Source organism: Vibrio sp. QJM3NY_39, from assembly GCF_057785895.1.
This window is the reverse complement of sequence record NZ_CM173505.1, coordinates 3,342,221-3,457,563: the sequence shown is the minus strand read 5'-3', so window position 1 is coordinate 3,457,563 and position 115,343 is coordinate 3,342,221. Positions and strand designations below refer to the sequence as shown.

The window sequence follows — 115,343 nt, the reverse complement described above, 5'->3', positions numbered from 1 at the left end:
CTCGCCGGTTGGGCCTATTCTTAGGTAACAGTCCACAGCACCTTCTGCGACTAAACATGCTTTAAGCGCTGCTGAACCTAGAGGAACCAAGTCGTAGTTCCAGTCAGAGCTCATACGGTTAGTGATGCGATTGATGTCTTGGCGACGGCTGATTGCCATCGCGATCGACTGGTTTGGCTGCTCGTGGCGATGCGTTTTGATTTTCACGCTGTCGTTAAGGTCAGGGATTTTCCAAGCGCCTTTACCACTGTAAGCGTAATAGCTCACACCCGAAACTGGCGCATAAACCACACCCATAACCGGTTTGTTATGTTCAATTAGGGCGATAATTGTCGCGAAATCGCCACTTCTTGCGATGAACTCTTGCGTGCCATCGAGTGGGTCAACCAACCAGTAGCGATCCCATTGAGAGCGTTGCTCTAGGCTGATGTCGGCGTCTTCTTCGGATAATACGGGAATATCAGGCGTGAGTTCACTGAGTTTTTTTAATATCAGCTTATGTGCTGCAAGATCAGCACTGGTTACCGGAGTGTCATCACTCTTGGTGAACTCTTCGTAATCCTTTTTCTCGTAGATCTCTAAGATGAGTTGGCCTGCAGATCGAGCAATCTCAATGATAGAGGGTAGGAGGTGAGACAAATCTTTTGTTATTGGCATAAATATTCTCTTACTCTTCGAGCGAGCCTGAATGTTCTAATTATTGTTTAATACACGAAGGGCTAATAGTAGGGCTGTAATGCTGCGAGCCTCACAGAAGTCGAGATGCGTTAACAGTTCTTCGGCTTGAGCAAGTGGCCAGCGCACAATGTCTAGTGGCTCTGGCTCATCACCTTCTAGTTTTTCTGGGTAGAGTTCTTCTGCGATAAACAGCGTCATTTTGCTAGAGAAATAAGAGGGTGCAAGGATTACTTCTTTTAGAGGAGTAAGCTTGTTGGCACCAAAGCCAATTTCTTCTTTTAGTTCACGAACGGCGGCTTGATTGGGCTGCTCACCGGGATCAATTAGCCCTTTTGGGAAGCCGAGTTCATAGCGCTCTGTGCCTGCTGCGTATTCACGAACTAACAGAATATCGCCTTGTTCAGTAATCGGAACCATCATTACTGCGTTGCGACCGCTGGGCTTCATGCGTTCGTAAGTGCGCTCTTCACCGTTTGAAAAGCGTAAATCGAGAGACTCGATAGAGAATAGTTTTGATTGAGCGACAGTTTGTTGAGCCAAAATTTCTGGCTTGGTCCTTTTTGTCATTGCGCTCGCTCCTTAGCTCATTGGAATTCTTTCTTATAAAGTCATTCTAATATAGGGGAAATAGAGTTGAGTTCCTAGATCCGAGTTTTCATATCCTGGAATTATTGGATCAGGAACCGATTGCGATCACTTGAATACCTTACTGCAAATGGTAACGCGCCCGTCATTATTGGCATTGAACGAGAAATAGACGGTTCGGAAGTGCTCTGCTGTTTTAAACATAAAAAAAGGTTGATGCTTGCGCATCAACCTTTCGATTGAATCTTTAACTTTCTACCGGCTAAGACTGGATGAGTACTTAGTCGCAGTAGCACTTAGTTGTAAGGTACTTGGTCGTTAAGTACCCAGTCGTAACGTGCTGAGTCGTAAAGTGATTAGTAGTAAGAGTGCTCACCGCGATCGTGCTCAGTTGCATCACGAACGGCCGTCAATTCACCTTCGAATTGTTGAAGAAGTTCTTTCTCGATGCCTTCTTTAAGCGTTACGTCAACCATAGAACAACCGTTACAACCGCCGCCGAATGCAACGATAGCTGCGCCTTCTTCAGTGATCTCTACTAGGCTAACGTGACCGCCGTGGCCAGCAAGCTGTGGGTTCACTTGTGTTTGGATTGCATACTCAACACGCTCTATAAGAGTTGCGTCGTCTGATACTTTACGCATTTTAGCGTTTGGCGCTTTTAGCGTGAGTTGAGAGCCCATTTTGTCAGTTACGAAGTCAATCTCAGCTTCGTCTAGGAATGGTAGGCTTAGCTCATCAACGTATGCCGAGAAAGCGTCGAAAGAAAGCTTAGTGTCAGACGCTTCGATAGCATCTGTTGGGCAGTAAGAAACACCACACTCAGCGTTTTGTGTGCCTGGGTTTACCACGAACACACGAATGTTTGTACCTTCAGGCTGCTGTGACAGCAGATTGGCAAAGTGAGTTTGAGCTGTTTCTGTAATAGTAATATTTGACACGACGAATACCTGAGTAGATTTGTAGGTTATTAGCGCCATTCTACTCCTGTCAGATTTGTAATTCAGCCCTTTTTTGTTGGATTGCTGTACAAGTAGCGATTCACAGCAATTATCCAGAGGGCTCAGGAGTGCGGCAGATGCAGTAAATATCAATCCTTTTAACGCCCACTTCAAGTAGTAATTGGCATAATTGATACACTGTACTGCCTGTGGTTACAACATCATCAATTATCGCGATGTGAGGGTAATCAATCGCTGAGAAATTCGTATTACGCAGCGTGAAAGCATCTTTGAGATTGCTCTGTCTTGCTGATTTGGTTAATCCTTGTTGTGAAGGTGTTGAGTGAGAACGTCGAAATAAAACCGCATTTTTAACGTTCAGTTCCTGAGCTGTGTAATGTGCCAATAACTGGCTCTGATTAAAGCCTCGATGAATGTATCGAGTCCAATGTAAAGGAACACTGGTAATCAACGTTGCTGGGTGTTGAATTCGTGACGCTAGCAGTTTCGACAGATCACGAGCAAACCAGAACTTATCGGCGTACTTCATCTGTTGAATATAACGTGCCGTTGGGAAGGTGTAGTCCCCAACACAATAGAGGCGATGCCAAGGTGGAGGTTGAGATAAGCATTGACCACACTGTTCGACGATCGTCAGTGTTTTCAAGCCACATCGTTGGCAGCGAGGAACTGACTCAAAGAGATTAAGACAAGAATCACACCATCGAGGGTGAACATCGCTGTGCGACTTATCTAGCTTGCATAAGTGGCATTGAGGTGTGACCAGACGTGGTGTGTGTTTTTGTAGCCAATCGGATAACATAGCTTGTGATGCTTTTGGGTTATGGTGTTCCTTTTGCTTACCATACTGAAAAATGCAGGTTATTGCTGATGGAAAAAGTAGGGAATATTGAGAATGAGTGACGCGTTATATTGGCATGTTTCAGGGCAAGGACCTGATTTAGTTCTGGTTCACGGCTGGGGTATGAATGGTGCCGTATGGCAGCAAACCGTTGATGCGTTAGAAGCTGACTTCCGAGTGCATGTCGTCGATTTACCTGGGTATGGACACAGTGCGCATTGCCACGCTCAAGATCTTGAAGAGATTGCTCAGCAACTATTGGCCGATGCGCCCAAGCAAGCGATTTGGGTGGGTTGGTCACTCGGTGGTTTGGTCGCGACGCACATGGCTCTGCATCATTCCGATTACGTGAGCAAACTGGTGACTGTCGCCAGTTCTCCTAAATTCGCAGCCGCAAAAGAACCCGTATTATGGCGAGGCATTCAGCCAAACGTATTAAGCGCATTCACAGAGCAACTGGTTGAAGACTTTCAAACCACCATCGAACGCTTTATGGCGTTGCAAGCCATGGGCAGTCCTTCTGCAAGACAAGATGTCAAACAACTCAAGCAAGCGGTGCTTTCTCGCCCGTTGCCGAATCCCGATTCATTATTGGCTGGTTTAAAGATGCTGTCAGACGTTGACCTCCGTGAACAATTACCGCAGATCTCTGTGCCTATGCTGCGCTTATACGGTCGATTAGATGGGCTTGTGCCAATCAAGGTTGCAAAAGACTTGGGCAAAGCCTTACCTCATACCGAACAATACATCTTCACTCAGTCTTCACATGCGCCTTTTATGACTGAAGCAGATGTCTTTTGCAGTGAACTGGTCAGCTTCGCGCGAAAATAATCGCTAAATTTATCGCTGGCTTGGTCGATATATAACCTAATACCAATCACAGTAAGTAAGTGTTCAAAAATAGCGTAGGAAAAAGGCTTGAGAACAAGGCTGAGCTTTTTGATAAGTAGTTATTCTACAATCAAAAGTTCTAACGCCGTTATCGAGCATTTTAACAAGCTAGGATGAGCAGTTATTTACTACGATTGGTATAACACCAATGCACAGCATGATACTCAGACCTAACTCTCTCCTGAGCTGATTGCGGTAAGTTGGGCTATGCCTGTTGTGCTGACTCACAGTGCAACAGCGTTATAGCAATAACGATGGGCGATTCTTGAGGAGTTCGCGATGATTGTGTCACCTGCAACTGCAGTGAGTGTGCCACTGATCGCCCCATCCGTTAATGTGCAAACAGAGCAAGTTGCGCGTGATAATAGAGTTCGAGAACCTGTCGCTCCCGCCGTAGCATTGGCGAAAACCAATGCAGAGCGAAAGGTAAAACCGGACGATAAGCGAAGGCAGCAGTCGGCTTGGGATCCTTCAGACCATCCAGGTTATGAAATGGAGAACGAGTCAGAGGCCAATTCGATTAGCCAAGAAGAGCCACAAGATCCTTTTGATAGGTTGTTCAGCTTATTGGCACTGAGAACATACAGTGCTGATCAAGGAAAGGGCTATACCATGCGTTTCCGCCTGCCAAAGCATGTTTTAGATGCGGCGATTCAAGAGGGACAGATGGAGAAGCGACGTAAGGTCATAAAATATCATTATGGTCATGCTGTTGCGCCTCATGCTCCATCAGGAATGCTGGTCGTGTTATAAATCAAAAACTTATGACCCAACCAAACTTCGATGTCTTTTTTGAACACATAATAAAAACCTGCATACCCTAAGGGATGCAGGTTTTTTGTTTTTACAGGCTATTTATTTCACGACACGCAGTCGTTTCATTGACCTATTATTTCTTCGCTTTAGCAAAGGCAGCGGCAAAAGCACCACCCATCGCCGCGTTTTGTTGCGGTTCCTCACGGCGGCGTTGTCCACCTTGTGAGTTTTGGTTCGGGCGGTTTTGCGTGCGAGGTGTACTTGAACGTTGTGCACGGTTGTCTTGGCCAGGTTCATCTTTCATACGCATGCTTAGTGCAATACGTTTACGTTGAACATCCACTTCCATCACCTTCACTTTGACGATTTCTCCCGTTTTCACGACTTCATGAGGATCAGAGACAAAACGATCGGTTAGCGCTGATATATGCACTAAACCGTCCTGGTGAACACCAATGTCAACGAAGGCGCCAAAGTTAGCTACGTTTGAAACCACACCTTCTAAGATCATGCCGGGTTCTAGGTCAGACATGCTATTTACGCCATCGGCGAAGGTTGCTGTCTTGAATTCAGGACGAGGATCTCGACCCGGCTTATCCAATTCTTTGATGATGTCGCTTACCGTTGGTACACCAAAATTTTCGTTGGTGTAATCAATAGCATGTAAACCACGTAAGAAATCCGTATTACCCACCAAAGATTTGATGTCTTTCTTATTCTTCTCTGCGATGTTTTTGACGACTGGGTAAGCTTCTGGGTGAACCGAAGATGCGTCTAGTGGATTTTTACCATCCATGATTCTTAGGAAACCCGCACACTGTTCAAAGGCTTTTGGTCCTAAACGAGCGACCTTCTTCAATGTAGTACGTGCTTCAAAACGACCATTCTCATCACGGAAGTCCACGATGTTCTGGGCGATGGTGTTAGAAAGGCCGGCTACACGAGTTAACAGTGCGGCAGAGGCGGTATTCACATCAACACCAACCGCGTTTACACAGTCTTCGACAATCGCATCTAGGCGCTTAGCGAGCATAGTTTGGCTCACGTCGTGTTGGTATTGGCCCACACCGATCGATTTAGGGTCAATCTTCACCAGCTCTGCCAATGGATCTTGCAGACGACGAGCAATAGACACCGCACCACGAATCGATACATCCATGTTCGGGAATTCTTTCGCTGCTAACTCAGAAGCAGAATAAACCGATGCGCCCGCTTCGCTAACAATGATTTTTTGCGCTGTAAGGTTGCCACGCTTAATCACATCAGCAACAAAGCTGTCTGTTTCGCGTGAAGCGGTACCATTACCAATTGCAATTAAATCAACATTGTATTGACGAACCATTTGCTCAACAACGCGCGCAGATTTGTCGTATTGTTTTTGAGGCGGGTGAGGGTAAATGGTTTCTGTCGCCAGAACTTTACCGGTTGAGTCCACAACAGCGATTTTCGAACCGGTACGTAAACCCGGATCCAAGCCCAAGGTTGCACGAGGGCCAGCAGGCGCTGCCATCAGCAGATCTTTAAGGTTAGTTGCGAACACTTCAATCGCTTCGATTTCACCGCGTTCTTTCATCGCGCCCATCAACTCAGTTTCCATGTGCATAGAAACCTTGATACGCCATGCCCAACTAATCACTTGCTTACGCCATGCATCCGCAGGAGCGCTGCTCAGGGTAATACCGTAGTGATCAGAGATGATGTTCTCGCAGTAAGAACCACGTACACCTTCTTCTTGTTCTGGGTCAGCATTCATTGCCAACGTTAGGAAGCCTTCATTTCGACCTCGCAACATGGCTAACGCACGGTGTGAAGGTACTTTGTTTAGCGTTTCGTTGTGTTCGAAGTAGTCTTTGAATTTCTCGCCAGCTTGCTCTTTGCCTGCCACGACACGTGAAACGAGCTCAGAGTTGCGTGTTAGATGTTGGCGAATCTTTTCAAGTAGATTTGCGTCTTCTGCAATACGCTCCATCACGATTGCACGTGCCCCATCGAGTGCGGCTTTAGTATCAGCAATGCCTTTATCGCTGCTGATGAAGTTAGCGGCTTCGGTTTCAGGATCGTGTTGTGGTTCATTCCAAAGTGTATCGGCAAGTGGCTCTAAGCCTGCTTCGATTGCGATCTGGCCTTTGGTACGACGCTTTGGTTTGTATGGCAGATATAAATCTTCTAGGCGCGTTTTGCTGTCGGCTTGAGTGATGTCACGCTCCAGTTCTGGCGTGAGTTTACCTTGGTCTTGAATCGACTTAAGAATCGTTTGGCGGCGACCGTCTAGTTCGCGAAGGTATGAAAGGCGACTATCAAGGTTACGTAGTTGGGTATCGTCTAAGCCACCCGTGACTTCTTTACGGTAGCGGGCAATAAAGGGAACGGTGTTACCGTCGTCAATTAGGTTTACTGCGGCGGTGACTTGCTCTGAACGAACATTCAGTTCTTCAGCAATCAGTCGACAGATAGCTTGGCTCATCCGATGAATCTCTTATTTAATATCATGACAAATACATGGGGGTGAGCGTACGCTTTTTCTAGCTTTGGCTGTGTAATTATCGTGTCAGAAGTCGAATTTCCGTTTGTGATATCCGCTTTGTGCGAGATCTCTCACACGTGATGTAAGCCTAAGTCGCCTTAAACCTGTCAATATGTCTTAATTTAATTGTAAGTTGTTGATTTTTAATTACATGATGTTTTGGGGCGTATTTCTCACCTGAAATGTTTTTTGGGACTATCTAGGAAACTCGCCCAAATACCGTAATATTTAACTTGTCGACAGGGAGTTGGCAGGAACAGGAAAAAGCCTAATGGACTAGATATCTTCAGGATGAAGATTTGATTACTTAGGATGAGTGGTCAGCAAGGAAGTAATAATCTCTGGATGAGATTCGCCAGTCAGGATGACAGGCTAGAATGGACACCGCTAGGATGGCGATGAACAAAAAGGAAATTGGTTAAAGGATTTAGCCACTATCAAGGACAGATGCAGGGAGCACCTTATCTCGAAGAGATAAACAGTAGCCGGATTGCTGCGATAGAGACTTAACCCCGCCAGGCGCAAGCCTAGCGGGGTTTTCTTTTATCCGGCGTTTGTGATTTTAGAGCGTGTGCTTTAGCTTCTGTCGTTGGCTGCTGTTGGCAAGTCAGAGGACGGGGCGGTTAACTTTCTACGTAGTGAATCGAGTTAATGAACCACTCTTTATCGCCTTCCGGTGTGGTTACCGTAAACTCATCATCCACTTCCTTCTTCAGCAGAGCTCTAGCCATTGGCGAGTCGATAGAGATATAACCTTTCGCACCACCGTAGATCTCTTCAGGGCCGACAATACGAAACTTCTTAATTTCCCCATCATCATTTTCAATTTCGACCCAAGCACCGAAAAAGATCTTACCTTCTTGTTGCGGTGAGTAATCAACGATAGTCACATCAGGTAGGAATTTTCTTAAGAAACGGACTCGGCGATCAATCTGACGAAGCAAACGCTTATTAAAGGTGTAATCTGCGTTTTCTGAACGATCTCCAAGGCTTGCAGCCCAAGTGACTATCTTAGTAATTTCAGGACGTTTCTCGTGCCATAAGTGGTCATGCTCTGCTTTGAGCTTGTTATAACCTTCGCGGGTGATAAGTTTGGTTTTCATAAATCTGACTTAATGAAATGATGATCTAAGATAGAATATATAGAAAGGCAACATACGTTAACAATTATTTAGGCGACTTTTTCTCCAATAATGTTACATTTTTAATGTCTTATACTAGGGCGTGTTGATCTTTCGAGCTGATTTTTGCAGCGAGTTGCAGGGTATTTATACAAGGCAGAGGCTTTGATGTGTAGCTAGCCTACATGAGAAGCCGATAACGCAGTAGAAATGACCAGCAAACGCTGCCCGGAGGGTTCGGCTAAAAGCGTTTTACTCTTTGTTGAGGGAGATTTGCTTAGAATGACTAGGCGACTTCCCCCTCGCCGCGATTAAAACGCTTTTATCTCGAACAAAATTTAACCACGAAAGGTCAACACGCCCTAATACAATTTACCAAGAATGCTTAACCTTAGGTTTAAGCTTTAATAGGTGGAACCATTACATGCAAGAAAACTACAAAATTTTAGTGGTCGATGACGATGCTCGTTTACGTGCACTGTTAGAACGCTATCTGTCAGAGCAAGGCTTTCAAGTGCGTAGCGTGGCAAACAGTGAGCAGATGGACCGCCTGTTAACCCGTGAAAATTTTCACTTGATGGTATTGGATTTAATGTTGCCGGGCGAAGATGGTCTTTCGATCTGTCGTCGTCTAAGAAACGCAAACAACTCGCTACCTATCCTTATGCTGACGGCAAAGGGTGATGAAGTGGATCGCATTGTGGGCTTGGAAGTGGGTGCGGATGATTACCTGCCAAAACCATTTAACCCTCGCGAACTACTAGCGCGTATCAAAGCGGTAATGCGCCGCCAAGTGATTGAAGCGCCGGGAGCGCCAAGCACAGAAGAATCTGTGGTTGCATTTGGTGAGTTCCGCTTGAACCTAGGTACACGTGAAATGTTCCGCGGCGAAGAGCCAATGCCTCTTACCTCAGGTGAATTTGCGGTTCTTAAGTCGCTAGTGACTAACGCTCGTGAGCCAATGTCTCGCGATAAGCTGATGAACATGGCACGTGGCCGTGAGTATTCAGCGATGGAACGTTCTATCGATGTTCAGATTTCACGTCTGCGTCGTCTAGTTGAAGAAGATCCAAGTAAACCTCGTTATATCCAAACGGTGTGGGGCTTGGGTTACGTATTCGTTCCAGATGGCAAAGCAGTCTAAGCCGGTTTTGTAAGCTCTATATCGGCTTCATCGGTTCTGTGAATCAGAATTCTATATTTACGGGTCATCTCATTAATATGCGATGGCCCGTTTTGTATTCAGCACAATGGTTTACAGCTATAGTTCCCACTATATCCCTTTATCATCCCTCACTTTAGGTCTTCTATGCGCATACGTAGCTCCTTTACTCAGTCGATAGTGCTCTTTTTAACCTTGTTGGTTGCTAGCCAAATCTTTTCTTATTACGCGGTGTTTAACTATGCATTGATGCCGAGTTTGCAGCAGTTTAATAAGATTCTGGCTCACGAGCTAAACCTCGTATTGGATCAAGGCAGTGATATCGAGATTGATGCGCCACTGCGTCAACGTGTGCTTGAGCAGCTAGGGGTGACGGTTCACGCTAAAAACAGTGAAGCGGCGGGCGAGTATTACCATGCTGTTGCGATTGACTTGATGAGCGAGGAGATGACTAAAGAACTGGGATCTGAAACCGAAGTGCGGCTGATCTTGGGTAAAGAGAGCTATGTGTTGTGGATGGACATTGCGCAGTTACCTAACTCTTTGATTCGTATTCCGTTATCAGAGTTGCAAGAAGAAGATTTTGCGCCTCTATTTCGTAACAGCTTGATCATGGCGTTGTTGATTGTTGCTGGTGGTTGGCTGTTCATTCGCTTGCAGAACCGGCCTTTGATAGCGCTAGAGAAAGCCGCGCAAGGTGTCGGGCGTGGCGATATTCCACCACCATTGCCAGTGCAAGGTGCGCAAGAAATCCGTTCAGTAACACGAGCCTTTAATCAGATGTCGAAAGGTATCCAAGAACTCGAAGAAGACCGCGCTTTGTTGATGGCAGGTATCAGTCATGATTTACGTACTCCGTTAACGCGTATTCGTTTAGCGACCGAGATGATGTCACCAGAAGACAGCTATTTAGCGGAAGGGATCATCAGTGATACCGAAGAGTGTAATGAGATCATCAGCCAGTTTATGGATTACCTAAAGCCCGTTGATCGAGATTCATTCCAAGAGGTATTTGTCGATGATATTGCCCGAGAAGTTTCTAGCTCAGAAGGTGGCTACGAGGTACAAATTGAAACCGATATTCCAGAGTCGATGAAGCCTGCGCTAGGTAACCCGATCGCGATGAAGCGTGCAGTGAGTAACTTGGTGGTGAATGCGCTGCGCTATGGCAATGGTTGGGTCAAGGTATCGACTGGCATGACGGCCGATAATAAATTGGCTTGGGTGACCGTTGAAGATAATGGCCCGGGGATCCCGCAAGACCAAGTCGGTAAGTTGTTTGAACCGTTCACGCGTGGTGACACCGCCCGAGGCAGTGAAGGGACAGGTTTAGGCTTAGCGATTGTGAAACGTATTGTCAGCCAGCACCAAGGCGCGGTGGTGGTGAATAACCGCAGTGAAGGTGGCTTAAAAGCGCAGATCAGTTTCCCTGTGAAGCCCTAGTTTTCATCGGTCCGTGTGATGACGATAAGTTCGGTTCGGAAAGCTGTTAAGAGATCCCCGACTCGGTCATTCTTCCCTCTCGGGGATGACGATAAGTTCGGTTCGGAAAGCTGTTAAGAGATCCCCGACTCGGTCATTCTTCCCTCTCGGGGATGACGAATTGCTAACCATGGACCTTGATGATGAAAGTTTATTTTGATCGTCATTCCCTATCGTGAGGAACGAGCGAATAGGGAATCTCGCTCTTGCTTGATGAAAGTAACGCACACTAAAAAGGCTTCCTTGAGGGAAGCCTTCTACGTTCTGAGTGACGGTCACTTTGTTAATTAAGCCTTAGAGTAAACATCGCGCTCGCCTAGCCAACGGTTGATGATCGCCTTGGCGTTATCTGGGTAGCTATCGTGAATATGACGCGCAATACGCTGCACTTCAGGGATCAAACGTTGGTCTCGTACCAAGTCAGCAATCTTGAAATCCGCTAAGCCAGTTTGTTTGGTGCCAAGCAGTTCACCGGGGCCACGGATCTCTAAGTCTCGCTGTGCAATCACAAAGCCATCGTTACTTTCACGCAGCACACCTAAGCGCTTCTGAGCGGTTTTAGACAGCGGAGAGTGATACAGCAGTACACAATGGCTTGCGACCGAACCTCGGCCGACACGGCCACGCAGTTGGTGCAGTTGCGCTAGGCCAAGACGTTCTGGGTTCTCGATGATCATTAAGCTCGAATTCGGTACATCCACACCAACTTCAATCACGGTTGTCGCAACCAATAGATGCAGCTTGTTCTCTTTGAATTCCTGCATTACTGCTTGCTTCTCGGCTGGCTTCATTCGGCCGTGCACTAGACCAATTCTGACGTCAGGCAGTTTGCGTTGCAGCTCTTCAGCAGTATCAGCCGCAGCTTGAGCTTCTAATACTTCCGACTCATCAATCAGCGTACATACCCAATAGGCTTGTTTACCTTCATTGAGACAGGCATTACGCACGCGCTCAACAATGTCATCACGTTTGGTATCAGGTATTGCTACGGTTTGAATTGGAGTTCGTCCCGGTGGCAACTCATCAATAATCGAGGTTTCAAGATCGGCATAGGCCGTCATTGCTAGCGTTCGTGGAATCGGGGTTGCAGTCATTACCAGCTGGTGAGGGTAATAACCCTGCTTCGCGCCTTTTTCACGCAGCTCCAGTCGCTGGTGGACACCAAATCGGTGTTGCTCATCAATGATCACTAAACCAAGGTTTTTGAACTCGACATGCTCTTGGAACAGCGCATGAGTACCAACCACCATTTGCGCTTCGCCGCTGGCAATACGTGTTAGTTCCGTTTCACGAGCCTTACCTTTGAGTTTACCTGCCAGCCAACCGACTTGAATGCCCATCGCCTCAAACCAGTTAGCAAAGTTAATCGCGTGCTGTTCTGCCAATAGCTCGGTTGGTGCCATCAGTGCCACTTGCTGACCATGTTCGAGTGCGCGAACGGCTGCCAGTGCGGCGACTAAGGTTTTACCTGAACCTACATCACCCTGTACTAAACGCATCATAGGGTGTGGCTTTTCAAGGTCGGCTTCGATCTCTTTAGTCACCCTTACTTGAGCATTGGTTGGTGAAAACGGAAGTTGAGCTAACAACTTATCTTTGAGGGTGTTTACCGGAGGGAAAGGCATCGCTTTGTCTTGCTGCCCTTTACTACGAACAGACAGCATCGATAGGTTTTGAGCCAGTAGCTCTTCCATAATCAGGCGCAGCTGCGCAGGATGTTTACCTTCATCAAACAGCTCTAGGTCAATGCCCGGAGGAGGCCTGTGAATGGTATGCAGTGCTTGCGCGAGTGTTATTTGGTGGTCGTATAAACCGGATGGAAGCAACTCATTAACTGCGGCCTTGTCGATTAACTCTAAAGCTTGATCGGTAAGATTACGCAGTGTGACTTGTCTTAGCCCTTCGGTGGTTGGGTACACCGGAGTTAGGCTGGCTTCAACGTCTGGCTGTTGCCTCGGCGCAAAGAATTTGTAGTCGGGATGGACAATCTCAAGCCCCATATTACCGCGCTTGATCTCACCATAAGCATGCACTTGTTTGCCTTCGGCAAAGTTATTCTTCATGCCTGCAGTGAAGTTGAAAAAACGTAGGGTAATAGTGCCATTACCATCACTGATCTTTACTGCGAGCATCTTACGTTTGCCGAAAATGGTATCGACGTGCATTACCTTGCCTTGCACTGCTGCCCATAAACCAGCATGCAGTTTTACGATGGGATAGATACGCGTTCGATCTTCATAGCGCAAAGGCAGGTGAAACAGCAGGTCTTGTACATTGTTAAGCCCAACCTTCTCTAGTTTCTCTGCGACTTTAGCGCCGACTCCAGATAAAGAGTTGAGAGGGATAGCAGATAAAAGCTGTGACATAACAAGGCTCATAAACGTAAGAGAGATAATCTATTCAAGCATTTTACTGGATTTTTGTACAGGGTAAAGCTTAGAAGCAGATGAGGGATGAGAGTGAACGAGATTCGAAGGGAATAAGAGTAGATGCGGGATGTGGGTAAACGAGATGCGAAGAGATTAAGAGCAGATACGGGATACGGGTAAACGAGATTCGAAGAGATAAGAGCAGATACGGGATGTGGGTAAACGAGATTCGAAGAGATAAGAGTAGATACGGGATGCGAGTAAACGGGGGTACTAAAGGGGGGATATAGAAAACAGGACAGTACAAAAAATTAAAGCAGACTCGAAATACGAAAAGTTGAGGTGGTGAAAAGCTTTTGCTCTTCGCATCTCGAGACTCGTATCTCTCATCTGCTTTATTTATCTGCTGTTAGATCTAGTTCTTACGACGTTTTACTTTCAGCGCGTGTGGCATCACACGTAGCTTTTTCATAATACTTGCAAGATGAACACGATCTTTGGTCGTCAGCAAGATAGTCACTGTGTACAGGCGCCCATCACGTTCTTCGGTTGAAATACCGTGAATGTTTGAGCCCGTTTTCGAGATAACGTTCGTTAACTCTGCCAGTGCACCTTGGTGGTTTTGGATGTCGATCTGAAGTTCAGCTGTGAACTCTTGATCGTAATCGTCAGACCATTCCACTGCCATGTATTTGTCTGGTTCTTTTTGGTAGCCACGAACGTTTGGACACGTTTCACGGTGAACCACAAGGCCACGACCTGGAGATACATGAGCAATGATGTGATCGCCTGGGATCGGGTGACAACAATTTGCAAAAGTCAGTAGTAGACCTTCAGCTCCGCGGATAGCTAGTTTCTTCCTAGGCGCATCGCTGTTGTTTTTCACTTCAGTCAGTTCGTCAGCATCACCCAGTAGGCGACGAGCAATGACGATACTCATCAGCTCGCCAAGACCAATCGATGCTAGCAAGTCTTCAACGCTTTCTAGGCGTAAGTCAGACAATACATGCTCGAGGTTCTCTTGGCCGATATCGGCAATAGAGTGTTCACCAAGTGCATGATTCAGTAGACGACGACCTAGGGTAATCGACTCTTCACGGCGCATTGTCTTCAGAACCTGACGGATCTTAGTACGAGCACGAGAGGTCACCACGTAGTTGAGCCATGCAGCATTCGGACGTGCGCCCGGAGCACTGATGATCTCAATGGTTTGACCGTTCTTCAGCGATTTGCTGAGTGGGTAAGGGTTCATGTCGACGCGAGCCCCTACACACATATTGCCCACATCGGTATGTACCGCATAAGCAAAATCGACCGCTGTTGCACCTGCAGGAAGTTCGACGATACGACCTTTCGGCGTGAACACGAAGATCTCATCTGGGAACAGATCAGACTTAACGTTTTCAATAAATTCGAATGAGTTACCTGCGCTTTGTTGAAGCTCAAGCAAGCTCTGCATCCAACGCTGTGCTTTAACCTGTGCGGTTGTCCCATTACTACTGCGTGAGCCACTGCCTTTATAAGACCAGTGTGCCGCGACACCTTTGTCGGCCATTTGCTCCATATCTTCGGTACGGATCTGAACCTCTACAGGTACCCCGTGAGGGCCGATCATTGACGTATGAAGAGATTGGTAGCCGTTGGCTTTTGGTACCGCAATGTAATCTTTCATGCGGCCCGGACGTGGCTTGTACAAGCTGTGAGCCTGGCCAAGTGCGCGATAACAAGTGTCTGGGGTATCAACCACTACGCGGAAAGCGTAGATGTCCATAATAGTGTGAAAGCGCTGCTCTTTGGTTTTCATCTTGTTATAGATGGAGAACAAGTTCTTTTCACGACCTACGACGCGAGCAGACAAACCGACTTCTTCAAGACGGCCTTCAATTTCGCTATGGATACGTTGGATCATTTCCTTACGGTTACCACGCGCAGCTTTCACTACATTTCTGAGTACGCGATAACGGTTAGGGTAGAGGGCTTCGAAGCCCAACTCTTCTAGTTCGGTCTTGATGTTATGAATACCAAGACGGTGAGCTAGCGGAGAATAGATCTCTAAAGTTTCACGAGCAATACGACGCTTTTTGTCAGGACGAAGTGCCCCAAGCGTACGCATGTTGTGAGTACGGTCAGCTAATTTGATCAAGATAACGCGGATGTCTTGCACCATGGCGAGAACCATCTTACGGAAGTTCTCTGCTTGCGCTTCTTTGCGATCACGAAATTTAAGCTTATCCAGCTTAGATACACCATCAACCAGTTCAGCAACGGTATTGCCGAATTGAGCTTCTAGCTCCTCTTTTGTAACTTCAGTATCTTCAATTACATCGTGGAGTAGGGCGGCTTGCAGGGTTTCGATATCCAGACGCATTTCTGCCAGGATTCTTGAAACAGCAACAGGATGGATTATGTATGGTTCACCCGTTGAACGGGTTTGCCCTTCATGGGCATTTCTCGCTACCACATAAGATTGACGCAGAGCCTCAATTTGAGGCTCTGTTAGGTATTCTTGGGCAACGTCTTTGAGGCTATCGAATAGATACAAATTAAAGGCCCGGAAGGTTAATTAGTTCGAATGACGTTGATTCTATCAGCGAGTGTGAGCGATGCTGCTTACTGCTGCAAGTTCAGCCGCTTCTTGCTCTTGTTGCTCTTGACGCTCACGAGCATCTAGTACGTCTTTAGTGATAAGACCTTCTTCGATTTCGCGAAGAGCGATAACCGTCGGCTTATCGTTTTCTTCAGGCACTAGTGAATCTTTGCCGCCAGTTTGCATTTGACGTGCGCGGCGAGCCGAAATAAGAACTAGGTCGAAACGGTTGCCAACTTTTTCAACAGCGTCTTGAACAGTTACGCGTGCCATGAGGACTCCAAATAGTAATTAACTAATAAATTTTATATGACGAGAAAGTATACAAGTTTAACTAGAGACTTTCTAGCTCACCGTATACTTATCTCAATGGAAAATCCAGTTATACCAATCACAGTAAATAAGTGCTCAGAGATAGCGCCGGAAAAAAGTTTGAGAACAAGGCAGAACTTTTCGATAAGTAGTGACCCTACAATCAAAAATTATAACGACGTTATCAGGCTTTTTAGCAAGCTAGAATGACCAGTTGTTTACTACGATTGGTATCAGAGATTATTCCGCTAGTAGTGCTGTAAGCATGCCGCTGTATTTAGCTGCTTGCTTATCTTCTTTTAAGCGCTCCGCACGAATGATAGCTCTGAAGTCCATTAGGGCTGCATCAAAGTCATCATTCACGATTACATAATCGTATTCTGCATAGTGAGAAATCTCAGATTTTGCTTCGCTCATGCGTTTCGCAATAACTTCGTCGCTATCTTGACCGCGAACATTTAAACGACGCTCTAGTTCACCATTTGATGGTGGAAGAATGAAGACACTCTTCGCTTGAGGCATTTGTTCACGGATCTGACGAGCACCTTGCCAGTCGATATCTAGGAATACATCGATACCGCGGTTTAGGTTTTCTTCAATCCAAACTCGTGACGTACCGTAGTAGTTGCCGAATACTTCAGCGTACTCTAGGAACTCACTCTTCTTGATGAGATCTTCAAAGTGATGTTTCTCTACAAAGTGGTAGTGAACACCATTTTCTTCACCAGGGCGCATACCGCGAGTGGTGTGTGAAACAGATACCTTCATTGCGTAGGTTGGATTGGTTTCCAGCATTGCTGAGATCAAGCTCGATTTACCTGCGCCACTAGGTGCAGATACGATGTAAAGAGTACCTATGCCCATCTGTATATTTCCACTGTTGGTTGGATTGAGTGAAGGTGATAAACCGACACTATAAAAGATAGCACTGACCCTAATTTTTGTTCCGGTGGTGCATCTACTAATTGTTCCGGTGGTTACATCTATAAAGAGGTAACGAGTGAAACTAATCGAGACAACTGGTGAAAATTAGGTCAGAAAAATGGAGGCGAAGAGTAGCATATTTAGATGATTGAGAACAACTGGCTTGATCGTTATTTATTCTCAAATGATCCTCAGTCTGATCTTCGTTTAGATGTAATGACTCGTCATCTTCACTTTTTTATGTGATCTGGACAAAATTTGTTGAAGTTTTAATCTCAATCCTTACAATCCGCGCAAACGATTAAATGCTGTATATGTTTGATGAAATGGATCAAATGTTTCTACTACCGAGCCTACCTTGGTGACTACAGTTTTTAGTGTAGAGACCCCTCTATTCTCACAGCATTTGAATCTCAAATTTTTTAATTTATTACATAGGTTTTGTTGTGAATACCGACTCCACCCTGAAAGCCCAGAAAACGTCTGGCTCGCTTGACACCCTGTTCAAACTCTCAGAGAGAAAGACCACGATCAGCACTGAGCTATACGCAGGTTTTATTACCTTCTTAGCGATGAGTTATATCTTGGCGGTTAACCCAGCAATTTTGGGTGGCATCCCGGGGATGGACAAAGGGGCTGTATTTACGGCTACCGCTCTTTCTGCTGCTATCGCAACGCTTATCATGGGCATTTGGGGTAACTACCCAGTGATGCTGGCGCCAGGTATGAGCATGAACGGCTTCTTCAAAGGCTTACTGTTAAGTGGTTCAGTCGCTGTACTTTGGAATGAAGCGCTATTTGGCATCTTCCTATCGGGTATCCTTTATCTCGCTTTCTCATTGACCAATATTCGTAAGTCGATGATTGAATCGATTCCTGAAGATTTGAAGTTGGCGATTACCGTATCTCTCGGCTTATTCATTGCTTTCTTAGGACTTAAGAATGCAGGCATCATCGTGTCTACCCCGTTTGTACTGGTTGGCTTAGGTGACATCTCAGACCCACAAGTGGTTATCGCTTATGTGAGTATCTTCATCGCTCTGGGCTGTATGGTTCGTGACATTAAGCTAGCAACGTTTATCTCGTTTGTTTCAGCGATTGCATTGACGATTTTGGCTGATGTGTTCTTAGGTACATCAAACGCACCAATCCCAGATCAATTCGTTTCTATGCCACCAAGCATGGCCGGCAGCTTCGGTGCGATCTTTGATTTCTCAGCCTTCACGCCCGAGAAAATGTTCGATTTGTTGTTCATCGTACTTATCTTCCTGATTGTCGATTTCTTTGATGGCTTGAGCACGATTGTGGGTGTGGGCCGCGATGCAGGTATCATCGACAAAGACGGCAAGGTGCCAAACGCAAAATCGGCGCTAGTGGCAGATGCGGGCGGTACGGTGATTGGTTCGATTCTTGGTACCACATCGATCACTGCGTTCTCTGAATCGGGTATTGCTTCTTCTCAAGGTGCAAAAACAGGTTTAGCGGCAGTCATGGTGGCTGGCTTATTCCTTGTTTCTCTATTCCTATACCCAATCTTCTCTATCTTCTCAGCGGCAATGGTCGCGCCTGCGATGGTTGTGGTAGGCATCTACATGGTGGGTCGTCTTGGTCAGATTAACTGGGAAAAGAAAGAGTCACGCATTGCAGCCTTCTTTACCATCATGTTCACCGTTCTAAGCTTCTCTCCAGCAAACGGCATGGCGATGGGTTTCATTAGCTACGCATTTACTATGGTTGTTGCGGGTAAGCGCAAGGAAGTGCACCCACTTATCTACGGACTGTGTGTGGTGTTCTTAACTTACCTGATTCTTCTATAAGGCTAATTCGCCACTACCAATTAGCCACTAAAAAGTCGCTAAGTAAAAGACAAACAGATGGCTCTACAGTGAATGTGGGGCCATTTTTGTATCTGTTGTATCTTAAATTTATGCTCGTTCTTGCTGAACGTTGAGTTCAACTTACCGCCATTCTGCTGATGTTCATCTAAAAAGGGCGACGGTGGTCGCCTCTTTACGTTTACTAGCCAACGAAGTGTTCGTTATTAGAATTTGTACGTTGCGCCAGCGTAGAAGCTACCAAGTTGGACGGTCACATCATTGTATAACCAGTGGCCAGTATCAACGCTGAAGGTATCAACTTCGTATGCCACACGGAAGTTTAGGTTCTCAAGGCTTGCTGGTGTGTATTCTACACCTGCGCCCAGACGCAATGCTGTTTCATCTTTGCTACCATAGTCATCAACATCAAATGAAAGCTGCGTTAGACCTATGGTACCAAATGGACGCCAACCGCTATCAAAGGTGTAGCCAAGGTTTGCAGCAATAGATATGCCTGCTGTCTCGATAGCATAACCTGACAAGCCTGGTGCTGTTATATTACTGTATTTGGTGAATTGTGTTTCAACGGCAACAATGCGGTTAAATTGATAGCCACCAATCAACTTAACCGTTGAGTATTTTGTTTCTAGTGTAGAAAACGCGGCATCGTCATCGTAAGTTGTGGTACCAAAACCACCACCTAGGTAAAAGCCAGATACGTCTTTCTCAACTGCTTGCTCTTGGGCACTGGCAAAGGCAGAAAATGCTGCCAGAAGGATCACTGCTTTTTTCATTAGATTCATCTCATCGGGGATAAAAAGTGGTGTGCATTATGTGTTCAATGGCAATATAAAACTAAAGATGAAATTCATATAAACTTCATGAGTTGTCGGTTTATTGATAATTCCCCTTTTATATATTTTTATCTTTATTACATAATTCATTGATATGTTTGATGTTGTTTTTTCTGTAGGAACTTCTGCTTTAGGTGGATGGATTGTACTCGCGGCTTACGCAGTTGACTTGGTAATGGTAGGATCCAGCTCTTCACGCGTGTGTTTTTTGGTTGTGTGAGCCCTAATTTCAGTAATAGTGAGTGTATGCATAGAGTCTGCTTTTCCAATCTGATTCTCGATCCAACGACTCTAACCTTATCGAATGTCGATGGGGAATGTATTCAATTACGCCCGCTTCCATATGCAGTGTTGAGCTTGTTACTTGAAAACCAGGGTGTTCACGTTACTCGTGAACAACTATTTGAAACGTGTTGGGGGGGCGCATTAGTCACTGACCAAGCGATCACTAATGTCATTTCAGGTTTAAGGAAAAACTTCGAGCAGTTGGGCGCGCGTGATGTCACCTTGAAAACAGTCAGCAAAATTGGCTACGTTCTGAACATTCACCGTGGCAAAGAGCCGATTAAGAAAATAGGAAACCGAGCAATTCGGGTTAGCCAAGAGCAAGAAATCGTTTTAGAAGAGGTGATCCTTAAGCCTGCCCCTACCTTGAAAATGAACATGTATTCTTGGCATGGGTTTGTGACGGTATTGCTGCTAGCCTGTTTGGTGTTCGTTTTTTTTACTAAGCCTTTTATTCGAAAGCCACAGTTTCTCCAGCCTAGTGAGTATCAACATTTTCAGATTGGCGTGACCGATTTTTATCTTTATGACAGTGCTTATTTAATAAGTGACGGTCGACTGCTCGCATATGAGTTAGCGACTCAATCGTTTCCAACCTGTCATGCGGATATGTATCTGCGAATCGCAGAGTCTGCTTATGACGACGACGTTTATATGATTAAAACTTTTGCTTTTGCGAAACACGGCAGTAAGAACGCAAGCTACGTGAATCATTCGGTGAGTATTGATGATTTATCAGAGACGGTGGTGAAAGCAATTAGGAGGGCTCGATCAATATGCGGATAAAATCGGTCGTCGTTTTCAATATTGCGCTTGCTACCTGTGTCATCGGTGTGGCGTTGTATCAGTGGAAGTTTGAGCAACAACAGTTAGCGGGTAGTCGTTGGGCATGTGTTCAGCTTGATGAGGGGTTTGTTTCGCAAGGGTATCGTCACTATCAAGAGATCGCTGATCGCTCTATTTTAGAGTTTACCTCAAATGACAGTTTGCTGATTTTTCAGAAAGGTTATGTCCAGACACTTGTCGGAGAAACCAAGCCCTACGAAGTCTATTATGAAGCAAACTACATTGCTGAGAATGGTCTCCTATCGGTTGCCTATCAACATATCGACTGGAATCTAAAGCCAACTGGCAATGAGATTTTTGTTCGTGATATGGACGCTCTGGTAAGAGCTAAAATTGAACTGATGTATAAAGTGAAAGGTGACCAGTTGTTTTTGTTCAGTAAAGGGCATGCAGAAGATAGGAATCATATCTGCTATTCCAAATGACGATTTTGAACCATAGTAACTCCGATATCAGCGTGTACTTTTATGACACTTTCAAGCTTAGGCAGTTAATTTAATTGAGTTTATTTTTAGTGGTTTTGATTTGTATAAAGAAGTGCATCCACTTATCTACGGCCTGTGTGTGGTGTTCTTAACTTACCTGATTCTGCTTTAAGGCTAATTAGCCACTAAAAAGCCGCTAAGTAAAAGACAAACAGATGGCTCTGCAGTGCATGTGGGGCCATTGCTTTATCTGTTGTTTCTTACCTTTGCTTCTTACTGGTGGTTACCGGTGAATTGATGGCGATGCTTTGACAGTACGCGACTTATATTGATGCATGCTATTGTAGAGACTGGATTAATTATTTTTTGAAGAGTGACTATGCCTTCTAACTTGCCTAAATCTTTTAGTAAGCCGTTTTTAAAAGTATTCCACATTATGGAAGCGGTATTGCTGGTGGCGATCACACTGGCGACCTTGTTTGCGATGGTCGAAGAGTTCATGCATGTCTTCGCTGAACGCCGAGTGCAATTGACCGACATTCTGCTGATGTTTATCTATTTAGAAGTGTTGGCGATGGTTCAGCAGTTTGTGATGAACGGTAAGATCCCAGTGCGATACCCCATCTACATCGCGATGATGGCAATTGCTCGTTATATCACTTTAGGCATGAAAGAACTCGATGCGGTATTGATCGTTTGGTTATCTTTAGCGGCATTTATCTTGGCCGCAGCAACACTCTTGATTCGTGTTGGGCATCATTATTGGCCATATGTCGATCTAAGAACCAAGCAGCCGGATGAGTAAATCAATCAGGTTATAAGCTAATAAGAGCCCAGCCATGTTGCTGGGTTTTTTATTGCCCTCGATGTGTCTAAAGGACATAAAGATGTCTTTTTTATCACGATAATTGTGTTGTCAATAAGACTCTAATTGTTGTTTTTACCTTGATGTACAAGGATTTGTGCCTTGGCATGAATGTTGATTAGTAAGTAATAGACTCATATAAGGAACACGCTATGCATTTTGAAAGCACTCATTATAAACCTGAAATCTTCTCCGAAAAGGTTGCACTTCTTGTTACTCGACTTCTCAAAAAGACACTTAACTTGTTTTATGGAAAACACTTAGCCAAACGAGCCATGCTGTTAGAAACCATAGCGGCGGTGCCGGGCATGGTGGCGGGAGTGTTCAATCACCTCAAAGCTCTGCGCCGCATGAAAGACGATGGTGGTTGGATCAAAGAGCTACTGGACGAAGCGGATAATGAACGGATGCATTTGATGATTTTCCTTACCGTTACCAACCCGTCCATTATAGAGCGCATTTTAGTGATGCTATTACAGTTCATCTTTCTACTCATCTATGGATTGATTTACTTAGTCTCATCTAAAACGGCACATAGGATTGTTGGGTATTTTGAAGAGGAAGCTTGTAATAGTTACTCCGAATATATCTCGAAAATTCAAGATGGCACGTTGCCCAATCATCCCGCGCCTGAAATTGCGATTAAATATTATCGCTTACCCGAGAATGCTACGTTTTTGGATGTGCTTTTCTGCATAAGGGAAGATGAAGCTAAACATAGAGATAAGAATCACGACATTGCCGATCTCTATAAAACCCAAGACTTACCCGATCATCAGTGCTAATCATCAAAAAGACATAATGATGACAAATAAAGCTCAACAACCAGAAAATAAGGTCGTCTTAATTACTGGTTCAAACCTGGGATGGGGTTGAGCTTTTCTATGCATACTAGAAATACGGACTTACCTGAGGGGGAGTGCTTAGAGAGTCGTACTATGAGTAAATTTCTTAAGATCAAAGCGTTATAAATGAGCTTAATGGCGTAGTAGGGCTGTAATTTAAGCCAACCGAACAAAAAAACATCAATTATTTTCAAATAAAGCTTTACAACCCGACCCAGATCACCAAGAATGGCCTCGCTCTGTTTTCAGAGTTATTAAATGAAACATCAGTTGTAAAGTAAAACCCTTAGTATTGCTTCATTGTTATTCTCAGTGTTTCCCTTGGCTTCATAGATACATTAAATAATTCAAGCTTTCAGCGCATCGCACTTTTGGCGATTAATTTTTTATTTTTATATAAGGGACACATCATGTCTAACAAAACAAACGGCGTAGTAAAATGGTTTAACGAAGAGAAAGGTTTCGGTTTCCTAACTCAAGACAACGGCGGCGCTGACGTATTCGTTCACTTCCGTGCTATCGCTTCTGAAGGTTTCAAGACTCTTAAAGAAGGCCAACAAGTGTCTTTCGAAGTAGAGCAAGGCCAAAAAGGTCTTCAAGCTGCAAACGTTGTAGCTCTATAAGATTTTAAGTCGGCGCAAGTTGCAATAGCAACTTGCGCCACTTTCTCCCTTAAATCTTTCCCCTCTAGTTCCACCTGTAATACCCCCCTCAAAATATTCTAAAATCCTTTGCTACATCCGTTTCTCTGTTTTATCTATATCTATATCTATCTCTTGCTCCAAACAAATCTCCTGCGTAACAACCTGCTCACTTACTCATCCTGATTGGCATTATTGTATCCATAAAAAAAGCCCCTAAAACTAGGAGCTTATCTTGATCTAATCAACACTGTTAGTTAATCAACACTGATTCAGCTAATGGCTATTCACAGCGTGTTACTGACAAACTGTTATTCAATGTTCTGGATCTGCTCACGCATCTGTTCGATAAGAACCTTAAGCTCTACGCCTGATGCTGTGATGTCTGTGCTGATAGACTTAGACGCTAGTGTGTTTGACTCACGGTTGAACTCTTGCATCATGAAGTCTAGCTTACGGCCACAAGCGCCACCTTTCTTCAGTACTACATTTGCTTCTTTCACGTGAGAGTCTAAACGGTCTAGCTCTTCTGCTACGTCTGACTTCTGAGCCAGTAGGATAAGCTCTTGCTCAACGCGAGAACCTTCAAGTTCAATTTTTGCATCTTCAAACTTGGTAAGAAGACGTTCACGTTGCCATTCTAGGATTTCAGGCATGCGTGCACGAACTTTAACAACTTCTTCAGTGATAGCATCTAAGCGCTGTACGATGAGCGCTTTCATGTTTTCGCCTTCACGAGCACGAGCGTCAATGAACTCTGCGATGGCATCGTTGAATGCTTCCAGTAGATCTTTGTTGATGGCATCCATGTCTTGCTCTGGCGTTTCCATCACGCCAGGCCAGTTCATAACTTGGAATGGGTTCAGACGGCTGTCTTCACCTGTCATGGTCATTACTTGGTTAGCAGCATTGATTACTTGCTGAGCCAAACCTTCGTTAATGCTTAGCTCGCCTTTCGCTGCTGGGTTAGCTTCAAAACGTAGGTTACATTCAACCTTGCCGCGCGCTAGACGCTTACGGAAACGCTCACGCAAGATCGGCTCTAAACCACGGAACTGTTCAGGCATACGGAAGTAAGTTTCAAGGTAGCGTTGGTTTACACTACGGATTTCCCATACTGCTGTACCCCAATCGCCTTTTACTTCTTTGCGTGCATACGCGGTCATACTATAAATCATCGAATTTTCCTGTCTTTTATCATTCTGAAAATAACGCGCACGCATAGTATCACGATACGGGGTGCACCCGAAGCTTGTCTCTTTTCCGCGATAAATAGCCTTTCACGGTAAGTACCTTTGAGTCGTAAGTCTCCTTAAGTCGTAAGTCGCTTTGAATGGTAAATAGATTTGAAAGATAAACTGCTATATAATCTTGCCCCAATCAAAACTGTCTCACCCCTTTCTTAGGTGATGCACTCTTTCGATAGTAAATCACTTCAGACTGTTAATAAGGTAGATACCAATGCGTCCAAATGACCGCGCTGTAGATCAAATTCGTCCAATTAAAATTACTCGTAACTACACAGCTTATGCTGAAGGTTCTGTATTAGTTGAGTTCGGCAACACTAAAGTTCTATGTAATGCGACGGTAGAAGAAAACGTGCCGCGTTGGTTAAAAGGCCAAGGAAAGGGTTGGGTAACCGCTGAATACGGTATGCTTCCACGAGCAACACACACTCGTAACCGTCGTGAAGCGGCGAGCGGTAAGCAAGGTGGTCGTACGATGGAAATCCAACGTCTGATCGCGCGTAGCCTACGTGCTGTTGTTGACCTGAAAGTAATGGGTGAAATCATGATCACTGTCGATTGTGATGTTATCCAAGCAGACGGCGGTACACGTACTGCTTCTATCTCAGGTGCAAGCGTTGCAATGGCTGATGCTATCAACAGCCTACTAGCAAGCGGTAAACTGAAAAAGAACCCAATGAAAGGCCACGTAGCGGCAGTTTCAGTGGGCATCGTTGGTGCACAAGCACTGTGTGACCTTGAATACGTTGAAGACTCAGCAGCTGATACCGACATGAACGTTGTAATGACGGAAGACGGTAAGATGATTGAGATTCAAGGCACCGCAGAAGGCGAACCGTTCAGCCACGAAGAGCTGATGCAGCTTTTAGCCCTGGCGAATAAGGGCATTACCGATATCGTCGAAGCGCAGAAAGCTGCGTTGGCCGACTAGTTTTTAGATAGCTCCCACATCGGGGGCTATTTTTTTATCTTCGTCGTATTCGCGCCCTCCGCGTTGTTAACAGCGCTTGCTCACCCGAATCACTTACTACTCGTAAGCTCACGAGGTTCGCAAGCTTGTTGCCTAGCGGAAAGCACGACTACTTAGAAGATACTAAGAAGAGTTTAAGTTAATTAAGTTTTATTGGATAAACGTAGAGGAAAAACATGAAAGCATATCAACGTGAATTTATTGAATTTGCACTAGAGAAAGAAGTACTTAAGTTTGGTGAGTTTACTTTAAAGTCTGGCCGTAAGAGCCCTTACTTCTTCAATGCTGGATTGTTTAATACAGGTCGTGACCTAGCACGCTTAGGTCGCTTCTACGCAGCAGCATTGGCAGATTCAGGTATTGAGTTCGACGTACTATTTGGCCCTGCGTACAAAGGTATCCCAATTGCAACGACAACAGCGGTTGCACTCGCTGATCACCATGATGTGGACACGCCTTACTGCTTCAACCGTAAAGAAGCGAAGAACCACGGTGAAGGTGGCAACCTAGTGGGTAGCGAACTTGAAGGTCGTATCATGTTAGTGGATGACGTGATCACTGCTGGTACTGCGATCCGTGAGTCGATGGAAATCATCCAAGCAAACGGCGCTGACTTAGCGGGCGTGCTTGTTGCGATTGACCGTCAAGAGAAAGGCAAAGGCGAATTGTCTGCGATTCAAGAAGTAGAGCGTGACTTCGGTTGTGCGATTATCTCAATCGTTAGCCTGACTGATTTGGTGACCTTCCTTGAAGAGAAAGGCACCGACGCAGCACATCTTGAATCTGTAAAAGCGTACCGCGCTCAATACGGTATCTAATTCGTAAGCTGAAGAAGTTGAACCTGATGGTTTAGCGCTCTAGGTTAAGAATCGAAAAAGCAAAAAGGCCCGAGAGATAACTCTTTCGGGCCTTTTACTTTTCTATTGAGATGAGCTGCTTTCTTATCTATTTATAACGAATGCCGCGTTCCATTTCTGGGTCTTCCATGGTTTTGAAGCGCTTGTGTAGCCACATCCATTGTTCTGGTGCTCGTAAGATAATTTTCTCAAGATAGCGGTTTAGATAAGCGGCTGCGGCTTTTTCATCTTTGCGTGGATAGTCATCTTCTATTGACTCATCCGCCATGATTTCATACTTACCATCGGCATTTCTAAACCCTGAACCCGGAACAAGAGCGCATCGGCTAGTGTAAGCCAGAATACTGGTGCCTGTTGTGGTACATGCATCTTCTACTGCGAAGAAAGGCACAAACACAGACTTGTTACGGCCGTAGTCATGATCCGGCAGATAGAAAAGGATCTCACCCTGACGCAGGATTCGAATCATACGCTTAACGTCTTTACGATGGATAAGGCGGTTGCCGTTCTGAGTACGACCACGGTATTGAATGAATTCGTAAGCTGGGTTGTTGTGCGGGCGATAAACACCTAAACCAGAAATACCAAGAACGGCCATTGCTCGCGCAGTGATCTCTAGGTTCAATGCATGCACACAGCACAACAAAACACCTTTACCGTTGGCTTTGTGAGTTCGTAGTGTTTGGGTGTCTTTATCTACTAGGATTCTTTTGAAGCGCCACGTCGGCCAAAACCAAGTAATGCCGGTTTCGATCAGCGCCATACCAGTATTCTTAAAATTCTCACTGACCATGGCAGCGACTTCGTCTGCTGGCTTATCTGGGAAGGCGAGTTCCAAGTTACGTGTTGCGACCGCTACGCGCTTTTTACCATAGCGAGCCCCAAGAGAACCCAATGAACGACCTAGCAGTAATAATATACGGTAAGGGAGAACATTAACGATAAGCGCCAATAGCCCAAAACCGAACCACACTCCCCAATATTTAGGGTGGAGCAGTGCCAGAGTAAAAGGTGGCTTAGTAATAACGTGTTGTGCAGTGCTGTTTGTCGGAGAAGTTTTCGTCGTCATAACCATCACTTAAGATTTGATTGCTACTTAATTTGATTGCTACTTAATTTGAGCGCTTAACAGAGCCCAGTAAGCATCAAAATTTTCGGTTGGTTGATATTTGAAGTCAGAACGTACAAATCGATTCAGACTGCCTTCAACCTGACCGAGCAGTTGAGCCGCTAAGATCTTCTCATCAACAGGGAACGATTTCCCTTCACGAAGCTTCCTTTCACGTAAGATCTGGCGAAGTTGAGTCTCAATACGCTCAAAAAGCTGATTGATGCGTTCACGCAGGCGCTCATTCTCAAACATTAGGGCATGGCCCGACAAAATACGAGTCAAACCAGGGTTGCGCTCAGAAAAGACTAAGATAAGTTGCATCACGAGGCGGATACGCTCAAGAGTGTCTTTTTCTTCATCGAGAATACGGTTGATTCGAGACATCAACGCTTCTTCAATGAACTCTATTAGGCCTTCAAACATGCGAGCTTTGCTTGGGAAGTGGCGGTAGAGCGCAGCTTCAGATACGCCGACTTGCTTGGCCAACTTTACCGTTGTGATACGAGAAGCACCTTCGGTCGATTCCAACATTTGTGCGAGAGCTTGTAGGATTTCTTCACGACGGTTTGATTTTCGAGTACCAGCCATCTATTTACTTCCTTTCCTAAAGATGAGGATTGAGTGAAGCAGGATTATAAACACCATTCAATTCTGTTTCCTAGTTTTGTGAGCCCTAGGTCAACAGAATCGAGAGGTGTCAGCAGATTGTCAGAGCAAATTTGTGCGTTTATGCACCAATAAGCTGTTGGATCTGATCGAGGATCTGGAAACCAAGTGTGTCTTTACTATCCAGTGGCAGAGATTTATCACCGTCTTTCCAATAAAGGTGCAATTCATTACTGCTGCTATTGAAGCCTTGGCCTTCGACAGAGACATCGTTAGCACAAATCATATCGAGGTTCTTTCTTTCCAGTTTGCCGCGCGCGTACTTCTCAACGTCTTGAGTTTCTGCAGCGAAGCCGACAGTAAATGGACGGCCTTCTGTCATTGAGGCAACAGAAGCGACAATGTCTGGGTTCTTAACCATTTGAATGGTCATGTCGTCTTTACCATCGACCTTTTTAAGCTTTTGGTCTGCAATGGACTGTGGACGATAGTCGGCTACTGCAGCGCAGCTAATGAATATATCGTGTTGAGCAGCATTGGTACTCACAGCATCAAACATCTGCTGAGCGCTGTCGACATCAATACGATTAACCTTATTTGGCGTTGCTAGTGATACTGGACCGGTGATTAGAGTCACTGTTGCGCCTTGTTTAGCGGCCGCTTCAGCCAGTGCATAGCCCATCTTGCCCGAACTGTGGTTAGTAATGTAACGCACAGGATCGATAGCTTCGCGAGTTGGACCAGCAGTAATCAACACAGAACGGCCAGCAAGAGGCTTAGGTTGGAAGAAGTCTTCGCAACGGTGCACGAGCTGCATTGGCTCTAGCATGCGCCCCATGCCGACATCGCCACACGCTTGTTCGCCTGCAGCAGGGCCCCAGATTTCACAGCCACGACGTTTTAGCGTCGCGATGTTCTCTTGAGTCGCTGGGTGGCTGTACATCTGTTGGTTCATTGCCGGAGATACCGCAACTGGCGCATCGGTTGCTAAAACCAGAGTGGTCAGTAGGTCGTTGCCCATACCCGCCGTCATGCGAGCAATAAGGTCAGCGGTTGCTGGTGCTAACAGTACCAAGTCAGCCCATTTTGCTAGCTCGATGTGCCCCATCGAAGCCTCAGCCGCAGGATCAAGCAAACTATCAGACACTGGCCTTCCAGAGACCGCTTGCATGGTGAGAGGAGTGATGAACTCCTTGGCCGCGTTTGTCATCACGACTTGTACCTGCGCTCCACGTTCAATTAAGCGGCGAGTCAGTTCGGCACATTTATAAGCTGCGATACCGCCACTAATACCGAGTAGGATTTTTTTCCCTGCTAGGCCTTGTTGGTCAGCGCTGCTCAGTTGATTAACCAATGTTTGCATGATTCTGTTCCTTAATTTCTCTGGGACTTACGATATCAGAACAAAGGATTAGTGCCTAGAAGCAGAATTGGAACAGATTTGACTCTCATCAAGTTGGCGCTATCAAACTTATCAATTACATGGTTTTTCTAGTGACTCGTTCCCTTGTCTCTTTATTAAAGGATCTCTCGCGATAAGCTTATTAATCTAATGGGTCGTGTTTATGACTAACTGATTAGCTTTTATATGCCTATAAGTAAAATGCCTGCTGAATCGATGCCGAGAGAAAAACTACTGAGTCGAGGGCCTGATTCCCTGAGTGATGCAGAGCTGCTCGCGATATTTCTTCGAACCGGAACACAAGGAATGAACGTTTTAGAGCTATCTGACAAGTTGATCAAAGATTTTGGTTCGCTGCGTAGTCTGTTTTCAGCAACCGAGGCCGAGTTCTGTACTCATAAAGGAATGGGGCAGGCGAAATATGTCCAGTTGCAGGCCGTTTTAGAGATGACGCAACGTTATTTGGCCGAAACTTTATCTCGAGGTGATGCACTCACTAGCCCAAGCCATACCAAGTTGTATCTTTCGAGCATGTTGCGCGACCGCCAGAGAGAAGCCTTCTATATATTGTTCCTTGATAATCAAAATAGGGTAATAAAGGATGAAGTGATGTTTGAAGGAACCATCGATGCCGCATCGGTATACCCTAGAGAAGTAGTGAAACGGGCACTCGATCATAATGCAGCCGCTTTAATCCTAGCGCATAACCATCCTTCTGGTGTCGCAGAGCCAAGCCAAGCAGATAGGCGAATTACACGTAGATTAACCGACGCATTGGCGCTGGTAGACATCCGAATTCTTGACCATTTTGTCGTTGGAGATGGCGAAGTTATCTCTTTTGCAGAGCGTGGATGGATTTGAATCACATTTTAGGTTGTTAGTTGCGTTAAATCTGCTATCATTCCGCCCACATTTTAGAACCTTAAATCAGCTCTGATTACTCAAATAGCTGCCCTGTTCAAAAAAAGATCACGAAATCCTTAAAAAGGATCTGTTCGGGTCTTGAGCAATGCATGTCAAGTTAGTATAATACGCGACCTTTGATAGCCTTGAATGGATTTTCCATTATGGTTTTTACCTCTATTTTCAGAATTGATAGAGAGGTTCGGCCACCAAGGTTGATATCGAGCTGAAACGATTTGGAGAGACATTCATGTCCCGAGTATGTCAAGTAACTGGTAAGCGTCCAGTAACGGGTAATAACCGTTCACACGCACGCAATGCTACCAAGCGTCGTTTTCTGCCGAACCTACAAACTCACCGTTTCTGGGTAGAGAGCGAAAAACGTTTTGTTAAACTACGTCTAACTGCTAAAGGCATGCGTATTATTGATAAGAAAGGCATTGATGCTGTTCTTGTTGATATCCGTGCACGTGGCGAAAACGTTTAAGAGGAATTAAGCAATGGCTAAAGGCATTCGTGAGAAAATCCGTCTAGTATCTTCTGCTGGAACTGGTCACTTCTACACAACTGACAAGAACAAGCGTAACATGCCAGGCAAATTTGAGATCAAAAAGTTTGATCCAGTAGTTCGCCAGCACGTTATGTACAAAGAAGCTAAAATCAAGTAATTGATAGCCCCTTTGTCTCTTCTTTTATAGAAGAATAAATTAAAAACCCAGCTTATAGCTGGGTTTTTTTATGCCCTAAATTTAGGAACCCCCAGTATTTGGAGAAACCTGAGTTTTTTTGAGAAGCTTAAGCTTTTTCGAAAAGACTCAGTGTTTTTGAAAAGGGTAAGTATTATTGGCTTGATTTTGTGCCTACCGTACAGATGTTGCACTTGTAGGCGGACGTGGTTGATAGAAAATAGCTCAGCATAGAAAGTATCGCCTTTTTCACGATATACTGAACACTCAATAGGTTAGATGAGCAGAATCAGATGAGATATCGTGGACGTCGATGGAACAACATACTCATGTTAAGCGTGATTGCTTTTATTGGGGTGTTAAATCTTCCAACCTTGATCAAAACGTACCTTATCGAACCTGAGCCTGAATCTGAACTTCAGGTAATCAGCCCTTATCCTTACCTTTTAAACCCAACAGCCGAGCTTCAAGCTTTGCACTTTGCTGATTGGTCAGTTGTGCTAGAAGACAGTCATTGGGTTTATCAATTTAAAGACACAACACTTCCTCAAACTACCAGTGCACAAGAGTTGTCACAGCGATGGCAGGAACTTGTGGGCACTGAAATCGACTCACAGACCTATACCGACCTATCACCACAACTGAATACCCCGCACACCATCGAGGTGTGGTATCAAGATCAAGAAGAGCCACAGCGTATTACCTATTATCAACTGCCTGAGTTTTGGTTGCTAAAAAACTGGAATGATCAGTGGTTAGCGGTGTCTATTGAAGAGAGCTACTTGTTTCCAAGCTTTGGCTCAGAAGATTCATTTAAATCAGACCATCTCTTTAAAGCAGACAAGCTATCTATATTAGACAAACCACCTAAATTGGACGACTAACTATGCCTGAATTGCCCGAAGTTGAAGTAAGCCGCATGGGGATCTCACCTCATTTAGTTGGTGAGATGATTAAAACTCTGACATTTCGCACACCTAAGCTGCGTTGGGATATCCCACAAGAGCTTAAGCGATTAGAAGGACAGGTGATTCGTTCTATTTCACGCAGAGCTAAGTACTTATTGATCGAAACCGATACGGGCACTGCCATTGTTCACCTTGGTATGTCTGGTTCATTGCGTATATTAGATGCTGATTTTCCTGCGGCTAAGCACGATCACGTAGATCTTAAGCTCACGAATGGCAAAGTATTGCGTTATAACGATCCTCGCCGCTTCGGTGCATGGCTGTGGTCTGCTCCTGACGAAACTCATCCTGTATTGCTCGGCTCTGGTCCTGAGCCGCTAACTGATGACTTCACCGCAGACTACATCGCTGAAAAAGCTGCAAAGCGAAAAGTGGCCGTCAAACAGTTCATCATGGACAATAAAGTCGTAGTGGGCGTGGGAAACATCTACGCCAACGAAGCATTATTTTCTTCACGAATTCATCCACTTCGCCCAGCAAGCAAGATAACTCAAGCTGAGTGGAGCTTGTTAACTCAAGAGATTAAAGAGGTGCTTGCCACTGCTATAAAACAAGGCGGCACCACGCTAAAAGATTTCGCTCAAGCAGATGGTAAGCCGGGATATTTCGCTCAAGAACTGCAAGTCTATGGTAAAGCCGGTCAAAAATGCCCTAATTGTGAAGCTCTAATCCAAGAGTTAAAAATAGGGCAGAGGAATACGTTTTTTTGCTCTCAATGTCAGGTATAGAAAAATTGAACCTATGTTCACTTTTTTAAGCTAGTAGATATGTGGTCTAGTAGCTACAATTGCGTAAATGACATGAATAGAGAAGAATGGAATGAAATATTTAGTAACTGGTGTTGCCGGTTTTATTGGCTCTGCAGTTTCAGAGAGATTATGTGCAGCAGGACATGAGGTTATTGGTATCGATAACTTAAATGACTACTATGAAGTCTCTTTGAAACATGACCGCCTTAAGCGTATCGAACATGAAAACCTCACTTTTATCGAGCTTGACCTTGCCGATAGAGAAGGGATCGCTGAGCTTTTCGCTGAGAAAAAATTTGATCGTGTTATTCATCTGGCGGCGCAAGCAGGCGTTCGTTACTCAATTGATAACCCAATGGCGTATGCTGACAGCAACCTTGTTGGTCACTTGGCTATTCTAGAAGGTTGTCGTCATAACAAAGTTGAACACCTCGTTTACGCTTCATCGAGCTCTGTTTATGGCCTGAACCAAAAAATGCCATTCCATACAGCAGACAGTGTTGATCACCCTATCTCACTGTACGCCGCGACTAAGAAGTCGAATGAGTTGATGGCACATACCTATTCTCATTTATATGACGTACCAACGACAGGCCTTCGCTTCTTTACGGTTTACGGCCCTTGGAGTCGCCCTGATATGGCGATGTTCAAGTTTGCGAATCTAATCGTAGCGGGCAAACAAATCGACATCTATAACAATGGCGACATGATGCGTGACTTCACTTATATCGATGATATTGTTGAAGGCATTGTTCGTGTTCAAGATCGTATTCCGGCTAAGCAGCCAGATTGGACTGTGGAGCAAGGCTCGCCAGCGACCAGTTCTGCTCCGTATCGCGTGTTTAACATCGGCCATGGCAGCCCAGTTAAACTAATGGACTACATCGAAGCATTAGAAAGTGCTCTAGGTATTGAAGCGAAAAAGAACTTCATGCCAATGCAACCGGGTGATGTGTACGCGACTTACGCTGATACGGAAGATCTGTTTGAAGCCGTTGGCTACAAGCCTCAAGTGAAGATCCAAGAGGGAGCAAAAGCTTTCGCGGATTGGTATAAGGCCTATCACTCGCTTTAAAAAAGTCACGGTTTCATCAAAAATAGCGCTCAATAAGCGCTATTTTTCTTTTGTTTATGAGGACTATTTAGCTGTTTTGAGCTTTATTTCGGCTGCCACTTTTTGTGGTACAAACTGACGAATATCTCCACCATGAATGGCCACTTCTCTAACTATTGTCGAAGAGAGGAATGCATACTCCTCTGAAGGCGTTAAAAATACACTTTCAAGCCCCGGCAGTAGCTTCCTGTACATGCTAGTGAGACCAAACTCGTACTCGAAATCCATTGTTGTTCTCAAACCTCGCACCAACACGTTTGCTTGCTGCTGTTTAACGAAGTCGACCAGTAACCCGGAAAACCCCGCTACAGATACGTTCGGTAGGTGAGCCACGGCATCGCGCAGTAGTTCAACTCGTTCATCTAACTCAAACATAGTCTTTTTACTTGGACTCGCTGCTACTCCAACAGTGATATGGTCAAACATGCTAGCGGCACGAACAATGATATCAAGGTGGCCATTGGTCACAGGATCAAAAGTCCCTGGGTAAATAACGTGTGTGCTCATTTTAGCTGTCCTTGCTTAATGTAGTGTTCGAATTCGGTGCTTTACTAGAGTTTAAGGCCTTATCGAGTTGTTGCTTTACCATATCGAGTGTGATGTCTTTCATCAGGTCATCGCCTTTAGCACGGGTTCCCCATGGAAGGTCTGCGATTGGTTTACCTTGTTGTGCTTCTACATGTTGTTGATAAACACTCACTACGATATCGAGATCGTTGTAAGGTCCTGTTCTACGAGGATCGCTGTGTGCGTACAAGCCGATTACAGGCGTTGACTGCGTGGTTGCCAAGTGGGCAGGGCCAGTATCAGGTGCCAATACCACCGTTGCATGTTTGAGTACGGCAGTCAGTTGCTTCAAGTTTGTTTTGCCAATTAAGTTAGTGATTGGCGATTGGCATAATTTTTCGATGTCGTTACCCAGGTTAACTTCTCTTGGTGCCGGAGAACCACAAAGCACCACTTGCATACCTTGTTCGACAGCATAATCAGCAATAGCTGCATATCGCTCAGTTAACCAATTGCGTGAATCTTTGCTTGCAGCTGGGGAGATAACCAAGGTCGGCTTGTCTGCCATGGTGCTAATTGCTAGCTGTTCATCTTCAGGTGTTAAAGGGATACCCCATTGAGGCTTATCGAAGGGGACACCAATGTAGCGAGCAAATTCGGCAAAGTTATCCAATACATGAAACTTATCCGAGATAGGCAGGTGGCGGTTGGTAAAGAGTGACTGCATTTCACGAGTACGGTTTTTGCCAAATCCCACTTTGCACTTCGCCTTGATCCCCCAAGATAGCACGCTGGCTCTGAGTGCGGCTTGCATATGCAGAAGTGCATCAAATTTACGATCAGATAGCTGACACCATAATTCACGCATTCCTTTGAAGCCTTGTTTCTTATCGAAAACAATCACCTCAATACCGGGTAGATCGCCGATCAGCATGGCTTCTATTTTGCCCGTTATCCAAGTGATTTTCGTTTCAGGCCACTGCTTCTGGATGGCTTGAACCACAGAAATAGCATGACAAACATCGCCAATCGCGGAGAGGCGAAGTATGCAAAGAGATTGAGGTGCAGTTGAGAACAGTGACATAAAGTGCCCGAAAAAAGTGAATAACATCAGAATTATGCAGATACTCGCATTAGTTGTAAAATAGCAATGACGAAAAGCGACCCAAAGGCCTCATAGATGGAAACGATTAGCACCAAGAACCAAACAATTTGGTACGACCCTGAACTTCTGGCTCAGGTATCAGAGGGCGATATCGCTCAGATCTTTGAGGCTGAATATTGGCAGCAACAAGACGCCATTTCAGGCAGAGCTCAAGGACGCGGTACCACATGGTTCATTCAGCTTGATGGAATACAGGCTGCACTGCGCCATTATCGACGTGGCGGATTGTTTGGGAAGCTAGTCGAAGACCAATATCGTTTCTCTGATTGGGAAAGCACGCGCTGTGCGATGGAGCTTAATGTTCTCAAGGCATTGGCAAACGCAGGTGTGAATGTACCGAAGCCCATTGCTGCTAGAGCCATTAAAAGCGGACTACTTTATCGAGCGGACTTAATGTCTGAACGAATTCCCAATGCCAAAGATCTGGTTGATGTCTTGGTCAATGGCCCGATAGATGCGGATGTTTATCGTCGAATTGGCCAAGAGGTACGCAAGATGCACGATGCTGGGGTTAATCATACCGATCTCAACATCCATAATATCTTGCTTGATGACTCGCAAAGGGTGTGGATCATTGATTTTGATAAGTGCGGTCATCAAGCGGGTGATGACTGGAAAGAAGGCAACTTGAATCGCTTAAAGCGCTCGTTCTTAAAAGAAGTGAACAAGCGCCAGATTCAATGGCAAGAGTCGGATTGGGAACTGTTATTGCAAGGCTACCAAGGTTAATCGCTGTTAGTTTAGAGTGGTGACTAGTTAAGAATGGCAAATAGTTAATAGCCATTAGCTAAGAATGGCCATTAATTAAGAATGTATGCCAAGGTTTTATCCAACGCCCCTCGGTTCTGCTCAACCACTTGATAAGCCGCTAAGCCTTTAGTTTTACGTAGTTTAGGTTGTGTGAATAGCTCTCTTAGCTGGCCTGCAATGTCATTACTGTTTTGACAAATAGTGACGGCTTGAGCTTCTAGTAGTTTGTCTGTGATCTCGCTGAAGTTAAAGTAGCTAGGACCATTCAATAAAGGCAGTTGTAGGGCTGCTGGTTCTAATAGATTATGGCCACCCACCTTATCACCCACAAGGCTTCCTCCCATAAAGCACACATCAGATCCGCCGAGTAATACCAACATTTCTCCCATCGTATCCGCAATATACACTTCAACATCAGAGGTGATTGGTTGCTGACTCGTTCGAGTGATGGTGTTGAATTGGTGTTGTTTAGCCAGTTCCGTCACTTGATTAAATCGCTCTGGATGACGAGGCACAATCATCAGCAAGGTATTAGGATTGTCTTTAAGGAGCTGTTTATGAGCGTCTAAGATAATTTCATCTTCGCCTTGATGAGTGCTGGCCGCTATCCATACACAGCGTTCAAAGCCAATTTGTTCACGTAACGCTTTGCCTTTTGATACTTGTTCAGCTGAGACTTCAATATCAAACTTGATCGACCCAGTCACATGCACAGATGCTTTACCTAACCCTAATCGTATAAAACGCTCAGCATCACTTGGGTATTGGCAAAGTACTTGAGAGAGGTTTTTGGCTAAGAGATCAAAAACGGCTTGGAATTTAGCATAACGCTGGCACGAGCGTTCAGATAGGCGAGCGTTGAGTACTGAAATGGGGATTCCAGCTTTCGCGACGCAGTGTAGTGTGTTTGGCCATAATTCGGTTTCCATGATTAGCATCTGTTTAGGTTGAACAGTCTTCAAGAAACCCCTAACACACCAAGAAAAATCAATCGGCATGTAGCGATGCTCGACTAAATCACCGAGTTTTTTTATCTGCTCTGCTCCCGTGCTGGTTGTTGTGGTGACAACAATGGCTTGGTTTGGACTTCGTCGCTTCAGTTGCTTGATGATCGGTACGGCGGCAATCGATTCACCAACCGATACTGCGTGAATCCAGATAGGATTCTTACCTTGAGTTTGCGGTGTGATCCCGAAATGTTCTTTCCAACGCTGACCAAAACTTGGCTTTCCAGGTTTGCTCTTATAAAGCCCATACAGCAGTAGCGGAGAAGCTAATAACAATATGAGAGTATAGATAAGTCGTATAAGCATAAGAACAGTGACACCAGAAGGTAAAATCAATATTCAGAAGAGTATTTTCTTCAATCTCGAAAGTAAAGAGCGTTATAATTAAATGCTTAGTTGCGCTTTCAAACGGACATGGTGAATTTTATCTCATCGCTTATGCAAACCGATCAAACCTATCGTTTCTTGCTCTACGTCGAGCAAAATTATTCATTTGCTATTCTTCGCCCATTCTATGATTACGCGAAGCAACTCGGCCATGAGGTTAAGTGGTTGCTTGTTGGTGAAGACGCTTCTGAACATCTTTTACTGGATCAAGAGCAGAGCGTCTCTTTGACAGAAGCGATTGCCTTTAATCCTTCTGCTGTTCTAGTGCCCGGTGATCGTGTTCCAGCGTTTATTCCAGGGTTGAAGGTACAAGTATTTCATGGTTTGAACGAAAGCAAACGTGGGAACTTATACCCTGAGCGTGGTCTATTTGATTTGTATTGCACCGAAGGCCATGAAAGAACAAGCTCGCTTGAGCCGCTAGCTAAGCAGCGAGGCTATTTCCAAGTTAAAGAGACCGGGTGGCTGAAGCTCGATAGCTTATTTAATTATCAAGCTAGTGAGAATCGTCATGAGAGACCTCAAATTCTGTTCGCTTCCACTTTTTCGCCAAGCTTATCGTGTGCAGAGTTGGTTTATGAAGAGCTTAAGCGCCTCAGTCAACTGAGTCAGTGGCAATGGTTAGTGACTCTTCATCCTAAAATGAATCAAGAGACGAGAAGGAAATATCAAGCACTGGAAGGGGGTAACCTTCTCTTCTTCGATAATGACCGAGTGATTGAAATGCAACATCGTGCTGATGTTATGGTGTGTGACAACTCATCGATATTTCAGGAATTCTTGTTGCTCAATAAGCCTGTTGTCACGGTAAATAATCGAGACCCTCAAGCAAGCTTTATTAACATTACTCAAGCCCAGCAATTAGAGTCAGCAATTAAGCAAGCGATGCGACCTGATGAAGAAAGAGAGAACGCTATCGCTCATTACGGCCCGTCAATAACGCCATATTTAGATGGGCAATCCTCAGCGAGAGTTCTGAGTGCTATTACTGATGTGCTAGAAAGCGGCTGGCAAGATAACAAGCCAAAAAATTGGATTCGTAACTTTAAAATCCGTAAATCATTAAACTATTGGAAATTCTAGGGCTGAATAATGAAAATATTAGTTTGCGCATCGTATCTACATGCTTGGAATAGTATTCGCCCTGAAGCGGAGATATTTGTAGAACTTGCAAATCAAGGTCACTCCGTGACGGTGATGACCCAAGGTGAGTCTGAGTATGTCGACAGGCTTCGAAAAACTGGCATCAAGGTTATCGACTGTTACCCTACAAGAAAAATTTGCTTTGATACGATTAAGAGAATTAGAAGCGAACTAAAGAGTGGGGCATATGACATATGTTACGCCTTTAACTCAAAGACTATACCTAATGCCGCATTTGCATGCATTGGTCTCAAGGTGAAGCTGATTGCGTACCGAGGAACAACTGGTGGTTTGTATAGACACGATCCAAGTGCTTATCTGACGCAACTGCATCCTCGCGTAGATGGCGTAGTCTGTGTGTCGGAGGCAGTTCGACAGGATGTCATCAAGCGAGTTTGGAAAAACAAAGATAATGTTGTGACTATTTATAAAGGACATCAATTAGAGTGGTATCAAGTCGAACCAACGTCTAGGGAGTCGCTTGAATTGAGTCAGACAGATGTTGTTGCCTTTTGTGCTGCGCATGTTCGCCCTAGTAAGGGTATTTCTACCCTCCTCGAGGCGACTAAGTATATTACAACCCCCAATTTTCATTTGGTGCTTGCAGGCAGTGGCTATGAGCCTTACTTTGATGAGATGAAAAATAGCCCGATCTCAGATAGAATTCATTATATTGGCCATCGTAAAGACATCCCATCATTGATGGCAATGTCAGATATTCAAGTGCAGCCATCTGTGAGTGGTGAAGGTTTACCGCGTACTATAATTGAAGCGATGGCAAATGGTACGGCGTCAGTAGTGACCACTACTGGAGGAGCACCAGAACTTGTAGAAGATGGTCAGACAGGTTTTGTTGTACCTACCGCTGACGCTCAGGCATTAGGCGAAGCAATTAATCATATCGCACAAGATAAACAGCAAAGCATTGAAATGGGTATTGCTGCTAAAGAGAGGCTAGCGCGTCATTTTAGTTCTAAAGTGACAGTTGCAGAACACTTAAAGTATTTTGAACGTCTACTAGGTCATTCAAACTAGCTCAATGAAAAAGGTATATTGATTCAATGAGAACATTATCAGCGTTAATTATCTGCAAGAACGAAGAAGACCGTATTCGACCTTGTTTCGAATCGCTAAAAGGTTTTGCTGATGAAATAATTGTTTATGATTCTGGTAGTACGGACAAAACAGTTGAAATAGCACGAGAATACACGGATAAAATCTGGATTACAGAAGATTGGCCGGGAGATGGTTACCAAAAAGCTAGGGCTTTTGAGCAGGCTACGTGTGATTGGGCTTTAATAATCGATGCTGATGAGTACTTAGATGAAGAGATGAAATCAGAGATAACGCATCAATTAAGTGATCCCAAACTAGAAGAAGTTGCTTTTAAACTCCCTTGGGGCAATCTAATTCTAGGTAAACAAATGCGCTTTGGTCGTTCATCTAGAGCCCCCAAACGTCTTTTTAAGTGTGATGGAGCTTCGATCACTAAAGTGGTTGTGCATGCTAATGTAGAAACTGAAGGAAAAGTTTCTACTTTAAAGAAAGGTTTTTTGATGCATAACTCACTACGCGGCTTTGATCATCTTATGGAGAAGAGTCGTGTTTATGGTTGGGAAACCACGAAGAAGTACTACAACAAAGGTAAACCGAGTTTGGGGATTCCGTTTGCAATCCTTCGTTCAGTTTGGACATTTTTCTTAATTTATATTATCCGTTTGGGGTTTCTAGACGGCAGTCGTGGTCTATTGATGGCGATGAACTTTGCTCAATCCTCATTTAATAAATATGCAGGCCTGTGGTACTTAGAGCAAGAGGCTAAGCTTCAAGAAACTAAAAAATAAATGAACATTTACCTTTGCTCCACACTACGACACTTTTTGTTTGCCTTACTTAAATCTTTAAACGATGAAGGGCAACAGAGTCGAATTATCGTGATCACTGACCAACAAAATCTTGATCCGAATCGTTTCGATCTGTCTGTTTTACCAAGCACTATTTCAGTGAAATTTGTGGGGCGAAAACAAATTTTGGACAGCGTATACAGCGGGAGACTAGGTTTCGTTCATAAGTTGTTCGCTACTGCAAATATATCGAGTAATTTTTTCCGAAAGAGAACATTAAAGAAGCTTAATGAATGTGACTTGTTGAATTCTAAACATGATTTAGAGGGCGCTAGCTTATATTTGTTTAATGACCGTAATAGATTAGCTAGGCTCATGCGCCTAGCTTTTGCAGAGTATGAAGTCATCGAAGACGGACTGTCAAACTATACCGGGTCAGAGTTAAGCTTTATAGAGCGGTACGTCTTAAATAAGAAAGGCCGTCGCTTTATTGGTGATGATGAACGTTGCAATGCCATTCATTTATTGACACCTAAGTTAGCCGATAATCAGCTTTCATCAAAAGTTAAGCTGATAAAATTCATTAGCCCTATCAATGTAAATTTGTTCATTTATCCATTATTTAAAGTGGATAAATCAGAGGTTTTTACTCCTGAAGTAATAATAGCCACACAGCCTATATCTATGGCTAACATGAATGAGTCCAAGAGCGATATTGCTGTTTATCAAAAGATGGTAGATTATCTTAAATTAAAAAATCATTCATACGCTTTTAAGGTTCACCCGCGTGAAAATGAAATAAAATACATGGAAGCATTTCCTGATGCACATTTTATTGAAAGCAAAACACCATTAGAGTTGCTTGTGTTCTCTTCGTCTGAATCTCCAATAGTGCTGTCAATATACTCTAGCGCAGGTATGGGCTTTGAAGGGCATTGCCAGAGAGTTACCCTAATTAAGGACGACGAAGCGGAACAACAAGCTGAAATTTATGGTCAATGGAGAAAGAACCTCATGGATGTAGATAAACGATTAGAGGCAATGTTTTGATTAAAAAAATGGTTTTTGTAATATCAGCTCTAAGAGGTGGTGGTGCTGAGAAGTTTGTTCTAAATCTCTATAAAGCCATGGAAAAATACCAAGATTACGAATGTCATATTGTTTCAATTGAAAAGTCGGTTGAACATGATATTGACGGATACCGTGTGCACTTCGTTAGTGATTTTTGTAATGTATCAAAGAAAGGTTTACGTCGTCTTTGGTATAAAAAAAATGTAGCTCGGGCTGTTGATCGCTTTGTGAAAGATAACATTGATGCAGATGCATTAGTATTATCTAATATGTTACTTGCTGATAAAATAATGTCTAAAAGTAAGCTTAATGTTTTTCATGTTATCCATAGCCCATATAATGATGTATTCCTTAATCGGGTTTCTAATATTAAGAAAATACTAATTAAAAGGAAGGTGAATAGCTGGTATAAGAACCACCCTTTAGTTTTTGTTTCTGAACATGCAAAGGGTAGCTTCGAGTTGTCATTTAATATCTGTAAAGCAAGTTATGTAATACATAACCCAGTTAATGTGGAGATTGATAGTACGGATAGTACGGATAGTACGGATAGTATAGGTGATTATATTGTTCATGTTGGACGATTTAATCGAGAGAAAAGGCACGATCGGTTAATCGATATATTCAGCAAGATAAAAAACACTAAAGTTAAGTTATTGTTGATTGGTGATGGTAAATTACAGTCGATGATAAAGGCTGATGTAGAAAAAAGAGGGCTAAAAGATAGAGTTGTTTTTGTTGGTTTTAAAAGCAACCCTTATCAATACATTAAAAAATCAAAAGGCCTTTTACTTACTTCTGATTTTGAAGGACTATCGATGGTTCTTTTAGAAGCGATAAGTCTCGGAGTCCCTGTATTGTCTACAGATTGTAGTCGAGCCATTAGAAGCGTCGTAATTAATAATGAATATAGTTTGGTTCCGCTTAATGACGAAACTTTGTTTGCTAAAAAAATTGATGAGTTATTAGTCTCTCCAGAAAGATTTCTTTCCAAGGAAAATGAAATATTTCACCCTAAGTTTGTAGCTCAACAGTACCACAACTTATGTAAAAAATTAAACCTGTGACTTCGGGAGGAGTTCGCAATAATACAAATTTTTATTTATTTTGTGGGTATCTTACATGGCACATGTAATAGAAAGTAATTTAGGATCAAGAATGGAAATAAGAAAAAACTTTGATTCATAGGAACTTCTGTCAAAGAGCAAACAGTCACACTTGTTGCCAAGCTAGTTATTATTATACGACTTTCTTTACTAATCAAAGTATCCCTTTTCCAACATTGATATAAAGGGTAATACATTATGGTAAGGCAAAGAAATAAGCCGATCATTCCGCTTCTAACAAGTTTATCTATGTATTGGTTATGAAAGTGACTAGGTGAAAAATTAGCGATAGTTTTGAAAAAAGGTTCTTTTTCACTTAGCTCGGACAATTTATTCTTAAATTGATCACCAACACCAAAAAAAGGCTTTTCTGCTATAATATATGGTGCTGATAGCCACATTTGCAAGCGAAGGCCAATTGAAGTGTTATAGTCACCATTGCTGATTGTGGTTATTTCATTCTGAGTTGACTCTATACGATTCATCAATGGCTTATGAGTGAGAGCTGTAACGGATAACATGAAAGTTATTATTAATAGCAACACTTTTCTGATGTTGTTTCGAGTCAAAATCGTGAGAGCGACCAATAGCAAAGATGTTGCTAAAAGTGAAAGGATTGGTCCTCTAGACTCTGTGAGAAAAATAGTTATAAAAAACAAAAAATATGAAAGCAAAAGCATGCTACGTTTGTATTGAAGGTAGTAGTATAAGCTACACACAGCGAATAAACATAGTGACATCGCATAAGTTATTGGATTAAATGGCCATGTTGCTCTGTCGATATTTAAATAATACTTTGAATAAATTGCGAATAAAAAAGAAGTAAACGAAGCTATAATTAACAATGTTGGTAGTGAAGACATTGTCATTTTTTTCTTTGGAAAAAAAAGGAAAAAAAGGCAACAGGCAATTAGAGTTCTTATCTCACCAGAACCATAACCAATAGTTTTGTATAATATAGATCCATATAATGCTGATAGTATTAGAGTGATTATGTATGGATCTTTGATGTTTTCTTTTATCGAAATAGTTTTATACTTAAATATACAAAGAATGATCGACGTTAGGAACAAAGAAATTACAGATTTATCCCATCCAAAATAAAATAAGCCAATGGTAAATATACTAAAAATTGGCAGGTAAATAAAGAATGTGAACAGGTTATCTGAAGTATGGTTGGTCATTTTAGATCTTATAAGGATTTACATTGCTATCCGGACGAGTCTTAAGCAGTCTTAAGATCCACATATATTGTTCAGGATTTTTACTCACATAGTCTTCAATGCATTGATTCATCATGCGAGCGTCCTGTTCTTCACTCCCAGTTGGAAATGGAAGAGCAGGGTAGAAGTCTAGGGTGTATTGGCCAGTATTGCTATCGTATTGAGAAAATAAAGGAACGATTTTAGCTTTGCTTAGTTTTGATAGGCGACCTAAGCCTGAGATTGTTGCTTTTTGAGTCGCGAAGAAGTCTACGAAGACACTATGCTCGCGACCAAGATCTTCATCCGGAAGGTAATAACCCAGATATCCATCTCTCACGGATTTGATAAAAGGTTTGATACCACCACTGCGATCATAAACACGACCGCCGTATTGCACGCGCTGTCGGTGCATTAGCCAGTCACTGAGTTTGTTTTTTTGTGCTTTCGCCATCGCAGATACAGGTAAATTGCGTGAAGCTAATAATACCGCTGGGATATCGATAGCCCATGTGTGTGGCACCAGCAAGATCACATTCTCGCCACTGTCTATAATATCGGTTAGGTTGCTCAGGCCGTTTATCGAAGTGTTATTCTCTAGCCAAGTTTTACTCTTGAGTGTCAGTGAAGCAAATCCCATCAAAAATGAGATGGAAGTAACGTATGACTGATAGAGAGTTTCTTCGCGCTCTTCGATAGATTGCTCAGGGAAACACATCTCAAGATTCACACGTGCTCGGCGGTTAGCCTTATTCTTGATTTTTACAGCTTGCTTAGCCATAAACTTAGCGAGAGCTAAACGAATGCTATTAGGTAAGAAGCAGACTAAAGACGATAACAGAACAGCAATCCAAGTGCCCCAGTATTTAGGTGCTAGAAATCCCCATTCAAACTCAGGATTGTAAGCTTTTAGATCAAAATCATTACGTTGTGTGGTCATTCGTTCACTACATTATTTAAATCAGAGAGTTAACTTTATATCGGTCACTCGAGGAATGATTATGCTTGCTAGGTTGTCCAATAGTGCACCTCAAAAAGTAGGGTGCATTATTAGTCTTAATTTGAAATATAAAGCTTACAGCTATGCGTTGACGAGTTTCATGTACTCAGCGACGCCATCGGCTACTGTCCTAAACTCGATATCGCAACCTGTATTGCGAAGCTTAGTTAAGTCAGCTTGAGTGAATTCTTGGTAAGCACCTTTCAAATGCTCAGGGAAAGGTATGGTTTCGATTTCGCCTTTGCCATGGTGCTTGATTACGGCTTTTGCGACTTCTTCAAAAGACTCTGCGTTACCAGTACCTAGGTTGAAAATACCTGAGACACCATTTTCTAAGAACCATAGGTTTACTGCTGCAACATCGCCGACATACACAAAATCACGCTGGAATGTTTCGCTACCTGCGAACAGTTTCGGATTCTCACCGGCATTCATTTGATTGTTTAGGTGGAAAGCAACAGAGGCCATGCTGCCTTTGTGATCTTCACGTGGACCGTAAACATTGAAGTAACGGAAACCAGTAATTTGAGGTAACGTCTCATTATGCGCTACAGCATCCGCAGTTAGGCGGCGAACATAGTTATCAAATTGTTGTTTAGAGTAACCGTAGACATTTAATGCGCCTTCATACTCTTTTTCTTCGATAAAAGTTTCTGTCTCACCATAAGTTGCAGCTGAAGAGGCATATAGGAAGGGGATTTCACGCTCAACACAGTAATGAAGTAGTTCTTTTGAATATTCATAGTTGTTGAGCATCATGTATTTGCCATCCCACTCAGTGGTAGCAGAGCACGCACCTTCATGGAAAACAGCTTCAATAGGGCCGAAATCATCACCAGCCATAACCTGAGTTAGAAAGTCATCACGATCCATGTAATCCGTGATGTCAAGGTCTACAAGGTTCTTAAATTTCTTACCATCTTTTAAGTTGTCGACGACTAGGATATCGTTGTGGCCCGCTTCATTAAGCGACTTAACAATATTGCTGCCAATCATGCCAGCACCACCAGTTACGATAATCATAATTTTCTAACTCTTTTGAATACAAAACGATTATAAGTATAGCAAGGAATGGATAAGGCGGGCTAGTGGAATAATTCTTCAACCAGAGTATGATATGACCAGTTTAACTATGAATTAATTTGAGTAAATAGCTCAAACCAATAGGTATTATTATGAAAATTGCAGTAGCTGGGACTGGCTATGTTGGTTTATCAAATGCGATGTTATTGGCACAAAACCATGAAGTCGTAGCTGTCGATATTATTGAAGAAAAAGTTGCAATGCTTAATAAAAAGCAATCTCCAATTGTTGATCGAGAGATTGAACACTTTTTATCAAATAAGACGCTTAACTTTAGAGCAACAACAGACAAAGCAGCATACAAAGATGCTGAGTTCGTTATCATTGCAACACCTACTGATTATGATCCTAAAAATAACTACTTCAACACTTCCTCTGTTGAATCTGTTATCAAAGACGTTATGAAAATGAACCCAGATGCTGTAATGGTAATCAAATCAACGGTTCCTGTAGGTTACACCGCGCAGATAAGAGAAGATCTAGGTTGCGAAAACGTTATGTTTTCACCAGAGTTTTTACGTGAAGGTAAAGCTCTGTATGACAACCTACACCCATCACGTATTATCGTGGGTGAGTGTTCTGAACGCGCTAAAGTGTTTGCGAATCTACTGGTTGAAGGCGCAGAAAAAGAGAATATCGACGTACTGTTTACTCACTCCACAGAAGCAGAAGCAGTCAAGCTCTTTTCGAATACCTATCTGGCGATGCGTGTTTCTTATTTCAATGAGCTCGATTCTTACGCCGAAGCGCATGGTTTGGATTCTCGTCAGATCATCGAAGGTGTGGGTTTAGACCCTCGTATTGGTAATCACTACAACAACCCTTCATTTGGTTACGGTGGCTACTGCTTACCGAAAGACACCAAACAACTGTTGGCGAATTACGAAGATGTACCTAACAACATTGTGGGTGCTATTGTCGATGCTAACCGCACCCGCAAAGACTTCATTGCCGATTCTATTATTAAGCGCTCGCCTAAAATTGTAGGTATTTATCGCTTGATCATGAAGGCCGGTTCAGACAACTTCCGTGCGTCGTCGATTCAAGGGATTATGAAGCGTTTGAAAGCTAAAGGCATAGAAGTGGTCGTGTTCGAACCCGTGTTGGAAGAAGAGCATTTCTTTAACTCGAAGGTTTATTCTGATCTCGAAGAGTTCAAAGCCGTATCGGATGTGATTGTATCCAACAGAATGGTAGAAGAGATCGCAGACGTTGCAGATAAGGTTTACACACGAGACCTGTTTGGCAGTGATTGATTCCAGCAGCGATTGATTCCTATCTATTTTAGCTAATGCTAATTAGACCAGATGTTAACAGCTCGATCTATCCGTTTAGTGGGGATATACTGAACCACTAAACGGATAGGGATACTTATTACCAATGAAAACACGTGACAAGATTGTTTATGCTGCTCTAGAGCTTTTTAATGAGCATGGCGAGCGTAGTATTACGACCAATCATATTGCTGAGCATATCGAGATTAGCCCTGGTAACCTCTACTACCACTTCCGCAACAAACAAGAAATTGTCCGTGATATCTTTACTCTCTATTCGACAGAGTTGCTTGAAAGGTTCACACCGATTCAAGGGCAACAAGAAAGTCTGACGCTACTAAAGAGCTACTTAGATTCTATCTTCACGCTGATGTGGAAGTACCGATTCTTCTATGCGAACCTACCTGAAATATTGTCTCGTGATGAAAAGCTCCATCTTGATTACATGGCAGTTCAAGAAAAACTGCAAACTAATCTTGTGGGTATCATGAGAGCCTTCGTTGAGTTGAACTTGCTCAAAGCAACAGATGCAGAAATGAAGTCGATGGTTACGTCTCTTCACTTGATTGCATCGGGCTGGTTGGCATATCAGTCTGCAATGTCTCCAAAAGCTCAAATTACTGAGCAAGTGGTCCATCAAGGAATGCTACAGATGATAGCGACCGTCAAACCGATTGCAACAACACAAGGCTTCGAGCAACTGACATTATTGGAAGATGGTGTAAGGGCTTTGAATTCGAAGTAGAAAGAGATGAGTGAGCGAAAAGGGGATTTGAAGAGCGGGCAAGAGCTGACTTGAGTAGCTAGGTAGCTAGATAGCGGTAATGAAGTTCTCTTCAATTCCTAAATCGGCTCTAAATTTTTTCGCATCCCGTATCTGCTTTTACCTAACCAACCAACTCTTCGGGTTCTGAGCTTGGCTGTTTCTACGAATCTCAAAGTACAGTGATGGACGAGTTTGGCCGCCAGTGTTACCAGCAAGTGCAATCGCTTCACCCGCTTTAACTTTGTCACCTTCTTTCTTTAAAAGCGCTTGGTTAAAGCCATAGAGCGTCATATCGCCTTTGCCATGGTCAAGCAGTACTACTAAGCCATAACCACGCAGATATTCAGCGAATACCACTGTTCCTGAATAAACCGATTTAACTTGCTGACCGTATTTAGCGTTGATCACCATGCCTTTCCAGTTTACTTGGCCGGTTTGGCGCGAACCGTAGTTATGTAGAACTTTATCTTTGATTGGCCAAGGTAGTTTACCTTTACGTTTGGCTAACCCATCCATAGGGACGGCATTACGTCGTTCTCGTGCCGCTTTCTCTGCTTTCGCTATTTCAGCTTTCAGGCGAGTTTCATTTCGCTGAAGCTCTGCCAAATAGTTCTTGTCACCTGAGATGTTTTTCTTAATGCTGCCAACCGTTTGTTTACGCTGCGTTTGAGTCTGAGATAGCTTGTCGCGTTTTGAGGTTTGTTGTTTTAACAGCATTGCTATTTGTTCTTGCTCAAGTTGGCGCTGTTTGTGGCTTTCTTCTAATTCAAGCTGCGTTCGTTCAAGCGTTTTGATTGTTGCCGAGCGCGCATTGGCAAGGTGTTGGTAGTAGTGGCTAATGCGATCTTCTTCTACTCCAGTATTGAGAATGTGAGAAGAGGCTTTAGCTCGGCTTGTCATGTAGTAAGTTTGAATGAGCTGTTCTAACTTGTCTGTCTGAATTTTTTTTTGTGCTGTGAGTGCTTCTATCTTGGTACTTAAGTTCGCAATATTAGCATTCGCAGTATTGAGTTGCTTTTTACTGTCTAGAATCGCTTTTTCAAGCGAAGCGATGGAGAGCTCTTGTTTCTTGAGGTTTGCCTGTAGGTTATCGAGTTTTTTCTGCTGTGAGGAGAGGTTTTTTTGTTGGCGAGATATTTCGCTCGATACGCCTTTTAGTTCCCCTTGAGAGGCGGCAAATAACGATGTAGATAACAGAGCAGCGCAAAGGCTGGCAGATATCAGAATAGTCCGGCTAATGGCTCGAATTTGTTTCATCATTATCGTCATTTAGTTGTATTCATCTGCTCTTAATTTTTCGAATTTTGCTGAATCGAATCCCGCATCTGCTCTTAAATGCCATCACCATGGATGAAGTTTTGTGAGCGACCATTGAAGCCTTGATCCATATCCAAAGACGGCTTGTCAGTTTTTGGTTTGCCGACAATTTTTGCTGGCACACCTGCCACTGTAGTATGAGGCGGTACGGCTTGTAGAACCACAGAGCAAGAACCAATTTTAGCCCCTTCACCAACTTCGATGTTGCCAAGAATTTTAGCGCCGGCACCGATCATTACACCTTCTCGGATTTTAGGATGACGATCGCCACCTTCTTTACCCGTACCACCCAAGGTAACGTCTTGAAGGATCGATACATCATTTTCAACGACAGCGGTTTCACCAATCACAATGCCTGTGGCGTGGTCGAGCATGATCGCTTTACCGATGCGAGCTGCTGGGTGAATATCAACTTGGCAAGCAACTGAAATTTGGTTTTGTAGGTAAGTGGCAAGTGCAATTCGCCCTTGCTTCCATAGCCAATTCGCCACTCGGTAACCTTGCAGAGCGTGGTAGCCTTTCAGATAAAGCAGAGGCATCGAGTACATCTCGACCGCAGGATCTCGATTTACCGTCGCGCAAATATCACAAGCGGCAGCATCAATAATCGATTGGTCCTGCTTAAATGCTTGTTCAACCACTTCACGCACTGCCATTGCTGGCATTGAAGCTGTTTTAAGCTTGTTTGCCAGAATGTAGCTGAGTGCAGCCCCCAAGCTTTCATGGTTGATAATCGTGGCATGATAAAAACTCGCAAGCATAGGTTCTTGCTCCGACTGCTGTCGAGCTTCCTTCACAATGCATTGCCAAACTTTTTGTTGTTCACAGTGTTTCATTTTACCATCCATTATTTTTTAAGGGGCAGAGACGAGTGAGTTTAGAAGAGCCGATTAGAGTAGCGAGTAATGAAAAGCATTTTTCGTCGAACTTTGAATGTGCTCTTCATCTTTTCGAATCTCGCTTACTCGAATCTCTTTACTGCTCTTACTATCTTTCTGACTTCTTGTCTCGTGCAAGTAGATCTTGCGCCGCCAGGTGTGCATCTTTCCCTTGATACAACACTTGATAAATTTGTTCAACAATTGGCATCTCAACGCCCATGCGTTCTGATAATAACCAAACTTCTTTGGTGTTGCGATAACCTTCAACGACTTGGCCAATTTCTTCTTGTGCGGTATCCACATCTTTGCCTGCGCCAAGTGCCAAACCAAAGCGACGGTTACGTGATTGGTTATCAGTACAGGTTAGCACTAGGTCGCCTAGTCCTGCCATGCCCATGAAGGTTTCTGGTTGCGCGCCAAGAGCTGCGCCCAATCGACTCATTTCCGCTAAACCGCGCGTGATAAGTGCGGTACGTGCATTGGCACCAAAGCCAATACCATCTGACATGCCTGCGCCAATTGCGATAACATTTTTAACCGCGCCACCCAGTTGCATGCCGATGAAATCAGAGTTTGCGTATACGCGGAATGTTTTGCCGCAATGAATCTTCTCTTGTAGCTCTTCTAGGAAAACTTCGTCAGGTGAAGCGACAGAGATAGCCGTTGGCATACCCATCGCTAACTCTTTGGCGAAGGTGGGGCCTGATAGAACCGCTAACGAGTAGCCATCACCAAGCACATCGTGCGCGACATCTTTAAGTAGGCGGCCTGTTTCTGGCTCTAAACCTTTGGTTGCCCAACAAATACGAGAGTTTGTCGTTAAGTGAGGTTTTAGGCTATTTAGAACGATACCAAACACGTGGCTAGGAACAACAACAAGAAGGTCACGGCTTGCTGTTACCGCTTTCTCAAGGTCTGATTCGATAATGAGACTTTCAGGAAAGTCGATATTCGGCAGAAACTCATTATTCGCACGCTCAGATTCAAGGCGAGCCATATGAATCGGATCATGCCCCCAAAGAACAACGTTTGCACCGTTACGCGCTAGAGAGATCGCTAAAGATGTCCCATAAGAACCTGCGCCTACCACTGTCATCGCAATGTCTTTACCGTAAGCGCTGTCTTTACCGTAAGCGTCTGTCGGGCGAGTTGTTTCTGTCATGCTTCCACCTAAAAATAATGAGGGAAATCGAAGAGTTCTGGAGAAGTTCTCTATAAAAGAAAGAGGTCTTTACCAAAAGATAGTGCTCTCTACCAAATAAAGGCGCTCTCTACTAAATAACAACGCTCTCCGCTAAAAGAAAACGCTCTTCACTAAAAGAATATACAAAAAATGCACACCGCAGAAGCTGCGATGTGCATTTAAAACTAACTATTTAATAAAAGCCAAGCTTCTAATCAAAACCAATCTTCTAATAAACTAAGAGTTTATAAGGACCATTGGCTAACTAAGCGTTAAGTTCTACTTAGAAACTTAAGCTTGCTCGCCTTCAGTTTGTTCTGCTTGTTGAGCTTGGTTTTGTAGGTAGTTCATGAACAAAGCATCAAAGTTTACTGGCGCTAGGTTCAGTTGTGGGAACGTACCTTTAACCACTAGGCTAGAAATCGTTTCACGAGCGTATGGGAATAAGATGTTAGGGCAGAAAGCACCTAAGCAATGTGCCAGTTGACCAGCTTCCATTTCGCTTGCAGAGAAGATACCACCTTGTTGAACTTCACAAAGGAATGCTGTGTCATCTGCGTTCTTAACCGTAACGGTTAGACGTAGAATTACTTCGAACACGCCTTCGCCAAGTTCACGGCTTTGAGTGTCTAGGTCCAGTTTTACATCTGGGTTCCACTCTTTTTGAAACATGTCTGGAGAGTTTGGCGCTTCAAAAGATACGTCTTTTAGGAAGATACGTTGAATTGAGAAGTTTTGTTGTGCGTCTTGTTGTGCTGCTTCAGCCATTTTCTTGTCCTTAAAAATTTATAATTAGGTTTTGTTCGTCATATCTGCCGAACAAAACCTTAAAGTCATATTCGTGTAATTAGGTCAGCTTACTTCTTGCCTTTAGTCTATTTTTTACCTTTAACCAAAGGAAGGTTTGCTTCGCTCCAAGCCACTAAGCCACTTTTCAGTACGCTTACGTTTTCGAAACCTGCTTTAACCAGTAGGTTAGCGCTTTCTTGAGCTGTCTGACCTGTCTTGCATACTACGATGATTGGGTCTGCTTTATGACTTTCAAGGCTACCAAAGCTATTTGCTTTGATATCTGACGGCAAAATGTGAAGTGCGTCAGTAATGTGGCCTTTTTTGAATTCATCCTTTGTACGAATATCCACCACAATGCCGTTTTCACGGTTAATCAGATGTGTGGTTTGTGCTGCCGTGATCTCTTTGTAGGCTGCGTTTGATGTCTTGATAACGTTCGCAATGATGGCAACAACCAAGCCGATCCATACGATGGCTAAAATCATATTCTCTTGAACAAATGGAACTAACTCTTGCATATCTTGAACTCTTATTCGTTATTGGGCGAAAAACTATAGGTCAGGAGTATAGCGAGAAAGGATAGGAGAATACAGAGGAAGGGTGCTGTGGCGCAAAAAGCGTTACCTCAAGAAGGATTTATAAGGTATTGCTTATGATTTACTCATTTACTTGATTGTGGTTATTATCTATGATGATCAATCAGTTGTTTAAGCTGAGCAACTGATTGAGGGTGTTAAAATCATCTTCTACATATAAACGTTTATATCAATGGAAATCATTATGAAAAAGATGGCTCTAGCAGCTGCATTAGCAGTTAGCTTCTCAGGTGCTGCGTTTGCAGCTGAAACTACAGCAGCGGCGGGTACTGGTTCAGGTACTGGTACAGCAGCAGGCGCAGGTGCATCTGCAGCAGCAGCTGGCACAGCAACAACAGTTGCAGTAGCGACAGCAGCAGTAGCGGCAGCAGCAGCAGTAGCGGTTGCTTCTAACGAAAGCGGTGCAACAACTACAACAACTACTCGATAATTTTTGAGTAATACATGTTTTAGTTAACGTATGTTTAAAACCATTTTATGTGAAAGCATAAAGTGGTTTTTTTATATCTAATTGATTAATTTTCCATATTGGACAGCAGCAACCAGATTGCTAGGAAGCAGAACTCGTCATGCTTAAACCTCTAATCATATCTCTTGGCCTTTTTCTTGCTGGTTGTTCTCAGCAGTTTCAAGATGTTAATTCCACTTTTGATGAAGCCTTTTTTGGAAGCTCCGATGTTGAGCTATCAAAGGAATACATTCAGAACTTACCTTATTCCAGCATTTATGCAGAAGTGAATGACCAAGGTAAAATCTTCATGGTCTTAGCGTACGTCGGTGAAAACCCGCAAACGGGCGCAGAGCAGTTAAAGTGGATGTCTTCTGACAAAGCGATGATCGTCACTGAAAATGGACGTATCGTACAAACCTTGCTGCTTCCTTACGAAAACCTTTCTGGTTTGGCATTCCAACCGTTAAATACTTTCTCGTCTGCAAACAGCTCGTCAGCAGACTCTTCTTCTGCATTTGATGTGTCAGCTAACCCCGGAGCCCAAAAGTGGCAAGCGGTTTACGATTGGCAACCCAACTATCGATTTGGCTACAAAGCGAATATCACCCGAACGTATGCAGGGAATCAAACGGTAGAAACACCGTTAGCGTCTATAGATACCAAGAAGTTTCAAGAAAAAATTTACTTCCCAATGTTAGAGCAAGACATCACCAACGAGTATTGGGTCGACAGCAAAGGCAAAGTGGTCAAAACCATACAGTATTTAGGCCCTGATATGACAAGGCTTGAGTTAACCGTCCTTAAGCATTATCAAAGCAATTAACGAACAGGGTAATGAACTAAAATGATGAATTATATTAGTCACGCATCAAAAATGACGGGACGTCGGTTGCCATTGGTGAGAACTTTATTAACGGTGAGACCTACGTTAACGATGAGTGCGCTGTTATCTCTGTGTACTTTTAGCTACGCTTCTGCGGCATCTAACGTTGTTACGCCTTCGATTAAAACTATAATTGAGCTTCCTCTTCAAGGTGTGACGCTTGAGTATCAAACTAACGTTCGTCTGCTTCGTGTATTAGACGACGTAAACGCGAATGCGAGCTCTAACGCTAACGGTACTATTGGTTACTTCCCCCTTTCGGCTCAACTGTTTGATAAAACCAATACTGAGGTTACTAAAGCTACTGAAGTTAACGAATCTAACAAAGATATCGAAGCCAAAAAGCGCAATGTATTGAACCAACTTGATGCTTTCTCGGTAGAAGAACCAGAAGCAAAACTGGTAAAGCAACAATTAGCTTCTTTCCAGTATCTCAATCGAGTTTTTATTGAGTTAGACCGCAATGCAATTATCTCGCAATCAGATAAGAACCCACTGCTTGTTTCAAGTTCTCATACTAACAAGCTGTCAGCCAGTCAAACTCAAGCCTTTTCTCTGTACTTACCACAACGACCAACGTCAATTCAGTTGATGGGTGCAATGAAAGAGTCGGTAACAATGAATCTGATTGAGCATGGCACGTTGAATGACTATCTCGATGCATTACCGAACGGCTTTATTGGTGAATCTGCAGATAAAAGTGTGGCGTATGTTGTTCAACCAGATGGCGTGGTGCAAACCATTCAATATGCGTACTGGAACGAACAGCCGGTTTACTTAGCGCCAGGTGCTATCGTATTTATGGCGTTTTACTCTTTGCCATCGGAATACTCAACGTTGAACCAAGATATCGTCGATTTGCTACGTCATAAGGTTGGCCTGTAATGCTGAAACAGAAATCATTCCCTCTATCGACAGTGTGCACAGCGGTTACCTGCGCTTTGTTAATAACGAACAGCACTTCTGTTTTTGCAGAGACAACCATTGATTCTTCTTCGATTCGAGCAGAAAAATCATCATTCGACGACACAGAATACAGAACATCGCAAATGAACTTTGGTGGTGTCGGCTTAATGCAAATGCCGACAGGCCGAATGGCACCAGAAGGTGAGTTCAACTTTAGTGCTTCGTTTAACAACGAGTACTACTTTTATAACGTGAGCCTACAGGTGATGCCTTGGCTTGAAACCACCATTCGTTATACACAAGTACAAGATCTGCTTTATAGCGGAGGTGCAGACCAAGATTGCTCTCAAAACTCATTCAGTGGTTGTACTAAATACACAGATAAAGGTATCGACTTTAAACTACGTTTAATCGAAGAAGGGTATTACTTACCTGAAGTATCGGTCGGTGTGCGTGACTTTGGTGGTACCGGTTTATTTGATGGCGAATTTGTTGCGGCCACCAAACGCTTTGGCCCTGTTGATTTCACTTTGGGCATGGCTTGGGGATACATGGGCACCAGTGGCAACTTCACTAACCCACTGTGTAAAGCCAGTGACAAGTATTGTGAACGCCCGTCTGACTATAAAGGTAATGGCGGCAGTGTCGATTTTGATCGTTGGTTTAAAGGCGATGCTGCAATTTATGGCGGCTTTGAATACCAAACCCCTTATAAGCCTCTAACCTTAAAGCTTGAATACGAGGGCAACGATTACTCTCAAGACTTCCCAGTAGTACGTGGTGGTGTCGACATGACACAACATACGCCATGGAACGTGGGTGCTGTGTACCGTTTCACCGATTGGGGCTCAGCAAAAGTGAGCTATGAGCGAGGCGACACTTTAACTATTGGCTTTGATCTCTCGACTAACTTCAATGAAATGTATTCTGTGTGGCGAGATGCTGAAACAGCAGAATTGCGCCCAAGCGATGTCGAGACGGTTGACGATATTGACATGGCTGCCCTCGCGGAAGAGCTTGAAACGATCGCTGGCTATGAACAAGCACAAATATTGGTCGACGATAACAGTATTGTGGTTAAGGGTACTCAGGTTAAGTACCGAGACAGAGACATCGCCCTTGAGCGCGGTGCGACTGTGATTGCCAACGCGGTACCAAGTTACATCGACACCTACAAAATCATTGAAAACGATAAATCGTTGGAACTCACCGAGACAACGGTAGATGCCCAAGCGTTCAAAGCGGCAGCTAACAATAGTTATCTTAATGCTCAAACCAGTGATGCAACCGATACTCACGAATTAGAGCGCAAGAAATCCGTGATTTATCATGATGGACGTGAACGATTCGATGTGTCGATTTCACCAAACCTAGCTCAATCGTTCGGTTCGGCTGAAAACTTCTACTTATACAGTTTGGGCTTATATACCAACGCTTCGTTTTGGGCGTTAAACAATGTCGAACTGTCGGGTTCTCTTTACGTTAACTTAATTGACAACTACGACAAGTTTAATTATGAAATCCCATCAGACGGCACTGACCAAACGCCAAGAGTAAGAACCTTGTTTCGCTCTTATGTTGATGATCCGGTTCGTTTAGACCGTTTACAACTGACGTGGTTTGAAGATTATGGCAGTGGTATCTATACCCAAGCCTACGGTGGTTATCTAGAGAGCATGTTCGCGGGTGTGGGGGGCGAAATCCTTTATCGCCCATTTAACCAAAACTGGGCAATTGGCGCAGACATGACAGCAATAAGCCAGCGAGATCCTGAAAGCTGGTTTGGTACGTTTGATGAAGAGATCCAAGTCAATCCAGACGACAGCAGCCGAACGTACAAAGTGATCGATAAAGGCACGACTGGCTTCATCACCGGTTACTACACCCCACAATGGGGCTTCTTGAGCGATACCTTGCTTAAAGTCGGCGTTGGTAAATTCCTTGCAGGTGATATTGGTACTCGTGTCGATTTTTCTAAGCAGTTCAAGAGCGGCGTGATTGCCGGTGCGTTTGTTAGCTTAACCGACATGACAACCGAAGAGTACGGTGAAGGCAGCTACACCAAAGGCTTCTATGTATCGATTCCGTTTGATCTTGTTACCGTGAAACCAAGCTCAAGCCGCGCAGGCTTTACCTGGTTACCGATCACGCGTGACGGCGGGCAAGTGCTGAATAAGCAATACAACTTGTTCGATCAAACCGATGCTCGCTCACCTTGGTTCCAAAGACCAAGCAGCGTTAAGTAGAATGAAAAGCAGATACGGGTAACGAGTAAGCGTGTATCGAAGAGCGGGGGAAGAGCAGTATCGAGATTCGAGATTTGAACCTGCTCTTAGCTCTTCGTTTACTCGTATCTCGCTACTCTCATCTGCTCTTGCGCTCTTGCGCTCTTGCGCTCTTGCGCTCTTGCGCTCTTGCGCTCTTGCGCTCTTGCGCTCTTCGCATCTCGTTCACTCGAACCCCGAATCTGCTCTTTAACCATTCAACTAGGTTGATAATAACCACAGTTTGTGGATAATGCTTACGGATTAAACTAACCGTATACAAGCATACTTTTTGCTACATTTTAGATAAAATACTCCTAATCAAATCCAGGAGCTACATAACTACGCAGTGTGATGTCGCGGAATATCAAGGGGCGGTAGCGTTCCTATCTTTGATATTGAATGGGAGTGATATCACAGTAATACCCCTCATTAACTCTATTAAGTGCAGCGTAGCTGATAAAATGACTCGCTTAACTTCCTTTGGGTATCCTTCGGGGTATCACGACACATTCCGTTTCTATGAACTTGGTTAACATGAAGATTAATAAACATCGTCTCCTTATAGCGCTCCTTCCTGCATTGCTTGCAGGGTGTACGACTCCAGGAACACACCTTACGACTGGCAACAAGAATGTGATTCAGCCTTCAGAGGAACAGCAAGAATCTGATATCTCTGATGTGGTTAACCTTTACCCACTGACAGCGCAATCAGTATCGAGTTACCGAAGCGAATCTTTATCGGTTTCCCAAGCTAACCCGACGCTAGATGTTGATATTGCAAAGTATGAATACCAAGTGGGTGTCGGTGACATCTTAAACATCACCATTTGGGATCACCCCGAACTGACGATTCCGGCGGGCTCTTATCGTAGTAGTACTGAAGCGGGTAACTGGGTTCATGCTGACGGTACCATCTTCTATCCATACATTGGTACTGTTGAAGTAGCAGGTAAAACCGTACGCGAAATTCGTTCTGATATAGCGGCACGTTTGGCGAAATACATCGAAAGCCCTCAGGTTGATGTTAACGTCGCCGCTTTCCGCTCTAAGAAAACTTATATTACTGGCGAAGTGTCTAAACCGGGCCAGCAAGCCATCACCAATATCCCATTAACGTTACTGGATGCCGTGAACCGTTCGGGCGGTTTGTCTGAAGATGCTGATTGGCGTAATGTTTCATTAACGCGTAATGGCGTAGAAGAAAACCTCTCACTTTACGGCTTAATGCAGCGTGGTGATCTAACCCAAAACCGCTTATTGCAAGCCGGTGACATTGTTCACGTGCCGCGTAATGATAAGCAGAAAGTGTTCGTGATGGGTGAAGTTAAAGAACCGAAGCTCTTGAAGATCGATAGAGTAGGGATGAGCCTGACGGAAGCGCTCAGTAATGTTGGTGGTATCAACGAACTCACTGCCGATGCAACCGGTGTGTTTGTAATCCGAACTTCAGATGATAAATCAGAGCGTATGGCAGATATCTACCAACTCAATATAGAAGATGCATCAGCATTGGTGATTGGCACCGAGTTTGATTTAAAACCTTACGACATTGTTTATGTTACCGCTGCGCCAATCAGCCGTTGGAACCGTGTTGTGGGGCAGTTGCTTCCAACCATCAACGGATTTAATAATTTAACCGAAGGTGCGTTACGTGTTCGTAATTGGCCTTAGGCTAAAATAGAACAGTAATCAGGTCGCACTTCACATGTGGCCTGATTTTTTATGTTTAGAAGCGCATTTGGTTTATGAAGTGCATTCGGTTTATAGGTACGTTCAGCTTATAAGCCCATTACAGTTAGAAGTCAGTTATGTTTAATAAGATTTTAGTGGTCTGCGTGGGTAACATTTGTCGTTCACCGACTGGAGAGCGCGTTCTTCAAAAATTGCTACTGAACAAAGAGGTAGCTTCTGCTGGCATCGCTGCTGAGAAAAGCCGTTTAATTGGTAAGTCAGCAGACGACACGGCGATTTTAATTGCCGCTGAAAATGGTGTCGATGTTGAAAATCATCAGTCGCAGCAAGTTACACCACAGCTTTGCGCCCAGTATGATTTGATCTTGGTGATGGAGAAGGGCCATATGGAGGCGCTCACTCAAATATCACCAGAAGCGCGTGGTAAAACCATGCTGTTTGGTCAGTGGATTGGCCAAAAAGACATTCCAGATCCGCACCGTCAAAGCCGTGAAGCGTTTGAGTATGCTTATAAGTTGATTGACGAAGCAGCACAAGCTTGGGCAAAAAAACTGTAGGTTTAAATAGATAGCTTTTTTAAATGTCATGCTCTAAACGTAGGCGTGTCTAAGCCATCAGCAGAATCATATAAAAGAGAAGTACGCGGAGCGTATATATCGTCTCTTAAATAGCAATAATTTAGGAAGTAGCAATCTGATGACAACACAACCATCTCAGCAATCACACACAGATAACTCTGATGAGATAGATTTAGGAAAACTGCTTGGCATCTTATTAGATGCTAAATGGCTAATCATGCTCACCACATTTGCTTTTGCTGTGTTTGGTATTGCGTTTGCCCTGCTTTCAACCCCAACATACAAAGCCGATGCGCTTATTCAAATTGAAGAGAAGAGCTCTGGCGGTATTTCATCAATGGTTGGTGATATGGGGGAGTTGTTCTCTCAGGAATCTTCTGCAACGACAGAAGTGGAAATCATCAAATCTCGTATGATTTTGGGGGAAACGGTCGATAAGTTTAACTTAACGACTGTGACATCACCTAACTATGCGCCAATCGTCGGCAAAGGCTTTGCACGCTTAACGGGTGACATCAACCACATTGCGGTTAGCCGCTTTTCCTTGCCAAGTTATGCGAGCGACTACGGACACACGATCCAGATCCTCGATGTTGAGCAGGGTACTTACCAATTGGTTCGCGACGATGAGCGCGTTATCCTAAAAGGCAAAGTGGGTGAGCTAGCAACATCTGATGATTACAGCTTGTTTGTGGCAGGTTTTGAATCGCATAACGGTTTTGAATTCTCGATTGGTCAACGCAGCCGACTAGAAGCGATCGAATGGTTGAAATCTTCTTTGTCTCTGTCTGAGCAAGGTAAGCAGACCGGGATTTTGAAGCTGAGCTTTGAAGGCGAAAACAAAAAACAGATTTCTGAAATCCTTAATCATATTAGCCAGATCTATTTCTTACAAAACGTGAAGCGCAATTCAGCGGAAGCAGAGAAGAGCCTTTCTTTCTTAGAAAGTCACCTTCCTGGCATTAAATCTGAGCTAACTGGCTATGAAGACGTATTAAACAATTACCGCCAAAAGAACGAATCGATCGATTTGGGCTTAGAAGCACAATCAACCTTGAAGGTAATGGTAGAGCTTGAAGCGCAATTAAATGAACTGACGTTTAAAGAGAGTGAAATCAGCCAGCGCTTCACTAAAGATCATCCAGCATATAAAGCCCTGCTTGATAAGCGCAAAACGCTATTAGGTGAGAAAGAGCGTCTAAACAAGCAAGTACAAAAATTACCGAAAACACAACGAGAAGTACTGCGTATGACACGTAATGTTGAAGTAAACCAACAAATCTACATCCAGCTTTTAAACAAGGTTCAAGAGCTGAGCATCATCAAAGCCGGTACCGTCGGTAACGTTCGTATCTTAGATGACGCGCAAGCCTATGCTCGCGCCGTTAAACCGAAGAAGCCATTGATTGTTGTATTAGCAACGCTATTAGGTGGCATGCTAAGTGTCGCACTTGTATTAGTGAAAGCGGCCTTCCATCGTGGTGTGGAAAGTCCAGATCAAATTGAACAAATTGGCTTGCCGGTTTACGCAGCGGTACCAAAATCAGATTTACAAATTGAGCTAACCAACCGCTTTAAATCGAAGAAAGTAAAAACCAAAGGCGTTCAGGCATTGCTTGCCGAATCGAACCCTGCGGACCTTTCGGTTGAAGCACTGCGTGGCCTTCGCACCAGCTTGCACTTTGCGATGCTGGAAGCGAAAAACAATGTGTTAATGATCTCTGGCCCAGCTCCGGGCATCGGTAAATCATTCATCTCGACCAACTTTGCTGCAGTAGCTGCAAAAACAGGTCAAAAGGTATTGTTGATTGATGCGGATATGCGTAAAGGTTACCTACAACAAAGCTTTGGTGTGAGCTGGGACAACGGCCTTTCTGATGTATTGAGCAGCAAACAAGAGTTTGCTCAATCAGTGAAAACGACACCAGTAGAAAACCTAGATATTATTACTCGCGGCCAAGTGCCACCTAACCCATCTGAACTGCTGATGCACCCACGCTTTGCAGAGCTAATGGAGTGGGCATCAAAAGAGTATGACTTGGTAATTGTCGATACCCCACCAGTACTCGCGGTAACCGACCCAAGCATTGTGGGCGCTTTTGCTGGTACAACTCTGATGGTTGCTCGTTTTGGACTGAACACAATTAAAGAAGTTGATTTCGCACGTAACCGGTTCGAGCAGTCTGGGATTGAAGTTAAAGGTGTTATTTTTAATGCTATAGAAAAAAAAGCTTCTAGCTCTTACGGCTATTACAATTATGTGTACTCAAGTGAAAATTAAAATCACTTTAGGAGTAATATATAGTTAAGGGCTATCAATATTTTTACAGAGTATTAACTCTTAACATGACAGTATCGATGATGATACTAGTCAAAACTTTAGTAAGCCTTTATTGATTAGGCTTTAACAATTTTACAAGAGAAAACTATGAAGATCCTCGTCACTGGTGGTGCTGGCTTTATCGGCTCTGCGGTCATTCGTCATATCGTCAAGAATACTTCTGACAGCGTGGTCAACGTTGATAAGCTCACTTACGCAGGGAACTTAGAATCTCTACTAGAAGTGGGCTCGAACGAGCGTTATGTATTTGAAGAAGTCGATATTTGCAACCGAGCAGAGCTTGATCGAGTGTTCGCTGAGCACAAACCAGATGCAGTCATGCACTTAGCGGCTGAGTCGCACGTTGACCGCTCAATCACTGGCCCAGCGGCGTTTATCGAAACCAATATTGTTGGCACTTATACTTTGTTAGAAGCCACACGCGAATATTGGAATACGCTTGAAGAAGATGTGAAACAAGCATTTCGTTTTCACCATATCTCGACTGATGAAGTTTATGGTGACCTGCCGCACCCAGATGAGGTTCCAGAAGGCACTGACCTGCCGATGTTTTTAGAAACAACTTCGTATGAGCCATCAAGCCCATACTCGGCGTCAAAAGCTTCGAGCGACCACCTAGTGAGGGCATGGTTACGCACTTACAGCCTGCCTACTATCGTAACCAATTGCTCAAACAACTACGGTCCTTATCACTTTCCTGAAAAGTTGATCCCATTGGTCATCCTCAATGCGCTTGAAGGCAAAGATTTGCCGATTTACGGTAAAGGTGATCAAATTCGAGATTGGCTGTTTGTAGAAGACCATGCTCGAGCGCTCTACAAAGTAGTGACTGAAGGTAAAGTAGGCGAGACCTACAATATCGGTGGTCATAATGAGAAGAAAAACCTCGAAGTCGTCAATACGATTTGTGACATCCTAGATACTCTAGTACCGAAAGAGTTAGCGTATGCAGAGCAGATCACGTACGTTCAAGATCGTCCTGGTCACGATCGTCGTTACGCGATTGATTCGAGTAAAATGCAGAGTGAGCTAGATTGGACGCCAGAAGAGACGTTTGAAACCGGCCTTCGTAAAACAGTGCAATGGTACCTAGACAACTCAACATGGTGTCAAAACGTGCAAGATGGTAGCTACCAACGTGAGCGCTTGGGTGTAGAAACAACTAAATCAAAGGAAAGTAAATAATGAAAGGGATTGTTCTAGCTGGTGGCTCTGGCACACGTTTGTATCCATTGACTCGTGGCGTATCTAAGCAACTCTTGCCGATTTATGACAAGCCAATGGTGTTTTACCCAATCTCGACATTAATGCTTGCTGGTATTAAAGACATACTTATTATCACCACACCAGAAGACAATGCAGGATTCCAACGCCTACTGGGCGATGGCTCTGATTTTGGTATTAACCTTGAGTACGCGATTCAACCTAGCCCTGATGGCTTAGCACAAGCGTTTATCATCGGTGAAGAGTTCATTGGTGATGACAGCGTGTGTTTAGTGCTTGGTGATAATATATTCTACGGCCAATCTTTTTCAAAAACACTACAAAGCGCGGCTTCTCGTGAGTCTGGCTCAACCGTATTTGGCTACCAAGTAAAAGACCCGGAACGTTTTGGTGTGGTCGAATTTAATGATGAAATGAAGGCTATCTCGATTGAGGAGAAGCCAGAATCGCCAAAATCTAATTATGCAGTAACAGGCTTGTATTTTTACGATAACCGAGTGGTTGAGATGGCGAAACAAGTGAAGCCATCTCATCGTGGTGAGCTAGAAATTACGACGTTAAATGAAATGTATCTCAATGATGGGTCACTAAACGTAGAGTTATTGGGACGTGGCTTTGCTTGGTTAGATACTGGCACGCATGAAAGCCTTCATGAAGCCTCGTCATTCGTACAAACGATAGAGAATGTCCAAGGCTTAAAAGTGGCTTGTTTGGAAGAAATTGCATGGCGCAACGGTTGGTTGAGTGATGAGCAAGTTCTGACTTTAGCGAAACCGATGATGAAAAACGAATATGGGCAATACCTGACCCGTTTGGTGAATGAAGCTAAAAAAAAGGCAGTCATCTAATGCGTGTTCTAATTACTGGTTGCTATGGGCAAGTCGGCTCCTGTTTAACTAAACAGTTAGCTGACAATGAGAATACAAAGGTATTAGCACTTGATAGAGAGTCTCTTGATATTACCAATCAAGACGCTGTCAATGCAGCGGTTGCTGAGTTTGAGCCTTGCGTCATTATTAATGCGGCGGCACATACAGCGGTTGATAAGGCTGAAGAGGAAGTAGACCTTTCTTACGCGATAAACCGTGATGGTCCCAAATACCTCGCACAAGCAGCCCAGAACGTTGGTGCTGCAATGCTGCATATCTCGACCGATTATGTCTTTGAAGGCAATAAAGTTGGCGAGTATACAGAAACGGATGCTACAAACCCCCAAAGTGTTTACGGTGAAAGTAAGTTAGCTGGTGAGATTGCTGTTGCCGAATCATGTGAAAAGCACATTATCCTCCGTACAGCTTGGGTTTTTAGCGAAAGTGGCAATAACTTCGTTAAGACTATGCTTCGTTTGGGAAAGAGTCTAGACACTTTAAATATTGTGGGGGACCAGTTTGGTAGTCCAACATATGCTGGAGATATCGCGAATACACTGATTCAAATTTCTAAGCGCATTACTCAAGGTGATACGGTTGAATACGGAGTTTACCATTACGCGGGTTTGCCACATGTTAGTTGGTTTGATTTTGCTGATGTGATTTTTGATGTAGCTATAGAACAAGCGCTTATAGTGAGGAAGCCTAATTTAATTTGTATTACTACCGATCAGTATCCCACTCAGGCAAAGCGCCCAGGGAATTCTCGATTAAGTACAAGGAAAGTAACTAGCGCTTTTTCCGTGGAGGCTAGCAATTGGAAAGCCGCATTGCAAAATATTCAGTGTTATACAGGATAATATAATGAAAGTTATAGATACACGTATCCCTGATGTGAAAATTATAGAGCCAAGAGTGTTTGGAGATGAACGAGGTTTCTTTATGGAAACTTGGAATCAGGAGCTATTTGAAAAGTTAGTGGCAGGGCGTCCCACCCGTTTTGTTCAAGATAATCATTCAAAGTCAAAAAAGGGCATTTTACGCGGACTGCACTATCAGACGGAAAACACCCAAGGTAAGTTAATAAGAGTTGTTTCCGGTGAAGTATTTGATGTTGCGGTGGATGTCAGAAAAGGATCATCCACATTCGGCCAATGGGTCGGAGAATTTATTTCAGCGGAGAACAAACGTCAATTGTGGATTCCAGAGGGCTTTGCACATGGATTTTATGTAATGAGTGAAGAAGCTGAGTTTGTTTATAAGTGTACAGATTATTATAATCCAACGCACGAACTATCTTTATTGTGGGACGATGCAGACCTGATGATCGATTGGCCGAATAATGTAGCTCCTATTTTGTCAGATAAAGATAAATACGCTAAAAAATTTCAAGACTTTAAGGCTTTACTATGAATGTTAAGTTAATACCTCTTCAAAGCCATGGTGACAGTCGAGGTGCGCTCGTCTCATTAGAGACGCATAAAAACATCCCATTCGATATAAAGCGAGTTTATTATATATTCGATACAGAAAAGGACGTTGAAAGAGGATTTCATGCGCATAAGGATCTAAAGCAATTAGCAATCGTTGTTAGTGGTAGTTGCCGATTCAGACTTGATGATGGAAATGAGAGAATTAGTGTTTATTTAGATAATCCATCCCAAGGCCTATATATAGATTCTTGTGTTTGGAGAGAAATGTATGATTTTTCAGATGACTGTGTATTAGTTGTATTAGCAAATAATTATTATGACGAGGCTGACTATATACGAGATTATGAACAATTTATAAGGCATGTTAATGGACAATCTAAAAAGTAAAACAATTAAAATGCGTTTGGTTGAGGAAGGTGATGCTGAGTTTATTGTAAATCTTAGAAGTGATGAGCGATATAACCAGCATTTATCTAAGACTAGTAATGATATCGAGAGCCAATGTCAATGGATTCGCGAGTACAAAACTAAAGAAAAAAATAAAGAGCAATACTATTTTATTATTGAAAGAATTGATGGAACCCCATGTGGTACTGTTCGTTTATATGATTTTAAGGGTGATTCCTTTTGTTGGGGCAGTTGGATATTAAATAAAGATAAGAGTAGATACGCTGCAATTGAAAGTGCACTTCTTGTATACAAGTTTGCTTTTGAAGAATTATACTTCAAACGTTGCCACTTTGATGTAAGGAAAGATAATATTAAAGTTATTCAATTTCATAGTAAGTTTGGAGCAAAGAAAGTCGGAGAAACGAAAGATGACTTTCTATATGTAATTTTTCCTGGTGATATAGAAAAAATAAAAATAAAGTATAAGAAAATAGTTGGCTACTGATATGATAGAATTCCTTAACTTAAAAGAAATAAACTCTCAATACTCTGATGAATTAAAAGAGGCATGCGCAAAAGTTATCGATAGCGGTTGGTATATAATGGGGGAAGAGCTTAACAAATTCGAAAAAGAATTTTCGGGATATTGTGGTTCAAAGTATGCAATTGGAGTTGCAAATGGTTTAGACGCGCTAAGCCTAACACTTAGAGCGTGGAAGGAAATGGGCAAACTAAGTGATGGTGATGAAGTAATCGTACAAGCTAATACTTATATAGCCTCTATTCTAGCTATCTCAGAAAATAACTTGAAGCCGGTATTAATCGAACCAGATATTAATACATATAATATGTTTCCTGAAAATATAAGGACGGCAATAACCTCTAAAACAAAGGTTATATTACCTGTTCACCTTTATGGGCAAATATCGCCTATGGACGAGATCATGGAAATCGCTAAGCAGCATGACTTGTTGGTGTTAGAGGATTGTGCCCAATCTCATGGTGCTAGTATAAATGGAAAAAAGTGTGGTACTTGGGGAGATGCTGGAGCATTTAGTTTTTACCCTGGTAAGAATCTTGGCGCTTTAGGTGATGCAGGAGCCATAACAACTAATGACTCTGAACTTTTATATACCTTACAAGCGCTAAGAAATTATGGTTCGCATGAAAAGTATGTGAACAAATATAAAGGAGTAAATAGTCGTCTAGATGAGATACAGGCTGCAATGTTATGTGTAAAACTCAAATACCTTCAATCAGAGATCGAAGCTAGACGTGAAGTTGCCTCTAGATATTTATCTAACATAAAAAACCCAAAGCTCAAGCTTCCACAACTACAGGCTTCTGAATCTCATGTTTGGCATCTTTTTGTTATTATGACAAAAAATCGAGAAGAGTTTCAAAAGTACCTTAGTCATAATGGAATTCAATCACTGATTCACTATCCTACACCACCTCATAAACAAGAAGCATATTTAGAAATATTTGATCACTCGTACCCTGAGACAGAGTTAATACATAATGAAGTGTTAAGTTTACCTATTAGCCCTGTAATGGATTTAAAATCGGTTGATGAAATTATTGAAGTGATTAACTCTTGGGCTCCTTAATGAGCTAGTAAATAACATTGGGGAAAGGATGGAAATTATAAAACTAATACGACTGAGTTTTTTGTCGTATTAGTTTAATCATAAATCATAAATCATAAATCATAAATTTTTATGTTATACGTATGTCCATGCAGTGAAAATTAAGTGGCGGCAAATTTGAATTTAGTAAAAACATCGTTATGGTCAGCTTTAGCGACTATCATAAAAATAACTTCAGCGTTAATAATAAATAAAATGCTGTCGATTATTATTGGGCCATCTGGTTTGGCAACATTTGGGCAGTTTCAGAATGTACAAAGTGTTATAGCAATAATATCTCAAGGCGGTATCAATTCTGGCGTAACAAAGTATACGTCTCAATATTCAGATAATGTTGAAGAGCGTAAAATAATTTGGGGAAACTCGTTAAGAATAACTCTTTTATTTACGTTAATTACTAGTGTTATAACATATGTATTCTCCGATAAGCTCTCCATTTACATATTTAGCAACCTTAGTTATGTTTTTATTTTTAAATTTTTATCTATATCCTTAGTTTTTTACGCCATTAATCAGCTTTTATTATCCATTCTTAATGGGTTAAAAGAAGTTAAGCTTTATATAAAGGTGAATATATATCAGAGTATATTTTCACTAATTCTTACCGTGATATGTTTGTTCTTTTTTGGGCTAAAAGGGGCATTATATGCAATGGTGTTAAACCAATCGGTTGTGTTTATTATTCTTTTATGGATGTTACGAGGACGAATTTTTGATATTTTTTCAGACTCAGACTCAGACTCAGACTCAGACTCAGACTCAGGAAGTAATAATTATTATAAAAAACTATTCGCCTACACCATTATGACTATTACATCAACTGCGAGTGTGCCGATTACACATCTTTTTATTCGAAACTATATAGGAGAAAATTACTCTTGGGATGCTGCAGGCTATTGGCAAGCAATGATGTATATTTCAGCTATGTATCTTATGGTTATAACCACAGCATTTTCTACGTATTACCTTCCTAGGCTTTCTGAGTTAAATTCGAAAGAATCGTTGAAGACGGAATTAATATATGGTTATAAGATTATTTTACCAATTGTATTGGTTCTGTCTTTATGTATTTTTCTGATGAAAGATATTATAGTATACATACTTTTTTCGCCAGATTTTAAATCTATGTTACCGTTATTTAAGTTTCAACTTGTTGGCGATGTGATAAAAATATGCTCGTGGTTATTATCATATGTTATTTTATCTAAAGCGATGGTAAAGACTTTTGTAACAACAGAATTGGTGTTCAGCTTATCTTTTTATGGACTTAGTGTAATCTTTTTGGACAATTACGGCGTTATAGGTCTTAGTTATGCTTATGCTACAAATTATACTCTTTATCTGATTTGTATGTTTTTAGTTACTTATAAGCTAATCCTTCGAAAAGAAATTAGTGATGAAATTGGCAATCAATAAAATTTATAGGAAAATGTGTAGTGTCTGATCCATTAGTTAGCGTGATGGTTGTAACGTACAACCAACAAGATTATATACAAGAGTGTTTAGATTCAATAATTAATCAAGATTATAAAAATATTGAGATAGTTGTATCTGATGATGGGTCTATAGATAAAACACCTGAAATATTGAAAGAATATGAAAAAACGCACCAAGGAAAAGTGAAAGTAATACTTTCTGATAATAATGCAGGGATTACCATTAACTGTAATAAAGCACTTACAGAATGTAAAGGTGATTATGTGGCATTTATGGGTGGTGACGATTATATGTATCGAGAAAAACTATCAACCCAAGTAAAACATATGCAGGAAAATTATAATTGTTCTATAAGCTATCATGATTTAAGTGTATTTGACTCGAAATCTAGAAATATATTGTACAACTTTAACGAGCGAAATGGCTTTGTTGTAGGGGAACAAAGAGATTTAATAAAAAGTGGTGCTTTGTGTGGAGGGAGCTCTGTGGTAATTAGAGCTAGTGCAATACCGGAAGCGGGATTTGATAATAGGTTACCAGTCGCGTCGGATTGGCTTTTTTTTATTGAGGTTTTAGAAGGGGGGGGAGAAATTGATTATATCAATAGTGTTCTTGGCGCCTATAGAAGACACTCTAATAATGTTACAGTCGAGACAACCGAAATTAGTCAAAATGATCTCGATCACCTGTTTTCACTTTCAATTTTAATGAAAAAAAACCCTGAAAATTTTGATGTAATTAATTATAGACATGCAATGAATCTCGTAGGGTTAAGACACAAATTGCCATATTTTAAAGCAATGTCAACAAGCTTCATGATGTCACCTAATCGTAAAGCATTTATTGGAATGGTTGCAAAAATAATGAGTTTTGGGAAGGTTGAATTATAATGTGTGGTATTACTGGATTAATCGAATTTGGAAGAGAAGTTGATAACAATATATTAGAATCAATGACCGATGCTATTTATAAAAGAGGTCCTGATGATAAAGGCTTATACAAGAAAGAAGAACCGGAATACTCAATAGGCCTTGGGCATCGCCGGTTATCCATATTAGATTTGTCTTATGCAGGTCATCAACCGATGCATTATGATAAACTTGTAATGGTCTATAATGGTGAAGTGTACAATTTCAAAGATATACGGTTGGATCTTGAAAGTAATGGATACGAATTTGAATCTGAATCTGATTCTGAAGTAATAATAAAGGGTTTCCATTGTTGGGGATATGAACTATTACCTAAATTGAATGGTATGTATGCGATTGCAATATATGACGTTAGTCACCACAAGTTGATATTGATCAGGGACCGTGCAGGTGTTAAACCAATATATTATTCAATGAATGACGAAACTTTATTATTTTCTAGTGAGCTAAAATCACTTCACTGTCATCCCAACTTTGATAAAAGTATAAGTGTTGGTGCTATGAGAGATTATTTCAGCCAGGGTTATGTATCTTCTCAAGAATGTATTTTCAGTAGCTGTCATAAGGTTGAATCAGGTAGTTATGTTGAGTTTGATCTTAAAGCTAAAACAAAGTCGATCGTAAATTACTGGTCTGTTTATAATTATTATAACGAAAATAAATTAGATGTTTCAGAAAAAGATGCAATAGAGAAGGTTGAATCCCTTTTAACATCATCTTCAATGTATCGAATGATATCAGATGTACCAGTTGGAGTTTTCTTGAGTGGTGGATATGATTCATCTTTATTAGCAGCAATATTATCTCGTAATACTGAAGAAAAACTAAAAACCTATACAATCGGGTTTGAAGATTCTGGGTTCAATGAAGCTACTGATGCAAAAATTATAGCCGAACATCTAGGTACAGAACACAAAGAGTTTTATTGTAATGAACATGATTGTATTGAGATAATTGAAGAATTGACTGATATTTGGGATGAGCCTTTTGCAGATAACTCTGCGATACCTACATATTTGGTTTCAAAAATGGCAAAATCGGACGTCAAAGTTGTTCTTAGTGCAGATGGTGGTGATGAGTTATTTGGTGGGTATGAAAAGTATAACACCGCATTAAAGCTAAATAGTCTTTATAGTAAATTACCGAAAAAAGAGTTGCTATCTAACTTTATCTACTCGATCAGTGAGAATAAGTTATTAAATAGGCATTTGAACTCTATTGAGCACAGGCTCAAAAGGATATCAGATTCTTTGTTGTCAAAAGACGAGTACACTCTCATGAAATCTATTACTTGTGTTTTTTCAAATAGAGAATTAGACCTGTTGTTGTTATCTAACTCTTCAAAGTCTGATCATGCTCTTCAGGGAAGCTGTCTGTCAGATAAAGTTGCTCCCTTGGATAAGATGCTAGCGATAGACTATGCTACGTGGCAAGTTGACGATATACTCCAAAAAGTAGATCGAGCAACGATGGCCAATAGCATTGAGGGACGTGAGCCATTCCTTGATTATAGATTAGTTGAATACATAGCTAAGTTACCGACAGAATATAAAATAAATAAAGGTAATAATAAGTATCTTCTAAAAAAAATATCAGAGAAATATATACCTAAGAGTATTATGGATAGACCTAAAAAAGGTTTTAATGTACCAATTGAAAAATGGTTACGTGAAGGTTTATTGGAGAAAAACATCCATTTCTTCTCTCGAAATTATGTTGAAAACCAAGGTTTATTTTCATATGATCAAATTGAAAAATTGATTACAAAGTTTGAAGATGGAGACCGTCATGCATCATATAAAATATGGACATTAATGGTTTTTCAGAATTGGTATTCAAAGTGGGTTAGTTGATGAGTTTTAATAAGATAATATATGTACATGATTTTAAGCTTTACTTGGATGATAAAGATATTTATACGGCTGTTGGACTCCCTGAAAGTTACTTTGATAGGTTCCTCAGGCACGGTCAGGTTGAGGTAGAACTATTTAGTCGAACGGATTCTAAAAATCAGATACCTAAAGGGTTTACTAAGATAAAATCTAATAGAATATCGAGTATTAATAATAACTTCACATATTTTAGTTTTTTCAACCCTTTTAAAGTATTGAAGATGATGAAAATAGTAAAGAATAGTGATATCGTAATTATAAATTACCCTAGCCTAATTGGGCTCATGACTGCTATCTATTGTATGCTGTCAAATAAGAGGTATTCTTTAGAAGTAGCAGCTGATCACGACCAATTTTCCTCTAAGAGATTTGGTGCAATTTTGACAGCTATTTTTTCCTTTTTATCACCTATTTTAGTTAGAAATGCGGTGGCAGCGATATATGTCTCAGAGTACTTAAGTAATAAGTATCCTAACTCTAATTCAGAAGTTTGTAGCAACGTTAAAATATCTTCTTTAGTTAATGCTCCCAAAAAACTTTTAACCAAACCCAGTTATAGTATTTTATTTGCCGGCGGTTTGAATAAACGGAAAGGGATTTCTATCCTATTGCATTCACTATCGACAATGAAAAGCTCATCATCAAGTAATTTCGTTTTGCATTTAGCAGGTGGTCACCCCGATTTTGATTATGAGTCTCTTGCAAATGAGTTGGGTCTGAGTGAACACGTTATTTTTCATGGTATAGTTGATAAAGATACCCTCAATAAATTGTATGCAGAATGTGATATTTATGTGCAACCAAGTTTTTCGGAAGGGATTCCTAGGGCTACTTTGGAGGCGATGTCATTTGGGCTGCCAGTTGTTGCTACCGATATTCCTGGATTTAGAGAAATTCTGAATCAAGAACACTTGGTTACTCCTGGTAATCCTATACTGTTTGCCCATAAAGTATTAGAAGTGATGAGCGATCAAAAAATTTACGCTGAGTTATCATGTTCTAACTTATCGAAAGTTGATGATTTTTCGGAAGACAAACTTAACAATAAGAGAAATTGTTTTTATAAAAAGGTTCTTTCTAATGAATTTTATTAAAGGTTATAGTCTACTTGAGGTTGTGAGACTATCATATTCATATGTTGTTACCAAACTATTATTTAAGCGCTGCAGAATTATTCGTCAGCCCATGTATATAAGAAATAAAAGTCTAGTTTATTTCGGCGAAAAATTCACGTCAGGAAGATATTGTAGAATTGATGCATTTAATAATATAGATCAGAATATAAAAATTGAGTTTGGGAAGAACTGTCAAATTAATGATAATGTGCATATTGCATCTATGAATAAAATTACATTTGGTGATGATGTTCTTGTGGCAAGTCGTGTATATATATCAGATCATAACCATGGTTCTTATAGTGGTTGTGAACATAGCGCGCCTACAGAAATTGCATGCAAAAGAACTTTAACAGCTGCACCAGTATCTATCGGCAATAATGTTTGGATTGGAGAAGGTGTGGCTATACTTCCTGGTGTATCATTAGGAGATAATTCGATAATTGGAGCTAACTCAGTTGTAACTAAGAGCTTCGGTAATGATTTGATTATAGCAGGTAATCCGGCAAGAATAATTAAACGATACTGCAAAGATAGTTTAAAATGGACGTCGGTATAGGATGTCTAGTATTAACGGCAATAAAATTGTTTTTTTGTTTTCTCCAACTTTTATTATCTCGATAGTATGGTCTTTAGCATTGCTACTTAGTGTTTTATTCTCCAATGGTATTGATCTTATTGTTATTTTATCAATAGCCATCTTCTACATTTCATTTAATTCTGGAGTTGTTTTCAAGAAATTGCTCTATGTTAAATTTCCAAGGAAATATTATAAGGGCGATTCGTTTGGGCACATTTGTCTATTGTATGTTTTTACTTTAATAAATATTTTTTATTTTTTTGATGTTAGTAAGCTTATTTTTAGTTTTGGTTTTGAGTTCCTTTATTTTTATAGAATCTCTGTAATTGAAGGTGTGCCACTGGTGTCATATTATTCTTTTTATGTAGCTATATTACAGTTAACATTTGGATTAAGTTTATATCTTTTAGTCTATAGTTACTACTGGAATTCAAAAAATCATATTAAGACTATTTACTTTTCATTGATATTATCATTGATTTTGACTCTTCTAGATGGCTCCCGATCATTTTTTATGATGGGAGCTGTCTCAATTTTAATTTTATTACTATATTTTGGTAAAATAAAAATTAAATCAGCTATTTTGTTTTTTATATCCATATTATCTTTATTTATTATGTCATTCGGGTTGTTGAGAGGTACAGATAGCGGTTTTTCGGTAGGGTTAAATTATCTGGTTGTATATATATCTGGTGGGGTTAGGGCTCTTAACTATGTTTTTTCTAATGATATTCGAGTTTTCTGGGGAGACTGGGTGTCAATTAGTAATAAACTTCATATGTTAGGTCTACCGTTAAACTATCAAGATTTAAGTCAAGCTAAGCTTGAGTTTGTTGATTTCAATTCCGATTATCAAACGAATGTATTTACGGCGTTGGGTGTATATTTTACTGCATTTGGTTATGGTTTTGTTATATACGCATTTTTATTTGGTTTTTTAAGTCAATTATTTTACACTCTTTTTAAAAGATGCATATCGCCGATTTCTGTTTTTGTATATTTGGTTTTTATTAACACTATTGTATTTAGTATATTTCATGATTACACAATTAATCTAGTTTATTATTTAGCTAAGGTTGTTTTTGTGTTGGTTATTTCTGGTTTTTTATCATTTTTTATTTCTTTGGTCACTTTAACTAAACGTTTTTAAAATTTTTAGTTTATAGTTAGGCTTTTTATCTTTGGGGTTGTATATGGTTAAGGTCTGTGTATTGCTTGCTGCTTACAATGGCGAGAAATATCTGGAAGAACAAATGGAATCAATTTTGTCACAAAGTAATGTCAAATTAGATATATTTGTAAGCTTAGACGCATCTACTGATAGTAGCTTTGATTTACTATCTAAGTATTCAGAACTTGAAAATGTTCATTTTTTGAGTTATGGCTTAAGGTACGGAAGCGCTGGTCAGAACTTCTTTCATCTCTTGACAAATGTTGATTTTTCTAATTACGATTATGTTGCCTTTTCAGATCAAGATGATGTTTGGCTAAAGAATAAGCTCGAAGTGTCGCTACACAATATGACTATTAGTTCTGCAGACGCATACTCTGGAAATGTTACTGCTTTTTGGCCTAACGGTAAGTGTGCTTTAGTAAAAAAAGATCATAAACAATGTCAGTATGATTATTTGTTTGAGTCAGCAGGTCCTGGTTGTACCTTTGTGTTGAGCAAAGTACTTGCTCTAGACATTAGAAAATATCTGCTCGATAATCTTCCAAAGGTTGAAAAACTTTGGTTGCATGATTGGCTGTGTTATAGCTTTGCTCGTTCTAGGGGCTATACGTGGGTTATTGGATCTGAACCATTAATGTTATATAGGCAGCATGACGATAACGAGGTTGGTGCCAACAGTGGACTGAGAGCTTTGATTGACAGAGCTAGAGTTGTTTGGAGTGGTGAGGCTCTAGACAGAGTGACTTTTCAAGCTGACTTTCTTGGTCAACATTCCTTACCGATAAAGTTGATCAAGACAAATAGTTTGAGTAGTTTGTTTAAACTATCTTTAATCGGTTTTAAATGTCGTAGAGGTTTTGTCGAGAAAATTATATTTTCAATTGCCATCCTACTTTTGTCAATTAAGCGAACTTTCATGAGGGGATTATGATTTTATTGACGGGAGCTAACGGCTTCGTAGGAAAAGAAATATTAAAGCTGGACTGCACAGTAAAAGGGATGTATCGAACTTATAATAACCAGAAACCCCCATTTTCAGTTGTACAAAGGCTCGATGGAAATACAGAGTTCGGTGATACCTTCGACAACGTTGAGTCAATTATACATCTGGCAGGCGTAGCTCATTCCAAAATGGAATATATTTCTGAATACCAGGAAGTTAATGTTCAAGGTACGTTAAATTTAGCACAACAAGCTGCTGATTCTGGCGTAAAACGCTTTGTTTTTGTTAGTTCAATTGGAGTGAATGGAACTGAAACATTGCAAGAACCATTTTCGGCGAAGTCTAAGCCCTGCCCACGAAGCTTCTACGCGAGATCTAAGTACGACGCAGAATTGGGTCTAAAGGAAATAGCCAAAGATACTGGGATGGAAGTTGTTATTGTTCGTCCAACTTTAGTGTACGGACGTAATGCGCCTGGAAACTTTGGTGCTTTAGTGCGCTTAGTTCGTAGGACTCCTTTTTTACCGTTTGGGATTATAAATAATAAACGAGATTTTATTTCAGTGCAAAATTTGGCTCATCTATTGGTAGTGTGTACAGAACATCCAAGTGCAGCAGGGCGTACCTTTTTGGCATCAGAAGGGGAAACCGTATCTATTCAAGAGTTTACAAATGCTATTGCTGAGGCTTTAGGCAAGCAGCTTTTTCAGTTACCTATTCCTGAACAAGTGCTAAAATTAACAGGTAAGTTACTCTGTAAGTCGGCGATAGTCGATCAATTAATTGGTAATTTGCAGGTTGATTCATCAAGCCTACAGGATACATTAGGCTGGAAGGCGCCTTATAGTATGAAAGAAGCACTTTCTTCACTTTAGAGAATAAAAAATGATAAGAATTATAGACTTTATTGCATCTTTTTTAGGGTTGTTTTTTTTGTGGCCAATCCTTTTGATCGTTACTTTAATCGGTGTCTTTGACACCGGTGCCCCTATTTTTGTACAGAAGCGTGTCGGTCGTAATATGAAACCATTCTTTTTGATAAAGTTTCGTACTATGTGCATTGATACAAAGTCTGTAGCGAGCCACCTTTCTGACTCCTCTTCTATTACTAAATTTGGGTTATTTTTAAGAAAGTCCAAGCTCGACGAATTACCTCAGTTAATCAATGTTGTAAAAGGTGAAATGAGTTTGGTGGGGCCTCGACCTAATTTGTTTAATCAAGAGGATTTAATTAAAGAACGTAACGCATTAGGGGTGTATGATGCGTTACCCGGAATAACTGGTTTAGCTCAAGTTCAAAATATTGACATGTCAACACCAAAATATTTGGCAAAAATAGACAAAAATATGATCGATACTTTAAATGTTAGAAATTATTTCAAGTATATTGTTATGACTATTACCGGTAGCGGTTCCGGAGATGCGATCAAGTAACACTAAGTCTAGATTAATTTTCTAGTGTTAAATTATGCAATAATTCCCTTAAAAAAAGTGTTAAGAATACCTTTATGCAACGTTTAAATTTTATTTGGCATCTATCTCGTGTACACAAAAGGCTTATCAGCGTTGCGATTGATAGCCTTTTCATTCTTTTTGCTTTGCATGCAGCTTTGTGGACAAGATTAGGTGATGTAAGGTTTTTGAATGATAATGATAATTTATTATTGATTGGCTTAACCATAGTATCAACAGTTCTAATTTTTACTAAAATGGGGCTCTATCGTGCCATTCTTCGATACTTGACTTTTCAAGCTCTGTTTGTTGTCACATCGGGAGCTGTATTGTCTGCGCTTACTTTAGCTGTCTTTGCTTATTATCTTCAAGAACCCATTCCTCGTACGGTACCTATCATTTATGGTGCCTACTTAGCACTATTATGTGGTGGTTCACGCCTTGTTATTCGTAGCCTCATTGTTACTACGTCAAAAGATTCTCGTGAGGAAGTTTTGATTTATGGCGCTGGTTCTGGTGGTCGTCAATTGGCAGTTGCACTTAGAGCATCTGAAAAATATAGAGTTCGAGCTTTTATTGATGAAGATAGCACACTTGTTAATACTATGATTTTGGGGTTACCTGTCATGGTGTTAAATAGGTCTGAATCGTTAATAAATAAGCATGGTATTTCAAAAATATTACTCGCTATCCCAAGTGCATCTCGTGCTCGGCGTAAAAAAATCTTAGACTTATTAGCCCGGCTTCCCGTCGAAATTCAAACAGTTCCAGAAATGGCTGACATCGTATCAGGTAAAGCTAAGATTGATGAGTTAACTGACGTACCTATAGAGGATTTGTTAGGGCGTGATGCAGTTGCTCCTCAGCAGGTTTTGATGGAAGCTAATATTAAAAACAAAGTGGTTATGGTAACAGGTGCTGGCGGCTCGATCGGCTCTGAATTATGTAGACAAATCTTAAAACAACAGCCCAAAGCTCTAGTTTTATTTGAAGTTTCTGAGTTTGGTTTGTATCAAATTGATCGCGAACTCTCTTTAGTCAAAGAAGCTAAAGGTTATGATGTTAAGATAGTTCCATTATTGGGGTCAGTTCAGCGTTCACATCGATTGTTAACGTCAATGAAATCCTTTAGTGTACAAACGGTTTATCATGCTGCTGCTTTTAAGCACGTACCACTTGTCGAGTACAATGTGGTGGAAGGCGTGCGTAATAATGTTTACGGGACCTACTATACCGCTAAGGCTGCTATTGACGCCGGTGTTGAATCTTTTGTGCTTATCTCGACAGATAAAGCTGTCCGCCCAACTAACGTGATGGGCACCACCAAACGTATGGCGGAATTAGGCTTGCAAGCTTTGGCTGAACAAGAGAACCAAAAAGAGAATGGTACACGTTTTTGTATGGTTCGCTTTGGGAATGTACTTGGCTCTTCAGGTTCAGTGATCCCATTGTTTAAGAGGCAGATTAAAGCCGGTGGCCCGTTAACCGTGACTCACCCAGATATCACCCGCTTTTTTATGACTATTCCTGAAGCGGCACAGCTGGTTATTCAAGCTGGAGCCATGGGTAAAGGAGGTGATGTGTTTGTGCTTGATATGGGCGAATCAGTGAAAATTACCGATCTGGCGGAAAACCTGATTAGACTTTCAGGCCTTTCTGTTAAGAATGAAGATAACCAACACGGCGATATTGAAATCAAATTCTCAGGATTACGCCCGGGAGAAAAACTGTATGAAGAGCTATTGATTGGGGACAATGTTGAGCGAACAGCCCATGAACGTATTATGACTGCGCAAGAAGTATTCTTACCAATTGGTGAATATGACACACTACTTGAATCTTTAGACTTTGCTTGTCACAACTTAGAGCATGAAACGATTCGCCAATTACTTCTTGATGCGCCGACCGGGTTTTCGCCAACGGATGGGATTGGTGACTTGGTTTGGAACGCGAGTCAAATGCAACCCGTGCTTAGCGAGAGCCCATGATAACGGTGAAAACAGATAGCTAATAGAGGGCCTAGTATTGTGATTACAAGGTTCCTTTTGATTGTATTGAATGTGCAACGAGTACTTATTTTTTGAGGTGGTTTCTATATTTCGCTAAACACAAAATGACGCTTTTTTTCATATTCGATCCTCCTACCTGCGCCCTTTCTTGATCTTCCACTACAGTTTTGACTGTAAACTGTAGTAAAATTACGCTAATTTGTTTTTATACCGATTTATTTTGAATTGAACGAGGTCAGTCCTATGTCAGCTAAGAAGCCAATGGCTCTAGTGATCCTTGACGGTTACGGTTACCGTGAAGACAACCAAGACAACGCTATCGCAAACGCTAATACTCCAGTATTAGACGGTCTTATTGCTAACCAACCTAACACGCTAATCTCGGCTTCTGGCTTAGATGTAGGCCTACCTGATGGCCAAATGGGTAACTCTGAAGTGGGTCACACCAACATTGGTGCGGGTCGCGTGGTATACCAAGATTTAACGCGTATTACTAAATCAATCGCAGACGGCGAATTCGCTCAAACTGAAGCGCTAGTGAACGCTGTTGATAAAGCGGTTAAAGCAGACAAAGCTGTACACATCATGGGCCTTATGTCTCCAGGTGGCGTTCACTCTCATGAAGACCACATCTACGCAGCTGTTGAAATGGCAGCAGAACGTGGCGCAGAGAAAATCTACCTACACGCATTCCTAGACGGTCGTGATACACCGCCACGTAGCGCAGAAAACACATTAGCTCGTTTCCAAGAGCTATTTGCTAAACTAGGCAAAGGCCGTGTGGCTTCGCTTATTGGCCGTTACTACGCAATGGACCGCGATAACAACTGGGATCGCGTTCAAGAATCTTACGACCTGCTTACTCAAGCGAAAGGTGACTTCACGTTTGATACAGCGGTTGCTGGCCTAGAAGCGGCTTACGCTCGTGAAGAAAACGATGAGTTCGTGAAAGCGACTGAAATCAAAGCGGAAGGCGAAGAGTCTGCCGCTATCGTTGATGGCGATGCGGTTATCTTCATGAACTACCGTGCCGACCGTGCGCGTGAAATCACACGTGCGTTCGTGCCTAACTTCGACGGTTTTGAGCGTAGCGTATTCCCAGCAATCGACTTTGTGATGCTGACTCAATACGCGGCAGACATTCCACTGCTTTGTGCATTCCCACCGGCTTCTCTAGAGAACACCTACGGCGAATGGCTATCGAAAGAAGGCAAAACGCAGCTACGTATCTCTGAAACAGAGAAATACGCGCACGTGACGTTCTTCTTCAACGGCGGTAAAGAAGACGAGTTTGAAGGCGAAGAGCGTCAGCTTGTTGCTTCTCCAAAAGTAGCAACGTACGACCTACAGCCAGAAATGAGCGCGCCAGAGCTGACTGAAAAGCTTGTTGCAGCAATCAAAGGCGGCAAATACGACGCTATCGTGTGTAACTTCCCTAACTGTGACATGGTTGGCCACACTGGCGTTTACGATGCAGCGGTTAAAGCCGTAGAGTCGTTAGACGAATGTCTTGGTAAAGTGGTTGAAGCGATCAAAGAAGCGGACGGCCAACTGCTTATCACTGCTGACCACGGTAACGCGGAAATGATGGTAAACCCAGAAACGGGCGGCATCCACACGGCGCACACTAACCTACCAGTGCCACTTATCTACGTGGGCAGCAAGAACGTTGAGTTCAAAGAAGGCGGTAAGCTGTCTGACCTTGCACCAACGATGCTGTCTCTGTCTGGTATTGCAATTCCGGCTGAAATGTCAGGTGACGTGATCGTTAAGTAATGACTGTTTTAGACAAATAGTTTTAACTTTTATCGAATACTAGAACGGCTGCACGCGAGTGTGGCCGTTTTTTTTGTGATTTTTTTGGACTCAATATTATACCAATCGTAGTAAATAGCAGGTCACCCTAACTTGTTAAAAACTTCGATAGCTTCGTTAGAATTTTTACTTGTAGAATAACTACTTATCGAAACTTCCTGTCAAAAAAAGTAGCCTTGTTCTCAAGCTTTTTCCTGCTTCTATTTTATGGCTGATATGGCTGATATGGCTGATATGGCTGATATGGCTGATATGGCTGATATGGCTGATATGGCTGATATGGCTGATATGGCTGACCCCGATCTTGATGAATCTGATTATGATCATAAGCATGAGTCTGCTTATAAACATGAGCCTTCTTATAAACATAAACATAAACATAAACATAAACATAAACATAAACATAAACATAAACATAAACATAAGCATCGAAGCGAAATCTATTCATCCCCCATTGTTTAGAAAATGAACAAAACCTTGCACATCAATTTTGTTAGTGCTAATTTGCCAATTCTTGAACGATCGTTCAGTTTTAATTTAATATGATTGGTTTGATGAAGATAAACCTTGGGGTGTTTTTCTATTCAAGCTGTTCTATTTCTCATGGAAGTCAAAAGTATGAATAAAAAGACGCTTATTATGACATTTGTTGTCGGCTTGATGGCTAGTATCGCCTTTATCCTGATTCAGCCTTTGTTTGGTATGTCGACCCTGACATCTCGACACGCTGCTGCGTACGTGACGTTAGGTGGCTACGATCCAACGAGTGCACTGGTGTTGTCGTGGGTTGTGCATGTTGGCGTTTCATTGTGTTATGCCTTTCTTTCGAACCTTATTTTTATCTTCAATTCATCGCTTTCCGTCAACCTCATCCAAATCGCCGTATTGGGTTGGATAACCACGCTTATTGCAACGCCAGCCAATGAATGGGTGGTGAAACTGGTGACGACAAAACAATTTCCGCCTATCAGTTCGTTATCTGCACTGAACACCGATGTTGGGCCTAAGTTATGGCTGCATATTTTGTTTTTTGTTCTTATCGTTGGTGGGTTATGGCTGACGAAAAAACAACGTTTCGCTATGGATGTTGCGAAGATTTAAAGGGCTGTCGCGAAGATTTAAAGATCACTTAAATAGGTACCTTGGTTTATTCGGCTATCTGTTTTTTGCCATTTTTAGCTCGTTTTTTAGCATTTTTAGCTCAAAATCCAGTAACCACTCTTTGCGGTTCATGCCGCCGGTGTAGCCCGTTAATGTACCGTTCGCACCAATCACTCGATGGCAGGGAACAACAATGCTAAACGGGTTCTTGCCGTTTGCACCACCTACCGCTCTTACTGCTTTCGGGTTGTCCATTCTTTTCGCTTGTTCACCGTAACTGATGGTTTCGCCATAAGGAATGGTTGTTAAAGCGACCCAGGCTTTGAGTTGAAAATCGGTACCTTTAGGTTCTAAAGGTAAATCAAAACAGGTGCGTTGGCCTGCAAAGTATTCGTCTAGTTGGCGAGATGCTTCTAGGCATAACTCGTCGGGGTTCTCTGTAATATCTAGCTCGACATTGATATGGTCAATTTCAACCATAGCTTGGCCATTACTTCTGATGAGCATTTTTCCAATAGGCGCGTCATAGTGCATTTTGTAAATAGTTTCTTCCATGTCATCTCCTTCTTCTAATCTTTTTCTGTTCTCAAGCTCTTCGAATCTCGATACCCGAATCTCTCATCTGCTCTTACATCTTTTTGCATCCCGCATCTGCTTTCGCCCTTACACGAAGCGCAAAGCAATACCCGGATATACCGCCCATGATGTTTCCTAGTGCTAAGCCAACAAACATCCCTTCGACACCATCGATTTGGCTGCCTATCCACGCAAAGGGCAAGGTAAACACAAACAAGCGCATGAAGCTCCACTGGAAGGCTTTAAGTGGTTGATGCATCGCGTTCATGCCGCTGATCAACATCATCACAATGCCTTGGAACCCATAGCTAAAGGGCACAACTAGCAGGTAATGCCACAATATGCCTCGCACTGACTCTTCTTGAGAGAAAAGGGCGGCCAAAGGAATGCTCAGTGGCACCATCATTAAGAAGACCAACCCTTGGAATAATATGGCAAAACGCATGCTTAGAAACAGTGCCTTAAAGCTGCGTTGAGGGTTGTTTGCGCCAAAGTTCTGCGCCATGAAAGGCGTAAGGGCAGAAGTAAGAGACATCAACACAATGATAAGAATGGACTCGATACGTTGCGCTGCGCCATACGCCGCCACCGCTTCAGTACCTTGCTTGGCCAACATCATCATGATGATGGCGCCAGCAAGTGGATTCAGAGCGTTAGACAAAGCGGCTGGTGTGCCTATTTTTAGGATTTGTCGCCAGTCACTGACGATGTTTTTCAGTTTAGGAGGAGCAAGCAGTTTTTCTCGCACCATCAATACGTACAGTGAGCCACACAAAGCACCAAACCAACTGAAACCACTGGCAATGGCTGCGCCTTGAATACCCAGTTCAGGGAAAGGCCCATAACCGAAGATGAGCAGCGGATCTAAAATTCCATTAATAAGCCCAGCCAGTAGCATGATCTTGGCGGGCGTTTTTGTATCACCTGTTGCTCGAATCGCGCTGTTGCCTGCCATGGGAATGACCAACAATGGGATCGCGAGATACCACACCGACATGTATTCCGATATCAGCGGCAGCAACTCTTGCTTTGCCCCTAATAGGGTGAACATAGGTTCTAAGAAAGTAATGCCTAGCGTAGAAGCGCAACCAACAAGAAGCAGAGCCAGCAATAAACCATGACAGGTAAAGCGTGCTGCATTTTGTGCGCAGCCTTGGCCAAGCAATCGCCCAATACATGTTGATAAGCCAATGCCAATGCCCATGGTGATGCAGTTGATGGCAAAGGTGACCGGAAAGGTAAAACTTACCGCTGCTAAGGCTTGGGTGCCAAGTAACGAGATAAAGAAAGTATCGACGAGGTTAAACATCAAGATCGCCACCATACCGAATATGGTCGGTATGGTCATGGTGCGCAATGTGTCTGTTATCGGGGCCGTTAAAAGCCCGTGCTTATCTTGCATATAAAGCGCCGATTGAACTAGAATAGTAGAGGTAGACTACAGTGAATTGTCATCTCTCTGAAGATCACTTTCATAAAGTTTACAAATCGTACAATACTAACAGCATACGGTGTGATAGCATTCTGCCGTTAATAATTTAGATGTTTTGAGAGATTTACAGTGAATCAGCAGACACAACCACAGTCGTACTCCCCGCAAAATCCACCGATGTACACAACGAACGATGAGGTTGATCTGAGAGAGCTTTTTAAGGCTCTGTGGGATAGTAAGTTAATAGTCATATTGGTGACTGCTTTATTTACTGTTAGTAGTATTGGTTTTGCTTTACTAGCTCAAGAGTTGTGGTCTTCTAATGCAAAGGTCGCAGAGGCTCAACCTCAAGATTTATCTACATATCAACAACAAGTGAAGCAGTTTCAGCCTATTTTTGATATATATCAAGATGATGGCACTGTCCTTGTCAGTAGAGAGTTAGACAGTTTGGTTGATTCTGAGGTATTGTTCCAACGCTTTGTAAATGCTTTTAATTCAACGAATAATAAGAGAAATTTCTTAGATAATAGTGTTGATTTCAAAGAGTTTAAAAGCTTTGTTGTTGGTAGTTCTGATATGACAGCAGATGAAATTAGAGCCTTATACGCTGAATGGTTTGATAGAATTTCTGCTTTTAAAGTCGATAAAAAGGATCGTAATTCACCATACACTATTAGCTTTCAAACAACGTCTAAGGAAAGCAGCTTCGATTTGTTAACAGCTTACATTTTGACAACAGAGTTAAAAGTTCATGAAGATGCATTTAATAACTTACGAGCGGTAGTGAATGGTAAGCGTAATGAATTGATTCAACAAAAAAAAATTTTAGAAAGCCAGGCAAGCAATAAGTTGTTAGTTGAAACTGAGCGAACAAAATATGCAGCCCAAATTGCCAAGTCTGCAGGAGTCGACAGACCTATTCAAACCGGTAATGAAAGTGAGCTATTTAGCATCGATTTAGGTGCTAAGGGCTTAGATGCAAAAGTTAAAGCTCTAGAGTCAGTTAAAAATTTAAGTGTTATTGAGCCTCGCCTTCAACAAATCAATGCAAAACTAGATATGTTGAATAACCTTGAAATTGATCGCACTGTAGAGTTTCAAACGTTTCGTTATCTAGAGAACGTAGAACAACCGATAACTCGTGATAAACCCAAGCGTACTTTGATTGCTGTTCTTGGCACATTACTAGGTGGTATGTTGGGTGTGGCGATAGTTCTCATACGATTTGCGTTTAGAAAAGAAGACTAAGTTTCAAATGGCTAGTATTACACCCTAGCCATTTTTCTTTTCTCACTCCTTGTAGTTTGAGTTTCCTCACAAAAAGTCTACCTCCCCCCTTGGGATCTTTCACATTGCCCCAACATACTGATTAACCCATGCCAATTGTGGCAACTATCATATTAAATGGAAATTATCAGGAGATACGACCGATGAATATCCGTCCTCTACACGACCGAGTTATCGTTGAGCGCCAAGAAGTTGAATCTAAGTCTGCTGGTGGCATCGTTCTAACTGGTTCTGCCGCTGAAAAATCAACGCGCGGTACTATTCTAGCTGTCGGTAAAGGCCGCATTTTAGAAAACGGTTCAGTGCAACCGTTGGACGTTAAAGTTGGCGATACTGTTATCTTTTCTGAAGGCTACGGCACTAAAACTGAAAAGATCGACGGCAAAGAAGTTCTGATCATGTCTGAAAACGACATCATGGCGATCGTTGAGTAATCCGACCCATAAAATTGAACTGATTGAACAAAGAATTTAAAGGAAATAAAGATGGCTGCTAAAGACGTTAAATTTGGTAATGACGCACGTATTAAAATGCTAGAAGGTGTAAACGTTCTGGCTGACGCAGTAAAAGTAACGCTGGGTCCTAAAGGCCGTAACGTTGTTCTAGACAAATCATTTGGCGCACCGACTATCACGAAAGATGGTGTTTCAGTTGCACGTGAAATCGAACTTGAAGACAAGTTCCAAAACATGGGCGCACAAATGGTAAAAGAAGTGGCTTCGCAAGCGAATGACGCGGCGGGCGACGGTACAACAACGGCAACAGTTCTTGCTCAAGCAATCATCGCTGAAGGCCTAAAAGCGGTTGCTGCGGGTATGAACCCAATGGATCTTAAGCGCGGCATCGACAAAGCGGTTATCGCGGCTGTTGAAGAGCTGAAGAACCTTTCTGTTCCTTGTTCAGACACGAAAGCTATTGCTCAAGTAGGTACTATCTCTGCGAACTCTGATTCGACAGTAGGTAACATCATTGCTGAAGCGATGGAAAAAGTAGGTCGTGATGGCGTTATCACGGTTGAAGAAGGTCAGGCTCTACAAGACGAGCTAGACGTAGTTGAAGGTATGCAGTTTGACCGCGGTTACCTGTCTCCTTACTTCATCAACAACCAAGAAGCAGGTTCTGTTGATCTAGAAAGCCCATTCATTCTTCTAATCGATAAGAAAGTTTCGAACATCCGTGAACTTCTTCCGACTCTAGAAGCAGTTGCTAAGGCATCTCGTCCACTTCTTATCATCGCTGAAGATGTAGAAGGCGAAGCGCTGGCAACTCTTGTTGTGAACAACATGCGTGGCATCGTTAAAGTGGCTGCTGTTAAAGCCCCTGGTTTCGGCGACCGTCGTAAATCTATGCTGCAAGACATCGCTATCCTAACGGGCGGCACGGTTATCTCTGAAGAGATCGGCCTAGACCTTGAGAAAGTAACGCTAGAAGACCTAGGTCAAGCTAAGCGCATTACGATCACTAAAGAAAACTCAACCATCATCGATGGTGCGGGTAATGAAGAGATGATCAAAGGTCGTGTTTCTCAAATTCGTCAACAAATCGAAGATGCAACGTCTGACTACGATAAAGAAAAACTTCAAGAGCGCGTAGCTAAGCTAGCTGGCGGTGTTGCAGTAATCAAAGTTGGCGCTGCGACTGAAGTTGAGATGAAAGAGAAGAAAGACCGCGTAGAAGATGCACTTCACGCAACTCGCGCTGCTGTTGAAGAAGGTGTGGTTGCTGGCGGTGGTGTTGCACTTATCCGCGCTGCATCTAAAGTTGCTGGCCTTGAAGGCGACAACGAAGAGCAAAACGTAGGTATCCGTGTTGCACTACGTGCAATGGAAGCGCCTATCCGTCAAATCACAACCAATGCTGGTGATGAAGAATCAGTTGTTGCTAACAATGTTCGTGCTGGCGAAGGTAACTACGGTTACAACGCGGCTACTGGCGAATACGGCGATATGATTGAGATGGGTATTCTTGACCCAACTAAAGTGACTCGTTCTGCACTTCAGTTCGCAGCATCAGTTGCTGGTCTTATGATCACAACAGAAGCGATGATCACTGACAAGCCACAAGATTCTGGCCCTGCAATGCCTGATATGGGCGGTATGGGTGGCATGGGCGGCATGATGTAATCATCCCCCTTTCTCGTAACAGAGAAAGTCATACATAAGCTTTGAAAACGGAGACTTCGGTCTCCGTTTTTGTTTGTTCGTCATAATTGGATTCGTCGTTAAACTGAGATTCCAGATACTTCGTTCCTCAGTTCTGGAATGACGGTTGTTATTGCTGGAGTTACTTGCGTTTCGTCATTCCCTACAGCGAGGCACGAGCGTGATAGGGAATCTTTACAACCTTCAAATAGAAACATGGGCCTAGATCGCTACTCTTACCTCTTACCTCTCACCGTATCCCTTTCTTTATATTGCTCTTTATGATTTTGCGTCTTATATTCAACAGTACGGTTATGCCATTGATCTAACATGGATAACTGTTGAGTAAAGGATAATAAATGCTTGATTGAAAATGGATTAATCAAGTCAACAATAAGTCAGTGGAGACTCCCCAATGAAAAAATTACTTTCAGTACTTGCTGTGTCTGCAGCAGTAATGGCACCGGCAGCATTTGCTTCTTCGCCTGTTATGTTTTCAACGATCAACGGCTTCAATGCTCCGGATTCAGATGCGGTTGGTGGTGTACGTTTGGCTCTGCTTCACGGACAAGTGAACGACCTTAAAGGTGTCGATCTTGCGGTTGTGGGTATGTCAGAAACACAAACCACGACGGGTGTGAACCTGGGTATCTTCGGTGCATCAAAAGTGAACCAAGAAATGACAGGTGCATCGCTTGGTTTCTTCAACTGGAATACCGGTAAAACAACGGGTCTTAACCTAGGTGCAGTGAACATCACTAATGATGTGAAAGGCGCGAACGTGAGCTTCGTCAACTACTCTGAAGGCAACACTATGGTTGATGTTGGTGCGGCGAACCTTTCAGAAGTGTCGACGGTTCAGGTTGGTATCTTCAACAAAACCAACAAAATCGAAGGCGTACAAATTGGCTTGATCAACTGTGCTGATAACGGCTTCTTCCCGTGCTTCCCGATTGTCAATTTCGCTAAATAGAATATGAATTTTACGAAATAGAACGCGGTTGAGCCTCTAGATTCACTATTGGTGAGTTAAGTGATTTATTAGTGCTCAAGCCTATCAATGCCTAAATTCTTTTGTTTAGGCATTATTCTTTTGTTTAAGCATTGTTCTTTTGTTTAGACACTGTTCTTTTGTTGAAATACTGTTGTTTCAATCCCCTTTCCGATTTACCTACCTCAAATTAGTTAATAAGCACTTGGTTTTATACTTTCTATTGCAGTATTTTTACTTATAAGTACAATGTGCGCTAAAATCACAACGTCGACTTATATGCTTTGATAAAACACCATACCATCGATTTTAAAAAGGCTTTCTTAAGCCTTACCGCCAGTTTTTTAGTCGTTTTGGGCTTATTGCTCGTTGATTCAGCGGAAGAATCAGATAAACAGTATGGAATCGAAAACCAAGGTGTCACGCGCTCTCTTGCTGAGCTCACAAAGATCATTAATGCCCTTGAATACAACATCACGGCACTTTACCCACTGCATGGCGATACTTATGTGTTCTCGCATGAAAAAAAGGTAGAGGGTGAGACGTGCTATTTCATCAGTGAGGAGCAACAAGCCCCTCGTTTTGACTTTATGTTCTCAGGCCCTAGCGAAATGTGCGATCCGAAGTCAGAGCTTAACTCTGAAGCCGGTAAGCGCTTATTCATCGCTCCAACCATGGCTTATTTTGCCAATACTATTGATACCATCTCTGCGATTTACTTTATCTCGAAAGAGAAGTTTATTATCTCTTCGCCTTCTGATTTTGCTCGCACGATTAAGGGCGATACCTTTGACTCTGTGGTGAACAGTCGTCCGTACTGGGTGAATACGATTCGTTTTGGCTTAGCGCAAGGTCAAGACCAAGTTGTCTATACGGGCCAATATGATGATTACCTGACGGGTAAAAAAGTCGTGACGTTAACCAAAGGCATTTACGTTAATGGTGAGTTTAAAGGGGTATTGGGTGTCGATGGCTATGTCTCTAACCTCGTATCGAACCCTACTCATGGTTATAAAGTCACCAGTACTCGAGGCGCAAACAAGTACGGGGTTATGGACTTTACCTATTCCAAGCCTTTGTATGTTGATGACATTAACACCCAGTTATATCTAAGTATTGAAGAAGAGAAGAGCGAGCACTTTCTGCATGTATTGGAGATGGAGAAGATTCAGCTTTCGATACTGTTTGTTTTGTATTTGCTCTCGGTTTTATGGCTATGGCGTTTTTATACAAGACAAGAACACCAGCGTTTGAATGACCTAGCAATGCGCGATCCATTAACGGGTTTACTGAATCGACGTGGCTTTGAAGCGAGATTACTGGCTCAGGACGAACAGCCGATTATTGGTGTTGGCGTGTTTGATATCGATGATTTTAAAGTGGTTAATGACCGCTATGGCCACAAAACAGGGGACGAGGTGATTTGCCATGTGGCTCAGTTGATGCTGAACAGCGTTAGGCAGCAAGATATCGTGGCACGGTTTGGTGGTGAAGAGTTTGTTGTCGCGATCACGGGTGAATCCTCAGAGCTGCTTTCATCGATTTTTCAACGAATCCAGAATGACATTAGCCTGCAGTGCTACCGCTCTCCAGCTGGCGACAAGATTAATATCTCAGTGTCTGGTGGCGCGACGCTCTACTCTCTGTACAAGTTCGACAGTGTTGGTCACTTGTGGGAAAACCAGAGTATTCGTTCTTCGGATGAGCAGCTTTATAAGGCGAAAGCCGCGGGCAAGAACCAAGTGTGTATTCACGTGCATTAAGCGCTTGTCTAAAAACTCAAAGCCTAGTCGTTTGACTAGGCTTCTTTTTCGTTTCTAAGAATTCGTCTCTAAGAATTTTCCTCTAAGAAATCGAATCTAAGGACAAAATGTCTTTAAGATAAACGCATCTAAAATTAGAGGTTACTTCTTCACGCGACCTTTATTCATCCACTTCTGATGCACACCACGACGCAGGCTTTGGAAACTGTTTTCTACTTTGTCGACACCAAGCAGTATCACAAGTGCCATTAGAGTGATGATGACTGATTGAGAAAGGTGTCCTAAGGCAATCATCATCCCCAACGCAGCCAACACCCAAATAATCGCCGCAGACGTGACGCCATGAATTTTGCCATCAAGCGTCATCATTACACCGGCTCCAAGAAATCCGACCCCCGTTATTATCTGACCAAGCACGCGGGCTTGATCGAGTGTGTTGGGAGATAAGCTAATCGCCATGGTGAGAAAGAAATAAGTACCGCTGATAATCAAAATGGAGGTTCGTATTCCAACGGGTTTACCGCGGGTTTGCCTTTCGATTCCGATTAATGATCCACACAGCATACATGCTGCGAGGCCTGCCCAGCTAAAGGGGGCAAGGTTGAGAGTTTGTTCTATAAATTGTGACATATCACCCCTCCTAAAGATTTAGAATAGAGCCGAGTATGCTAATAATAGACCGGACGATCGAACAAAAAATTTTTGTCTTAACGGTTGATAGAGGTGACTTAAAAGCTAGCAGCCGCTTGTCGTTAATTCAAAGCTAGGCGCAGAAGAAGAGGTTGCTTCGTTGTAAAGTAAGAAGCAGTCTTCCGAAGATTTCTTCTTACTTTTGGTCATGAAACGAATCCATGGTATTTCTTTAGAAGTATTATGGAAATACCATTCAGCAGGATCATTCGCATTAAATATGGAATCTGCGAAAGTACTTTCAATCAACAGACTCCAAGCATTTGCTGAGTCTGCCGCTGGGTATCCATATGCAAGTTCTATGTTGTCACCTTCGATTGTAATTTTAGCAGCGCTTAACTTTTCTAAACCTTGCTGAATTGCAATCGGGTAAACCATGTCAGCAGCACTTTGCATACCGCCTCTCAAACCTTGAAGGGCTGAAATACGAGCATCACTCTGTAGATTGAGAAATTTCGATGCCGCAGTCACTGAAATAATGCCCAGAATGACAATTACGATGACCAATTCGATTATAGTAAAACCTCTGGGTGAGGATGGCTTGTTTCTCGGATACGTCATCATTTCGGTAACTTCTTTATTCAATATGTAGGTCGAGTGGTGTCTTGCTGCTACGGCCGCCAATCTCGCGAGTTAACTTAGGTACGAGGTAGCCAGAAACCTCAGAGATCAAACCCTTAAAGTGCATCTTTGCTTCTTCATCGGAGATATAGAAGTGAGCGGCGCCCTGAACTTTATCAAGTACATGCATATAGTAAGGTAAAACACCGGCATCGAATAGCTTTTCGCTTAATTCTTTCAAAGAGTTAGCGCTGTCATTTACGCCTTTTAGCATCACGCCCTGATTAAGCAGAGTCGCACCACTGAGTTTCAACTTATGGAAAGCTTGTTTGAGCTCCACGTTGATTTCATTGGCGTGATTGATATGGCTGACCATGACCACATTGAGGCGAGTTTGAGCTAACAATTGGCATAGTTCATCAGTCACTCGAGCAGGGATCACAACCGGTAATCGGCTATGAATTCGAACGGTTTTTACATGCGGGATCTGTTCGATGGCATGGATAAGCCACTTGAGTTCGCTGTCCTTGGCCATCAAAGGGTCGCCACCCGACAAGATTACTTCGTTGATCTCTGAGTGAGCAGCTACATAGTCTAGGCTGGTTTGCCACACAGACTTAGAACCCTTGTTGTCTTGATAAGGGAAATGACGACGGAAGCAGTAGCGGCAGTTTATGGCGCAACCGCCTTTTACGATCATTAGCGCGCGACTTTTGTATTTATGCAGCAACCCCGGGATCGCATTTTCTTGCTCTTCTAGTGGGTCGGCTGAATAGCCTTGATGCACCTCGAACTCTTCGTTGAGTGGTAACACCTGACGCAATAGAGGGTCGTGTGGGTTGCCTTTTTCCATTCGCTCAACAAAGCTAAGAGGAACTCGAAGTGAAAACAGCTCACGTGCTGCGAATCCTTTTTGCCACGGTGTTGGGTCTATTTCCAATGCTTGAAGCAGTTTTGTCGGGTCAGAGATCGCATTCGATAGTTGTTTGAGCCAGTTTTGCTCAACAGATTCGACTTTTCGGGTTATGATATGCGGCATTGAAATTAACTCAAAGATGTGGAAGAGAAAATCATGGCGTCAGTAAGCACCAATGAATTCAAAGGCGGTTTAAAATTCATGTTAGATAACGAGCCTTGCGCAATTATCGACAATGAATACGTTAAGCCAGGTAAAGGCCAAGCGTTTAACCGTGTAAAACTTCGTAAACTGCTGTCAGGCAAAGTGTTAGAGAAAACATTCAAGTCAGGCGAAAGCTTCGAGCTTGCAGATGTTGTTGACGTTGAACTAGGTTACCTATACAACGATGGCGAATTCTACCACTTCATGAACAACGAAACATTTGAGCAAATCGCAGCAGACGTAAAAGCAGTCGCTGACTCAGCAAAATGGTTAGTTGAAAATGACGTTTGTACTCTAACGTTGTGGAATGATAACCCTATCACTGTTACTCCGCCAAACTTTGTTGAGATCCCAGTAACTGAAACTGATCCTGGCCTGAAAGGCGATACACAAGGTACGGGTGGTAAACCTGCAACTCTAGCAACAGGCGCGGTAGTTCGTGTACCTCTATTCATCGCTATCGGTGAAGTTGTTAAAGTTGATACTCGTACTGGCGAATACGTTGGTCGTGTAAAATAATTTGATTGTGTCCACCTTGTTTGAGGTGGCTCAGTGAAATAGAAAAGGTCGCTCATGAGCGGCCTTTTTTGTATCTCGAGATCAGGAAAAGCAGAAGAGCAGATACGAGTAACCGAGATGCGAGATACGAAGAGCTTGAAGGGCAGATGCGCGTAAACGGGATGCGAGATACGAAGAGCGGGAAAGGCAGATTAGAGTAAGCGGGATGTGAGATACGAAGAGCGGGAAAGGCTGATTCGAGTAAGCGAGATGCGGGATACGAAGAGCTTGAAGGGCAGATGCGCGTAAACGGGATGCGAGATACGAAGAGCGGGAAAGGCAGATTAGAGTAAGCGGGATGTGAGATACGAAGAGCGGGAAAGGCTGATTCGAGTAAGCGAGATGCGGGATACGAAGAGCTTGAAGGGCAGATGCGCGTAAACGGGATGCGGGATTCGAAGAGCTTGAAGAGCAGATACGAGTAACCGAGATGCGAGATACGAAGAGCGGGAAAGGCAGATTCGAGTAAACGGGATGCGAGATACGAAGAGCAGGAAGAGCAGGAGCGAGTTAGAGGATAATAGATTCGACAAGCAATAAAAAAGCAGAGCTGGATAACCTAGCTCTGCTTTCGCTTTTCTGCTTTTAAGCTCTTCGATACTCGATTACTCGAATCCCGCATCTGCTTTTAAGCTCTTCGATACTCGGTTACTCGAATCCCGCATCTGCTCTTAACTGTTAGATCATGAAGATGAAGATAACAGATAGCGCGCTGATTAGGCCTGCAACGAAGTAGCAGCCAACTTTACCTGCAACGCCGACGTGGAACTTAAGGTCGTGCATGCCGTGGTGAAGACGGTGCATTGCGTGCCACATTGGCAGTGCTAGTGTACCGATGATGAATAGCGCACCGATAATGCTGGTGGCGAACTCAGAGACACGTTCGTAGCTCATTGCATCCGCATCGATAATGCCCATAGGCACTAAGATACCCAGCACTAGAATCGTGATCGGAGTGATCATCGCGAACCAAGTACCGCCAGCGCCAAATAGGCCCCACCAGATTGGTTCATCAGAGCGTTTAGGATTGTGGTTAACAGGTTTCATTTTGTAATTTGTGTTCATAACGAAGCTCCTTACACCACCATCAGAACGATTAAAGAAATAAATGCCACCGCTGCCCACTGGGTCAGTACGATGATTCTTTTATCTACCAATTTACCTTTAAGACGGATTGGCATTACTTGAGGCATCATGCTGAAGAAGGTCTGAGCGTGCAGTAAGCTGCCTAGCAGTGCCACGATATTAATACCGATAACGATAGGGTTAGCCATAAAGCTCAACCAACCTTCCCACGCTTCAGGACCTTTCACTAGCGAACCCAAACCGAAGGTTAGGAACAGAGTGAATAGAATCAAAGGCAGTACAGTCGCTTCACGTAGCATGTAGAAACGGTAGAACGGATGGTTGCTCCACCACGTTCTCTTCATTTCACGAACATAAGGTTTACGATTGCTCATATTACGCTTCCTCCGTCGCTTTAACCGGTTCGCCATCAGGTTTGAACATCGAAATAACGAAGTCCATTGAAGACTCAACTTTACCTTGGTTTACTGCAGCCGCTGGGTCTACTTTCTTCGGACAAACGTCAGAACAGTAACCTACAAACGTGCAGCCCCAAGCGCCATTGTCGCCATTAATAAGCTTCATACGTTCAGCTTTACCATTGTCACGGCTATCTAGGTTGTAGCGGTGAGCAAGAGCAAGTGCCGCAGGGCCGATGAACTCAGGGTTTAGACCAAACTGAGGACACGCTGCGTAACACAAACCACAGTTGATGCAGCCAGCGAACTGTTTGTACTTCGCCATTTGCTCTGGAGTTTGGATGTTAGTGCCGTCTTCTGGCTTACGGTCGTTACCAATGATGTAAGGCTTGATTGCTTCAAGGCGCTCGATGAACGGCGTCATGTCGACAATCAAATCTTTCTCGATTGGGAAGTTAGCCAATGGTTCAATCTTGAAGCCATTCGGGTAGTCACGTAAGAAGCTTTTACATGCCAGTTTTGGCACGCCATCAACCATGATGCCGCAAGAACCACAAATCGCCATACGACAAGACCAACGGTAAGACAGGTCTTTATCTAGGTTATCTTTGATGTAACCAATCGCATCAAGTACTGACATGGTTTCATCAAACGGAACTTCAAAGGTTTGAAAGTGAGGTTCTGCATCTTGCTCAGGGTCATAACGCAGGATTTCAATTTTTTGGATTCGATTCGCTGACATTATGCTTGCTCCTCTTCGCTCTTCTTAGCATTCTCTTCTGCCGCTTTTTCAGCAGCAGCGGCTTTCTCGGCTGCTTCACCGTATAGACGAGCTTTAGGTTGAGATTTAGTAATCTTAACGCCGCTGTAGTCGATAGTTGGTGCTGCATCTTCGTTGTAGAAAGAGAGAGAGTGTTTCAGGAAGTTCACATCATCACGTTCTGTGCAGTTGTCGTCTAGACGTTGGTGTGCACCGCGAGATTCTTTACGAAGAATCGCTGAGTGAACCATTGCTTCAGCAACTTCAAGACCGTAGCCCACTTCGATAGCGTAAAGTAGGTCAGTGTTGAACACTTTGCCTTTGTCTTTAATGCTGATCTTCTTGTAGCGTGCTTTCAGTTCAGTGATTTTGTCGATGGTTTCTTGCATCAAGTCTTCTTGACGGTAGATACCACAACCCGCTTCCATGGTGTGACCCATTTCAGTACGGATATCAGCCCAGTTCTCATCGCCTTCTTGAGCTAAGATGCCTGCGATGCGATCTTCAACCGCTTTAATTTGCTTAGTGATGGCTTCTTCATTCCAGCCTTTGAATTCAGCTGCACGTTTCACGGCTTGTTCACCGGCTACGCGGCCAAATACTACGAACTCAGCCAGAGAGTTAGAACCTAGGCGGTTTGCACCGTGCAGGCCAACTGAAGCACATTCACCAACGGCGAATAGGCCTTTAATGCGAGTCTCACACGTACCGTTAGTTTCAATACCACCCATGGTGTAGTGAACGGTAGGGCGAATTGGGATTGGCTCTTTTGCTGGATCAACGTTTACGTACGCTTTTGCAAGCTCACAGATGAACGGAAGACGCTCTTGCAGATACTCTTCACCAAGGTGGCGAAGGTCAAGGTGTACGACATCACCAAGCGGGTGCTTGATGGTGTTGCCTTTCTGCTGCTCGTGCCAGAATGCTTGAGAAACTTTGTCACGAGGACCCAGTTCCATGTATTTATTTTTCGGCTCGCCCACTGGAGTTTCAGGGCCCATTCCGTAATCTTGTAGGTAACGGTAGCCGTTCTTATTGACGATGATACCGCCTTCACCACGACAACCTTCAGTCATCAAGATGCCAGTGCCTGGTAGGCCTGTTGGGTGGTATTGAACGAACTCCATATCACGCAGTGGTACACCGTGGCGATAAGCCATTGCCATACCGTCGCCAGTTACGATGCCGCCGTTGGTATTGCAGTGGTAAACACGACCTGCGCCACCCGTTGCTAATACAACAGATTTCGCTTTGATCGTAACAAGCTCACCTTCAGACATATGAATCGCGATTAGGCCTTGTACTTCGCCATCTTCAACGATCAAATCCACCACAAAGTACTCATCAAATCGTTTGATTGTGTCGTACTTCATCGAAGTCTGGAACAGAGTATGAAGCATGTGGAAGCCGGTTTTATCCGCTGCGAACCACGTTCTCTCTACTTTCATACCGCCGAATCGGCGTACGTTTACTTCACCGTTTTCTTTACGACTCCATGGGCAGCCCCATTGTTCCATTTGGATCATTTCGCGAGTCGAGTTTTCAACAAAGTATTCAACAACATCCTGTTCACATAGCCAGTCGCCACCGCCAACAGTATCGTTGAAGTGGTTATCTAGGCTATCTTCGTCTTTAATTACTGCTGCTGAACCGCCTTCTGCTGCTACCGTGTGCGAACGCATTGGGTAAACTTTAGAAATCAGTGCTACTTCCAATTCAGGATTAGCTTCAGCCGCAGCGATAGCTGTACGAAGACCAGCGCCGCCTGCGCCGATGACTGCGATATCTGTGGTAATTGTCTTCACAGTTATTCTCCAGTGTGATGCGGAGTATTCCGCTTGTTATTATAAAAAGCTTATTGGCAGTACTTACTAATTGGCAGTACTTACTTATTGAGAGCAGTAAACGGCATCAACCGTTTATCACCCCTAAGCCTTAAGTGGTAGGTTCAGTGTACGAGAGGAAGGTATTTGAAAAGTTGATGTATTTGGGTTTTTAGGTCGGTAATGCATATGGAGGCATAGAAATTATAGGTTATGTGACTGCAATCACGGCAATGAATTGTTGATAACGATTAACCCACAGGACTGGTGTTAACGGCTTGTTGAGTATGATTTTCGTTATCAATGTTGATGTGGAAGCTGTATTGATAATTGTATTGTAGAACGTAATTTTCTGGCTTCATTAAAACAACATTTTGCTTTCATCAATAGACAGATAGAAGCTTACAAAAGAGACGAAAGGTGGTAATTTTCGTCGCCTAGAATTCAGTGATATGGAACTTAATAATGCACTCTACATGGCAACCGGCCGCAACCATTAAGCAGTTAAATCAACGTGCTGATATCCTTAATCAAATTCGCCAGTTCTTTACAGAACGAAACGTGATGGAAGTGGATACACCTGCGATGAGTCACGCTACGGTGACGGATGTGCATTTACATACCTTCAAAACGGAATTCGTAGGGCCAGGTTATGCGCAAGGTCAACCGCTATTCTTTATGACGAGTCCAGAGTTTCATATGAAACGGCTGTTAGCGTCGGGCAGTGGCTGTATCTACCAAATTTGTAAGTCTTTTCGTAATGAAGAGAATGGCCGTTACCATAACCCTGAGTTCACCATGTTGGAGTGGTATCGCGTTGGCTTTGATCATCATGACCTGATGGATGAAATGGATTTGTTGTTACAACAGATACTGAAGTCGGGCACTGCAGAAAGAATGACGTATCAACAAGCCTTTATTGATGTGTTAGGTGTTTGTCCGTTGGAAGATTCGATGGATACGTTGAAGCAAGCGGCTGCACCACTTGGACTCAGTGATATTGCAGATCCAGAAGACGATCGTGACACCTTGTTGCAGCTGCTGTTTAGTATTGGGGTTGAAGCTAAGATAGGGCAACAAGTACCTGCGTTTGTTTATGACTTTCCGGCTTCACAAGCTGCACTAGCCAAGATTAACCCGAATGATTCACGAGTGGCGGATCGCTTTGAGGTGTATTTCAAAGGGATTGAACTAGCAAACGGCTTCCATGAGCTAGATAAACCACAAGAACAACTTCAGCGCTTTGAAGATGACAATGCAAAACGTATCGAGATGGGATTATCGCCTCAACCGATTGATCATCATTTGATTGAGGCATTAAAAGCGGGCTTGCCAGACTGTGCAGGTGTTGCTTTAGGTATTGATCGTCTGATTATGTTGGCTTTGGGCTACGACCATATCGATGACGTGACGGCTTTTCCGTTCCCGCGTTCTTAGCTTTTTTCTTTTGTTGTTATTGAGAGTTAATGGTCATTAGCTATTCACCATTAACTCTCAGCTTCCAACTCGCCTCACTCGCTGACCAGAATTCCGGTGCCATTAGCTGACCAAGATACCGGTGCCCACTACGGCAACAATGGCGCCGAACCAAGCGTAGGCATTCGGCCTCTGTTTGGTGTACAACCAGAGTATTGGTAACAACATGATGGGTGTGGTCGAAGATAACAGCGCGACCATGCCGACATTACCTTCTTGCAGTGCATACAAGATCAGCGTCATTCCCACGGCCATCGCTAAAAAGCCATTAACCGCAGTAATTGCGAATATTTGTTTATTCATTGGATTGATCGCGCGCGAAAGCTTGGCGCCTGTTAAGCGAAACAGTGAGTGAGCAACAAAGGCGGTGATCATTCGAATGGCAGAGGCTGCAATTGGGTCGATACTGGTTTGCATCACGGGTTTGGCAATAATGCCGCCCAATGCTTGGCAGATCGCGGCGGTGATTCCCAGCGCCACACCAATCCACACCGTACCCTTAATGGTTTCGAGTTGGTTATTCGATTGCCCTCGACGACCAAAGAAGATTGCGGTTAATACACCACTAAACACCAACGCCGAGCCAATAAGCTCCACCGAAGTCATGCTTTCGCTAAACAGGAAGTAACCAAGAATGGCCGAGAAAACGGCGTGACAAGAGAACAGCAAACCCGCTTGGCGCGGACCCATGCGGTTCAAACAGGCAAATAGGGCGGTATCACCAATGAAGATGCCAATTAGGCCAGATAGCATCATGGGTGTGACTAGGTCGGCTTCGACACTTGACCACCCACCCGTAAACCAAGCCATGCTCGATAAGATGATCGCGGTACAACCCATTCGCCAACGACTATAGGCGAAAGAACCTAAGTGTTGAGCGGGTTTTACTGACATTAGGCTCGCAATCGCCCATAGAAAAGCGGCAGCTAGAGCTAACCATTCAAATCCCATCTGAATAACATCCTTGTGTCTGGGATAAATTAGCTCATCAATATGCATCAAACCGAACTGAGAACAAAGTGATTTTTATGAAAGAACGACTTTGTTTCAGTGATTAGTTTATGTCAGCTGTCGCTTGCTGGTGTGGTCCAACTTACTTTGCTTGAGGCGCGCTATACCTCAAAGCGCTATACCTTAAAGCGCTCTACGTCTTGGCGCATTGACTCTGCAGCGCTGCTCATTTCATTTGAGCTATTGCGACTGCTTTCCGCTTGTTGTGCTAGATCGTCAGAGGCGTCTTTGATTCCTTGCGTATTACGGCTGATGTCCTCGCTGACCGCGCGTTGCTCTTCTGCAGCACTCGCGATTTGCAGCGCCATATCGTTGATTTCAGTGATCGCTTGCGTGATTTTAGTCAGGCTGCCATGGGCTTGTTCTGCGAAGCCAACACTATTCTCTGCCAGTTGAGTGCTGGTGGTCATGCTTTCAACGGCATGTTCGGTATTCTTTTGCAGCGTATCAATCATCACGCGGATTTCTTCGGTCGAGCCATGCGTTCGTTGGCTGAGCACTCGAACTTCATCGGCCACAACCGCAAACCCACGACCTTGTTCACCCGCACGAGCGGCTTCAATCGCTGCATTCAATGCCAACAGGTTGGTCTGTTCGGCAATGCCTTGAATGGTGGATAGGATCTGATTGATGCTTTGCGCATTGCTCTCTAATTCACGAATAACATTGGCGGCGTCTTCAACTTGAGTCGCAAGGCCAGTAATCGCATCACGGTTTTGTTGGATTACCTCTTGGCCTTCATTACAAGCGGTAGCGGATGCCTGAGAAGCGGATGCCGTTAATTCGGCATGGCTAGCCACTTCGGCTGCGGTAGCCGACATTTCATGAATCGCGGTCGCAATTTGGTTGATATCGTTTTGTTGATTCTCAACGCTAATCGAAGATTGGGTCGCCAGTTGATTGGCTTTCTCTGCATGGTTGTTGAGATCGTGGCTGTGCTCTATCACGCCCTTCAACATGCTTTGCATTTGACTCAAGAACTGGTTCACAAGCTCGGCAAGTTTGCCAATCTCATCCATACGTGTGATATCAATGCGTTGGGTAAGGTCGCCTCTGCCTTGAGCGAGTTGAGTCAGCGCTGTAGACAGTGTTTGTAATGGAGAAAGTAGGCGGTTGATAACCACGGTACTCGCTATTGAAATGATGATGTACAAAATCAAAGAGGTCAGCGTGATGAATTGAATGGCATCGGATACTGCAGAAAACGCCATGTCTTTATCGATAACGATACCTAACGACCAATCGGTGTTCGGGACATTGGCAATATAAACCAGCTTATCGCCTTGACCAGGCCAAGTTAGAGTGGTGATCATTTGGTCTTGAAGTAGTTGTGACACCTTGTTGGTTGTTAGTTCTGGATTCAAACTGGTCAGTGGTTTTTGACTCAGTTCTTCATCACTGTAGGCCACAATGTTGTTATTGCCGTCGACTAAAAACGCAAAACCATCGTTCTCCAGTTTTACATTAAGCACGGTATCAATAATGCTGGTTACGGTTAGATCGGCCGCGAGAACACCTTGTCTATCACCACTGAATGCTTTCGCAAAGCTGATGACAATGCTGCCGTCAAAGTCCTGATAAGGTTCGGTAATGATGAGGTCTGATGTTGCGTTTGCATCTTTATACCAAGGGCGAGTGCGCGGGTCGTAGCCTGCTGGCCAATCTTCACCTTTGTCGCCATAGGCGATAGTGCCATCGCTGAACCCTGCATAAACAGACAAGAATTGTCCGGCTTGCTTGGTGATCAATAACTCGCGATCAGAGTTGCTATTGCTTGAAATGGTCGATTCATTGGCAAGCATCATATCACTGCGGATTGACAGCCAATCGGCAATGTAATTGGTGGTGCCAACACTGACATTTTTCATTTCTTGGTTGATCGCGACTTCAGTCTCTTGAGTCAGCTGATTAACCGATATCCAAGCTTGAGCGCCACTTACGACGGCAATAATGACCGCAATGGCGATCTGAATTTTAAACTTAATAGTATGTCTCAAGGTCCATTCCTCTTTATTAGACAAAAATCTAACTACGGTGACGTACTTGATATTGAAGTGATGTGTTTCTTATAGGGGTATATTGTCGTTGTCTTAGGCAGAATGAATGTGTTTAAAATCATAAATTCTAAATATATTTACTCTGATTTTTGTAAAACAGTGAAGTAAAGTCACAGTTATTTATTGATTTAAAAATCAATCACTTGTTGTGGCCATTGTGCGTGAGATAGCGCTAATAGGCGCTAAATTTACATTTAGCACCTTAGTCGGAATAAAAGTGATCGTTGAACGTCTCTTAGGTGATGATGAACAACGCGAGGTAGACCATTAACAAGCCGACAAGACCTAAGATGATACCCATCTTCGCCATGTCTTTACTTTCGATAAGCCCGGTCGAGTAGGCCAACGAGTTTGGTGGTGTCGATACGGGTAAAATCATACCTAGCGATGCAGAGAAGGCGACCACAACCAGTAGTCCTTGCAGGCCTCCTATCGCAACCAAGCTTTCCATGGATGCGCCAATCGCAGCGGCGATCGGCATCAATAAGTTGGCAGTCGCGGTGTTCGACATGAAGTTCGCCATTAACCAACATACGATTGATAACGTTAGCACTACCGCCGTTGGTGAGAGCGACTCATAATCAATCGCGTGTGCGAGTGCCACGGCTAAGCCTGTTTTATCTAGTCCTATACCAATCGCAATACCACCTGCTACTAGCCACAATACATCCCAGTTAATCAGCTTAAGTTCTTCTTTGCCCATGATGCCCGTTAGGGTAAAGACAGCCAGTGGAATGATAGACACCACATAGGTGTTCATACCATGCAGTTTGGTGGTCATCCACAATAGGATGGTGGCGGCGAAGGTGACGTAAACCACAATCGCACGCCAGCTTTTTCTAAATTGGCCATCAAGCTTGAGCACCATGTTTCTTTCCTTGGACGGGAAAAATTTCTGTAGAAGGAACCAAGCGATGGTCAGTTGAATGATTACGAAGGGCAAGCCCATCATCATCCAGCTAAGGAAGTCGATACTGTTCTCACCCGTCAGGTATTGAAGTGCGATGGCGTTGGGTGGTGTACCTATGGGTGTCGCGATACCACCGGTGTTAGCAGCAATTGGAATACACAACACCAACGCCTTGATCCCCATGTCGCCTTTTGGTGCTGACGCCACGATTGGACCTAGCAGTGCGAGCATCATTACCGTTGTTGCGGTATTTGACATGAACATTGAGAACACGGCGGTGATCAGCATTAAGCCGAGCATAATGAAGCGCGGTTCTGTACCAAATGGTTTGAGCAATACTCGGGCTAAGTTGTTGTCGAGTTCGTACTTAGATGCCGATATCGCGAGCGCAAAACCACCCATGAAGAGGATGATGATTGGTGACGAAAATGCACCGAATATGTCGGTATATTTGATTAACTCACCGAGATCGTGCCCCGCTGGTGGATTTCTAAATAGGTGTAAGCCTTTGTCGGAAATCATCACCAGTTCAAGCGCAATGATCAAAATGGAAGTGGCGAATACCGGAACGGGTTCAAGCACCCACAGTAGAGCGGCCAACAAGAATATTGCCAACAAGCGGTGTTGAATCAGCGTGAGATCATCGATTGGTATTGAATCTATCGGCATGAATAACACGCCCAAGGGAATCGCAAAACAAATCAACAGCTTGGCCAGAACGCCAACATTGAGTTTAGGCATGTACAAAGACCCTATGAATAAAATATCTTCAAATAGAGTAAGTTATCTGGATTTTTGGTACTTGGAGACGGGTTGTAAAATCGGAAACTTGTTTAAGGTTTCGACAGTTGTTTTGTTTTTGGTCAATCTTTTTATGAGGCAATTCGACGTACTGCTCGTTGAGAATAAGGTTATCGGTAGTTAGATTGGTTGAAACCTTGAAGGGAAATGTCTCGAACTAGATAAGAAAAAGGCGCGTTATTCTCTAAAAATAGAAAACTAACGCGCCCTTAAAGCTTACTAAGTTAACTCAGAGAGTTAGACTTGGTCTGTGTTCTCTGTTGAATCAACAGCTTCAGTCTCAGCGTCTTTGCCCGCGATATGCGCGAAAGGGGTGCCTAGAACGGTTTTCTCGCCATTTTGCATCGTTTCGTCAAACTTGATTGCGTCTTTAGCGAACAGGTTGATAACCGTTGAACCAAGCTTAAAGCGGCCCATCTCTTCGCCTTTCTTCAAGACGACGGCTGTATCACCTTGTGCAGGGTAATCCCATTTGTAAACTGAGTTACCACGAGGTGGAGTAATGGTGCCAGCCCATACTTGCTCGATGCTGCCAACGATAGTTGCGCCAACCAGCACTTGTGCCATTGGGCCAAACTCAGTATCAAAGATACAAACTACACGCTCGTTACGTGCGAATAGGTTTGGAACGTTCTCTGCCGTTAACGGGTTTACAGAGAAAAGGTCACCCGGAACGTAGATCATCTGACGCAGTGTGCCGTCACATGGCATGTGCACGCGATGGTAATCACTTGGCGACAAGTAAAGCGTAGCGAATTCGCCGTCTTTAAATTCATCCGCTAGAGCAGCATCACCACCCAATAGCTCACGTGCTGAGTAGTTGTGGTTCTTAGCTTGAATCAGTTGACCATCAGTAATTGGGCCAAACTGACTTACGCGAGCATCAGCGGGGTGAACAATCACGGATTCGCCTTCAGCGACAGGGCGCATGCCTTCTTTTAATTCACGTACGAAGAATTCATTGAATGTCTTAAAGTGTTTTGGATCGCTATGCAGAGCTTCATCCATGTTTACTTTGTATTGCTTGATGAACCAGTTGATGATCGCTGTCGTTAAGCCACCCGCTTTAGCAGATGCCAGTTTACCGACGAGGCGAGTTAGCCCATGCTGTGGGATCCAGTACTGCAATCCAACTTTAATCTTATCCATTGTATTAATTTTCCAATGCTAATTGTTTTTCAATTAAATCTGTCGATGACGGTTTAGGGCGCGAGATGTTACTTAAATTCGCGCCAATTGTCAGTAAATGCACACATTTGTTCACAAAAACGCGATTAGAGATCGGCTTTCTTGCTTCGTGAGTACTGACGGTTATCTTTGTTGTCAGCCATTGTTTCAATAATGCGATGGTAGCTAGCAAAACGTAAGCGGCTAATTTTACCGTCTTCAACGGCTTCACGTAGCAGGCATCCAGGATCGTCATTGTGTTTACAGTCACGGAATTTACAACCACCTAGGTATGGCTTGAATTCAATGAAAGCATCTGTGACTTCATCGGGTTCTAAATGCCATAGGCCGAATTCACGTACCCCTGGGGAATCGATAAGATCACCACCAGAAGGGAAGTGATACAAACGCGCTGCAGTCGTCGTGTGTTGACCCAGTCCTGAGTTTTCAGAAACCGCGCCTTCTTCAATGTCTAATGTTGGCATGAGTGCATTCACGACGCTGGATTTACCTACGCCAGATTGACCAACGAAAATGTTGATACGATCTTTCAGTTCGGCTTCCAACTCTTTGATGCCGTAACCCGACTCTTTACTGACGAACATGACTTTATAGCCGATTTTCTCGTATATTTTCAGCGTTTCGCGGTATTCGCTAATTTGTTGTTCTGTCAGCAAGTCGACTTTATTGAGCACAACTAACGGGGCAATATTCACCGTTTCAGAGGCGATCAAGTAACGGTCGATGATATTAAGTGATAGCTCTGGCAGTACAGCTGAAACGATAACCATTTGGTCAACGTTAGCAGCAACCGGTTTTAGGCCGTCGTAGTAATCAGGGCGAGTTAGCATTGACGTTCTTGGCTCAACGGCTTCTACAACACCAGAGATGCCGGCCATTGATTCAAGTCCTGCGCGCCAAATGACTTTGTCTCCAGAAACTAACGTTTCAATACTGCGGCGTAAGTTACAACGGTGAACTTCGTTGGTTTCAAGATCTTCGATATCGGCATGTTGACCAAAGCGCGTAATTACGAGTCCGCTTTTTGTTCCGCCAAGCATGTTCTCATCCCACTGGATAGAATCTTCTTTCTTGAGTCGCTTGTTCTGGTTGCTACGTACACGACGCACTTGACCTTTGGTTAACTTCTTTTTTTTAGCCACAATTTTTCACTTAACACATCTAACTTGATGATTGAGGACTCAAACGGAATGTTGTTGGTACCATTGATTTCGATGGCCCTAAAGCTAGTTTGAGTATAGTTATTTGGGTATAGTACCTCTTTTATACATAAACAAATAGGCGACGCCTTATGTCCTTTAGCGATCAGAACCTTATTTGGGTTGATCTAGAGATGACAGGACTTGATCCTGAAACTCATAAAATCATTGAAATTGCTACTATCGTTACTGATAGTGAGCTTAACATCCTGGCTGAAGGACCTGTTTTGGCTATTCACCAACCTCAGAGTGAATTGGACAAGATGGACGAGTGGTGTACAACCACCCACACCGGCAGCGGCTTAGTGAAACGAATTCAAGAAAGCACGGTTTCAGAGCAAGAGGCTATTCAACAAACGATTGAGTTTCTTGAGAAGTGGGTACCAAAAGGTAAATCACCGATTTGTGGTAACAGCATTGGCCAAGATCGCCGTTTCTTATACAAACACATGCCAGAGCTGGAAGAGTACTTCCATTACCGTTATGTCGATGTAAGTACCCTGAAAGAGCTGACTCGTCGTTGGAAACCCGAAGTTCTCGATGGTTTTTCAAAGTCGGGAAGTCACCTTGCATTGGATGATATTCGTGAGTCGATCGCTGAACTGCAGTACTACCGAAAAACGATTATTAACATCTAATCAGATCAAATGATCACGTTTATCTAACTTTTCAGGGACATAAGAGCTGATTTTTTTGCAAATCTGCGTGCTTTTACAGCAGTTGAGTAAAAACTTTCGTAATTTTGCATTAAGGACTTGCATCACAAAAAAATGCTCTTATAATTCGCAGCCCTGAACGACGAAAGACGTTTCAGATTGCGATACTAGCTCAGTTGGTAGAGCGCAACCTTGCCAAGGTTGAGGTCATCGGTTCGAACCCGATGTATCGCTCCAAATTCTTTCTTAGGATTGATGTTGGAAATATAGAGTCATTAACTCAAATAATGCATCCGGACGCGGGATGGAGCAGTTTGGTAGCTCGTCGGGCTCATAACCCGAAGGTCGTCGGTTCAAATCCGGCTCCCGCAACCACATTACAGTTACACGTTGAACACTGCCTTGCAGTAGAACTTAGCTTCTTAGCAGACAGGATTAACGGTTAACTAATGCGATACTAGCTCAGTTGGTAGAGCGCAACCTTGCCAAGGTTGAGGTCATCGGTTCGAACCCGATGTATCGCTCCAATTTCTTTCTTAGGATTGATGTTGGAAATATAGAGTCATTAACTCAAATAATGCATCCGGACGCGGGATGGAGCAGTTTGGTAGCTCGTCGGGCTCATAACCCGAAGGTCGTCGGTTCAAATCCGGCTCCCGCAACCACATTACAGCTAAACGTTGATAGCTTCTTTGCAGTAAGAACTTAGTTTCTAGCAGACAAGTTTAACGGTTAACTAAGCGATACTAGCTCAGCTGGTAGAGCGCAACCTTGCCAAGGTTGAGGTCATCGGTTCGAACCCGATGTATCGCTCCAATTTCTTTCTTAGGAATGAAGTTGGGAATATAGAGTCATTAACTCAAATAATGCATCCGGACGCGGGATGGAGCAGTTTGGTAGCTCGTCGGGCTCATAACCCGAAGGTCGTCGGTTCAAATCCGGCTCCCGCAACCACATTACAGCTAAACGTTGATAGCTTCTTTGCAGTAAGAACTTAGTTTCTAGCAGGCAAGTTTAACGGTTAACTAAGCGATACTAGCTCAGCTGGTAGAGCGCAACCTTGCCAAGGTTGAGGTCATCGGTTCGAACCCGATGTATCGCTCCAATTTCTTTCTTAGGATTGATGTTGGGAATATAGAGTCATTAACTCAAGCGTTTATGACGTAAAAAAGAAACATCCGGACGCGGGATGGAGCAGTTTGGTAGCTCGTCGGGCTCATAACCCGAAGGTCGTCGGTTCAAATCCGGCTCCCGCAACCACATTACAGCTAAACGTTGATAGCTTCTTTGCAGTAAGAACTTAGTTTCTAGCAGACGAGTTTAACGGTTAACTAAGCGATACTAGCTCAGCTGGTAGAGCGCAACCTTGCCAAGGTTGAGGTCATCGGTTCGAACCCGATGTATCGCTCCAATTTCTTTCTTAGGATTGATGTTGGGAAATAGACTCATTGACTTAAACAATGCATCCGGACGCGGGATGGAGCAGTTTGGTAGCTCGTCGGGCTCATAACCCGAAGGTCGTCGGTTCAAATCCGGCTCCCGCAACCACATTACAGTTGAACGTTGATTACTTTCTTGCAGTAAGAACTTAGCTTCTTAGCAGAAAAGATGAACGGTTAGCTTATGCGATACTAGCTCAGTTGGTAGAGCGCAACCTTGCCAAGGTTGAGGTCATCGGTTCGAACCCGATGTATCGCTCCAAATTCTCTCTTTTTAGAGAACAGAGTCATTAACTTAAATAATGCATCCGGACGCGGGATGGAGCAGTTTGGTAGCTCGTCGGGCTCATAACCCGAAGGTCGTCGGTTCAAATCCGGCTCCCGCAACCACATTACAGTTAAACGTTGATTACTTTCTTGCAGTAAGAACTTAGCTTCTTAGCAGACAAGATGAACGGTTAGCTTATGCGATACTAGCTCAGTTGGTAGAGCGCAACCTTGCCAAGGTTGAGGTCATCGGTTCGAACCCGATGTATCGCTCCAAATTCTCTCTTTTTAGAGAACAGAGTCATTAACTTAAATAATGCATTCGGACGCGGGATGGAGCAGTTTGGTAGCTCGTCGGGCTCATAACCCGAAGGTCGTCGGTTCAAATCCGGCTCCCGCAACCACATTACAGTTAAGCGCCATTTATTGCCCAAGGCAGTAAGAGCAGCGAATAACTAATGCGATACTAGCTCAGTTGGTAGAGCGCAACCTTGCCAAGGTTGAGGTCATCGGTTCGAACCCGATGTATCGCTCCAAATTCTTTCTTAGGATTGATGTTGGAAATATAGAGTCATTAACTCAAATAATGCATCCGGACGCGGGATGGAGCAGTTTGGTAGCTCGTCGGGCTCATAACCCGAAGGTCGTCGGTTCAAATCCGGCTCCCGCAACCACATTACAGTTACACGTTAGTCACTGCTTTACAGTAAGCACTTAGCTTCTTAGCAGACAGAATTAACGGTTAACTAATGCGATACTAGCTCAGTTGGTAGAGCGCAACCTTGCCAAGGTTGAGGTCATCGGTTCGAACCCGATGTATCGCTCCAGCTTTCTTCTAAAAAGCTATTAAGACTCTTTAAGCCACCGTGTTTTTCTTTAGATCACAGAGTTTAAAGACGACCTTAAAGGTCACGCTCTTTCTTTAATGCTGCGAAGCATAATCCCCCCAAAAAGCAAATAATCCTCCATCATGGTGGATATTTTTTTGTCTTAAATTTTTCTTAGCAACTGGAATGCTAGTAAACATCAGGTCTCTGAAGCAGACACTTGAGGTTTTTCACATCTATGAACAGACTTATCCACAAAATGTTAGGTGTGGATAACTTGGTTGATAAAGTTATTTCAGACTTAATTCTTTACATATCCCCAAAAGATCTTTCTTGTTTTCAATATATTAGCTGAATTACAGTGATTGTAACTTGTTGTTTTTTATCAGTTTGAGTGTTTATCTTGAATTTGATAAAAGATCGTTAACTTGTTGTTTTTTGATCTTAATCATTTATCGGTACTGTGTTTAACTTTGTGAGAGTGTCGGAAGTTTACGAGAGTTCTGAATTTTTTCCACATTGCTGAAATTGAGAACAAGGTCAAACATTGTTCTAAAATTATGTGCAACGAGTTGTCTTAAATCTTGGACTGTTGGCGTCCGTTAGTCCGCCAATCGTTGGTACCTAAAGGCTAGGCGTCTCTCGGTAGTCCTTTTTCCACGATACGGATAAGTCTGTGCTTTTTGGTGGAGACTTTATTCTTGCCTTCTTGGATGCTACTGGCATTCGGCAACTGTTGTAGTTGTTTATTCAAAGCCCACTCAATATGCACATCTAGCATTTCATTTTTGCCTTGATGAGATTCTAGTGTTTCAACAATGCGTTGTTGAAATGGCGCATTGCCCATAGCAACAAAGATATTGCGCAACCACTGGGTGTGGCCGATACGTCTTATTGCTGAGCCTTCCATTTTCTTTAGGAAGGTTGCTTCGTCCCAACTTGAAAGTGAAACCAGATCGGCTTCTTGGAAATCTTCTCTACGATGAAAGTCTGTTTGCTCTGTGAGTTCCGCATGACGATTCCACGGGCAAACTAACTGACAGTCATCACAACCATAAATACGGTTACCAATTGCGTTTCTAAATTCTTCCGGGATCACACCATCGTATTCGATGGTTAAGTACGAAATACATTTTCGAGCATCCACTACGCCATCAGCAATAATGGCACCCGTTGGGCAAGAAGTGATACATGCGGTGCATTTGCCGCACTCATCAACACTGGGCTCATCAACAGGAAGCGGGATATTAACCAACAGCTCTCCTAGAAAGAACCAAGAGCCCGCGTCTTTATCGAGAATTAACGAGTGTTTACCTGTCCAACCCAGCCCCGCTTTTTGAGCGAGCGGTCTTTCTAAAATAGGCGCTGAATCCACGAAAGGACGTGAGTCTAAACCTTCGACCTCTTTTTCGATTCTTTGTCCCAGCTTTTTCAACTGGTTACGGAACAATTTGTGATAATCGCGGCCTAAAGAATAACGGCTGATATAGCCTTGAGTGGTATCGCTTAGGTTAGAAGCAAACTGAGCTTCTGGTGGCAGGTAGTTCATTCGGGCGCTGATCACTCGAATGGTGCCTGGATGAAGTTCATCAGGACGTGCACGCATCATTCCATGTCGAGCCATCCAATCCATTTCGCCGTGGTTGCCAGCATCTAGCCATGCTTGAAGAGGGGCTTCGTGTTCACTTAAATCAACATCGCAGATGCCAACTTTTTGAAAGCCGAGCTCTTTTCCCCAGATTTTAATTTTTTCAGCAAGATGGTCTAGATTCATGGCTTCATTCTTAATTCTTATTTTCTCTGTTTTACAATTAGAGATAAGGCTAATTAAAACTAGGTTCGGCAAAAATGGGGGCGGATCTTAACGGATCTTAGTGATATTGACCAGAACTGACGTGTTTTGATCAGTATTTTTCATAGAACTTACACTTGAGTGCTTGTCTACTAAAAGCATCACGGTTTACTATTCTTGTTCTTTTGATTTTTATATAGTCAACGATCGATTTTTAGAGAACGTATTCATGAGCACGAAACAATTTACTTTGAAAGATGAACAAGCAACGATTCAATTAGGGACGGAGCTTTCTAATCTTTGCTCACAGCAGACGACTATTTATCTGCATGGTGATCTTGGCGCAGGTAAAACGACCTTCAGTCGTGGCTTTGTAAAAGCACTTGGCCATCAAGGAAATGTAAAGAGCCCAACGTATACTTTAGTTGAACCTTATCAACTTGCCGATTGGCAGGTATATCACTTCGATCTTTATCGCTTAGCCGATCCTGAAGAATTGGAGTTCATGGGGATTCGTGATTACTTCACACCAGATGCTATCTGTTTGGTTGAATGGCCTGAGAAAGGCTATGGGATGCTACCAGAAGCCGATTTGGACATTGATATTCGTTACCAAGACGACCACCGTATTGTTTCTTTAACCGCTAATAGTGAATACGGACAGCGCTTACTTAGTCAGTTGGAGTTATGTTGATTTTTAGACGCCTTATTTCAGCAGTAGCCATGATGGCTGCTGTTTTTTCTATACTGTTTTCTTCACTTGTTTCTGCAAACTCACTGAAAAGTTTAAGGGTTTGGCCTTCTCCAGAAGAAACTCGTGTGGTTATTGACTTAAAATCAGAAGCGGACTTTAGCTATTTCACCTTGAGTAGCCCGAGTCGTTTAGTGGTCGATTTAAAACATACCAACCTCGCAACTAAGTTACCGGTCGTGGTGAAAGATAGCCCCGTTCTATCTAAGATTCGTAAGAGTTCTCCGCCAGACAAAAACACCTATCGCTTGGTTTTTGAGTTGAAGAAGTCCTCTACAGCGGAGTTGTTTAAACTCAGCCCGACTCCTGGTGGTCAGTACGGACATCGTCTGGTGATCGATCTACCTCATGGTGCGGCAAGCAAGGGGACTACGACGTCGAAGCCGAGTAAACCAACGGTGAGCAAAAATATTAATCAGGTTAAACGTCAGAAAGACATTCTGATCGTGATTGACCCTGGTCACGGTGGTGAGGATCCAGGCTCTATTGGTCCAAGTCGTAAGTATGAAAAGAATGCGACTCTGAGTATTTCTCGTAAGCTTGCTGCACAGTTGAATGCGGTTCCTGGGATTAAAACTCGTATGACCCGTAACGCCGACTACTTTGTAAACCTTAACCGACGTGTCGCGATTGCTCGTGAAAACGAAGCTCATCTGTTTATCTCTATTCACGCGGATGCTTTTACGACCCCTCAACCAAGAGGTGGTTCGGTGTTTGTGTTGAATACTCGACGCGCAAATACTGAGATCTCTCGATGGATCGAGAACAAAGAGAAGCAGTCTGAATTACTCGGTGGTAGCGGTGCGGCTTTCACTGGCAATATTGATGATAAGAACGTAAACCAAACTCTGCTTGATTTGCAGTTCAGCCACTCACAGAAAGAGGGCTATAAGCTCGCAACCACCATTCTGTCTGAGATGGGTAAGGTTGCTAAGCTTCATAACAGTAAACCAATCAATACCAGTTTGGCGGTATTACGTTCACCACAGATACCATCGGTCTTGGTCGAGACGGGCTTTATTTCGAATCCGACCGAAGAGAAGCTGCTCTTCCAACGTTCGCACCAAGATAAATTGGCGCGAGCAGTGACCAAAGCGGTCGTTAAGTATTTGAAGGCTAACCCGCCAGAAGGGATTATCTTGTCTAATGCAACGTCGTCAACGGGTAGCGTGAGCCAACATAAAGTGTCTCGTGGTGAGTCTCTGTCTGTGATTGCGAGTAAATATGGCACCTCGACACAGACGTTGATGAAATTCAACAATCTGAAATCGAGCAGCCTAGCGATCGGCCAAGTGCTTAAGATCCCAAGTAGTGCTTCAGGGTCATCATCAAGCAGCGCAGTGAAAACCAAGACCATAACTCACACGGTTAAGTCTGGAGAGTACCTAGGCAAGATAGCCAGCCGTTACAAAGTACGGGTGGCAGATATCAAACGTGAGAACCGCTTGAAGTCTGAAACATTGAAAGTGGGTCAGAAGCTACGTATTACGGTTGAAGTGAAAGATGTCCCTCTGCGTAAACATAAAGTCGCAAGAGGTGATTATCTTGGCAAGATTGCGTCAAAATACGGCGTGAGTGTTAACAGTATTCGCCAAGCGAATAAGCTACGATCTGACAGCCTAGCGGTAGGGCAGGTGTTGATTATTCCGCACAAGTAAGCTTTTTAACGCAGACATGTTTCCATCAATGGCAGTAAGGTAGCTGTAAATATGACGATCAAAATACTGCCAGCTCGGTTAGCTAACCAAATCGCAGCGGGTGAAGTGGTAGAAAGGCCAGCCTCTGTTGTAAAAGAGTTGGTTGAGAACAGTTTGGATTCAGGTGCCACACGTATCGATATTGATATCGAGAAAGGTGGCGCTAAGATGATCCGCGTTCGTGACAACGGCAAGGGCATCGTCAAAGATGAGCTTGCGTTGGCGCTGAGCCGTCATGCTACCTCTAAGATTCATACCCTTGATGACCTTGAGGCGATCGTCAGCCTTGGTTTCCGTGGTGAAGCGCTCGCGAGTATTAGCTCTGTTGCACGCTTAACCATGACTTCACGCCCTGCCACTCAAGATCAAGCTTGGGCAGCACACAGTGAAGGCCGTGACATGCAGGTGAAACTGCAGCCTGCGGCGCATCCCATTGGTACTTCGGTCGAGGTGTTAGACCTGTTCTTCAATACGCCAGCACGCCGCAAGTTCTTACGCACCGAGAAAACCGAATTCACGCATATCGATGAGCTGCTTAAACGTATCGCATTGAGTCGCTTTGATGTGACGATTAACCTTCGTCATAACGGCAAAATGATTCGTCAGTACCGCGCTGCCAAAACACAAGTTCAAGCAGAAAAACGCATCGCTGCGGTATGTGGCAATCCTTTTGTTCGTCATATGCTTAAGATCGAACTTGAGCATCAAGGCCTAAAACTTCATGGCTGGATCACCACGCCAGAAGGAGCAAGACAACAAAGCGATCTGCAATACTGCTATGTGAATGGTCGTATGATGCGTGACAAGCTGATCAATCATGCGATTCGTCAAAGCTATGAGACTAGCCTGCGTCCAGACCAATTCGCAACTTATGTACTGTTTATTGAATTAGACCCGCATCAGGTGGATGTGAATGTTCACCCTGCAAAACATGAAGTGCGTTTCCACCAAGCTCGCCTTGTGCATGATTTCATTTATCAGGCATTGAGTGATGGACTAACCCAAAGCAAACAGATTAATGCGGTACCAATCAAGCAGTCTGCGTTTCATCAATCAGAAGCAACGAATTATCAGCAAGATAATGCAATGCCTGAATCTAGTGATGTGACGAGTTGCCCAACGCAAGAAAGCACTGTCCCTGCTTATTCGGATCAAAACCCAGTATCTGATCAAAGCCCTCCATCTGAAAGGGCGCGACATGCTATTGAGCAAACGCCAGCCTACCCGAGAAAAGCTGAGTCTGAACAAGCGAATGATCAACCTCAACACAGTGTTAATGATGGTGGACAGCACTATGGCTCAACAGCCAACCGAGGTTCATCGTCTAACAGAGGTTCTTCATCGAGTCTTGGTTCGTTATTTAACATAGGCTCGTCATCTAGCCGAGGTTCGTCAGCTAACACAGGCTCGTCGCCTCGCGAAACCAGTTTTACCGGGTCTCCTCGTCAAGAGTGGATCGAGTCTCGACCTGAACCTAAAAAAGAGAAAGAGCCA

At 43.1% G+C, this 115,343-nt stretch carries 105 protein-coding genes, 17 tRNA genes and 1 riboswitch (2 of these 123 running past the window's edge); of the genes, 81 read left to right on the top strand and 41 right to left on the bottom strand.

All coding sequences use genetic code 11. From position 1 onward, the window contains the following. From cysQ to AC3CHU_RS15360, 4 genes are all read right to left on the bottom strand, one after another. Positions 1 to 657 carry the 5' portion of a 3'(2'),5'-bisphosphate nucleotidase CysQ gene (cysQ, locus tag AC3CHU_RS15375; RefSeq protein ID WP_488524873.1) on the bottom strand. 171 nt of this gene lie to the left of the window's left edge, so 657 of the gene's 828 nt are visible here — the first part of the coding sequence; its start codon is at positions 655 to 657; its stop codon lies off the left edge, out of view. 36 nt (positions 658 to 693) lie between these two features. After that, the gene (gene nudE, locus AC3CHU_RS15370) at positions 694 to 1,245 is read right to left on the bottom strand and encodes an ADP compounds hydrolase NudE (protein WP_017094150.1); all 552 of its coding nucleotides are present in this window, start codon (positions 1,243 to 1,245) and stop codon (positions 694 to 696) included. 374 nt (positions 1,246 to 1,619) lie between these two features. Then, positions 1,620 to 2,204, bottom strand: coding sequence for a Fe-S biogenesis protein NfuA (nfuA, locus tag AC3CHU_RS15365; protein ID WP_004735612.1), 585 nt, complete (start codon positions 2,202 to 2,204; stop codon positions 1,620 to 1,622). A 109-nt stretch (positions 2,205 to 2,313) separates the two neighbouring features. Then, the gene (locus AC3CHU_RS15360) at positions 2,314 to 3,027 is read right to left on the bottom strand and encodes a ComF family protein (protein ID WP_488524872.1); all 714 of its coding nucleotides are present in this window, start codon (positions 3,025 to 3,027) and stop codon (positions 2,314 to 2,316) included. 93 nt (positions 3,028 to 3,120) lie between these two features. Here AC3CHU_RS15360 and bioH point away from each other — a divergent pair, with 93 nt between their 5' ends. Continuing rightward, a complete protein-coding gene (bioH, locus tag AC3CHU_RS15355) occupies positions 3,121 to 3,897 on the top strand; it encodes a pimeloyl-ACP methyl ester esterase BioH (RefSeq protein ID WP_488524871.1) in 777 nt (258 codons plus the stop codon). Between the two features lie 339 nt (positions 3,898 to 4,236). Beyond that, on the top strand, positions 4,237 to 4,710 hold the full coding sequence (locus tag AC3CHU_RS15350) for a hypothetical protein (RefSeq protein WP_004735616.1): 474 nt from the start codon (positions 4,237 to 4,239) through the stop codon (positions 4,708 to 4,710). A 136-nt stretch (positions 4,711 to 4,846) separates the two neighbouring features. Here AC3CHU_RS15350 and AC3CHU_RS15345 read toward each other — a convergent pair whose 3' ends face one another. Next, complete coding sequence (locus tag AC3CHU_RS15345) at positions 4,847 to 7,177, bottom strand: Tex family protein (RefSeq protein ID WP_488524870.1); 2,331 nt, start codon at positions 7,175 to 7,177, stop codon at positions 4,847 to 4,849. A 683-nt stretch (positions 7,178 to 7,860) separates the two neighbouring features. Next, complete coding sequence (gene greB, locus AC3CHU_RS15340; protein ID WP_488524869.1) at positions 7,861 to 8,340, bottom strand: transcription elongation factor GreB; 480 nt, start codon at positions 8,338 to 8,340, stop codon at positions 7,861 to 7,863. A gap of 442 nt (positions 8,341 to 8,782) precedes the next feature. Between greB and ompR the strand changes: the two genes are divergently transcribed. Both ompR and envZ read left to right on the top strand, forming a co-directional pair. Further along, entirely contained in the window at positions 8,783 to 9,502 is a 720-nt protein-coding gene (gene ompR / locus AC3CHU_RS15335; RefSeq protein ID WP_004735642.1) for an osmolarity response regulator transcription factor OmpR, read from the top strand. A 165-nt stretch (positions 9,503 to 9,667) separates the two neighbouring features. Next, positions 9,668 to 10,963, top strand: coding sequence for a two-component system sensor histidine kinase EnvZ (gene envZ, locus AC3CHU_RS15330; RefSeq protein WP_488524868.1), 1,296 nt, complete (start codon positions 9,668 to 9,670; stop codon positions 10,961 to 10,963). 326 nt (positions 10,964 to 11,289) lie between these two features. Here envZ and recG read toward each other — a convergent pair whose 3' ends face one another. The 4 genes from recG to gmk form a co-directional block, all read right to left on the bottom strand. Next, positions 11,290 to 13,368: an ATP-dependent DNA helicase RecG gene (gene recG / locus AC3CHU_RS15325; protein ID WP_488524867.1), complete on the bottom strand. Its 2,079-nt coding sequence runs from the start codon at positions 13,366 to 13,368 to the stop codon at positions 11,290 to 11,292. A 418-nt stretch (positions 13,369 to 13,786) separates the two neighbouring features. Then, the gene (spoT, locus tag AC3CHU_RS15320; protein WP_004735646.1) at positions 13,787 to 15,913 is read right to left on the bottom strand and encodes a bifunctional GTP diphosphokinase/guanosine-3',5'-bis pyrophosphate 3'-pyrophosphohydrolase; all 2,127 of its coding nucleotides are present in this window, start codon (positions 15,911 to 15,913) and stop codon (positions 13,787 to 13,789) included. A 45-nt stretch (positions 15,914 to 15,958) separates the two neighbouring features. Continuing rightward, positions 15,959 to 16,231 carry a DNA-directed RNA polymerase subunit omega gene (gene rpoZ / locus AC3CHU_RS15315; RefSeq protein WP_004735648.1) on the bottom strand — a complete coding sequence of 91 codons (273 nt, stop codon included), beginning with the start codon at positions 16,229 to 16,231 and terminating at the stop codon, positions 15,959 to 15,961. Between the two features lie 279 nt (positions 16,232 to 16,510). Continuing rightward, on the bottom strand, positions 16,511 to 17,134 hold the full coding sequence (gene gmk, locus AC3CHU_RS15310) for a guanylate kinase (protein ID WP_017109197.1): 624 nt from the start codon (positions 17,132 to 17,134) through the stop codon (positions 16,511 to 16,513). 348 nt (positions 17,135 to 17,482) lie between these two features. Then, positions 17,483 to 17,582: riboswitch (purine riboswitch) on the top strand. 58 nt (positions 17,583 to 17,640) lie between these two features. On the opposite strand from gmk, the gene AC3CHU_RS15305 reads away from it, so the two are divergent. Further along, positions 17,641 to 19,011: an NCS2 family permease gene (locus tag AC3CHU_RS15305; protein WP_488524866.1), complete on the top strand. Its 1,371-nt coding sequence runs from the start codon at positions 17,641 to 17,643 to the stop codon at positions 19,009 to 19,011. A gap of 224 nt (positions 19,012 to 19,235) precedes the next feature. Here AC3CHU_RS15305 and AC3CHU_RS15300 read toward each other — a convergent pair whose 3' ends face one another. Continuing rightward, a complete protein-coding gene (locus tag AC3CHU_RS15300) occupies positions 19,236 to 19,805 on the bottom strand; it encodes an outer membrane protein (protein ID WP_171315538.1) in 570 nt (189 codons plus the stop codon). A gap of 306 nt (positions 19,806 to 20,111) precedes the next feature. On the opposite strand from AC3CHU_RS15300, the gene AC3CHU_RS15295 reads away from it, so the two are divergent. From AC3CHU_RS15295 to cspE, 5 genes are all read left to right on the top strand, one after another. Next, positions 20,112 to 20,936: a winged helix-turn-helix domain-containing protein gene (locus AC3CHU_RS15295; protein WP_488524865.1), complete on the top strand. Its 825-nt coding sequence runs from the start codon at positions 20,112 to 20,114 to the stop codon at positions 20,934 to 20,936. Continuing rightward, complete coding sequence (locus tag AC3CHU_RS15290; protein WP_488524864.1) at positions 20,927 to 21,421, top strand: hypothetical protein; 495 nt, start codon at positions 20,927 to 20,929, stop codon at positions 21,419 to 21,421. Before AC3CHU_RS15295 ends, AC3CHU_RS15290 begins: the two co-directional genes overlap by 10 nt. A gap of 379 nt (positions 21,422 to 21,800) precedes the next feature. Then, complete coding sequence (locus tag AC3CHU_RS15285) at positions 21,801 to 22,226, top strand: phosphate-starvation-inducible protein PsiE (protein WP_017079068.1); 426 nt, start codon at positions 21,801 to 21,803, stop codon at positions 22,224 to 22,226. Positions 22,227 to 22,438: 212 nt separating this feature from the next. Continuing rightward, complete coding sequence (locus AC3CHU_RS15280) at positions 22,439 to 23,071, top strand: alternative oxidase (RefSeq protein WP_114634193.1); 633 nt, start codon at positions 22,439 to 22,441, stop codon at positions 23,069 to 23,071. Between the two features lie 470 nt (positions 23,072 to 23,541). Next, positions 23,542 to 23,754 carry a transcription antiterminator/RNA stability regulator CspE gene (gene cspE, locus AC3CHU_RS15275; RefSeq protein WP_004735656.1) on the top strand — a complete coding sequence of 71 codons (213 nt, stop codon included), beginning with the start codon at positions 23,542 to 23,544 and terminating at the stop codon, positions 23,752 to 23,754. 329 nt (positions 23,755 to 24,083) lie between these two features. Here the strand turns inward: cspE and AC3CHU_RS15270 are convergent, their stop codons facing one another. Continuing rightward, positions 24,084 to 24,950 (bottom strand): YicC/YloC family endoribonuclease, encoded by an 867-nt coding sequence (locus AC3CHU_RS15270; RefSeq protein ID WP_004735725.1) that lies wholly within the window; start codon positions 24,948 to 24,950, stop codon positions 24,084 to 24,086. 283 nt (positions 24,951 to 25,233) lie between these two features. Between AC3CHU_RS15270 and rph the strand changes: the two genes are divergently transcribed. Continuing rightward, positions 25,234 to 25,950, top strand: a complete 717-nt coding sequence (rph, locus tag AC3CHU_RS15265; protein ID WP_004735726.1) for a ribonuclease PH — start codon at positions 25,234 to 25,236, stop codon at positions 25,948 to 25,950. Between the two features lie 215 nt (positions 25,951 to 26,165). Further along, on the top strand, positions 26,166 to 26,807 hold the full coding sequence (pyrE, locus tag AC3CHU_RS15260) for an orotate phosphoribosyltransferase (protein WP_004735727.1): 642 nt from the start codon (positions 26,166 to 26,168) through the stop codon (positions 26,805 to 26,807). A 127-nt stretch (positions 26,808 to 26,934) separates the two neighbouring features. Here the strand turns inward: pyrE and lpxL are convergent, their stop codons facing one another. The 3 genes from lpxL to coaBC all read right to left on the bottom strand — a co-directional run bounded on the left by lpxL (position 26,935) and on the right by coaBC (position 29,926). Then, positions 26,935 to 27,915 (bottom strand): LpxL/LpxP family Kdo(2)-lipid IV(A) lauroyl/palmitoleoyl acyltransferase, encoded by a 981-nt coding sequence (gene lpxL, locus AC3CHU_RS15255; RefSeq protein WP_146454097.1) that lies wholly within the window; start codon positions 27,913 to 27,915, stop codon positions 26,935 to 26,937. 39 nt (positions 27,916 to 27,954) lie between these two features. Next, a complete protein-coding gene (gene slmA / locus AC3CHU_RS15250) occupies positions 27,955 to 28,545 on the bottom strand; it encodes a nucleoid occlusion factor SlmA (RefSeq protein ID WP_016768952.1) in 591 nt (196 codons plus the stop codon). Positions 28,546 to 28,684: 139 nt separating this feature from the next. Next, positions 28,685 to 29,926: a bifunctional phosphopantothenoylcysteine decarboxylase/phosphopantothenate--cysteine ligase CoaBC gene (gene coaBC, locus AC3CHU_RS15245; RefSeq protein WP_488524863.1), complete on the bottom strand. Its 1,242-nt coding sequence runs from the start codon at positions 29,924 to 29,926 to the stop codon at positions 28,685 to 28,687. A 225-nt stretch (positions 29,927 to 30,151) separates the two neighbouring features. On the opposite strand from coaBC, the gene radC reads away from it, so the two are divergent. The 6 genes from radC to AC3CHU_RS15215 all read left to right on the top strand — a co-directional run bounded on the left by radC (position 30,152) and on the right by AC3CHU_RS15215 (position 34,346). Beyond that, the gene (gene radC, locus AC3CHU_RS15240) at positions 30,152 to 30,826 is read left to right on the top strand and encodes a RadC family protein (RefSeq protein ID WP_488524862.1); all 675 of its coding nucleotides are present in this window, start codon (positions 30,152 to 30,154) and stop codon (positions 30,824 to 30,826) included. A gap of 292 nt (positions 30,827 to 31,118) precedes the next feature. After that, the gene (gene rpmB, locus AC3CHU_RS15235; protein WP_004728407.1) at positions 31,119 to 31,355 is read left to right on the top strand and encodes a 50S ribosomal protein L28; all 237 of its coding nucleotides are present in this window, start codon (positions 31,119 to 31,121) and stop codon (positions 31,353 to 31,355) included. 13 nt (positions 31,356 to 31,368) lie between these two features. Continuing rightward, entirely contained in the window at positions 31,369 to 31,536 is a 168-nt protein-coding gene (rpmG, locus tag AC3CHU_RS15230) for a 50S ribosomal protein L33 (RefSeq protein WP_002535344.1), read from the top strand. A gap of 311 nt (positions 31,537 to 31,847) precedes the next feature. Then, complete coding sequence (locus AC3CHU_RS15225) at positions 31,848 to 32,438, top strand: hypothetical protein (RefSeq protein WP_488524861.1); 591 nt, start codon at positions 31,848 to 31,850, stop codon at positions 32,436 to 32,438. A gap of 2 nt (positions 32,439 to 32,440) precedes the next feature. Next, entirely contained in the window at positions 32,441 to 33,250 is an 810-nt protein-coding gene (mutM, locus tag AC3CHU_RS15220) for a bifunctional DNA-formamidopyrimidine glycosylase/DNA-(apurinic or apyrimidinic site) lyase (RefSeq protein ID WP_488524860.1), read from the top strand. Between the two features lie 91 nt (positions 33,251 to 33,341). Then, on the top strand, positions 33,342 to 34,346 hold the full coding sequence (locus tag AC3CHU_RS15215; protein ID WP_488524859.1) for an NAD-dependent epimerase: 1,005 nt from the start codon (positions 33,342 to 33,344) through the stop codon (positions 34,344 to 34,346). A 63-nt stretch (positions 34,347 to 34,409) separates the two neighbouring features. Here AC3CHU_RS15215 and coaD read toward each other — a convergent pair whose 3' ends face one another. Further along, positions 34,410 to 34,892 (bottom strand): pantetheine-phosphate adenylyltransferase, encoded by a 483-nt coding sequence (gene coaD / locus AC3CHU_RS15210; RefSeq protein WP_017074414.1) that lies wholly within the window; start codon positions 34,890 to 34,892, stop codon positions 34,410 to 34,412. A gap of 1 nt (position 34,893) precedes the next feature. Further along, on the bottom strand, positions 34,894 to 35,976 hold the full coding sequence (locus AC3CHU_RS15205; RefSeq protein ID WP_488524858.1) for a glycosyltransferase family 9 protein: 1,083 nt from the start codon (positions 35,974 to 35,976) through the stop codon (positions 34,894 to 34,896). Positions 35,977 to 36,072: 96 nt separating this feature from the next. Between AC3CHU_RS15205 and AC3CHU_RS15200 the strand changes: the two genes are divergently transcribed. After that, entirely contained in the window at positions 36,073 to 36,786 is a 714-nt protein-coding gene (locus AC3CHU_RS15200; RefSeq protein WP_488524857.1) for a 3-deoxy-D-manno-octulosonic acid kinase, read from the top strand. Positions 36,787 to 36,857: 71 nt separating this feature from the next. On the opposite strand, the gene waaA is transcribed toward AC3CHU_RS15200, so the two are convergent. Then, positions 36,858 to 38,120: a lipid IV(A) 3-deoxy-D-manno-octulosonic acid transferase gene (gene waaA / locus AC3CHU_RS15195; RefSeq protein ID WP_488524856.1), complete on the bottom strand. Its 1,263-nt coding sequence runs from the start codon at positions 38,118 to 38,120 to the stop codon at positions 36,858 to 36,860. 132 nt (positions 38,121 to 38,252) lie between these two features. Between waaA and AC3CHU_RS15190 the strand changes: the two genes are divergently transcribed. Genes AC3CHU_RS15190 through AC3CHU_RS15170 form a run of 5 tightly spaced genes read left to right on the top strand, consistent with a single transcriptional unit; the run spans position 38,253 to position 43,326 of the window. Then, complete coding sequence (locus tag AC3CHU_RS15190; protein ID WP_488525502.1) at positions 38,253 to 39,284, top strand: CDP-glycerol glycerophosphotransferase family protein; 1,032 nt, start codon at positions 38,253 to 38,255, stop codon at positions 39,282 to 39,284. Between the two features lie 9 nt (positions 39,285 to 39,293). Continuing rightward, positions 39,294 to 40,379, top strand: a complete 1,086-nt coding sequence (locus AC3CHU_RS15185; protein ID WP_488524855.1) for a glycosyltransferase family 4 protein — start codon at positions 39,294 to 39,296, stop codon at positions 40,377 to 40,379. 26 nt (positions 40,380 to 40,405) lie between these two features. Next, the gene (locus tag AC3CHU_RS15180; RefSeq protein ID WP_488524854.1) at positions 40,406 to 41,188 is read left to right on the top strand and encodes a glycosyltransferase family 2 protein; all 783 of its coding nucleotides are present in this window, start codon (positions 40,406 to 40,408) and stop codon (positions 41,186 to 41,188) included. Positions 41,189 to 41,224: 36 nt separating this feature from the next. Then, on the top strand, positions 41,225 to 42,238 hold the full coding sequence (locus AC3CHU_RS15175) for a glycosyltransferase family 52 (RefSeq protein WP_488524853.1): 1,014 nt from the start codon (positions 41,225 to 41,227) through the stop codon (positions 42,236 to 42,238). Further along, positions 42,235 to 43,326 carry a glycosyltransferase gene (locus tag AC3CHU_RS15170; protein WP_488524852.1) on the top strand — a complete coding sequence of 364 codons (1,092 nt, stop codon included), beginning with the start codon at positions 42,235 to 42,237 and terminating at the stop codon, positions 43,324 to 43,326. The genes AC3CHU_RS15175 and AC3CHU_RS15170 overlap by 4 nt, the downstream gene beginning before the upstream one ends. Before the next feature lie 35 nt (positions 43,327 to 43,361). On the opposite strand, the gene AC3CHU_RS15165 is transcribed toward AC3CHU_RS15170, so the two are convergent. The 3 genes from AC3CHU_RS15165 to rfaD form a co-directional block, all read right to left on the bottom strand. Further along, positions 43,362 to 44,549 (bottom strand): O-antigen ligase family protein, encoded by a 1,188-nt coding sequence (locus AC3CHU_RS15165; protein ID WP_488524851.1) that lies wholly within the window; start codon positions 44,547 to 44,549, stop codon positions 43,362 to 43,364. Position 44,550: 1 nt separating this feature from the next. Next, positions 44,551 to 45,507, bottom strand: a complete 957-nt coding sequence (gene lpxM / locus AC3CHU_RS15160) for a lauroyl-Kdo(2)-lipid IV(A) myristoyltransferase (protein ID WP_488524850.1) — start codon at positions 45,505 to 45,507, stop codon at positions 44,551 to 44,553. Between the two features lie 141 nt (positions 45,508 to 45,648). Beyond that, the gene (gene rfaD / locus AC3CHU_RS15155; protein WP_488524849.1) at positions 45,649 to 46,590 is read right to left on the bottom strand and encodes an ADP-glyceromanno-heptose 6-epimerase; all 942 of its coding nucleotides are present in this window, start codon (positions 46,588 to 46,590) and stop codon (positions 45,649 to 45,651) included. Between the two features lie 152 nt (positions 46,591 to 46,742). On the opposite strand from rfaD, the gene AC3CHU_RS15150 reads away from it, so the two are divergent. Next, complete coding sequence (locus AC3CHU_RS15150; RefSeq protein ID WP_488524848.1) at positions 46,743 to 47,906, top strand: nucleotide sugar dehydrogenase; 1,164 nt, start codon at positions 46,743 to 46,745, stop codon at positions 47,904 to 47,906. 124 nt (positions 47,907 to 48,030) lie between these two features. Next, positions 48,031 to 48,669 carry a TetR/AcrR family transcriptional regulator gene (locus AC3CHU_RS15145; protein WP_017074434.1) on the top strand — a complete coding sequence of 213 codons (639 nt, stop codon included), beginning with the start codon at positions 48,031 to 48,033 and terminating at the stop codon, positions 48,667 to 48,669. Between the two features lie 138 nt (positions 48,670 to 48,807). On the opposite strand, the gene AC3CHU_RS15140 is transcribed toward AC3CHU_RS15145, so the two are convergent. The 5 genes from AC3CHU_RS15140 to AC3CHU_RS15120 form a co-directional block, all read right to left on the bottom strand. Further along, positions 48,808 to 49,959, bottom strand: coding sequence for a murein hydrolase activator EnvC family protein (locus AC3CHU_RS15140; RefSeq protein ID WP_488524847.1), 1,152 nt, complete (start codon positions 49,957 to 49,959; stop codon positions 48,808 to 48,810). A 62-nt stretch (positions 49,960 to 50,021) separates the two neighbouring features. After that, positions 50,022 to 50,843, bottom strand: a complete 822-nt coding sequence (cysE, locus tag AC3CHU_RS15135) for a serine O-acetyltransferase (RefSeq protein ID WP_009847961.1) — start codon at positions 50,841 to 50,843, stop codon at positions 50,022 to 50,024. A gap of 151 nt (positions 50,844 to 50,994) precedes the next feature. After that, a complete protein-coding gene (gpsA, locus tag AC3CHU_RS15130; RefSeq protein WP_488524846.1) occupies positions 50,995 to 52,050 on the bottom strand; it encodes an NAD(P)H-dependent glycerol-3-phosphate dehydrogenase in 1,056 nt (351 codons plus the stop codon). A 312-nt stretch (positions 52,051 to 52,362) separates the two neighbouring features. After that, complete coding sequence (gene secB, locus AC3CHU_RS15125; protein ID WP_017074437.1) at positions 52,363 to 52,839, bottom strand: protein-export chaperone SecB; 477 nt, start codon at positions 52,837 to 52,839, stop codon at positions 52,363 to 52,365. A 107-nt stretch (positions 52,840 to 52,946) separates the two neighbouring features. Continuing rightward, a complete protein-coding gene (locus AC3CHU_RS15120; RefSeq protein ID WP_479280223.1) occupies positions 52,947 to 53,381 on the bottom strand; it encodes a rhodanese-like domain-containing protein in 435 nt (144 codons plus the stop codon). A gap of 262 nt (positions 53,382 to 53,643) precedes the next feature. On the opposite strand from AC3CHU_RS15120, the gene AC3CHU_RS15115 reads away from it, so the two are divergent. The 27 genes from AC3CHU_RS15115 (at position 53,644) to AC3CHU_RS14985 (ending at position 82,589) form a co-directional block, all read left to right on the top strand. Next, positions 53,644 to 53,889, top strand: coding sequence for a hypothetical protein (locus AC3CHU_RS15115; protein ID WP_016784037.1), 246 nt, complete (start codon positions 53,644 to 53,646; stop codon positions 53,887 to 53,889). A gap of 139 nt (positions 53,890 to 54,028) precedes the next feature. After that, positions 54,029 to 54,733 (top strand): YjbF family lipoprotein, encoded by a 705-nt coding sequence (locus AC3CHU_RS15110; RefSeq protein ID WP_488524845.1) that lies wholly within the window; start codon positions 54,029 to 54,031, stop codon positions 54,731 to 54,733. Between the two features lie 21 nt (positions 54,734 to 54,754). Further along, the gene (locus AC3CHU_RS15105; RefSeq protein ID WP_488524844.1) at positions 54,755 to 55,678 is read left to right on the top strand and encodes a capsule biosynthesis GfcC family protein; all 924 of its coding nucleotides are present in this window, start codon (positions 54,755 to 54,757) and stop codon (positions 55,676 to 55,678) included. Beyond that, positions 55,678 to 57,945 carry a YjbH domain-containing protein gene (locus AC3CHU_RS15100; RefSeq protein WP_488524843.1) on the top strand — a complete coding sequence of 756 codons (2,268 nt, stop codon included), beginning with the start codon at positions 55,678 to 55,680 and terminating at the stop codon, positions 57,943 to 57,945. The genes AC3CHU_RS15105 and AC3CHU_RS15100 overlap by 1 nt, the downstream gene beginning before the upstream one ends. A 555-nt stretch (positions 57,946 to 58,500) precedes the next feature. Beyond that, a complete protein-coding gene (locus AC3CHU_RS15095) occupies positions 58,501 to 59,637 on the top strand; it encodes a polysaccharide export protein (protein ID WP_488524842.1) in 1,137 nt (378 codons plus the stop codon). A 137-nt stretch (positions 59,638 to 59,774) separates the two neighbouring features. Continuing rightward, positions 59,775 to 60,215, top strand: coding sequence for a low molecular weight protein-tyrosine-phosphatase (locus AC3CHU_RS15090; protein WP_108156734.1), 441 nt, complete (start codon positions 59,775 to 59,777; stop codon positions 60,213 to 60,215). A 139-nt stretch (positions 60,216 to 60,354) separates the two neighbouring features. After that, the gene (locus AC3CHU_RS15085; protein ID WP_488524841.1) at positions 60,355 to 62,517 is read left to right on the top strand and encodes a polysaccharide biosynthesis tyrosine autokinase; all 2,163 of its coding nucleotides are present in this window, start codon (positions 60,355 to 60,357) and stop codon (positions 62,515 to 62,517) included. Between the two features lie 147 nt (positions 62,518 to 62,664). Further along, positions 62,665 to 63,762 carry a dTDP-glucose 4,6-dehydratase gene (gene rfbB / locus AC3CHU_RS15080; RefSeq protein ID WP_488524840.1) on the top strand — a complete coding sequence of 366 codons (1,098 nt, stop codon included), beginning with the start codon at positions 62,665 to 62,667 and terminating at the stop codon, positions 63,760 to 63,762. After that, positions 63,762 to 64,649, top strand: coding sequence for a glucose-1-phosphate thymidylyltransferase RfbA (gene rfbA, locus AC3CHU_RS15075; RefSeq protein WP_488524839.1), 888 nt, complete (start codon positions 63,762 to 63,764; stop codon positions 64,647 to 64,649). Before rfbB ends, rfbA begins: the two co-directional genes overlap by 1 nt. Then, complete coding sequence (gene rfbD, locus AC3CHU_RS15070; RefSeq protein ID WP_488524838.1) at positions 64,649 to 65,530, top strand: dTDP-4-dehydrorhamnose reductase; 882 nt, start codon at positions 64,649 to 64,651, stop codon at positions 65,528 to 65,530. Before rfbA ends, rfbD begins: the two co-directional genes overlap by 1 nt. Positions 65,531 to 65,534: 4 nt before the next feature. Beyond that, on the top strand, positions 65,535 to 66,083 hold the full coding sequence (gene rfbC / locus AC3CHU_RS15065; protein ID WP_488524837.1) for a dTDP-4-dehydrorhamnose 3,5-epimerase: 549 nt from the start codon (positions 65,535 to 65,537) through the stop codon (positions 66,081 to 66,083). Further along, positions 66,080 to 66,490 (top strand): sugar 3,4-ketoisomerase, encoded by a 411-nt coding sequence (locus AC3CHU_RS15060; protein WP_488524836.1) that lies wholly within the window; start codon positions 66,080 to 66,082, stop codon positions 66,488 to 66,490. Before rfbC ends, AC3CHU_RS15060 begins: the two co-directional genes overlap by 4 nt. Beyond that, complete coding sequence (locus tag AC3CHU_RS15055; protein WP_488524835.1) at positions 66,471 to 66,998, top strand: GNAT family N-acetyltransferase; 528 nt, start codon at positions 66,471 to 66,473, stop codon at positions 66,996 to 66,998. Before AC3CHU_RS15060 ends, AC3CHU_RS15055 begins: the two co-directional genes overlap by 20 nt. A 1-nt stretch (position 66,999) precedes the next feature. Then, positions 67,000 to 68,103, top strand: coding sequence for a DegT/DnrJ/EryC1/StrS family aminotransferase (locus AC3CHU_RS15050; RefSeq protein ID WP_488525501.1), 1,104 nt, complete (start codon positions 67,000 to 67,002; stop codon positions 68,101 to 68,103). A 144-nt stretch (positions 68,104 to 68,247) separates the two neighbouring features. Continuing rightward, positions 68,248 to 69,558 (top strand): O-antigen translocase, encoded by a 1,311-nt coding sequence (locus AC3CHU_RS15045; RefSeq protein ID WP_488524834.1) that lies wholly within the window; start codon positions 68,248 to 68,250, stop codon positions 69,556 to 69,558. 20 nt (positions 69,559 to 69,578) lie between these two features. Then, a complete protein-coding gene (locus tag AC3CHU_RS15040) occupies positions 69,579 to 70,469 on the top strand; it encodes a glycosyltransferase (RefSeq protein WP_488524833.1) in 891 nt (296 codons plus the stop codon). After that, positions 70,469 to 72,361: an asparagine synthase (glutamine-hydrolyzing) gene (gene asnB, locus AC3CHU_RS15035; protein WP_488524832.1), complete on the top strand. Its 1,893-nt coding sequence runs from the start codon at positions 70,469 to 70,471 to the stop codon at positions 72,359 to 72,361. The genes AC3CHU_RS15040 and asnB overlap by 1 nt, the downstream gene beginning before the upstream one ends. After that, entirely contained in the window at positions 72,361 to 73,494 is a 1,134-nt protein-coding gene (locus AC3CHU_RS15030; protein WP_488524831.1) for a glycosyltransferase family 4 protein, read from the top strand. The genes asnB and AC3CHU_RS15030 overlap by 1 nt, the downstream gene beginning before the upstream one ends. Then, a complete protein-coding gene (locus AC3CHU_RS15025) occupies positions 73,481 to 74,074 on the top strand; it encodes a DapH/DapD/GlmU-related protein (RefSeq protein WP_488524830.1) in 594 nt (197 codons plus the stop codon). Before AC3CHU_RS15030 ends, AC3CHU_RS15025 begins: the two co-directional genes overlap by 14 nt. A gap of 1 nt (position 74,075) precedes the next feature. Further along, complete coding sequence (locus AC3CHU_RS15020) at positions 74,076 to 75,245, top strand: O-antigen polymerase (protein ID WP_488524829.1); 1,170 nt, start codon at positions 74,076 to 74,078, stop codon at positions 75,243 to 75,245. Positions 75,246 to 75,288: 43 nt separating this feature from the next. After that, entirely contained in the window at positions 75,289 to 76,200 is a 912-nt protein-coding gene (locus AC3CHU_RS15015) for a glycosyltransferase (RefSeq protein WP_488524828.1), read from the top strand. Then, entirely contained in the window at positions 76,197 to 77,087 is an 891-nt protein-coding gene (locus AC3CHU_RS15010; RefSeq protein ID WP_488524827.1) for an NAD-dependent epimerase/dehydratase family protein, read from the top strand. Before AC3CHU_RS15015 ends, AC3CHU_RS15010 begins: the two co-directional genes overlap by 4 nt. Positions 77,088 to 77,097: 10 nt before the next feature. Then, positions 77,098 to 77,646, top strand: coding sequence for a sugar transferase (locus AC3CHU_RS15005; protein WP_488524826.1), 549 nt, complete (start codon positions 77,098 to 77,100; stop codon positions 77,644 to 77,646). Between the two features lie 74 nt (positions 77,647 to 77,720). Then, entirely contained in the window at positions 77,721 to 79,652 is a 1,932-nt protein-coding gene (locus AC3CHU_RS15000; RefSeq protein ID WP_488524825.1) for a polysaccharide biosynthesis protein, read from the top strand. Between the two features lie 264 nt (positions 79,653 to 79,916). Beyond that, complete coding sequence (gene gpmM, locus AC3CHU_RS14995; protein WP_488524824.1) at positions 79,917 to 81,449, top strand: 2,3-bisphosphoglycerate-independent phosphoglycerate mutase; 1,533 nt, start codon at positions 79,917 to 79,919, stop codon at positions 81,447 to 81,449. Positions 81,450 to 81,695: 246 nt separating this feature from the next. After that, on the top strand, positions 81,696 to 81,950 hold the full coding sequence (locus AC3CHU_RS14990) for a hypothetical protein (RefSeq protein ID WP_488524823.1): 255 nt from the start codon (positions 81,696 to 81,698) through the stop codon (positions 81,948 to 81,950). A 156-nt stretch (positions 81,951 to 82,106) separates the two neighbouring features. Then, positions 82,107 to 82,589, top strand: a complete 483-nt coding sequence (locus AC3CHU_RS14985) for a hypothetical protein (protein WP_488524822.1) — start codon at positions 82,107 to 82,109, stop codon at positions 82,587 to 82,589. A gap of 54 nt (positions 82,590 to 82,643) precedes the next feature. On the opposite strand, the gene AC3CHU_RS14980 is transcribed toward AC3CHU_RS14985, so the two are convergent. Both AC3CHU_RS14980 and AC3CHU_RS14975 read right to left on the bottom strand, forming a co-directional pair. Further along, the gene (locus AC3CHU_RS14980; RefSeq protein WP_488524821.1) at positions 82,644 to 83,144 is read right to left on the bottom strand and encodes a methylated-DNA--[protein]-cysteine S-methyltransferase; all 501 of its coding nucleotides are present in this window, start codon (positions 83,142 to 83,144) and stop codon (positions 82,644 to 82,646) included. Between the two features lie 73 nt (positions 83,145 to 83,217). Beyond that, a complete protein-coding gene (locus AC3CHU_RS14975; protein WP_488524820.1) occupies positions 83,218 to 84,567 on the bottom strand; it encodes an MATE family efflux transporter in 1,350 nt (449 codons plus the stop codon). Positions 84,568 to 84,726: 159 nt separating this feature from the next. On the opposite strand from AC3CHU_RS14975, the gene AC3CHU_RS14970 reads away from it, so the two are divergent. From AC3CHU_RS14970 to AC3CHU_RS14950, 5 genes are all read left to right on the top strand, one after another. Beyond that, entirely contained in the window at positions 84,727 to 85,848 is a 1,122-nt protein-coding gene (locus tag AC3CHU_RS14970) for an LPS O-antigen chain length determinant protein WzzB (RefSeq protein WP_488524819.1), read from the top strand. Positions 85,849 to 86,030: 182 nt separating this feature from the next. Then, positions 86,031 to 86,321 carry a co-chaperone GroES gene (locus AC3CHU_RS14965; protein ID WP_004733324.1) on the top strand — a complete coding sequence of 97 codons (291 nt, stop codon included), beginning with the start codon at positions 86,031 to 86,033 and terminating at the stop codon, positions 86,319 to 86,321. Positions 86,322 to 86,372: 51 nt separating this feature from the next. Continuing rightward, the gene (gene groL, locus AC3CHU_RS14960; protein WP_488524818.1) at positions 86,373 to 88,010 is read left to right on the top strand and encodes a chaperonin GroEL; all 1,638 of its coding nucleotides are present in this window, start codon (positions 86,373 to 86,375) and stop codon (positions 88,008 to 88,010) included. Positions 88,011 to 88,443: 433 nt separating this feature from the next. Then, entirely contained in the window at positions 88,444 to 89,001 is a 558-nt protein-coding gene (locus tag AC3CHU_RS14955) for a VC2662 family protein (RefSeq protein WP_054542846.1), read from the top strand. Between the two features lie 302 nt (positions 89,002 to 89,303). Next, a complete protein-coding gene (locus AC3CHU_RS14950; RefSeq protein ID WP_488524817.1) occupies positions 89,304 to 90,782 on the top strand; it encodes a sensor domain-containing diguanylate cyclase in 1,479 nt (492 codons plus the stop codon). 141 nt (positions 90,783 to 90,923) lie between these two features. Here the strand turns inward: AC3CHU_RS14950 and AC3CHU_RS14945 are convergent, their stop codons facing one another. From AC3CHU_RS14945 to epmB, 3 genes are all read right to left on the bottom strand, one after another. Beyond that, positions 90,924 to 91,412: an MgtC/SapB family protein gene (locus tag AC3CHU_RS14945; protein WP_102558466.1), complete on the bottom strand. Its 489-nt coding sequence runs from the start codon at positions 91,410 to 91,412 to the stop codon at positions 90,924 to 90,926. Between the two features lie 105 nt (positions 91,413 to 91,517). Then, a complete protein-coding gene (locus AC3CHU_RS14940; RefSeq protein ID WP_488525500.1) occupies positions 91,518 to 92,036 on the bottom strand; it encodes a prepilin-type N-terminal cleavage/methylation domain-containing protein in 519 nt (172 codons plus the stop codon). Between the two features lie 13 nt (positions 92,037 to 92,049). Next, on the bottom strand, positions 92,050 to 93,072 hold the full coding sequence (epmB, locus tag AC3CHU_RS14935; protein ID WP_488524816.1) for an EF-P beta-lysylation protein EpmB: 1,023 nt from the start codon (positions 93,070 to 93,072) through the stop codon (positions 92,050 to 92,052). A gap of 33 nt (positions 93,073 to 93,105) precedes the next feature. Between epmB and efp the strand changes: the two genes are divergently transcribed. Beyond that, positions 93,106 to 93,672 (top strand): elongation factor P, encoded by a 567-nt coding sequence (gene efp, locus AC3CHU_RS14930; protein ID WP_004733338.1) that lies wholly within the window; start codon positions 93,106 to 93,108, stop codon positions 93,670 to 93,672. 717 nt (positions 93,673 to 94,389) lie between these two features. Here efp and frdD read toward each other — a convergent pair. The 4 genes from frdD to frdA are packed head-to-tail and all read right to left on the bottom strand — an operon-like array spanning position 94,390 to position 97,760. Continuing rightward, positions 94,390 to 94,776 (bottom strand): fumarate reductase subunit FrdD, encoded by a 387-nt coding sequence (gene frdD / locus AC3CHU_RS14925; RefSeq protein ID WP_029225230.1) that lies wholly within the window; start codon positions 94,774 to 94,776, stop codon positions 94,390 to 94,392. Positions 94,777 to 94,787: 11 nt separating this feature from the next. After that, complete coding sequence (gene frdC, locus AC3CHU_RS14920; protein ID WP_017076351.1) at positions 94,788 to 95,171, bottom strand: fumarate reductase subunit FrdC; 384 nt, start codon at positions 95,169 to 95,171, stop codon at positions 94,788 to 94,790. A gap of 1 nt (position 95,172) precedes the next feature. Further along, positions 95,173 to 95,937 carry a succinate dehydrogenase/fumarate reductase iron-sulfur subunit gene (locus AC3CHU_RS14915; RefSeq protein WP_017076352.1) on the bottom strand — a complete coding sequence of 255 codons (765 nt, stop codon included), beginning with the start codon at positions 95,935 to 95,937 and terminating at the stop codon, positions 95,173 to 95,175. Then, a complete protein-coding gene (frdA, locus tag AC3CHU_RS14910) occupies positions 95,937 to 97,760 on the bottom strand; it encodes a fumarate reductase (quinol) flavoprotein subunit (protein WP_004733344.1) in 1,824 nt (607 codons plus the stop codon). The genes AC3CHU_RS14915 and frdA overlap by 1 nt, the downstream gene beginning before the upstream one ends. Before the next feature lie 483 nt (positions 97,761 to 98,243). Between frdA and epmA the strand changes: the two genes are divergently transcribed. Continuing rightward, positions 98,244 to 99,215, top strand: a complete 972-nt coding sequence (gene epmA / locus AC3CHU_RS14905) for an elongation factor P--(R)-beta-lysine ligase (RefSeq protein ID WP_488524815.1) — start codon at positions 98,244 to 98,246, stop codon at positions 99,213 to 99,215. A 102-nt stretch (positions 99,216 to 99,317) separates the two neighbouring features. Here epmA and AC3CHU_RS14900 read toward each other — a convergent pair whose 3' ends face one another. The 5 genes from AC3CHU_RS14900 to rsgA all read right to left on the bottom strand — a co-directional run bounded on the left by AC3CHU_RS14900 (position 99,318) and on the right by rsgA (position 106,363). Then, entirely contained in the window at positions 99,318 to 100,205 is an 888-nt protein-coding gene (locus tag AC3CHU_RS14900; RefSeq protein WP_054547897.1) for a DMT family transporter, read from the bottom strand. A gap of 176 nt (positions 100,206 to 100,381) precedes the next feature. Further along, positions 100,382 to 102,262, bottom strand: a complete 1,881-nt coding sequence (locus tag AC3CHU_RS14895; protein ID WP_488524814.1) for a methyl-accepting chemotaxis protein — start codon at positions 102,260 to 102,262, stop codon at positions 100,382 to 100,384. Between the two features lie 295 nt (positions 102,263 to 102,557). Then, positions 102,558 to 103,973, bottom strand: a complete 1,416-nt coding sequence (locus AC3CHU_RS14890) for an SLC13 family permease (RefSeq protein ID WP_488524813.1) — start codon at positions 103,971 to 103,973, stop codon at positions 102,558 to 102,560. 297 nt (positions 103,974 to 104,270) lie between these two features. Further along, complete coding sequence (asd, locus tag AC3CHU_RS14885; RefSeq protein WP_065207274.1) at positions 104,271 to 105,182, bottom strand: archaetidylserine decarboxylase; 912 nt, start codon at positions 105,180 to 105,182, stop codon at positions 104,271 to 104,273. 125 nt (positions 105,183 to 105,307) lie between these two features. Further along, positions 105,308 to 106,363, bottom strand: coding sequence for a small ribosomal subunit biogenesis GTPase RsgA (gene rsgA, locus AC3CHU_RS14880; RefSeq protein ID WP_004733350.1), 1,056 nt, complete (start codon positions 106,361 to 106,363; stop codon positions 105,308 to 105,310). 149 nt (positions 106,364 to 106,512) lie between these two features. Between rsgA and orn the strand changes: the two genes are divergently transcribed. The 18 genes from orn to AC3CHU_RS14790 all read left to right on the top strand — a co-directional run bounded on the left by orn (position 106,513) and on the right by AC3CHU_RS14790 (position 109,609). After that, a complete protein-coding gene (gene orn / locus AC3CHU_RS14875; protein ID WP_004733351.1) occupies positions 106,513 to 107,058 on the top strand; it encodes an oligoribonuclease in 546 nt (181 codons plus the stop codon). A 179-nt stretch (positions 107,059 to 107,237) separates the two neighbouring features. Further along, a tRNA-Gly gene (locus AC3CHU_RS14870) sits at positions 107,238 to 107,313 on the top strand. 61 nt (positions 107,314 to 107,374) lie between these two features. Further along, positions 107,375 to 107,451: transfer RNA gene (locus AC3CHU_RS14865), tRNA-Met, on the top strand. A gap of 76 nt (positions 107,452 to 107,527) precedes the next feature. Further along, positions 107,528 to 107,603: transfer RNA gene (locus AC3CHU_RS14860), tRNA-Gly, on the top strand. 61 nt (positions 107,604 to 107,664) lie between these two features. Beyond that, positions 107,665 to 107,741 (top strand) — tRNA-Met (locus tag AC3CHU_RS14855). A gap of 75 nt (positions 107,742 to 107,816) precedes the next feature. Then, a tRNA-Gly gene (locus AC3CHU_RS14850) sits at positions 107,817 to 107,892 on the top strand. Between the two features lie 61 nt (positions 107,893 to 107,953). Next, positions 107,954 to 108,030 (top strand) — tRNA-Met (locus AC3CHU_RS14845). Positions 108,031 to 108,105: 75 nt separating this feature from the next. Then, positions 108,106 to 108,181, top strand: a tRNA-Gly gene (locus AC3CHU_RS14840). Between the two features lie 78 nt (positions 108,182 to 108,259). Continuing rightward, positions 108,260 to 108,336: transfer RNA gene (locus AC3CHU_RS14835), tRNA-Met, on the top strand. Between the two features lie 75 nt (positions 108,337 to 108,411). Continuing rightward, positions 108,412 to 108,487, top strand: a tRNA-Gly gene (locus AC3CHU_RS14830). A 60-nt stretch (positions 108,488 to 108,547) separates the two neighbouring features. Beyond that, positions 108,548 to 108,624, top strand: a tRNA-Met gene (locus AC3CHU_RS14825). A gap of 77 nt (positions 108,625 to 108,701) precedes the next feature. Further along, positions 108,702 to 108,777: transfer RNA gene (locus AC3CHU_RS14820), tRNA-Gly, on the top strand. Positions 108,778 to 108,828: 51 nt separating this feature from the next. Continuing rightward, positions 108,829 to 108,905: transfer RNA gene (locus AC3CHU_RS14815), tRNA-Met, on the top strand. Between the two features lie 77 nt (positions 108,906 to 108,982). Continuing rightward, positions 108,983 to 109,058, top strand: a tRNA-Gly gene (locus tag AC3CHU_RS14810). Positions 109,059 to 109,109: 51 nt separating this feature from the next. Continuing rightward, positions 109,110 to 109,186 (top strand) — tRNA-Met (locus AC3CHU_RS14805). A 56-nt stretch (positions 109,187 to 109,242) separates the two neighbouring features. Next, a tRNA-Gly gene (locus AC3CHU_RS14800) sits at positions 109,243 to 109,318 on the top strand. A 61-nt stretch (positions 109,319 to 109,379) separates the two neighbouring features. Further along, positions 109,380 to 109,456, top strand: a tRNA-Met gene (locus tag AC3CHU_RS14795). Between the two features lie 77 nt (positions 109,457 to 109,533). Further along, positions 109,534 to 109,609, top strand: a tRNA-Gly gene (locus tag AC3CHU_RS14790). 631 nt (positions 109,610 to 110,240) lie between these two features. Here AC3CHU_RS14790 and queG read toward each other — a convergent pair. After that, a complete protein-coding gene (gene queG, locus AC3CHU_RS14785) occupies positions 110,241 to 111,383 on the bottom strand; it encodes a tRNA epoxyqueuosine(34) reductase QueG (RefSeq protein ID WP_114634284.1) in 1,143 nt (380 codons plus the stop codon). A 247-nt stretch (positions 111,384 to 111,630) separates the two neighbouring features. Here queG and tsaE point away from each other — a divergent pair, with 247 nt between their 5' ends. The 3 genes in view from tsaE to mutL are tightly spaced (at most 51 nt apart) and all read left to right on the top strand, a layout consistent with a single transcriptional unit that may run on beyond the window. Then, complete coding sequence (gene tsaE / locus AC3CHU_RS14780; RefSeq protein WP_004735870.1) at positions 111,631 to 112,095, top strand: tRNA (adenosine(37)-N6)-threonylcarbamoyltransferase complex ATPase subunit type 1 TsaE; 465 nt, start codon at positions 111,631 to 111,633, stop codon at positions 112,093 to 112,095. Beyond that, positions 112,089 to 113,810 carry an N-acetylmuramoyl-L-alanine amidase gene (locus AC3CHU_RS14775; protein WP_488524812.1) on the top strand — a complete coding sequence of 574 codons (1,722 nt, stop codon included), beginning with the start codon at positions 112,089 to 112,091 and terminating at the stop codon, positions 113,808 to 113,810. The genes tsaE and AC3CHU_RS14775 overlap by 7 nt, the downstream gene beginning before the upstream one ends. A gap of 51 nt (positions 113,811 to 113,861) precedes the next feature. After that, positions 113,862 to 115,343: the 5' portion of a DNA mismatch repair endonuclease MutL gene (mutL, locus tag AC3CHU_RS14770; RefSeq protein WP_488524811.1), read on the top strand. Its footprint extends 852 nt past the window's final position; 1,482 of the gene's 2,334 nt are visible here — the first part of the coding sequence; the start codon lies at positions 113,862 to 113,864; the stop codon falls past the right edge of the window.

Bases quoted from the DNA above. Each gene is read 5' to 3' on its own strand.
- frdC (WP_017076351.1), bottom strand. From the start codon at position 95,171: ATGAGCAATCGTAAACCTTATGTTCGTGAAATGAAGAGAACGTGGTGG.
- frdD (WP_029225230.1), bottom strand. From the start codon at position 94,776: ATGAACACAAATTACAAAATGAAACCTGTTAACCACAATCCTAAACGC.
- recG (WP_488524867.1), bottom strand. From the start codon at position 13,368: ATGTCACAGCTTTTATCTGCTATCCCTCTCAACTCTTTATCTGGAGTC.
- AC3CHU_RS15360 (WP_488524872.1), bottom strand. From the start codon at position 3,027: ATGTTATCCGATTGGCTACAAAAACACACACCACGTCTGGTCACACCT.
- AC3CHU_RS14975 (WP_488524820.1), bottom strand. From the start codon at position 84,567: ATGCAAGATAAGCACGGGCTTTTAACGGCCCCGATAACAGACACATTG.
- AC3CHU_RS15115 (WP_016784037.1), top strand. From the start codon at position 53,644: ATGAAAAAGATGGCTCTAGCAGCTGCATTAGCAGTTAGCTTCTCAGGT.
- AC3CHU_RS15050 (WP_488525501.1), top strand. From the start codon at position 67,000: ATGATAGAATTCCTTAACTTAAAAGAAATAAACTCTCAATACTCTGAT.
- rfbD (WP_488524838.1), top strand. From the start codon at position 64,649: ATGCGTGTTCTAATTACTGGTTGCTATGGGCAAGTCGGCTCCTGTTTA.
- tsaE (WP_004735870.1), top strand. From the start codon at position 111,631: ATGAGCACGAAACAATTTACTTTGAAAGATGAACAAGCAACGATTCAA.
- secB (WP_017074437.1), bottom strand. From the start codon at position 52,839: ATGGCTGAAGCAGCACAACAAGACGCACAACAAAACTTCTCAATTCAA.
- AC3CHU_RS15225 (WP_488524861.1), top strand. From the start codon at position 31,848: ATGAGATATCGTGGACGTCGATGGAACAACATACTCATGTTAAGCGTG.
- AC3CHU_RS15300 (WP_171315538.1), bottom strand. From the start codon at position 19,805: ATGAAAAAAGCAGTGATCCTTCTGGCAGCATTTTCTGCCTTTGCCAGT.
- envZ (WP_488524868.1), top strand. From the start codon at position 9,668: ATGCGCATACGTAGCTCCTTTACTCAGTCGATAGTGCTCTTTTTAACC.
- asnB (WP_488524832.1), top strand. From the start codon at position 70,469: ATGTGTGGTATTACTGGATTAATCGAATTTGGAAGAGAAGTTGATAAC.
- rpmB (WP_004728407.1), top strand. From the start codon at position 31,119: ATGTCCCGAGTATGTCAAGTAACTGGTAAGCGTCCAGTAACGGGTAAT.
- rfbA (WP_488524839.1), top strand. From the start codon at position 63,762: ATGAAAGGGATTGTTCTAGCTGGTGGCTCTGGCACACGTTTGTATCCA.
- AC3CHU_RS15290 (WP_488524864.1), top strand. From the start codon at position 20,927: ATGCGGATAAAATCGGTCGTCGTTTTCAATATTGCGCTTGCTACCTGT.
- cysE (WP_009847961.1), bottom strand. From the start codon at position 50,843: ATGAAACACTGTGAACAACAAAAAGTTTGGCAATGCATTGTGAAGGAA.
- AC3CHU_RS15010 (WP_488524827.1), top strand. From the start codon at position 76,197: ATGATTTTATTGACGGGAGCTAACGGCTTCGTAGGAAAAGAAATATTA.
- lpxL (WP_146454097.1), bottom strand. From the start codon at position 27,915: ATGACGACGAAAACTTCTCCGACAAACAGCACTGCACAACACGTTATT.
- slmA (WP_016768952.1), bottom strand. From the start codon at position 28,545: ATGGCTGGTACTCGAAAATCAAACCGTCGTGAAGAAATCCTACAAGCT.
- rfbC (WP_488524837.1), top strand. From the start codon at position 65,535: ATGAAAGTTATAGATACACGTATCCCTGATGTGAAAATTATAGAGCCA.
- bioH (WP_488524871.1), top strand. From the start codon at position 3,121: ATGAGTGACGCGTTATATTGGCATGTTTCAGGGCAAGGACCTGATTTA.
- gmk (WP_017109197.1), bottom strand. From the start codon at position 17,134: ATGGGCATAGGTACTCTTTACATCGTATCTGCACCTAGTGGCGCAGGT.
- AC3CHU_RS14775 (WP_488524812.1), top strand. From the start codon at position 112,089: ATGTTGATTTTTAGACGCCTTATTTCAGCAGTAGCCATGATGGCTGCT.
- AC3CHU_RS15020 (WP_488524829.1), top strand. From the start codon at position 74,076: ATGTCTAGTATTAACGGCAATAAAATTGTTTTTTTGTTTTCTCCAACT.
- AC3CHU_RS14940 (WP_488525500.1), bottom strand. From the start codon at position 92,036: ATGATGACGTATCCGAGAAACAAGCCATCCTCACCCAGAGGTTTTACT.
- AC3CHU_RS15285 (WP_017079068.1), top strand. From the start codon at position 21,801: ATGCCTTCTAACTTGCCTAAATCTTTTAGTAAGCCGTTTTTAAAAGTA.
- AC3CHU_RS15205 (WP_488524858.1), bottom strand. From the start codon at position 35,976: ATGTCACTGTTCTCAACTGCACCTCAATCTCTTTGCATACTTCGCCTC.
- AC3CHU_RS14890 (WP_488524813.1), bottom strand. From the start codon at position 103,973: ATGCCTAAACTCAATGTTGGCGTTCTGGCCAAGCTGTTGATTTGTTTT.
- lpxM (WP_488524850.1), bottom strand. From the start codon at position 45,507: ATGACCACACAACGTAATGATTTTGATCTAAAAGCTTACAATCCTGAG.
- AC3CHU_RS14985 (WP_488524822.1), top strand. From the start codon at position 82,107: ATGAATAAAAAGACGCTTATTATGACATTTGTTGTCGGCTTGATGGCT.
- orn (WP_004733351.1), top strand. From the start codon at position 106,513: ATGTCCTTTAGCGATCAGAACCTTATTTGGGTTGATCTAGAGATGACA.
- rph (WP_004735726.1), top strand. From the start codon at position 25,234: ATGCGTCCAAATGACCGCGCTGTAGATCAAATTCGTCCAATTAAAATT.
- coaD (WP_017074414.1), bottom strand. From the start codon at position 34,892: ATGAGCACACACGTTATTTACCCAGGGACTTTTGATCCTGTGACCAAT.
- AC3CHU_RS15145 (WP_017074434.1), top strand. From the start codon at position 48,031: ATGAAAACACGTGACAAGATTGTTTATGCTGCTCTAGAGCTTTTTAAT.
- AC3CHU_RS15150 (WP_488524848.1), top strand. From the start codon at position 46,743: ATGAAAATTGCAGTAGCTGGGACTGGCTATGTTGGTTTATCAAATGCG.
- AC3CHU_RS14955 (WP_054542846.1), top strand. From the start codon at position 88,444: ATGAAAAAATTACTTTCAGTACTTGCTGTGTCTGCAGCAGTAATGGCA.
- waaA (WP_488524856.1), bottom strand. From the start codon at position 38,120: ATGCTTATACGACTTATCTATACTCTCATATTGTTATTAGCTTCTCCG.
- AC3CHU_RS15350 (WP_004735616.1), top strand. From the start codon at position 4,237: ATGATTGTGTCACCTGCAACTGCAGTGAGTGTGCCACTGATCGCCCCA.
- AC3CHU_RS15005 (WP_488524826.1), top strand. From the start codon at position 77,098: ATGATAAGAATTATAGACTTTATTGCATCTTTTTTAGGGTTGTTTTTT.
- epmB (WP_488524816.1), bottom strand. From the start codon at position 93,072: ATGCCGCATATCATAACCCGAAAAGTCGAATCTGTTGAGCAAAACTGG.
- AC3CHU_RS15015 (WP_488524828.1), top strand. From the start codon at position 75,289: ATGGTTAAGGTCTGTGTATTGCTTGCTGCTTACAATGGCGAGAAATAT.
- AC3CHU_RS15100 (WP_488524843.1), top strand. From the start codon at position 55,678: ATGCTGAAACAGAAATCATTCCCTCTATCGACAGTGTGCACAGCGGTT.
- epmA (WP_488524815.1), top strand. From the start codon at position 98,244: ATGCACTCTACATGGCAACCGGCCGCAACCATTAAGCAGTTAAATCAA.
- AC3CHU_RS15185 (WP_488524855.1), top strand. From the start codon at position 39,294: ATGAAAATATTAGTTTGCGCATCGTATCTACATGCTTGGAATAGTATT.
- AC3CHU_RS14990 (WP_488524823.1), top strand. From the start codon at position 81,696: ATGGCTGATATGGCTGATATGGCTGATATGGCTGATATGGCTGATATG.
- mutM (WP_488524860.1), top strand. From the start codon at position 32,441: ATGCCTGAATTGCCCGAAGTTGAAGTAAGCCGCATGGGGATCTCACCT.
- AC3CHU_RS14980 (WP_488524821.1), bottom strand. From the start codon at position 83,144: ATGGAAGAAACTATTTACAAAATGCACTATGACGCGCCTATTGGAAAA.
- AC3CHU_RS15055 (WP_488524835.1), top strand. From the start codon at position 66,471: ATGGACAATCTAAAAAGTAAAACAATTAAAATGCGTTTGGTTGAGGAA.
- AC3CHU_RS14900 (WP_054547897.1), bottom strand. From the start codon at position 100,205: ATGGGATTTGAATGGTTAGCTCTAGCTGCCGCTTTTCTATGGGCGATT.
- asd (WP_065207274.1), bottom strand. From the start codon at position 105,182: ATGGATAAGATTAAAGTTGGATTGCAGTACTGGATCCCACAGCATGGG.
- AC3CHU_RS15085 (WP_488524841.1), top strand. From the start codon at position 60,355: ATGACAACACAACCATCTCAGCAATCACACACAGATAACTCTGATGAG.
- AC3CHU_RS15270 (WP_004735725.1), bottom strand. From the start codon at position 24,950: ATGATTTATAGTATGACCGCGTATGCACGCAAAGAAGTAAAAGGCGAT.
- AC3CHU_RS15095 (WP_488524842.1), top strand. From the start codon at position 58,501: ATGAAGATTAATAAACATCGTCTCCTTATAGCGCTCCTTCCTGCATTG.
- AC3CHU_RS15090 (WP_108156734.1), top strand. From the start codon at position 59,775: ATGTTTAATAAGATTTTAGTGGTCTGCGTGGGTAACATTTGTCGTTCA.
- rfaD (WP_488524849.1), bottom strand. From the start codon at position 46,590: ATGATTATCGTAACTGGTGGTGCTGGCATGATTGGCAGCAATATTGTT.
- AC3CHU_RS15000 (WP_488524825.1), top strand. From the start codon at position 77,721: ATGCAACGTTTAAATTTTATTTGGCATCTATCTCGTGTACACAAAAGG.
- AC3CHU_RS15140 (WP_488524847.1), bottom strand. From the start codon at position 49,959: ATGACGATAATGATGAAACAAATTCGAGCCATTAGCCGGACTATTCTG.
- ompR (WP_004735642.1), top strand. From the start codon at position 8,783: ATGCAAGAAAACTACAAAATTTTAGTGGTCGATGACGATGCTCGTTTA.
- AC3CHU_RS15025 (WP_488524830.1), top strand. From the start codon at position 73,481: ATGAATTTTATTAAAGGTTATAGTCTACTTGAGGTTGTGAGACTATCA.
- pyrE (WP_004735727.1), top strand. From the start codon at position 26,166: ATGAAAGCATATCAACGTGAATTTATTGAATTTGCACTAGAGAAAGAA.
- AC3CHU_RS15200 (WP_488524857.1), top strand. From the start codon at position 36,073: ATGGAAACGATTAGCACCAAGAACCAAACAATTTGGTACGACCCTGAA.
- AC3CHU_RS15295 (WP_488524865.1), top strand. From the start codon at position 20,112: ATGCATAGAGTCTGCTTTTCCAATCTGATTCTCGATCCAACGACTCTA.
- greB (WP_488524869.1), bottom strand. From the start codon at position 8,340: ATGAAAACCAAACTTATCACCCGCGAAGGTTATAACAAGCTCAAAGCA.
- cspE (WP_004735656.1), top strand. From the start codon at position 23,542: ATGTCTAACAAAACAAACGGCGTAGTAAAATGGTTTAACGAAGAGAAA.
- AC3CHU_RS15110 (WP_488524845.1), top strand. From the start codon at position 54,029: ATGCTTAAACCTCTAATCATATCTCTTGGCCTTTTTCTTGCTGGTTGT.
- AC3CHU_RS15180 (WP_488524854.1), top strand. From the start codon at position 40,406: ATGAGAACATTATCAGCGTTAATTATCTGCAAGAACGAAGAAGACCGT.
- rpoZ (WP_004735648.1), bottom strand. From the start codon at position 16,231: ATGGCACGCGTAACTGTTCAAGACGCTGTTGAAAAAGTTGGCAACCGT.
- nudE (WP_017094150.1), bottom strand. From the start codon at position 1,245: ATGACAAAAAGGACCAAGCCAGAAATTTTGGCTCAACAAACTGTCGCT.
- AC3CHU_RS15060 (WP_488524836.1), top strand. From the start codon at position 66,080: ATGAATGTTAAGTTAATACCTCTTCAAAGCCATGGTGACAGTCGAGGT.
- AC3CHU_RS15280 (WP_114634193.1), top strand. From the start codon at position 22,439: ATGCATTTTGAAAGCACTCATTATAAACCTGAAATCTTCTCCGAAAAG.
- AC3CHU_RS15120 (WP_479280223.1), bottom strand. From the start codon at position 53,381: ATGCAAGAGTTAGTTCCATTTGTTCAAGAGAATATGATTTTAGCCATC.
- rfbB (WP_488524840.1), top strand. From the start codon at position 62,665: ATGAAGATCCTCGTCACTGGTGGTGCTGGCTTTATCGGCTCTGCGGTC.
- AC3CHU_RS14965 (WP_004733324.1), top strand. From the start codon at position 86,031: ATGAATATCCGTCCTCTACACGACCGAGTTATCGTTGAGCGCCAAGAA.
- AC3CHU_RS15345 (WP_488524870.1), bottom strand. From the start codon at position 7,177: ATGAGCCAAGCTATCTGTCGACTGATTGCTGAAGAACTGAATGTTCGT.
- AC3CHU_RS14915 (WP_017076352.1), bottom strand. From the start codon at position 95,937: ATGTCAGCGAATCGAATCCAAAAAATTGAAATCCTGCGTTATGACCCT.
- queG (WP_114634284.1), bottom strand. From the start codon at position 111,383: ATGAATCTAGACCATCTTGCTGAAAAAATTAAAATCTGGGGAAAAGAG.
- coaBC (WP_488524863.1), bottom strand. From the start codon at position 29,926: ATGCAAACATTGGTTAATCAACTGAGCAGCGCTGACCAACAAGGCCTA.
- rpmG (WP_002535344.1), top strand. From the start codon at position 31,369: ATGGCTAAAGGCATTCGTGAGAAAATCCGTCTAGTATCTTCTGCTGGA.
- AC3CHU_RS15030 (WP_488524831.1), top strand. From the start codon at position 72,361: ATGAGTTTTAATAAGATAATATATGTACATGATTTTAAGCTTTACTTG.
- AC3CHU_RS15165 (WP_488524851.1), bottom strand. From the start codon at position 44,549: ATGACCAACCATACTTCAGATAACCTGTTCACATTCTTTATTTACCTG.
- radC (WP_488524862.1), top strand. From the start codon at position 30,152: ATGCCTATAAGTAAAATGCCTGCTGAATCGATGCCGAGAGAAAAACTA.
- AC3CHU_RS15105 (WP_488524844.1), top strand. From the start codon at position 54,755: ATGATGAATTATATTAGTCACGCATCAAAAATGACGGGACGTCGGTTG.
- gpsA (WP_488524846.1), bottom strand. From the start codon at position 52,050: ATGACAGAAACAACTCGCCCGACAGACGCTTACGGTAAAGACAGCGCT.
- groL (WP_488524818.1), top strand. From the start codon at position 86,373: ATGGCTGCTAAAGACGTTAAATTTGGTAATGACGCACGTATTAAAATG.
- gpmM (WP_488524824.1), top strand. From the start codon at position 79,917: ATGTCAGCTAAGAAGCCAATGGCTCTAGTGATCCTTGACGGTTACGGT.
- AC3CHU_RS14945 (WP_102558466.1), bottom strand. From the start codon at position 91,412: ATGTCACAATTTATAGAACAAACTCTCAACCTTGCCCCCTTTAGCTGG.
- AC3CHU_RS15215 (WP_488524859.1), top strand. From the start codon at position 33,342: ATGAAATATTTAGTAACTGGTGTTGCCGGTTTTATTGGCTCTGCAGTT.
- AC3CHU_RS15190 (WP_488525502.1), top strand. From the start codon at position 38,253: ATGCAAACCGATCAAACCTATCGTTTCTTGCTCTACGTCGAGCAAAAT.
- efp (WP_004733338.1), top strand. From the start codon at position 93,106: ATGGCGTCAGTAAGCACCAATGAATTCAAAGGCGGTTTAAAATTCATG.